Raw genomic sequence first — 114939 nt, 5'->3', positions numbered from 1 at the left:
ATATTGTCCGTTTCATCGACAGGCGGCTGAAGCCGGGCGGCATTGTTTATCTGGGCTACAATGCCTTGCCCGGCTGGGCGCAATATCTGCCGCTGCGCCGGGTGATGCTGGAGCATGCAAGGCGCGGGCAGGGCGATCTGGCTGGCCGTATTGGCGCTGCGCTGGATATGGCGGGGCGGTTGGAAGGGCAGGGGGCGGGCTATTTCCGCATCAATCCCACGGTCGGCCCCCGGCGTGACCTGCTGGCCGGCAAGGATGCGGCCTATCTGGCCCATGAATATTTCAATGAAAGCTGGGAGCCGGTTTATTTCACCGATCTGGCCGCTGCCCTGGCACCCGCCGGGCTGCGGATGGCGGCCCAGGCCCGCCCGGCCGACCGGTGGGAAGAGGCGGGCCAGGCTCCCGCTATCCAGGCCGTGGGTGGGGAGGCGGTGGCCGATCCGGATTTCGCGGAAATGTTGCGCGATTTCCTCACCAACCGGCCCTTCCGCCGCGATCTGTTCCAGCGAGAGGGGGGCAATCCTTACCCCTTGGGGGCGGATGACGGCGGAGATTGGCTCGTCGCCTTCGCCCATCCGCGTGATCTGCCCCGCCGCGCGACCCTGCCGACCGCCGGCACGATCGACCCGCCCTGGGATTTATCCTATGCGGTGCTGACGGCGCTGCAGGCCGGTCCGGCGCAAGTCGTGGCCCTGGCCGCGGCCCTGGAAAAATCGCCGGATGAGATGGCACCGGTTCTGCGCCTGCTGACCGCATTGGGGCTGATCGGTCCCGCTTTGCCGCCATCCGGGCTGGGGGATCGTCAAGCCGCGTGTGACCGCCTGAACCGTGCGATCATGGCCGAAGCCCACAATGCCGACCGGTTGACGGCACTGGCCTGCCCGGTCACCGGTGGTGCGGTTGCCGTGGACCGGATCAGTCTGCTTTTTCTGGACGGGCTGGCCGCAGGGGCGGCCCCTGTTTCCTTCACCTGGAAGGTGCTTCAGGCGGCGGGACAGCGTGTAACCCGAGACGGGAAACCCCTTTTGACGGAAAAGCAAAATCTGGCGGAACTTGAAGAGCGTTGGCTGCGTTTCCAACAACGCCGGTTGCCGGTGTTGAACCTGCTGGGTGCGACGCAGCAGAATCGTCAGGGGTAGCTCCTCTGCCGGGCTTTGTTCTCGCCAAAAACCATAGGCGAACTGAGAGAGAAGTGGTATTTTGGGGTAGGAGTGCAGTGCGGTATCGCGCGCTGGTATTTACCGGCGGTCAGGCGGTTTCCATTTGCCTCCAGATCCACCCTGCTTTCTCCCTTGCCGCCCCCCTGGAGATCTGGATCGATGCCCCGCAAGCCCAAAATTTCTACCGCCTCCACCCCTGTCGAGGCCACGGTGATTGAGGCGAAAGCCGGGAAAGCCCCGGTAGACGCTCCGCCCGATCTTGTGGCCGCCACGCCGAAGAAGCGGGCGAAGGCCCCACCCAAACTGCCGACAAAGCCGGTTGCCAGGAAGGCAAGCTCTTCCACCGTGGTTCCGGCTGAGCCAACGACCGAGCAGGTGGCGCAGGAAGCCTATCTGCTCTGGTTGGGGGAGGGGATGCCTCAGGGCAAGGATATGGAACATTGGCTGATCGCGGAACAGATTGTCCGCAGCCGCCTGTCCTTGCTGGCCGCTGCGGTCCACACCGCCTGACAGCATTTCCAGTCGCATCTATACGTGAAGGCCTGTCTCCTGCCGGGGGCGGGCCTTTTGTCTGTCAGGGTTTGGCTGACCCGGCCAACCTTGCCGTTTCCTCCGGTTTCTTGGCGGCAGAATCTGCCGGGGTGCTGGTGCTGCCGATAGGGGGTGCATCTAACTTATTGATAAGGCTTTATTTATCAGGCGCGTTCCCTGTGGCCCACTGATTGCATATTGGTGGGCGGACCTGCCAATCCGGGCAGATCCGGGCCAACCGGCCATCGCCAGGGAACCGCGAAGATGACCAGCCTTTTTGGCGTTCTGAACAATACGAACAACTCGCTGCGCCTGATCCAGGGGCAGTTGGGTGTGGTCGCGGACAATGTCGCCCAGGCCGATAACCCGGATCGTACCAAGCATTCGCTGCAACAGACGGTCGATGCCAATGGCAATGCCGCTTTCGCCCAGTATAAGCGCCAGGTGGATACGGCGTTGCGGGTGCAGTTGGAACAGACGCTGTCCGAGCAATCCAGCGCCACAACCCTTTCCACCTATATGCGCAAGGCCACGGACCTGTTGGGAACAACCGCCGGTACCCCACCGCTGACGGAAGCGTTGCAGAAATTCCAGGCTGCCTGGCAGCAACTTGACGCCAATCCACAAGATGCCGTGCTGCAAAGCCAGATCGTGTTGTATGGCGATGATCTGTCCCGCGAATTACAGCGCCTGACCAGGGGCGTGGACGATATCGAAAAGCAGCTCAACACCGATATTACCAACTCGGTCAATACGCTGAATGAATCGCTGGCCGCGATCGACAAGCTGAACAACGACATCCTGGCCACGCGGGGTACCGGCAATCCCACGCTGGCGCTGGAAGACCGGCGCGACCAGCTGGTGCGCGAAGTAGCGTCCATGATGAGCATCCGCACCGTTGAACGGGCGGATGGCAAATTATCGGTTTTCACCTCTTCCGGCCTGTCGCTGGTGGATGCCGCCCCTGCCAAGTTCAGCTATCAGGATGGGGTTCTGCGCTCGTCTTCGAGTGATCTGGCCCTTAATGGCCATATCCGGGATGGCCAGTTGGGCGGCTTGCTGGAGCTGGCCGCTGATGGCTCCCAGACAAACCCGCCCCAGGCCGCCAGTACTCAGCCCGCCGCGGAGATCCTGCGCAAGCTGAAATCCCAGATTGAAGCGGTGGGGCAGGCCTTCCTGGCCCCCACCAAGCCCGGCGAGCCCACCAGCTTTTCCGACGCTTATAACAATGCCCAGCCTGTTGGTGATGGCGAATTGCCCAACCGCTTTTTTGTTGGCACTGATGCCGGCAACATCGCCGTCAATCCCGCTTTATTGTCGGGTGAATTGAAGGTGAAGACCAGCGCCGTGGCTCAGGTATCGCTCTCGCTCACGGCGACGGGCCGATCCGTCAATGCGGATGGGCTTCGGCTGACCGGCGTCAGCTACAGCTCCATGGTCACGGGCATGATCGGAAGCTGGAGCGCCAACAGCAAGATCGCCCAGGAACAGGCAACCATCGCCACGGATTTCAAATCCCAGTTGGAACTGCGCTACCGCAACAGCACCGGCGTCAACATGGATGAAGAAATCGCCATGCTGCAGGTGCTGCAGCGCAATTACTCCGCCGCCGCGCGCGTAATGCAGACGGTAAACAATATGTTGGACGCGATCGAGGGCATCGTCAGATGACACGGATCAGCAACTATGGCAGCTACCTCACCACGTTGCAGGCCCTCGGCAGCGGCCAGAGCAACATCGCAACTCTTTCCGAGCAGCTTAACTCCGGCAAGAAATCGACGGATATTGCCTATTATGGCACGCAGACCCAGAAGCTGCTGGATCTGCGGACAGAGCTGGCGCAGCGCACGGGTTATTCCCAGACGATTGACCAGGTGATGACGCGGGTGAAGACCTATGACACGGTCCTGACCCGGATGGAGGATATGGTGACGGAGTTGAGCTCTGTGTCCCGCCTGCCAGCGGGACCCGGTTCACCCAGCATTTCCGCCATTACCAACGCCAGCAGCGGCGCGATGAAAGTGTCGGTGGATACGGTTGGCTCCCGCTTCACAGCGGAAGCCAAATATACCATCACGGCCGTGCCCAGTGAAACGGGGCCGGCCGGCAGTTTCGATGTGACGGTGGTGGATGGGTTGGGCGGCAAATCCACCAATACCATCAACTTGAAGCAGGTGCCCCCGGCGGTTGACGCTGACCGGTTCGTCATTAATGGCGGCCCTGGCAACGGGGCGGTGATCAAGCTGAATATCGAGAAGCTGGAAGGTCCTGGCACCTCCAGCTTCAATGTCTCCTGGCCCGATCTGTCGGCGACCAAGGAACTGGTCAAGGGTATGACAGCCGAGCTGGAGGCACTGCTGAACGAGCGTGTTGGCGACCGCTATCTCTTCAGCGGATCACGCCTCAACACCATGCCGGTGACCGATGTCATTTCCGCCAAGCAGGTGATGCGAACCACCCTTGTCGGCTCGCGCGGTGATGCCGATGAAGTGTACGAGATGGTGCTGAACGGTGAACGCTTCACTTATACCACGACCGGCACGGAAGCCTCCCTTGATGAGGTGCTGACCAATGCGGCGGGCACCGGCATTGTCGATCAGATCAGGGCTTTTACCCCGCCCTTCAACGTCTCCATCAACACCCATAACGGCATTGTCACGGTGACCGGTAATGATCCGGCCGAGAAATTCACCCTGAAGACGGCGGTTTACGACAATGGCATGCATGACAATGGCGTGCTGCCGGCACCTGCCGCCCTTAATCCGGGGCAGGCGCCCTATACGATCCAGGCGGCCAACACCACCGATCCGCAGATCGACAATGTGAAGCTTCATGGTGATGAGGCCGATGTTGGCGACGTCTTCAATATGGAGATCGGCGCCCGTACCATCATCCAGAACGAGAATGCGCCGCCGCAGGTCATCATCGCGGGACCGACGAAATATTCCTATGTCGTCAGTGCTAAGGATGTGGATGACGCGGCGCTTGCCGGTATTGGCATCACGGAACTGGTGACCCAGAAGCTGGTGGCGCAGATCAATGCCGATACGGCATCCACCGTCACCGCCAGCATCGACCCCACCGACACGACCAACATCGTCCTGACGGGCAAGCTGCCCAACACGGAGTTCCAGACCACGGCGTCGGTGAATAATGCCGGCAATAAGAATGCGTTGATCACCAACGAGCTTCCGCCGCTGGCTGAAATGACCGTGTTCAGCGAGGAGGTTGAGCCGCCCAACCTGCCCTTCTACGATGCCCATTACCGCACGATGGGCAGCAATGCCGCTGCCTATGACATCGCGAATATGGCGCCGGATGAGGGGCTGCGGGTCAATTACGGTGTGACCAGCAACGATCCGGCGATCCAGAAACTGGTCACCGGCCTGCGGCAGTTGACAGCGGCCATTTCCCGACCGGGTGAATATAGCACCCTGATGAAGGATGCCCGTAACACGCTGATCAGCGCCGGCAGCGAAATCCGTGGCGTGCATGCCCGCGTCGTTAACGCCTCTGCCACCATGGACAATGCCCAAACCCGGCACCAGGACGCCTTGACCAAGGTGAAGAACGAAATTGCCGGGATCGAAGGGGTGGATAAGGACGAGGTGGCCGTCCGCCTGCAGGCGGCCATGACCACCCAGGAAGGTGCCTATACGGTCGCCGGCCGCATGCAATCCCTGTCCCTGATCAACTTCCTGACCTGACACGCCAACACTCGAGATGAGGAGAAACTGACATGAACGCTTTTGCCGCGCCTACGAATTTTATTGCGACGGCGGCTGCCAGCAGTGCGCCGGAAGCTGCCGATGAAGCCATGCGCATCCGTCTGTTTGACCAGTTCAACGCCTATTGGCTGAACGCCGCGCGTGAAGGCGTGCCTTATGACGTCATCGGCACCATGTCGGTTACGGCTGCCGTCTATGGACTGCTGGCCAAGCATGGTGCGGAAACGACAGCCACTTTTCTGGAGGGGCTGGGGGGGGATATCCGCACCGGCGCCTTTACTGTTCCGCCCCGGAACAACTGAGACGGAATCATTGGTGCCTCCCCGTTGTTGGGGATCAGGAGGGGATCGGGCCGGTCATGTATCATGACCGGCCCGATCCGTTTTGTGCATGTGAGGGCCGATGGCGGCCGGCAAATCGATCCGCCCCGGATCGGCAAAAACGGCCGGGCACCAAGGGTGCGGCACTCTCTGCCGGCTGATGAAAATCAAAAAATCTAAGATAAACAATTGGTTGGTTGGCTGTGTGTGGTTGGCACCGAATTTGCTTTTACCTGAGCGACACGCCATCATTTTTAGCGGGAGTTATCCCATGAGCATCTTCGGCTCCTTAACGACCGGCATCTCGGGGCTGCAGGCACAGTCTGCGGCGCTCGGCCATATCTCGGACAATATCGCCAACTCGCAGACCACGGGTTACAAGCGCGTTGATACTGCTTTCACCAACCTGGTGCTGCAGTCCAACTCCAAGGTTCATAACCCTGGCGGCGTGGTTGCACGGCCGAGCTATGCGAACACCGTGACCGGTACGATTTCGGTTGCCGATCGCAACACCAACCTGGCTATCCGTGGCCAGGGCTTCTTCAGCGTCAGCCGCCTGTCGGCTGGCGAGGTGGTGGGGCAGGAACGGCTCTATACCCGCGATGGCAGCTTCGAACTGAATGAGGATCGCATCCTGGCGAACCGTTCCGGCTTTGCCCTGAATGGCTATGCCTATAATGAGGCGAACAATACATTCTCCACCGCTGCTACACCGATCCAGGTGACGGCGGATATCGACAGCCCGGTTGCAACCCGGAATGTGACCCTGGCGGCGAGCTTGCCGACAGCCCCCACGCCCGGCCAGCCGATCCAGTCGACAGAGATCAAGATTTATGACGCGGTGGGTACGCCCCGCACCCTGACGCTGGGCTGGCGCCCCGGTCAGACCGAAGGCACCTGGCGCATGACCATTGATGCGCCGGGTGCCGTTGGCAGCCTGCCTTTGACCGGGACCCTGCCAGGCTTCCCGGTCAGCGCCCAGTCGACCAGCCTGACGCCGGGCCGTGTGGCTCGTGCCCAGATCGAAGATGTGCAGTTCAGCAGCACGTCGGGTGGCCAATTCAAAATCGGCGACGTCTATACCGTCAATGTAAACGGCGCGCCCTTCTCCACCACCATCACGGCGCAGAATGCCGGCCAGCTTTCCAATCTGGCTGGTGTTGCCCAATCGATTGCTGATCAGATCAATGGTGCGGTACCCCCGACCGGCGCGGTTGCCACCGTGATCAATGGCCGCCTGCAGCTAAAGGCCTCTTCTCCTGGAACAGGCTTCACCGTCAGCACATCGGTCACCAACGCCACGCTGACCAATAACGCCGTCGCCACCCCCGTTGCCAGCCCGGCCACCACCTCTACTGTGCGCCGTGAAGCCATCAGCTTTTCTGGTTCCGCCATTGATATCGGTGACGTTTTTGAGGTGGAAACAACTGTGGGTGGCGTGGCCACGCCTTACACGGTCACGGTCAGCTCTGCCAATATTGGTCAGTTGAAGGATTTGGCTGGTGTGATGACCGCCCTGGCGGCCCAGGTGAACGCGGACTCTCCCACGCGGAATGTTGTCGCCGCGGTTTCCGGTAATACCCTGACCCTGAGCGGCACGCAGAACGGCGTCGATAACTTTACCTCCACTGCCACTGTTACCAACTCCATCGCCGGTAACAACACCACCTATGTGGATACAGTGCAGGGGAACATAACCGGCAGCCGTCAGACCCAGCGTATCTCGCTGAGCGGTGTGCCCGGTGACGTGGGTGCTGTCTATTCGGTGACGGTGCGTAGCCCGGACCCGATCCAGGTGAACCCGGTGATCACGCCTGCGAATACAGCCGCTGTTCCGCCGACCCCGGCTGAGGGGCTCTTCGACTTCACCACCCTGACGCCCCCGCTGGTGCCTACGGACACCCCCCAGTTGGGCCAGCGCGTCGCGATCAGCCTGAACGGCAATACCTACTCCGTCCAGATTACGGAGCAGAACCAGACCAACTTCGCCACCTATGACGACGTGTTTGCCGAAATCGCCCAGCAGGTAAACAATGATTTCGGTGCCCCTTACCGGGCGGACGCCTATGTCGCCGGGTCGGGGCAGTTGAACCTGGTGGCGAACAAGACCACGACGGTTCTGGATGGCACCCAAGCCACCCTTCCATCCTTTAACCGCACGATCAGCTATACCACCACGGGGCAGGAAGTATCGCTGGATGAGATTGCCGGCAATCTTGCCCTGGCGGTCAGCCAGTCCGGCCTGCCCGTCCAGGCGGCGGCTGTAGGCGGGGTTTTGACCCTGACCTCCAATCAGGATGGTGTTGCCTTCCTCGGTACTCCCTTGGCGCAGTCGGGCAATACACCGCCCCACATCGCCCTGGAATTTGGCGGTCAGCTGTCCAGTGGCGGTCTGGCGAGGGCTGGCACCCTGTCGGCCATGAGCGCCGCCAATGTCGGTGAGGGCAATGCCATTGTCAGTGCCGTGACGGAGGAGGGCGCAGCAGCCCAGGTGAGCTTCACCGTCGATTACGGCAATGGTCCGCAGCAGATTTCGCTCAATCTTGGTAATTTCGGCCAAGCCAGTGGTCTGAAGGAATTCAACGGCAGCGCCATCAACGTGACGACCAACATTGCCGACGGCAGCGCCCAGGGCACGTTCCAGGATGTGGAGGTTCGCAGCAATGGTGACGTGGTGGCCAAATATGACAATGGCAACAGCCGCGTCATCGCCCGGGTACCCGTGGTTCTGTTCAACAATGCCAATGCGCTGGAGCGGGAGACCGGGGCAGTCTTCACAGAATCTGCGGAAAGTGGCCGCGCCCGCTTCACCGAAACCGGCCTGAACGGTGCCGGTTATCTGGAGGCGAGCAGCCTGGAAGGGTCCAACGTCGATATCGCGCAGGAATTCACCAAGCTGATTGTGGCGCAGCGCTCCTACACGGCCAATACGCGCGTCATCACGACCACGGATGAAATGTTGACGGAGACGATCAACCTGAAACGGTAATCGCAGCGGGCGGCACCTGCCCCTTACCCATGGTGCAAGGCGTGTCGATCCCGGCTCCCGAAAGAGGGCCGGGATTTCGCATTTTTGGGGGGGCAGAGCCCGGGGCCTGAGAGACAACAAAATCTCCCTTGATTGGTTACGATCAAGGACGGTTGGAATTGTATCGGATCGGCAGGTGTTGGCGTTGAACGGGGCTGGAAACGACCCAGTATCCGCTTTATCTTCTGTCTGTCTGACAACTTTTCGCCGACCATGCAGATACTGCCGGGAGCCGCGACCGCCTATAGTCCCGCCACCTTGCGTCGATCGACACAAGGGCAGGCCGGTGCTGCCCAGGCTGAGGGCGTGGAAGAGGCTGGTGTGCAGGCCGAAGCGGCCCCTCCTGGCACACCCGCGGCGGAGCGCAACCTCTCCCAGGAGGCGCGGGACCAGATCCGGGAACTGCAGAAAACCGACATGCAGGTTCGCCAGCACGAACAGGCGCATAAAACCGTTGGCGGCCCTTATGCCGGGGGCATCCGGCTGGAATATACCACCGGTCCGGACGGACGGCGCTACGCCACGGCCGGTGAGGTGCCGATTGACGTATCGCCCGTGCGGGGCGACCCGGAAGCGACCATCACGAAGATGGAGGTGGTCAAGCGTGCCGCCCTGGCTCCGGCGGAACCATCACCGCAGGATCGTGCCGTTGCCAGTCAGGCGGATGCAACGAAAGCCCAAGCCCAATCAGAATTGCGCAGCAACAGCAGCACCGAAGATGAATCCCGGCAGGCCGACAGCGAAGGGCGACAGGGGGAAGCGGCAAGTTTGAGTGCGCAGGCCAAACAGGCACAGGCCGCCTATGGCGGCAGTGCCACCCCGGCGGCCACGATATTCAGCTTGATTGCCTGAGAGGTCTGACCGGAGCCATGCCCCGGTCGGCGCGTCGGCAGATTAGCCGAGAAGCGCGTTGCTCAGCTTCTGGGTGCCTGACAGACCGAAATCCGTATAGGACTGGGTCTGCAGCATCGTCATCAGCTCAATCTGCGATTGGGATTGTTGCGGTATCCCGTCCCCCGCCTGGGGCTGTTGGGCAACCGTATCATAATCGCGACGATAAACGCCCATGGAAAGCTGCATGGCGTAGTTCTTATCCTCGATCACCTTGCCCTTTTCATCACGGGCCGTGCCTTTAGCGTGGGTGACCTTAAGGAAATACTCCCCCGCGGGCAGCTTGAGGTTGCCTTCGGTGAGAGACTTAAAGTTATCGAAATTTTTCCCGACAGTGGCGGCGCTATCAGCAACCACACCGCCAAAACGGGTCACTACCTGTACCCGCAGGCCAGGGTCAGCAACAGTATTGAGCTGAATTTCTCCCGATCCCTGAGTCTTGAAGCGGAAAACGTCGCCGTTATCACCCTTCTTCAGGTTGCTGTAAACATTCAGCCGGGTGGTATCCTTGACCAGCGTACCGATATCGGTTGCCGTGCTGGTCGTCGCGTAAGGTGACTTGCGCACCTGCTTTTCGAAAGTCTGGACCTGGATATTGGCCTGCGCAGCAGCCTTCTTATCCAGTTTTTCCTTCTGGGCGCTGTAGGAGGTCACTTCATCAGCGATCTTTTCCAGCTCGCGCAGCTTCTGCTGCTGCTTCACGGCCTGCTCAGCCATCAGCACGTCCGCAGCCGAGGAGCGGGACGTGGTTGTGTTGCTGCTGAAAAGGCTGGCGGCGCTGCTGATAGCCATGACCGAACCCCTTTCCTTCTCTCCCCTGCCTTGCGGACAGTCTAGCACATCATCTGATTTTACCATATCGGCGAAATAGATAAAATGCAATCTAAATGGCGCAGCCTGAGCGTAGAGGCAGGAGCGAAATCAGATCGAAATACTAAGCTTTCCGGCAGAGGGCGGTGGTGTGCCCACAGGCTTTTGCGGTGGAACCGGCTGCGGTGCTGGGCCTGCACCGACCGGACGCTGCGACAAGCCCGTGGCAACGGCCCGGTTGATATCAATCAGCCGGTCCAGTTTGCTGACATCCAGGTCGATCAGCCGATCAAATGTCTGGCGGTCCACGATGATGGAGAGTGCCAGAACATTATCGCGAACATCCTTCGGCAGCGGGCATTCCGGATCGACCATGGAGGTCTGGAAAATGGTCCAGAGACGCTGATTGAGGGACAGTGCCTGACGCAGCAAATCCTGGTTTTCCGGCGTTTGCCGGGCGTGGATCAGCCGCCGTGCGGCTTCTGTCAGGCCCCAGGCCTCGACATCGCGCGGATCTTCGGAGGTGGGGCGGTTGGTATAACCCGTCGCAGGCTTCATAAAGGCCATGCCCTTTGAACGGTCGACAATGACAAGAGGCATTATTCCACAATGGGCAGGTGCCCACAAGGATAATGCCGGAAGCGATGATGCCGGCCGTTCGTTCCGGCGCCCGCATTGTCCCCTATCTTGCCTAATAAAGGATGAAGGGCGCTCTTCCCATCCATCCTGGCCCCGAGCCAGTATTTTTTCATTCCTGCTTCGGGGCAGTCGGCGCTTGCGGGTCATCACGGTGGTGCTATTGTATGAAGGCACACCAAAGTGGTATTCATATTCTACTAGGCGGGCCGGGCACCGGAAGTCGGTTCCGGTCATTGTCCCCAGGAGGGTGGACAGAGATGGCTGAACATATGCCGCCCGTCGATCTTTTCGGATCGCATGCCGCCCTGAAGGGCGTAGGGCTGTCTGACCGCCGTTCAGCCACGATTCTGTTCTGCGATATCGTCAACTCCACCCATCTGATCGCGCCGCAGGATCCCGAAGATGCCCGCGAACTGTTGGCGGGCGCCATCGACATGATGATCCGTCATGTGACCCGGTATGGCGGCACCCTGTGCCAGACATTGGGGGACGGTGTTTACGCCATTTTCGGGGCCCCGGCGGCCCAGGAAAACCATGCCGCAAGAGCCTGCTTTGCGGCGGATGCCATGTTGCGTGAGGTGGGGCGCGATCATCAGATCGCCTTGCGCCTGGGCCTTTGTTCTGGTGAGGTTTTATGGGATGGCGCGGCGATGCAGGCCCGCATCGGTGCCCCGGTTATCGGGCGGGCGGTCAATGCGGCTGCCAAGCTGCTGCAATCGGCCGTGCCGAACAGTATCCGTATCGCAGACAGCACGGCGGCCCTGGCGGGCGACTGGGTGGATGTGAAGGCGGTTGAGCCTGTGGATCTGACCCCGACCGACAGGCTTTCCGCTTTCCAGGTGATGGGTATTCGCCGCCGCCGTCTCCAGGCCAGCGATGCCTCCCCGATGGTTGGGCGTGACAGGTTGCGCCGCACGCTCTCGGATGCCTTATCGGTGCTGACCGGGCGGATGCCGGTATCGGGCAGCGGTGTGGTTCCCGCCTTGCATATGGTGACGGGGGAGGCCGGCTTGGGTAAGTCCAAGCTGATGGCCCTTTTGGCTGCCGATGCGCGCTGGCGCGGTGTCCGTGTGGTTGAATGGGCGGTGCCTGCGATCATGCCACTGGACGCCCCCAGCCTTCTGCACGAATTGACGGCAGAATTGCTGGATGGCCCCCTGCCGGCGACCCGGGAAGAGACGCTGGCGTTGATCATGGCCGCCGGTGCCTCGGACCAGGGCGCTCAATCACTTTCCCTGCTGCTGCATAATGATGCCAATGCCGCGCGCCCTAAAGCCGGTGAAAACCGTCTGGTCCTGGCCGCAGGCGCCATTGCAGATATTGCAGCAGCCGGCGCACGCACCCGGCCGCTGCTGCTGCTGGTGGAGGATCTGCATTGGGCGGGGACAGAAGTCCTCACCGTTCTCTCCGCCCTGTTGCCGCGTATGGTGGGGCATCCCGTAATGCTGCTGGCCAGCAGCCGGGAAGAGGTCCTTCCTCCCGCGCTGGATATAGGGCTGGCGGTCAAGCGCCACCGTTTGGCACCGCTCACCTCAGAAGAGGCAGGGGCGCTGCTGGATAGCCGGATGGGCATGGACCCGGCTTTGGCACCGGTGAAGGCCGACCTGCTGCGCCGCGCCCAGGGGAATCCCTTCTTTTTAGTCGAATGCGTGCGGGTGCTGCAGGATCAGGGGGTGGTCACTGGTTCCCCCGGTGCGATGCGACTGGGCGTGCCGGCACGGGGCCATCTGCCCGACACGGTACAGGCATTGCTTGCCGCCCGTACCGATGTGCTGCGAGACCCCTTGCGGGATACATTGCGGGCCGCCGCCGTGATCGGCCCGACCTTTGATGCGGCACTTCTGGCGGGCTTGATCGGCCAATCGGTACAGACATTGCCCCTTGGTGGCCTGGCGGCTGCGGGAATGATTGATGAGACCCGGCTTCTGCCGCGCCTGGAATATTCATTCCATCACGCGCTGCTGCATGAAGCGGTCTATGAGGGGATCACCCGCCGCGACCGGCAGCGTCTTCATACCCGTCTGGTTGACTTGCTGGATATGGCTGACTTCGCCAGCCTGCCCGGCCGTCGTGCCGCCCAGGCGCGTCATGCGGGACAGGCGCAACTCTGGCCTGTCGCCCTGGCAGCCGGCCGGGAAGCCGGCATGGAATCGTTGCGCCGCTCCCTGGCCGCAGAAGCGGTTTCACTCTTTGCTCTGGCAATCAATGCCAATGACCGGATGCCAGCGGGGAGTGAGAAACACCGCGCCGGCGTGGATCTGCGATTGACGCTTGCCCGTGCCGCCATGCCGGCTGGTCTGCATGCGCGCGCCATGGAAGCGCTTGATGATGCCATTCTTCTGGCGCGACAGGCCGGTGATGATGAAAGCGCCCTGGCGGGGCTGGTCCAGCAGATCAGTTATGAATGGGTCTATGGCGACCTGCGTCATGCAGTTGCGTTGTCGCAACAAGCCCTCACGCTCAGTCAGCATGTGGGCGCATCAGCCCCCCATCCGGAGGTCATGATCCTGGCCGCCTGCTGTCTGCTGGAGCATGGGCAGCTTGCCGCGTCGCTGTCCCTGCTGGAAAGGGCGGGGGAAGAGCGGGCTTGGGAAAACCACACGCCCGGTCGGTTCCTGATGGTCGATAGCGCGATGGTGACCGCCATCATGCGTGCCCGCTGCCTGTCTTATATGGACCGGCCTGCGGAAGCCGACACATTTGTCATGCATGCCCTGCACCTGGCCGATACCGGGCACTATCCGTTCAACCGCATCTTCGCCCGTACCTATGCGGCGGAGGTCAAGGTCCGGCTGGGCCACTATAACGAGGCTTTCACCCTGTCACGCCAAGGCTTGGCCCTGTCGGGGGCTGCGGGCTCCCCGTTGTTGGACAACCCTTTACAGGTCCGGCGCGGGCTGGCGATGATCAATCTTGGTCAGGGGGTGGAAGGGTTGGCCGAGATTGAAAGGGCGGAGGTGGGAACCACCCGGCGTAACGCCCGCCTTCATATGGTCTGGGCACGGTATGGACGCATCCTCGCCCTGGCCCGGATTGGCCTGACAACTCAAGCCCTGTCCGAACGGACGGCCCTTGCCGATATTCTGGAAAAGGGGGGCTATGGTCTGCTCGCCCTCATCCTCCCAACGGAGGAACAGGTGAGGGCCGGTTCCCCCCTGCCTGCAGGGGCCTGACATATGGATAATTGTCAGGGTTGAGGCGTCGGCATGAAGAGCCGGGGCGTACAGCGGCTTGCGGGCGCGTCATCCGGCCCGCCGCCACCCGCTGGCGTCCTATCGTGTTCAGCCGCCTGCCACTTCCCGCAGCATCAAGGACCGGTTCCCCTTGGAAAGGGCCCGGAAATAGGCGACCAGGAAGGCACGGATCGTTGCCGTCAGCGAAGCATTCTGGTGCTGCCGGCGGGACACGATGGTGATCACCTGATGGATGGTCAGCATTTCGCGATCAGCAATTTCATGCAAGGCCTGCCACATGACCGCTTCCAGCCGCACGCTGGTCCGGTGCCCGTCCACCCACACATTATGACTGATGAGCTGGCCGTCCACTTCCAGGTCATGGGGCTCATAGACCGGCACATCATTCCGGCACATCATTGTTTACGGCGTTCACAGCGCGCAGGGTGGTCATTGGTAACCTCGTCCTTACAGGATCAGGCCATCGGGCGATGGGACAGGCAAACAAACTAACGCGATATCTACATACATCGCTGTGAACCAGTTCACGTTTTAAATGCCATACGCTGTTTTACCGTCTGCGGCGAAGGATGCCCAGGGCTCTTTCACTGTTCGCCTACAATTGAAATCAGATGGAGAGCAAGATGCTGATGCGTGGTGCCGATGGCCGCCTTTATCGTATTGGTCCGAATGGGGCCGAAATTGTCTCCACCGCTGTGAGTGCTGCCCCGCAGGCCCGTGTTGCCGCGCCGCGTCTGGCCATGGATGTCGGTGCCAGCGCCGAGTTGCACAGCGCCCGGCGCTGACCGGTTCCGGCCTGGTGGGGAGATATCTCCACCGGGCCTGCCGATCTTTTTCCGCCGGACCTGATCCCAATTTTTCCTGGCAGGCCTGGGAACATGGGATGGACGCGACAAGGGACAGATGATGGAACAGGTTCGCCAGACCGAGTGGGACAGCATCGGTTCGCCGCAATGGCGTCGCCTCGTCTCCGCCGAAGAGACGCTGGCCAAGGTCACCCCGCTGCTGGGTGCCTTTGGTATCACCCGTGTTGCCAATGTTACGGGCCTGGATACAGTCGGCATCCCCGTCGTGATGGTGAACAGGCCCAATTCCCGGTCGCTGGCCGTCTCGCAGGGAAAAGGCACCAGCCTGGCCGCTGCCAAGGCATCGGCGGTCATGGAATCAATCGAAGCGTGGCACGCAGAGCGGGTACAGCTTCCCCTGCGTCATGGTTCTTATGAGGATCTGCGCTACGCGCTGCCTTTGATCGATCCGGCCCTGCTGCCCTGTCACGTGGATAGTCTCTACACCCCCCATGCCCAGATGCTGTGGGCGGAGGGCACCAATCTGAAGGATGGCACCGGCTGCTGGGTGCCTTACGAGATGGTGCACACCAACTATACTTTGCCCTTGCCCACGGGCCATGGCTGCTTCCAGGCGACCAGCAACGGGCTGGCTTCCGGCAATCATTGGATTGAGGCCGTCCTTCATGGCCTCTGCGAAGTGATTGAACGCGACGCGCGCACCTTGTGGAACCTGTTGCCCGAAGCGGCGCAGGAAGAAACGCGCGTCGATCTGGAAACGGTTGCCGACCCGACCTGCCGCGCCCTTCTGGCCAAGTTCGCCCGGGCCGGCGTGGCCGTTGGCGTCTGGGACATGACGGCCGATACCGGCGTGCCCACTTTCCTGGCCCGGATCGTTCAGACCAGCAGCGGGGGGCAGAGTTCGGTGCGTCCGGCGTCGGGCTATGGCACGCATCTGGTCCCTGCCATCGCCTTGTCCCGCGCCCTGACGGAAGCGGCGCAAAGCCGGCTCACCTTCATTTCCGGCGCCCGCGACGATATGGGGCGGGAAGAGTATGAGCATTTCCTGTCTGAGCAGGAGCAGGAAAGGTGGCTCGCCCGCATCCAGCTTGGCCCGTTACTGCGGGATTTCAACGCAATCCAGGGGTGGCGTGGCCAGTCCTTGCGGGACGATCTGGCGGAACTGCGGACACGGCTGGCCCGCGTCGGCATTGAGGATGTGATTGTCGTTGACCTGACCCGACCGGAAATCGGCATCCCCGTTGTGCGGGTGATCGTGCCGGGTCTGGAGGGTGTGGACGGCAGTCCCACCTATGCGCTTGGCCCCCGTGCCCGTTGCATCACGGGTCTTTAAAATCGCTCCGCCCCGGCAAAGGAGAGAATGGCAATGAGCAATCAGGTGATCGTTTTCCTGGGCCCTACCCTGCCGGTGAGCGAGGCCCGCCGTGTCCTGGAGGCGGATTACCGCCCGCCCGTGGCCCAGGGTGATGTGCTGCGCGCCGTGACGGAGCAGCCGGCCGCCATTGCGATCATCGATGGCTATTTCGCCAACATGCCCTCTGTCTGGCACAAAGAGATCCTGTTCGCCCTGCATCGGGGCATCCCGGTTCTGGGGGCGGCCAGTATGGGGGCATTGCGCGCGGCCGAACTGCACAGTTTCGGGATGACCGGGATCGGGGATATCTTCGCCGCTTATCTGGATGGGCGGCTGGAGGATGATGACGAGGTCGCCATCATCCATGGCCCGGGGGAAATCGGCTATCCCATGCTGTCGGAAGCCATGGTCAATATCCGGCGTACATTGTCGGATGCATTCGCGGCGGGCATCATCACGGCATACCAGCGCCAGCAGCTTCAACGGATCGCCAAGGACCTGCCCTATCGGGAGCGTAGTTTCGGGCGCGTCTTCCGCGAGGCTGTGGAGGAAGGGGCTGGTGCGGCCGAGTTGGAGCGGTTGCGGGTCTGGATCGCTGAAGGCGGCCACGTTGATCAGAAAAGGCTGGATGCCCTGGCCCTGCTGGCCCATATCCGTGACGGCATGGCGATGGGGTCGCTGAAGGTCACGCCCAGCTTCGCCTTTGAACATACGTTTAATTGGGACCGTGTAGCACAGCCTGTTCTGTCCGTGCCCGTTTGACTTGCATTTTTGCAGGGAAGTCCCAATCCTGAGGTCCTATGCCCCCCAAGCGGGTACTGGCGAGGAACGGGTATTGGCGACATCCATTGATATCGACCTTTTGCGCCGCAATCACCTGTTCGGTGTGTTGAGCGATACGGAAATGGCGGCGGTGTTGGAATTCGCCCGCCTCCGGCGTGTGGCAGCAGAAGAGCGGATTTTCGCCAAGGGTGATCCCGGAGACAGTCTTTATGTTCTGCTGCGTGGTCGGGTCGCGGTGCAGACGGAATCGCCCGACGCTAAACTCATGCTGCTGAATATCCTGGATGCCGGCGCGGTGTTCGGGGAAATCGCCATGCTGGACGGGGGGGAGCGGACCGCTACCGTGATGGCACAGGAAGCCAGTGAGTTGTTGCGTATCGACCGCCGGGATTTCATGCCCTTTCTGGAGACGCGCCCCGATCTCTGCATCCGTTTGATGGGGGTCTTGTGCCAGCGTGTCCGATGGACCAGCGCCATCATTGAAGACACGGTTTTCCTCAATGTGCCGCGCCGTCTGGCCAAACGTATCCTGATGCTGGCGCAGACATATGGCCGGCAGACTGAAGGCGGATTGCGAATCGCCACGTTTGTCAGCCAGGAAGATCTGGCCAATATGCTGGGCGTATCGCGTGAAATGGTGAATAAAACGCTGAAGAGCTTCCAGAAAGCTGAGGCCATCACCTATCGCAATGGCTATCTGGTTGTTAAGGATGAAAGCTTTCTGGATCAGATTTCCCGCTAGGCCTAATCTGTCCGCCAAACATGAAAGGCGGAACGGATGCCGGTGGGAACAGATGCGAAGGCAGTACGGGCCTTATCGCTGACGCTGATGGCGGCAATGATGCTGGCTGGCTGTGCCACCCATGCCCGCCAGGTCCGGGATGAAAAGGTGTGGCTGCCGCCACCCCCGGCCGCCCCCGTTGCTGCTGCACCTCTCCCGCCAGTACCCACCGCTGTTGCCCCTATCCCCTTGCACAAGGGCAGTGTCGGCCCCCGGTTCCTGGCGCCGGCGCCAGTGGAAAATTTGCCATGACAGGTTTGAACGACGTGCTGGACCAGGCGATCAGCCTGCACCGTGCCGGCAACCCCGCTGCGGCAGAGCCGCTTTATCGCCGTGTTCTGGCAGAGGCGCCAGCATTGCCGGATGTGCATTATTTCCTGGGCATGTCCTGTCTGCAGCAGGGCAAGGCGGATGCCGCGCTGCGCAGCTTGCGTACCGCCGTGCGCATGCGGCCGGGGCAGGGGGAATGGCTGTTCAATCTGGGTGTGGCGCAGCGTCAGGCCGGTAATATGGCTGATGCGGCCAGCAGTTTTGCTGCCGCCGCCCAGGCCTATCTGCCCACCCACCCCAACCATGTGGGGGCCTTGGCGGAGCAGGGGGCCATCTATACAGCGCTGGCCGATTTTGCCAGGGCGGAGCCCCTGCTGCGACAAGCCCTGACACTGGCGCCAGGTGACCGGTCGGTTGCCGCTAATCTGGCTGCATGTCTGTATAACCGCTTCGCCCATGCCAACGCTTTGGCGGACCCTGGGGCCGTACCAGCACTGGAACTGGCGGTCAAACTGGCACCTGATCGGCTGGAGATGCTGGAACGGTTGGGGCAGGCCTATCTGCAGACCGAACAGCCGGCCAAGGCACGAGATTGTTTTGCTGATTTGCTGCGCCGCCAGCCCGACCATGAAGGGGCCGGCGTGGGGCTGGCGGATGCACAGGTGGCGCTGGGCCTGTTTGACGAAGCGGTGGTGACGGCGCAGACACTTTTGTCGCGTCGTGCGGATTGGCCGCGTGCGCTTGTGGTCCTGGCCGCCGGCCTGCATGGGCAGGGCGCGCTCAGCGCGGCGCGGGCAGCATTGCAGCAGGCGCTGGCCCTGGAGCCGGGCCTGCTGCCGGCGCTGATCAATCTGGGCACTGTTCTGCGCGATCTGGGGGATGATGAGGGGGCGGAGAACTGTTATCGCCAAGCCTTAGCGGCTGCCCCCGATAACCCAATCATCCATTGGCAACGGGCCCAGGCGCGGCTGATCGCCGGGGATATGGCGGAGGGCTGGCGGGAATATGAATGGCGGTGGCATATGCCGGGCTTTCCCCTGGCGCCGGATGTCGCCGCGCTGCCAGTATGGGCAGGGGATGCTCCCCCGTCTGGCCGGCTGTTGATCCATGCGGAGCAGGGGCATGGCGACAGTTTGCAGTTCATCCGCTATGTCCATCTTCTGCACCATGCGGGGCTTCACCTGTTGGTGCAGGTGCAGCCTGCCCTGGTTCGGCTGTTCCGGGAAAGCCTGCCTGATAGGGTGCCGGTGGTAGCGTTGGGAACGCCGGTGCCGGCTGATATCGCCGTGCGCTGCCCATTGATGGGGCTGCCGCTGCGCCTGGGCACCCGCACGCTGGCCAGCATTCCCGCGGATGTGCCTTATCTCCATGTCCCTGAGGACAGGGCAGCGATCTGGCGGGAGCGGTTGTCGGCATTGCCTGGTTTCAAGGTCGGGCTGGTCTGGGCGGGTGATGCCAGGGCGCATGACCCGCGTGCCACCGCAACGGATCGCCGGCGCAGTGCCAGCCTGGATATGCTGGCACCCTTGGGCACCATTCCCGGCATCACTTTCATCAGTTTGCAAAAGGGCCCCGCCGCTGCCCAGGCGGCGGCGGACGCAACGCCTTTTCCCGTTATCGATTGGACGGATCAATTTGGGGATTTTGCCGACACGGCTGCCCTGGTGGCAGGCCTTGATCTGATTATTGGTGTGGATACTGCGGTTATTCATCTTGCCGGGGCCTTGGGGCGCCCGGTTTGGGTCTTGTCACGCTTCGACGGGTGCTGGCGTTGGTTGCGATCCCGAGACGACAGCCCTTGGTATCCCAGCCTGCGCCTTTTCCGTCAGCAACGTTGGGGTGATTGGCGTCCCACCATTGCCGATCTGACAGATAGTTTGGAATTCATTGTATCTGACCAGCACGGGTGAATGTATTCATGTTGGTTGATTTGGCGCGTCATGTAAGCGGCTCTATTGCAACCTTGTGGCTGATAGAACAGGGGCGGCCATAATCAAGTCGATGATTCCGTTTTGATTCCTTGGCCTGGACCTGCATTTGAAAGTTTTGTTTGGCGGTCGCACTTATCCATGCTAGGGTAAAAGTGCTTAGCAGTGGGTATGCCATCATGCTCGTAGAGGGAATCCGCAGCGCGACATCCTATCAACCGCCAGCAATAAATCCTGCTGCGGCACGGGTGGAGTCTGCTCCTTCTGAAGCGCCCCGATCTGTTCAGCTTCCCTATATCAGCCCCGTCCTTTCTTACGACAGCGATGCTGCCATCGCTGTCCTGCAGTTCCGCAATAGCGAAAGTGGCGATGTTGAGACCCAGTATCCGTCGGAGCGGGTCGTGCGCGAATATCAGTTGCGCGGGCGGGACAAGATGGGTGCTGCCCCCGACATTGCGCAAGACCGCGCCACCGCTTCTTCGCCCGGCGATAGCGATGCCACCGGCAGCGCGCCGGCGCCCGTTCCGGCCTCCACTGTCGGCAATGGCACATCACCATCTTCCGGCTCGACGGGTGGGGCGACATCTGGCGCCGCTGCTGCGCCTGCTCCGGTGAATGTGGTCGCTTGAGCGACCTTCACCACGCCCGTCTGCTTATCTTTGATCCCAACCCCACTTGATCCAGGCTCAACCATCGCCCGCTGGCTATGAGCGTCGGCATTCCGATGCTATAGCAATGAGGGTTTCGTGCGGCGGGGACATATGGGCAAAGGGCAAATATCGCGGGGCCGCCCTGGTGGAGGGCCGCATGCAGCTGCCCAGGCGGCGGCACTGCTGATCCAGGCGGAGCAATGCCTGACGGGGGGCGACGCCGAAGGCGCACTTGTCCTCGCAGATCGGGCTATTGCCCTTGATGCCTGCAACCCCAATGGGCCAGCGCAACGCGGTAATGCCTTGATGCGCCTATCACAACCGGCGGCTGCGGCTGCGGCTTTCGAGACGGCTATCCATCTGCATCCCGGTCTGCCGGCACTCTGGATGCTGGCTGGTACCGCCCACCGGGCGGCTGGGGCGCATGAAGAAGCGGCTGCGGCCTATGCCGGTGCCACGCGTCTTGATCCCGGCTTGGCCGGTGCTTGGCATAATCTGGGATTGAGCTTGCGTATGACAGGCGACCTGCGCGGTGCTGCCCGCGCATTGCGTCGCGCCAGCGCCCTCTCTCCGCAGGATGGGGCGCATTGGAATGCGCTTGGGTCCGTCTTGCATGCGGCCGGTCACTGGCGCCAGGCGGCGGATGCGTGGCGGTTTGCGCTGCGCCAGCCGGATCGGGATGCCGGTCAGACCCGGCGGCGCGCCGGATGGAACCTCTGTCAGTCATTGCTGCTGCAGGGGAAAATGGTTGATGGATGGGCATTGCATCACCACAGGCCCAGTTTTCCGGCGCTGGACCGGCTGCCTTTTGGTGTGCCGCTGCTGGCGGGCCGGCCCCGTCATGGCCACCGGATATTGATTACGGTCGAGCAGGGTTTGGGCGATGTGATCATGGTGCTGCGTTTCATCCCGTTTCTGCTTGAAGCCGGGGTGAATGTCGTGCTGCAGCGACCGCTGGCTTTGCAGCGCCTGATGACGGGGGGATGGTTCGATCAGGTGTCGATGCTGGACGAGGGGGCAGCGCCTCCGCCCGTGGATGCCCAGATCCCCTGTATGGGCTTGGCCGAGCTGTTTGTGACGGAAGCGGACCATGTGCCGGGGCCGATGCCCTATCTCCATCCCGATCCAGCCTTGACGGCGCGCTGGGGACCGATTGTTGGGGCGGCGCAGGGATTAAAGGTCGGCTTCGTCTGGGCTGGCAACCCCGCTTTCCCCGGCGACCATGCAAGATCACCCCGGCTGGGGCCGCTTCTTCCTCTTTTTTCCCTGCCAGGGATTACGCCTGTGATCCTGCAGCATGGTGAGGGGAGGGGGGACCTGCAAGGCATATCTCTACCGTCCCACACCCTGGATTTGGGCGGCCAGGGGGATATTGCAGACAGTGCTGCGATTCTCGCCACTCTCGACCTGCTAGTCACCAGTTGCACCATGCCGGCCCATCTTGCCGGCGCGCTGGGCCTGCCGGTGGCATTGCTGCTGCCCTTCTGCCCCGATTGGCGCTGGCAGATCGGTCGGGCTGATACGCCCTGGTACCCGGCCACGCGGCTTTACCGTCAGGAGCGACCGGGCGACTGGCAGGCGCCGGTGGCCAATCTGGCACGTGACCTGACCCTGCGGATAGGTCGGTAGGCGATCGGTGATTCCGCTTGACGGGGTTTAGGAACGGGTGTTCTCTGACTGTAGTCCGAAAAATTCGGATACTCATATAGCTCCAAAGGAGAGAAACTATGTCTTCTAGCGACGTCAATCTCAGCTCTGGCATGCGTTCCAACCTTCTGCTGCTGCAGAAGACGAACAAGCAGGTCGAGAACATCCAGCAGAAGCTGGCAACGGGTAACAAGGTCAACAGCGCCCTTGACGGCCCGAACCAGTTCTTCGCTGCGAAGAACCTGTCCACTCGCGCCGGCGACCTGTCCAGCCTCAAGGAGGCCATGGGCCAGTCGATCAGCACCATCCAGGCTGGCGACAAGGGTATCTCGGCGATCCAGGATCTGGTGGAACAGGCCAAGGGTATCACTGCTTCCGCTTACTCCAGCCTGGGCACTGACGCTGCTTCCATCGCAACCCGCAAGGGCTTGGCCGAGCAGTTCAACCGCATCAAGGACCAGATCGACAAGATCGTTGGTGATAGCGGTTATGCTGGCAAGAACCTGCTGGCCGGCAATGGCAAGAATTTGGATAGCACGGCTGACAGCCGCAAGGCCGTTAACTCCATCTCCGGTCTGTCCAGCAGCCGCGTGACCAACGTGGTCAGCGCCGATACCTATTCCGTCAAGGTCTCTGGTACGGGTAACGTCAGCGGCAATCTGGACGATATCGCCGCTGCCGAACGTGACCGCGGTCTGGCGTCGTTGAAGGTTTCCGGCAAGCTCTCCGCCACCGCCGGCAATTTCTCCGACATCACGATCGAGATGCGCGGCAATGAAGGTCGTGAGCGTACCGTCGTGGTCTCTGAAGGCGGTGAGAGCCGCACCTTCAAGTTCTTCGACAATACGCAGAGTGCGACGGCTACCCTGCAGACCGCTGGCGCGACCTCTACGGCGCAGGTGTCTCAGGTCAAGATCAGTGGCACGATCGAAGAAGGCGATACGTTCACCGCAACGGTGAATGGTCAGTCCTTCACCTATAAGGCTGCTGCTGAGGATCTGTTCGACGCAGGTACCGGCGCGGATCTGGATGCCAGCACTCGCCAGGCCAACGTTGCCTCCAAGCTTCGCGATCTGGTGAACACTGGTCTCGACACGGCCAAGTTTACAGTTGGTGCGGCTGCCAGTGGTGCCTTTACCATCAGCGCGGCATCTGGTCTGTCCGGTACCGCCAACAGCTTTACTGTCAGCGCCACGACCGGTAACTCGGAGCAGAAGAGCATTTCGGTGACCTTCTCGTCCGGTACCACAGTGTCGTTCGATGTGAATGCGAAGGACCTGTCGGCTCTGGGCGGTTCGGCGAACAAGGTTTCGACAATCGAAAAGAATGTCGACATCGAAATCTCCGCGACCAACCTCAATGGCGTCACTGTCAGCCGTTCGGGTACCAATGATCGCGGCAATGCCAAACTGTCGGATGGTGAGAACTCCTTCACCTTCGCCAGCGGTACGGTGCGTGTGGAAGTGGATGCCAAGGAGATTCTGAACGCGGCAACGGCGCAGAAGACGGCGAACCTGACCACCACGCAGCGGACGGATGCCAGCACCGAGAACGATCTGAATGTCCAGTTCAACAGCGACAATACCAGCTCGATCAATGTGCTGAGCCAGAACGTCACGACCAATGGCCAGGGTCTGCGTATCGACTATGCCCAGAATGGCTTCATGGACCGCGCCGATATCGACAAGGCCGTGGCCAGCCTGGACTATGCGACGCAGGGTCTGCGCTCGGCTTCGCAGTCGCTCAGCACCAACCTGAATGTCATCCAGACGCGTGAAAGCTTCACGGATGAGTTCTCGAACGTGCTGGTCGAAGGCAGCAACAAGCTGATCCAGGCTGACCAGAATGAGGAAGGTGCAAACCTGCTGCTGTTGCAGACGCGTCAGCAGTTGGGCACGATCTCCCTCTCGCTGGCCAACCAGGCCCAGCAGTCGATCCTGCGGTTGTTCTAATCCGCTTCGATCGGTGGGATGTTACGGGGAACGGCGGGCGCAAGCCCGCCGTTCTCTTTTTCAGGGTTCCCTTTTCGTCGTTCGGAGAAAAATCGAGGATGGCGACCGTTTTTCCGTGACCGGCAGGGGCCGGGTGTCATAGGTGATAGGGGGCGTTTTTGCCCTTTGTCGATTCGCGCGCCGGGATATCCATCGTGCCTTTGAAGCTTGTCTTACGTCCGGGAGAGAAACTGATCGTGAATGGTGCCGTCATCGGCATCGGCGATCATCCCGTATCCCTGTTCTTCTACAACAAGGTGAATTTTCTGCGCGGGCGGGAAATTCTCAAGGAAGAACAATGTGATACGATTGAGAAGAAACTCTATTTCATCATCCAGCTCATCTACATCTTCCCCGAAGATGCCCAACCCAACATGGCGAAATTCGACCTCATTCTGAATGAGGCGCGTCTGTCCAATCCGGGCGAACAGGGTCTGTTTGACGATGTGGAGACGCTGGTGCGCGAAGGGAATTACTATCGCGCGCTGAAGATTTGCCGCCGCCTGTTCACGCCCGAGCCAGGGGCCGGGAAGGTGAATGCGGAAGGTGACGGGGCATCACCCCCGCGGGCGCCTGTGATCGTGACAAAGCTGCGCCGCAAGCCAGCCACCTCTACTGACTGATCACTCTACCAGAATCGTGTGGCAGGGGCCGGGCACAGACCCTACCTGCCACAGGGCAGTACCCCAGGACCATCCCACCCCAAATCCGCTCAGCAACAACTGGCGTGGACCGGACCGAAGAGAAGTGGCGAGGCTGTCGGTGATTGCCAGCGGGATGGTGGCGGAACTGGTATTGCCGCGATCCTGCAATGCCAGCACAAGCTGTTCGGCACTGGCACCAATCTTTTGGCCCAGACGCTTCAACATCATCTCATTCGCCTGGTGCAGCACCACATGGTCGATATCGGCCATGGCAAGGCCGGCGGCATCCAGTGTTGCGGCGATGGCTTTAGGCACTTCCCGCAGGGTGAAAGCGAAGACCTGGGTGCCATCCATGAACAGCATCGGCCCCTCCGGGTTGCGCATTCCGCCCCGCTGCTTGATCAGATAGGGCGCGCCGGTCCCATCGCTGCCCAGGTCAACGAGTAGAGGGCCTGCTGTTCGGTCGATTTCCAGCGCTGTCACCGTGACGGCATCACCGAATAGCGGGGCTGTACCCCGGTCGGCAGGGTCGAGTGTCCGGCTGGTAATATCCCCCGCCACCAGCAGGCAGCGTCCCCGCCCCATGCCAGTCAGCAGGCTGGCCGCACTCCACAGCCCGTAAATATAGCCCGAGCAGCCCATTCCCATATCGAAGGCAGCGCAATGCCGGCCCAGGCCCAGCTTTTCCTGCAGCAGGCAGGCCGTGGCGGGCAAGGGATGGTCAGGTGTCTGCGTCACCACGATCAACAGGTCGATACTGTTCGGCGCCCAGCCCAGGCCCGTCAGCAACTCCCTGGCGGCGGGCAGGGCCAGATCGGACAGGCATTGCCCGTCGCGGGCGATATGGCGGCGGTGGATGCCAGTGGCATTGGCGATGCGGGCGGCCTGATCGGCGCCGAACCGGGCAGCCAGATCGGCCACCCCCTCCACCCGTGTCGGCAAGGCGGAGACGATGCCGCGTAACGCGATACCGTTGAGACGGGCCTGCGCCATGCTCAGCTCTCCTCCCCTTTTGCTGCGCTCAGCAGCCGATACCGCCATCAATGGTCAAAGTCTGGCCAGTGATGAAGGCGGCCCCATCGCCCAGCAGGAACAGGATCGCCGGTACCACATCGGCCGCGGTGCCCAGACGCCCCAAGGGCGTGCGCCGCACGATCTGGTCCCGCTGACCGGCGGATAGCGTACCCGACATCTCCGTGTCCAGATAGCCCGGTGCCACACTGTTCACCGTTATCCGGCGGCGCCCCACTTCCCGTGCCAGGGCGCGGGTCAGGCCGTCCAGCCCTGCCTTGGTGGCGGCATAGGCGGCAAGGCCGGTATAGCCGCGCTGCCCGATGATGGAGGAGATATTGATGATGCGCCCGCCGCCACCCCGCGCCAGCATCTGGCGGAGCACGGCACGGGCCGTCTGGATTGAGCCGGTCAGGTTGGTCTGGATCAACCGGTCGACCTCCACCAGCGGCAAAGTCGCCAGGATGCCCTCGCGGGCGATGCCGGCATTGTTGATCAGCCCCCAGGGCACACCCAATTTTGCGATTGCCGCCTGGATGAAGCCTTCAGTGCTGGCCGCATCACCAATATCCGCCTGATGCCAGAACAGATCATCCCCGTGGGCTTCCAGCAGCGGGGGCAGCGCGTCGCCCAGGCTGCGGCTGCAGGTGGAGACCCGATAACCAGCGTCCAGAAGCGACGTCACGATGGCCAGCCCCAGGCCCCGGCTACCGCCGGTCACGATGACATGGCGCTTCATGTTTCCTCCGCGATGCGACGCTTTTTGCCCGAGGGCAGAAGCGCAATATGGTCCACAAGCCTTAACCGGCGGGGCCGGGCCGGTGGGGGCAGGTCGCCCAGCGCCCCGTTGACGGTGGCCCGCCAGTTTTCCGGTGCCCGTTCCGGTGATAATAGCAGATCGGCCGCCAGCAACTGCCCGGTGATGGGGCTGGGGATGGCATAGACAATGGCATCGCGCACCCAAGGCAGCGCCATCAGGCGCGCTTCGGCCAAAAGGGGATCGACCTTGGTGCCGCCGACATTGATGGTCAGGTCCGCCCGGCCCTGGAAAAGCACCCGGTCCCCGGCCAGTGTCACCCTGTCGCCGGTATCTGCACACCCTGCGTGAAGCGTGCCATCCTGGATGGACAGTGCAGGGCAACCGGGGGGCGGAACCGCCAGCCAGGAAGCGGGAAAGCCGGCGCGTCCGTCGGTCACGCTGAACAGCCGGCCCTGTTCCGTGCTGGCATAGATATGGCGGATGCGGGCCTGGGGAAAACGGTCGGCCAGCGCGTCCAGCAAGGGCTGGTCAGCGGCCTCCCCGCCCAGCGTAATGGCCTTCAGCGGCGGGCATTGCCCGGTCAGCAGCAGCCCGCGCCAGAAGCTGGGCGTGGCGGAAATATGGGTCACCGTTTCGACTTGTGCCAGCCGGGCCAGGCTGGGCAGATCGACCCCCGGTGCGGCGATCAGCGTACCGCCGCCGGCCAATACTGTCAGCAGCACCTGCAGGCCGGCAAAGCCGCAGGCATCATAGGTGAGCAACCAGCGCCCGCCCCCGCTCTCCCCTGCCTTGCCGATCCCGGCCAGCAGGGGGGCGAAGGGCTTGGCGATTCGTTTGGGCGTGCCGGTGGTCCCGGAGCTTTCCAGCACCAGGGTGGCGCCGCTTTCAGGACAGGATTCCGGGGCTGGCAAGCCCCCACGAAGTAAGGTCAGGGGTATTTCCCGCTGCCACACGGCGATCAGGTGTGCTGCCAGGAGAGGAAGATCATACCCGTCAACGGCCAGGGGGCGGTTGGCGGGGGGCTGGATGGCGTGGGCCATCTGCTGCAACGCCAAAGCATCGCAACAGCGCCCCTCCTGAATAATGCAGGCATCCGGGTGAAGCCAGGGCGGAGCGGCCAGATCAACCATCACGTTTGCGACCTTACCCCTTCAGTGCGATCCAGCCCCAGATCACCAGACCGATAAAGCCGATGATACCGATGACGATCACCAGCCCCCAGAGATACTGCTTGAACTCCCCCTGTTTCCAGGCACTGCGGGCCAGCAGCAGCAGGTAAAGCAGGACCGCGCCGCCGACCAGTTCGCCGGTGCTGGGCATGCTCTCAAACATCGGCGTAAAGGGCTGCCAGCTCGCCCGCTTTGGTGAATTGGCGGAAGCCACTGCGGAACGGGTCTTTCCCGGTGACCCCTTCCAAGGCCACGATCAACGTGGCCAGATCCAGCGAATCGAAGGGCAAGGGCCCGTCCAGAAAAACTGTATCGGCGCTGATCGCCACTGGCGCCTCCCCCTTGTCCGCCAGGATGCGGTTGACTTCCTGCCCGATCAGGGTCAGCAGCGCGGCATTCTGCTCGCTCATGAATGAAAACTCCGAACCAGTTCATTAACGCGGCTGGCCGCTTCCACATGCGGCATATGGCCGGTCGCGTCCAGCAGATGCAGCGGAATATTGCCGGGGATCAGGCCGGGCGGCGGGGGCGGCACGATCCGATCCTCCGCCCCCCAGACAAGCTGTAAGGCCACACCGGGCGGTGCCCAGTCCCGTCGGATCAGCGGGGCACCCAGATCATGCCGGTTCGCGGTCAGGATGGCCTGAACCGCCCTGCGCGCACCAGCATCGGCCATGCGCAGGGCCAGGGCACGGGCCAGCGGTTCCACCAGATTATCCGGCCTTGCGAACAGCGCGCCGGCCACGGCGCGGGCTTGAGCAATGTCTGCCGCCATTGCCAGCCGGTCCAGAAAGTCATAATCCAGGTCGCTGCCCAGCCCGGCGCAGGCCAGCAGGCTGGCCCGTCGCACCCTGCCAGGCCGATGGGCCAGATCCAGGGCCACACGCGCGCCTAAGGAGTGGCCGACAAGATCGACCCGTCCCAGGCCCAGACGGTCCAGCAGCGCATCCACCCAATCCGCCAGATCGGCCACGCGCGCCTCTCCCACCTGAAGGGTGGAGGCACCATGGCCGGGCAAATCCAGCGCCAACACCTTCCGCTCTCCGGCGGCAAAGGCAGTGACGTTATATTGCCAAGTCAGCGCATCGCCCCCCAGCCCATGCAGCAGGACCAGGGGCACGCCGGCCACCCCCTCGGTTTCCAGCCAGGAGGCGGGGCCGTCATCCAGCATCAGCCTGTGCCGACGCGGGCGTTTCCCGGTGCGGGCGCGCCCGGCATCAGCGGCCGGCAGGGGCGTGTCAGGCGACACCGGCCAGCGCCAGCAGGTCGTTGATGCTCTTGGCCTTGGCCAGATCCTCGCCGGCCACCACTTTGTCGAAATGCTCATCCACCAGGGCGATGAAGCTGATCACGGCCAGACTGTCCCAGCTATCCAGGCTGTCCAGCGCCTCGTCCCCCGTCAGCGTACCGGGGTCCAGTTCCAGCATCTCGTCCAGGGCCTTCAGGAAGTCAGCGCGCGTCATTGTTCTTCTCCTTTATCGGGCAGGGCTTTCTGCACCACATCGCGGTTTATCGCCACCCATTCCGGATGGGTCCGCATCAACATGTCGCCATCGCGCCAGCCGAAGCCAGGGCGGTCGCGCAATTGCTCAAGCAACTGGCATACCAGGGCGAAATCCTGTTCCGTATCCACGCACCAGCGCCAGGGCGTATCGCCTATGCCGATGATCTCCGGATGGGTGAGATAACCCAGGCGGAACCTTTCCGGTCGTTGCCAGAGAAAGGGCATGACATGCTCCCGCTCAAACGGGGCTTTCGCCTCCCGCCACGCGGTTTCCAGGGCTGCCATGGTGACGATCTCGGCATCCAGCCCCCGCGGAAAGCGGGCCACATCAATGGCGGCATAATCGAAATCATGCTGCTGAAAATAGGCCACCAGCGTGTCGATCAGGGCCGGGTCGATCAAGGGGCAATCAGCCGTGAAGCGCAGAATAATCTCGCCCTTCCCGGCAAGGGCTGCCCGGTAGAAACGATCCAGCACATCGGTTTCACTGCCCCGGAACACACCCACGCCCAGCCGGGCGGCATGGTCGGCCAGCGCATCGTCACCGGGCAGGTCGCTGGTGGCGACAATCAGGCTATCTAGCGTACGGCAGCGGGCCAGCCGGTCAAGCTGCCAATCCAGCAAGGGCTTACCCGCTGCCGGCATCAAGACCTTGCCGGGCAGGCGGGTGGAGCCCATGCGGGCCTGGGTGATGCCGATGATGCGCGGCTTTCCCATTCTCCCGCCCCTTTCAGCCTTTCGGCCCCAGCATGGTCCAGTCCAGCGGCTCACCCCGCGTCAAGGCGCGGGTGGCGCGGCGGCCCAGCACATCGGGCAGATATTTAGGCGCCAGGCCCAGGCCGGGCCGAACGGAGCGGACATTGCTGTCACTCAGCACCTCGCCCGCCGCGACATCCGCCGTGATGTAGAGCGAACGACGGAAGGTGCGCCCGCCCGCCTCGCTGGGTTTCAACGCATAGGAAATGCTGCCCAGGGCGGCATGGGCGGCGGCGCAGGCATCGGCCATGGCGCGAAATTCCGCCGGCTCCAGGGAAAAGGCGGCATCTGGCCCGCCATCGGCGCGGGCCAGGGTGAAATGTTTTTCGATCACCACCGCCCCCAGCGCCACGGCGGCCACGGGCACGGCCACCCCCATTGTATGGTCGGACAGACCCACCGGCACGTCGAACGCCTGGGCCAGATGGGGGATGGTGCGCAGGTCGCAGTCTTCCACCGGGGTTGGGTAGCCAGACACGCAATGGAGCAGGCAGAGATTATCGTTTCCTACCCCGCGCACGGTCGCCACGGCTTCGGCGATTTCCCCCAGCGAGGCCATGCCGGTGGACATGATGATAGGCTTGCCGGTACGCGCCGCCTTTTCCACCAGCGGCAGGTCGATCAACTCAAAACTGGCGATCTTGTAGGCAGGTGCCCCCAGGCTTTCCAGAAAGTCGATCGCTGTCGGGTCGAACGGGCTGGAGAAGATGGGCAGATCGATGGATGCAGCATGGGCGAACAGTTCGCCATGCCATTCCCAGGGCGTGTGCGCCTCACGGTAAAGCGCGTGCAGGGTGCGCCCGGCCCACAACCCGCCTTCCAGTTTGAATTCCGGTCGGTCCACATCCAGCGTGATTGTGTCGGCCGTATAGGTCTGTAGCTTGGCCGCATCGGCCCCAGCTTCCTTGGCGGCATCAATCAGTCGCTTGGCCCGGTCAATATCGCCATTATGGTTGCCCGACAGTTCCGCGATGAGAAATGGTTTCTGGCCGGGGGTGAAACAGGTGGGGAAGGCGGGCATGGGCGGGGTCCGGAAAAGGGGGCAGCACCTTCTTGATACCACTGGATCAAGGGGGTGCGGAAGGTGTGCCGCAACTTTCCCCTTGAAGACGTTTTTCCCTTTTGATTTTAAAATTTATGGAATATAGGCCAAAGACTATTTGGGGGCGGGAATGAAAATAGCGGCAAAAAAACACCGTGTGATGATGGGCGCTTTCACGGGCCTGTTGGCAATGTTAGGCATGTCCCAAATTACCTATGCCCAGGACGCAGCCGGAGCAAAGCCGACGTCTCCGCAGGAGGTGACTAAACCTGCTGATACTCGAAAGAGTATGTTGAGGGGGCCGTCCAGAGTTGAATGTGACGATGGCCACTATCCGTTATCTGAGTCTCTCAGGAGTAGAGAGGGTTGGATAAATTTGCGCCTCATGGTCAAAGCTGATGGTTCTGTCGGGGATATAGAAATTGTCAGTTCGTTTGGCAGTGATGTATTCATTGATATAGCCGTAAAGAGGGCTTATACTTGTAAATTTAAACCTGCCCTAAGAAACGGAATTCCTATTGATTATTATGATGTTAATTTTCCAATGATATTTAAAATGAAAGATTTGGAACATGCTGTTTTGCACAAGGTAGGTCGGCAGCTTGAGCAGGTGGGTAAATTAGTTACAGAAGGGCGATATGATGAGGCCTGGACACTTCTCGATGAAATAGAAGACGATTGCACCACTCTTTATGAAATTGCCCATCTTATGCTGCGCCGGGCCGTCGTCATGGCTCACCGCGGTGATCTACATGTGGCTCTGGCCTATTTGCAGCATATGAACCCGATCAAATCATCATTGAATGAAGATGACCGGGCGTTGGTGGATCGCCTGACCCTTCGCATGCTGTTGCAGACAAAGCGCATCATAGAGGCCAGGACATTGGGCCGCTCGATGAAGGATTGGGGCCAGCGCGCCGGGGATGATGAGCTTAGAGCGGATTTTGAAAGGATCAGTAAGGCGGCTTACGACGATCCAGTTTGGATTGTTGAAGGGGAAATACCGCGGGATTGTCCCGTTTCTCTATGTGGGAAAACCCCATCCTGGTCTTATCGTCTTTCCCATTTCAGGGCTTCTCTCGATCAGATCGAAGGAAATCTTGATCATGTCAATTTAAAGTGTCGGGGGCGGAAGGATGTGCAGTTTGAAGCTGTTCCCAACGTGACTTGGACCATTCCTGATTCTTGGGTAGGTTGCTCGCTCGTGGTGACAGGTACTCCCGGCTCCAAATTCACCCTGATCGATGAAATCCCGGAGTCTCAGTAACAGTCCTTCCACAGACAATATCCCCACCTTGAATCATGTGAGGCGACATGAAGCGGCTTACCGGAAAGTTGGCTTTATTCTCGGTCCTGGCGGTTGCCAGCGCGACGAATGTTGCGGCACAGGGGGCACCAAAAGCGCCCGCCGTTGATATGTCCCAGGTACGGTCCGCCACATTCAAATCTTGCGACACCACGAAATACCCTGCGGGCGAAGTACAGCAAACCCGCGAGGGATGGGTGAATGTGCGGGTAACCGTCGGGACGGACGGAAGGGTGAAGGAACCGGAGGTGATCAGCGCCTTTGGTCGCGGCTCTTTTGAAGAGGCAGCCTTGGCCGGGGCGGCAAGCTGCGTCTTTGAACCGGCAACCGTGAATGGCCAGCCGGTGGAGACGAAGAATATCGTCGTGCCGATGTATTTCCGGATATCGAAAATGGAACCTGGCGCCAATGCCAGCATGGCCAAGCGCTTGCGCGATATCAGTAAGATGATTGATGCGGGCCAGCTTGACGCGGCCTGGGCAAGCCTGGATGAAGCGGAAGAGAAATCGACCCTGCTTTATGAAATGGCCCATATCATGTTGCGGCGGGCTATCATCACCGCGGCGCGGGGAAATGTAGATCTCGCCATCGCCTATCTGCGACAAATGGAATATGTCAGGAATTACCTGACATCCGATGAAATGCAGAAGGTGCAGCGCTTCCGGCTCCGCCTGGAATTACAGGCGGGACAATTCAAAGAAGCCTTGATGACCGAACGTAATGTCCGGGATTTGGGCAAGTTCGACGGCGATGATGGGCTGGTGGCCGGTTTGAACCAGATGCGTCAGGCGACGGCGGAAAAGCCGATCTGGGGTTTGAAAGGCTCTATCCCGGCCAATTGTCCCGATCATATTTGCGGGAAAGAGCCGGTCTGGCGCTATCGTCCGCTCCACCGCACGGTTTCCCTGGCCGATGTGACCGGTATGCTGCATCAGGTGGAGGGGCGCTGTCCTGGCCGTACCTTCAAGGCCGACGCCAAGCCGAACGTCACCTGGACCATCCCCAAAAGCTGGGGCGACTGTGTGATCCAGGTTTCCGGCGCGCCGGGTGCCAGCTTCACTTTGATTGATGAAACCCTGCCGGTGACCCAGTAACCGAACGGCAGCAAGGCGGGTATCGACCGGCCCGCCTTGATCTTCCGGCGGTTCAATGCCCGCCTTTATCCTTGTCCTTGCTGCCGAAGGACATCTTGTCCAGCATCCCCATCAGCAGGGCGGAAATGACAAAGGTCATGTGGATGATGACCAGCCACATCAGCTTGTCATTGGTCATCTTGTCCGCATCCATGAAAGCCTTCAGCAGATGGATGGAGGAGATGGCGACGATGGAAGCGGCGACCTTCACCTTCAGCGTGCCGCTGTCCAGCTTGCCCAGCCAGTTCAGCTTCTCGTCCTCTTCCTTCAATTCGATGCGGGAGACAAAATTCTCGTAACCGCTGATCATCACCATCACGACCAGGCTGCCCACCAGCACCAGATCAACCAGGGTCAGGGCAGCCAGGATCAGGTCGGCTTCCTTTTCGGCAAAGACCGCATATTGGAACGTGTGGATGATATCGATGCCGAACCGGATGGTGAAGGCCAGCAGCACCACAGCCAGACCCAGATACATCGGCACCAGCAGCCAGCGGCTGGCATATAAGGTGCGCTCAATCACGCGTTCGATCACGGTGTGGTTACTCCCCTTCTATTCCCCGTTCTGGTGATCGCAACCGATCACCAGCCTTAATCACCGGCGCGCACATATGGATGGTCACCTCCCCTTTCAAGCCGGGGAAGGATCAACCGTGATCCGCGTGAAAAAGCCGGCTGTTGCGGCGCACTTCCTCCGCGATGAACTCCGCCGTCACCCGGATGCGGGAGAGGTGGCGCAGGTCGGAATGGACCAAAAGCCAGAAGGTACGGATCAACCTTACCTCCTGGGGGAGCAGGCGGACCAGATCTGTCTCCCCCGCTACCAGGAAACAGGGTAGCACGGCAATGCCCGCCCCCGCCTGGACGGCGCGGAACTGGGCCACCAGGCTGGCGCTTTTCAGGCTGGGCCGGATATCGCGGCTGATCTGGGGCAGATAATCCAGCTCCGGCGTATAGACCAGATCATCGATATAGGAGATGAAACGGTGCCCCGGCAGGTCACCGATCCCGGTGATGGGCGGCCCCTGGTCCAGATAGGAGCGGGCGGCATAGAGGCCCAGCTCATAATCCGTCAGCTTGCGGGCATGCAGGCGGCCAGCCTCCGGCTGGGCGACGGAGATGGCGATATCCGCTTCCCGCTTGGACAGGCTGAACAGGCGCGGCATGGCGACAAGCTGCAGCTCCAGATCAGGATGTTGCTGCCCCAGCCGGCCAATGCGCGGCGCCAGGAAGAAGCTGCCGAACCCGTCCGGTGCGCCGATGCGCACCGCGCCGGACAGGCTGCCGCCACTGCCGGCCAGATCCTCCATGATGCTCAGGGCCATACCCTCCATGGCCTCTGCATTTGCCAGCAGGCGTTCGCCCTGCTGGGTTAGGCTATAGCCGGTGGCGTGGCGCTCAAACAGGTTGGTTCCCAAGGCGCGTTCCAGCCCGGTCAGGCGCCGGCCCAGGGTCGTATGATCGACCCCCATACGGCGGGCGGCCAGGGTCAGCCGCCCGCTGCGCGCCACGGCCAGGAAACTCTGCAGATCATCCCAGTCGAACCGTTCTGCCATCCGCCGCCCCTCCTGGACACAAGCACAGCCAATGCAGCACCCCACATATGGGGGTAATTGCACAATGATAGCGGCAAACTTCACATGGATGTGCGCCATCACGCAATGCTACTGGTTGGTCTACGGCATCCGGCGCTTTGGCATGATAGAATGGCGATCAACGCCCCAGCCATTGCGACCGATAAGGGAGGAAACAGCCTTGACCGATGAAGCCATCTGCACCGCACGCGGCCCCGTGGGCCATATCCTGCTCAATCGGCCCAAGGCGCTGAATGCACTGACCCTGCCGATGGTGGATGTGATCGTGCCGGCCCTGAAAAGCTGGGCCGCCGATCCCGCCATCAAGCTGGTGGTGATCCGGGGGGCAGGCGACCGGGCCTTTTGTGCCGGGGGCGATGTCAGGGCTGTCTGGGACGCCGGGTTGCAGCGCAAGCGCGGCGAAGGGGCGGGGGCATTGACCGCCGCCTTCTTCGCCGCCGAATACCGGTTAAACCGGATGATCAAGTGCTTCCCCAAACCCTATGTCGCGCTGATGGACGGGATCACCATGGGCGGCGGCGTGGGTCTGTCCGTCCATGGCAGCCACCGGGTGACGACGGAAAAGACCCTGCTGGCCATGCCGGAAACGGGGATCGGCCTGTTCCCCGATGTGGGTGGCACCTGGTTCCTGCCCCGTCTGCCGGGCAAGCTGGGGCTTTATCTGGGACTGACGGGTGCGCGGGTGATGGCGGGCGATCTGGCCTATACCGGCATCGCCACCCATCACAGCCGCAGCGATGCGCTGGATGATCTGGAAAAGGACCTGGAAGCGGCCCTGGACGACGCCCCCGATGCTGATGCTGCCTTGGAAGCCGTGCTGGGACACCATGCCGCGACCCCGGATCAGCCGACATTGGCCGCCCACCGCGCCGTGATTGACCGGTGTTTCACCGCTGACAGCGTGGAAGGCATCCTGGCCAATCTGGCGGCGGAGGGTGGCGAATGGGCCGCGAAGACCACCGCGACCCTGCTGGCCATGTCCCCCACCAGCCTGAAAGTGACGTTTGAGCAGTTGCGCCGGGGCGCCGCGCTGGAATTTGATGATTGCATGCGGCTGGAATTCCGCATGACCCAGGCGGTGATGGATGGCCATGATTTTTATGAAGGAATCCGGTCCGTGCTGGTCGACAAGGACCGGAACCCGAAATGGCAGCCGGCCAGCCTGGATAGTGTCGATCCCGCCTTTGTGGCCCGGCATTTCGATCCGCCGCCCGGCGGGGATCTGACTTTTGAAGGGTGATGCCAGCAGGCCCGCCCTTATCTTGAAAACAACAGAACCAATCGGGAGGAAACCATGGCGACGATTGCTTTCATCGGCTTGGGCAATATGGGCCTGCCGATGGCGAAGAACCTGCTGGCCGGTGGCCATCGGGTGATCGGGGTGGACCTGTCCCCGGCCAACCTGGCCGCGGCCCAGGCAGCGGGGCTGGAACTGGCCCCGACTGCCGGGGCGGCGGCGGCCGAGGCCGATCTGGTGGTCACCATGCTGCCGGCCGGGCCGCATGTCCGCGCTGTTTACGGCGCGGCGGATGGGGTGATCGCCATCGCCCGGCCCGGCACCCTGTTCATCGACAGTTCGACCATTGATGTGGACAGCGCGCGGGCCGTGATCGCGCAGGCGGAAGCTGCGGGCCATATGATGCTGGATGCGCCTGTCTCTGGCGGCACGGGCGGGGCGGCGGCGGGTACGTTGACCTTCATGGTCGGCGGGTCGGAAACAGCTTTTGCCAAGGCCCAGCCCTATCTCGCCCTGATGGGCAAGAACATCGTGCATGCCGGTGGGCCGGGCACGGGACAGGCGGCCAAGATCTGCAATAACATGATCCTGGGCATCTCCATGATCGCCGTGTCAGAGGCGTTCGCCCTGGCCGACAAGCTGGGGCTGGAACGGCAGAAGCTGTTCGACATTTCCTCCACCTCCTCCGGTCAGTGCTGGTCGCTGACCAGCTATTGCCCGGTGCCGGGGCCGGTGCCGACATCACCTGCCAACCGGGACTATCAGCCGGGCTTCGCCGTGGATATGATGCTGAAGGATTTGAAGCTGGCGCAGCAGGCCGCTGCCAGTGCCGGGGCTGCCACGCCCCTGGGTGCACAGGCGGCGGCGCTGTATCAGCTTTTCTCCGCAGCCGGGAATGGCGGGATGGATTTCTCCGCTATCGTGAAAATGATGCAGGGAAAATAAGATGCAGAACGGGAAAAGCGGCAATCTCTACCACCTGATCGAAAGCCGTTTTCCCGCCGATATGCAGGCCCGGTTCATCACCCTGATGGACGGGCCGCGCCAGGGCATCTGGTACAATTACGCCGACCTCGTTTCCATCTCCGCCCGTTTCGCCCATGCGATGGCGGCGCTGGGCGTGAAACGGGGGGACCGCGTGGCCGTGCAGGTGGAGAAGAGCGCTGAGAACCTGTTTCTCTATCTCGCTACCCTGCGCCTGGGTGCCGTCTATCTGCCCTTGAACAGCGCTTATCAGAAGGGCGAGATCGCCTATTTCCTGGAGGATTCAGGCCCGGCCTTGTTCGTTTGCCGCCCGGAAGATGAAGCGGAGATGGTGGCACTGGCGGCCCGCTGCGGCGTGCCGGCGGTGGCGACCCTGGGCATTGCCGCCGATGGCAGCCTGCCCGACATGGCCATCGACCTTTCGCCTGAATTCGACACCGTGCCGATGGATGCGGATGATCTGGCCGCCATCCTCTACACGTCCGGCACCACGGGCCGGTCGAAAGGCGCCATGACCAGCCATGGCAACCTGGCCAGCAACGCGCTGGCGCTGCATCGGCTGTGGGGTTTCCGGGCGGGGGATGTGCTGCTGCATGCGCTGCCCATCTTCCATGTCCACGGGCTGTTTGTTGCCACCAACACGACTTTGCTGAATGGCGGGTCCATGCTGTTCCTGTCCCGGTTTGATCCGGACCGGGTGGTGGCGTTGCTGGGGCAGGCCACGGTGATGATGGGGGTGCCCACCTTCTATACCCGCCTGCTGGGCCATCCCGGTTTCACGCGGGACAAGGTGGCGCATATGCGTCTGTTCATCAGCGGTTCCGCGCCGCTGCTGGCCGATACGCATCGGGAATTCAGTGAGCGCACGGGCCATGCCATCCTGGAACGCTACGGCATGACGGAAGGCGGGATGATCACCTCCAACCCGCTGGAAGGCGACCGGGTGCCCGGCACGGTAGGCTTCCCGCTGCCCGGCGTGGAACTGCGCATCGCGGGGGAAAAGGGGGAGGTGCTGGGCACCGATCACGTCGGCTCGATTGAGTTCAAAGGCCCCAACCTGTTCAAAGGCTATTGGCGCAAGCCGGAGAAGACGGCGGAGGATATGCGCCCCGACGGCTTCTTCATCACCGGCGATGTCGGCAGGATCGACGCGCGCGGCTATCTCCACATTGTCGGCCGCGCCAAGGATCTGATCATTTCCGGCGGGTTGAACGTCTATCCCAAGGAAGTGGAGATGGTACTGGATGGGCTGGACGGGGTGGTGGAAAGCGCCGTGATCGGCCTACCGCACCCCGATTTCGGGGAGGCAGTGGCCGCCATCATCCAGAAGCGACCGGGCCGCGATGATGTGACTGAAGCGGCCTTGATCGCCCAGGTCCGTGACCTGCTTGCCAGCTTCAAGGTGCCCAAGCGCATCTGGTTTGTGGATGAATTGCCGCGCAACCAGATGGGCAAGGTGCAAAAGGCCCTGCTGCGTCCGCAGCACCAGGACACGTTCCGCTGAAAGGGGAAGGTGTAAGTTTTTCCCCCAAACGGTAAGGAAGGCTCATCCCACCCGCTGTTCCAACTCGTCCAGCCGGCGGGCCATGGTGCGGATATTGTCGATCAGCAACTGCACCAGTTGGCGCAGCAGCGGGTCGGCGCCATAAAGGCTCTCGCGCAGCACGCTGGCTGGCATCCGCATCAGCACCGACTCCATCTCCGCACTGGCGTTGGCCATGCGCGGCTTGCGGTCGAAGATGGCCATCTCCCCGAACACGCCTTTTTCATCCACCGTGCCAATGATGGTGGGGTGGATTTCATCGCCGCGCCAGATGCGCACCCGCCCCTTTTCCACCACATAAAGACTGTCGCCGGGATCACCCTCCTTGAACACCAGTTCGCCGGGTGCGAAAGTACGGCGTTCGAATGCGGCGGACATGGGCGGTAACCTCGTCGCGTGGTGGATGCTTCATCCAATACCTTTCCGCCGGCCCTTTGTCATGGGGCTTGACAATAGCACGACCGTTCGTTTTATTATTGTCCTATGAGCAAGGGCGAACGCACACGCGCCGTCATCCTGGACCAAGCGCTGGCCATGACCAGCACCGATGGATTGACCGGCCTTACCATTGGCACGCTGGCCGACCGGCTGGGCATGTCAAAAAGTGGGCTGTTCGCCCATTTCGGCAGCAAGGAAATGCTGCAGGCGGCTGTGCTGGACCGTGCGGCGGAACTGTTTGCCGATACGGTGGTACGCCCCGCCCTGCAACAGCCGCGCGGCCTGCCGCGTGTGCTGGCTTTGTTTGAGAACTGGATTCGCTGGACCCTGCACCCGGTTCTGCCCGGCGGCTGTCCGATCCAGGCCGCTTCTATCGAGTTTGATGATCGTCCAGGCCCTTTGCGTGACCATATCCGCCAGCATCAGGAGGATTTGCGCCGCGTGATCATGGGGGCTGTCCGCCGCGCGGTGGATGAGGGGCATCTGCGTGCCGATCTGGATGTGGAGCAATTCGCGTTTGAGGGCATGTCGCTCTGTTATGGCTTTACCCAGATATACCGCCTGTTTCAGGACCCCAAGGCGGAAAGCTGGGTGCGGCTGGCCATCCAGGGGCTGGTTGAACGTCACAGGACTTGATTATCCGCCATCCTTCCTGGGTGGCGGTGCAGCAGAAGATGGAGATCAGGCGCGGCCAAGCCGCTGCCATGGGCTGGAGGTAGAGATGTTTTTGCCTAATAAAAGCACGAACGTTCGGTCTTTTATGAAAAGAGAGAGCCCCATCGGTTGGCTGGACGGATTGGCCGCCCTGGCCCGGCCCTGGTCGGCGGTGGCGGAAGCCGCGCGCCTTTATTTCACCCCTGAACGTGCCGTCGCCCCACCCGCCTTGCCTGAGCCGGCAGGTGGTGTGGTGCTGGCCGTACCTGGCTTCACCCCCCATCTCAACGCCCGTTTATGGCCGGCAGCGGGGGCGGGCGGGCCGCTGGTGCTGTTGGCGCATGATTGGGAAGGGCAGGTGCAGGATGTGATGCCCCTGGTGGCGGCGCTGCTGTCGCGGGGGGCGGGTGTGCTGGCCTTTGATGCGCCGGCCCATGGGCGCAGCAGCGGGGACAGCACCCATCTGGTCGAGATGGCGGCAGCGGTCCGCGCGGTTGTGCGGGCGGTGGGGGCGCCGGTTCACGCCGCCATTGGCCATGGGGTCGGGGCAACGGCATTGACCCTGGCGTTGGAGGGGGACTGGCCCGGCACCCCGCCGGTGCGGCTTGTGTTGCTGGCCCCGCTGGCAGACCCGATGCTGCCCGTGCGCCAGATCGCCCATATCCACAGGCTGGATATGAATGGGGAGATGGAACTGGTCCAGCGCATCGACCGGGTTATGGGGCAGCCTATTGCCGCCCTGGTGCCGAAGGCCCCGCCCGTGGCCGGACTGCTGGTCCATAGCAGCGATGACCGGATCATGCCGGTGGCTGATGCGTTGCACATCGTGGCTGGCGCTGCGTCCTGGCGCACCCATCTGGTGTCCGGTCTGGGGCATCGCCGCCTTATCGGGGATGTCTCGGTTGTGGCCCTGGCTGCTGATCATGCCGTTGGCCGGGATGGTTGATTGCCACCCATCGACCAGCGTCGCGGGCTGGATTACTCTGTTACCACAATAACAATCATGATCTGACGTGGGGGAATAATGGCTTTCATGGTGACACCGCTTTATGCCGGCCTGCTGGGCCTGATGCTGCTGGTTTTAAGCGCCCTGGTGTCCCGCCAGCGGCTGCGCCACAAGGTTTCCATTGGTGATGGCGATGTGCCGTCGGTGCGGGCGGCGATGCGGGTGCAGGCCAATTTCGTGGAATATGTGCCGCTGGCATTGATCCTGCTGGTGCTGCTGGAACTGTCCCGCCATTCCCTTTATGTGCTGCATGCGCTGGGCATTGCCCTGGTGCTGGGCCGGGCCTTGCATGCGTATGGCCTGACAAAGCGGCCCGGCGGTCGCAGCTTTGGCCGTGGCGTTGGTATCCTTCTGACCTGGATCACCATTCTGGTCGCCTCGGTGCTGCTGATTGTGGCGGCCATCGGCCGTATGGCTGTCGCCTGATCCTTTCCGGAGAGCAAGGAGACATACTCGATGCCTACCGTGATCATCACCGGTGCCAATCGCGGCATCGGCCTGGAGCTGGCGCGCCAGTACAGTGCTGATGGCTGGACGATCATCGCCACCGCCCGCGAACCGGCCACGGCCGCGGACCTGACGGCGCTTCCGGGTGTGGAGGTAAAGGCCCTGGCGGTGGATGACAGCGCCGCCATCACGGCCTTTGCTGCATCCCTGGCCGGCCGCCGCATTGATCTGCTGATCAATAATGCCGGCATCATGGGGCCGGATTTGCCTGCCCAATCCCGTGATGGGATTGATGCGGCGGGCTGGGTACAGACAATGCAGGTGAACGCGCTGGCGCCTATCCTGCTGGCCCTGGCGGTGAAGCCCTTCCTGGCGCCCGGCGCCAAGATCGCCACCATTTCCAGCCAGCTTGGCTCCATTGCAGAGAATGAGTCGGGCGGCATGTATGCCTATCGGGCATCCAAGGCGGCAGTGAATATGGGCAACCGGTCGCTGGCAGCCGATCTGCGCGATGCCGGCATCACCTGTCTGGTCCTGCATCCGGGCTGGGTCCAGACCGATATGGGCGGTGCCAAGGCCCCCGTGACGGTGCCGGACAGTGCTGCCGGCCTGCGCCGCGTGATTGCCGGCGCCACGCTGGCCGATAGCGGCAGCTTCATCGCCTATGACGGGCGGCGCCTGCCCTGGTGAGGGCCTGTTCATCGTTATCGGAGGAAACCATCATGGCAGCGTCCCCGATTGAGTTCTATTTCGACTTCTCCTCCCCTTACGCCTACCTCGCCGCCGCCCGGATCGAGAATGTGGCGGCGGAACTGGGACGTAGCGTGCGCTGGCGGCCGATCCTGCTGGGCGTGGTCTTCAAGACCACCTCAGGCCAGCCGAACCTGATGAAGCCCTTGCAGGGTGATTATCTGCACCATGATGTGCCGCGCTGTGCCCGGCGCTGGCATATCCCGCTGATCAGCCCGTTGCCGCCGATCTTTGGGTCCCTGGCGGCGGCACGCGGCTTTTACTGGCTGGAGGGACAGGAGGGGGATGCCCATCTGCCGGCGGCTTTCGCGCGGGCCATCTTCAATGCCCATTGGGCCGATGGGCGGGACATGGCGCTGCCGGAGAATGTGCTGGATGTGGCCGCCGGTCTGGGCATCAACCGCGCCGCGATGGATGATGGTATCCGTGATCCGGCGGTGAAGGAGAAGGTGCGCGTCGCAACGGAAGAGGCAATGGCGAAAGGCGTTTTCGGCGTTCCTTATTTTGTCGTCGATGGCGAGCCCTTCTGGGGCGCAGACCGCATGCATCAGATGGCACAATGGGTGCGGGAAGGCGGCTGGTAAGGTTGGTAAACGGCCTCGGCTGGGATAGGCTGTCCCGGCAATCCAACCACGCCGCAAAGGCGTAGAGCCGAGGGTATCGGACCTTGACCAGAGCCAAGATTATCGGCGCCGTGGCGCTGACCCTGCTTCTATCCACGACCGGCATCGGTCTGGCGATGGCGCAGACGGCGCCGGCTGCGACCGTGAACCGTGTCCAGTCCGGCAATATCGTGACGGAGAATGTGCCGGCCCTGGATGCCGCGCTGGGCGAAAGGCTGAATGCCTATCTGAACGCCCGCGCCGCCTCTGTGCTGGACTGGACGGCGGATGGCAAAGGGCTGTTGATTTCGACCCGCTTCGGGGAGACGGCACAGCTTCATCTGGTGGAAGGGCCGATGATGGCCCGCCGCCAACTGACCTTCGCCAATGAACCGATCACCCAGGCCCATTTCAACCCGCGTTCCGGCAGCCAGGATCTGGTCTATGTCTGGGATCGTGGCGGGTCAGAGAATTACCAGTTCTTCCATCTGGATATGGCCAGCGGGCAGACCCGGCTGGTCACCGATGGCAAGTCCCGCAATGGCGGCTTGACCTGGGCGCACAAGGGCGACCGGTTCGCCTTTTCCAGCACCCGGCGCGATGGCACCAATACCGATATCTATGTCGGCACTCTGGCCGATGCCGCGACGGTGAAGCCGCTGGTGGCGGAAACCGGCTCCTGGTCGCCGGTGGCCTTTTCCCGCGATGATAAAAGCCTGCTGGTTGGCCGCTATATCTCCATCACCAAATCCTATCTGACGGTGGTGGATGTGGCGACCGGCGCGCAGACCCGCATCAAGCCGGAGATGGAGAATGTGGCGCTGGGCGGCATCGGTTTCACGCCCGATGGCAAGGGCGTGTTCCTCACCTCTGACGAGGCGGGGGAGTTTAAACGCCTGGGCGTGCATGACATTGCCAGCGGCAAGACCCGCTGGCTGACGGAGAACGATCCCTGGGACGTGGATGGGGCGGAATTGTCGGCCGATGGCAAATATCTGGCCTATGTACTGAATGAGGGCGGCTGGTCCCGCCTGCGGGTGATCGACACCACCAGCTTCAAGCCAGTGGCCCTGCCTGACCTGCCGCAGGGTGTGATCGGCGGCGTGAAATTCAGCCCCGATGGCGGCCGTCTGGCCATCAGCCTGTCGCGGCCGACGTCCCCGTCCGACGCCTGGGTGATCGACCTGAAAAAGCGCCAAGTCACCCAATGGACGCGCAGCGAAGTGGGCGGGCTGAACACGGATAATTTCGCCGATGCCAAGCTGGTGGAATTTCCCACCTTCGACCAGCAGGACGGCAAGCCCCGCATGATCCCGGCCTTCCTCTATATGCCGAAGAACGCGGTGGCAGGGGCGAAGCTGCCGGTCATCATCAACCCGCATGGCGGCCCGGAGGCGCAGACCCGGCCCGGCTTCTCCGCCACCGTGCAATTCTGGGCGAATGAGTTGGGGGCGGCGGTGCTGCTGCCCAATATCCGCGGCTCTGACGGGTACGGGAAAACCTATCTGGGCCTGGATAATGGCTTCAAGCGGGAAGACAGCATCCGCGATATCGGTGCGCTGCTGGATTGGGTGGCAACCCAGCCCAACCTGGATAAGGACCGGATGGTGATTGCCGGTGGTTCCTATGGTGGCTATGTCACCCTGGCGGCCATGACCCATTATAATGACCGTCTGGCCGGCGGGGCCAGCACGGTCGGCATCTCCAACTTTATCACCTTCCTGGAGGCCACGGCCGATTATCGCCGTGACCTGCGCCGCCCGGAATATGGTGATGAACGTGATCCGGCGATGCGGGAATTCCTGCAGCGCATCTCCCCCCTGACCAACGCGGCCAAGATCACCAAGCCGATGCTGGTCATCCAGGGGCAGAACGATCCGCGTGTGCCGGTGGGGGAATCTGAGCAGATGGTGGCAGCCATCCGCCGCAATGGTGGTGATGTCTGGTACGTGCTGGCGCTGGATGAGGGTCATGGATTCCGCAAGAAATCCAACCAGTTCGTGGGACTGATGGCCCAAGCCCAGTTCTTCACCAAGGTCTTCGGCACCAGGCCGGCGGCCCCCTGATCCCGGACGAGGGCGGCGGGGAGGGGAGCCCCCCTCCCCGTGAGGACAGGTGCTGTTTCCAGCAAAAGGGATGGGCCATGATCGATAAGCTGGAATTTTTCATCGCGCTCGCCCGTGAACAGCATTTTGGCAAGGCGGCGGAATCCTGCGGGGTGACGCAGCCGACCCTTTCTGCCGGGATCAAGCAGTTGGAGGACACGCTGGGCGTGCTGCTGGTCAATCGCGGCGCGCGCTTCATGGGGCTGACGGCCGAAGGCGACCGGGTGCTGGACTGGGCGCGGCGCATCGTCAGCGATACCCGCGCCATGCGGCAGGAGGTGCATGCCCTGCGCCACGGCCTGATGGGGCATTTACGGCTGGCTGCCATCCCGACGGCATTGGCTATGGTATCGGCCCTGACCACGCCTTACCGGGAGCGCCATCCTGGCGTGCGCTTCTCCATCCTGTCCCGCACCTCGCAGGAGGTGTTGGGCATGCTGGAAAATCTGGAGATTGATGCCGGGCTGACCTACCTGGATAATGAGCCGCTGGGTCGTGTGCGTTCCATCCCGCTTTATCGGGAGCATTACCGGCTGTTGACCTCGCGCGACAGCCCGCTGGGCGACCGTGATCAGGTGAGCTGGGCGGAGGTGGGGCATATCCCGCTTTGCCTGCTGACGCCCGATATGCAGAACCGCCGTATCATCGACCGGCTGCTCATCGGGGCCGGGGCCCGCCCGGCCCCGACCCTGGAAAGCAATTCCATGATCGTGCTGTTCTCCCATGTCCGCACCGGCAAATGGGCCAGCGTGATGCCGGAGGTGCTGGCCAGCACCCTGGGCCTGACCGACCCGATCCGCGCCATTCCCATTGTGGAACCGGATGCCGTGCATACGATCGGGCTGGTCGTGCCCAATCGCGACCCCATGACCCCCTTGACCGCCGCCCTGGTAACCGAAGCCCGCCGCTTCGCCCGCCAGCATGTGGAGGCAGGCGGGGTATTCTAAGTTTGATTCAGAAAGAGTTCTACTGCGGTGGCTGTCGAAGATTGAATTTTATCCGTTTGACCAAAAATTCTATTCGTGATTTCAGATTTCCTGATAAAATATGAAAAACGATTTATTTTTTGTGCGCGACATTACCAATTCAGCAGGAAAATTAGGCGCTAGGAGCATTTATGGCCTATTTAACGAGGATAAAAAATGGAAACTATACCGATTCAGATGTGGGGCAATTCTATATAAAAGAAAGATTTAATCACGGCCCATTCATTCGTGAAATAGGAGATTTCATTGCCCACCCCAAAAGAGATAAAGGGGGAAGCTTTAATACAATTATAAATGCATACTCGCAATTTGCTTTTGCTCAGGTTTATCAGCTTGGATCTGAGTCTAAAAAACAAAAGCCTCTTAATCATAATGGCGCTTGTGAGTGGTGGATGAAGCCATATTTTGAAAGTAAAATCGAAGAATACTCATCAAGCGATCTCTTAAAAGAGATTGGAATGTCAAAAACAACGGTAAAAGCAGAAATTCTTTCTTGGTTCGCAAAAAAAGACAAATTTCCAACAGAAATCAATGCAAAGAATGTGTCTAGATTCTATAGAATTGCTAGTTTGTTTTGTAGGACAATTTCTATCAGGCCTGCCTTTACAATAGAAGATGCATACTCAGAATTGCTTTTTTCATTTAAAAAATTGGGCATAAAAAATGAAATTTGTGAAGAATTTATTGTCGCCACCGCGGTTGTTATTAATAATTTAGAGATAGAATTACATTCTAGTGTTACAGCAAAAATATCAATCGATGCTTCTCGATTGCATTGTTCGAGGATTTCTAACTGTAATAATACTGGAAAGGCTGATTTCTTTGATAGATCTCTAATAATTTCAATTATCACAAACTCGCAAATGAGAGATGAATTACTTGATATTAGGATTGATTTAATTGATACAAAGATAAATATCTTGAAATACTTTAATGAATCTTTATTTATCAAAAATAGCGTATTTTATTTGGATGAAAATTGCAACCTTCAATTTGATTCTAAATTGAAGAACAAAGTTACTGTATGTTGATTTTTCATTTGACCATTAAGATAATAAGCGCTTAAAATGGTTAATCGGAAATTCTATGATTTTATCTATAAGTTGAATTCATATTATGACTGCGGGGTTGCATCCTAAAACGTACATATTGCACGAGTGTTAGCCAACAATGGCGTGCTGATGAAATGAAAATTTGATCCAACTGCTCCGCCAATCCGTTACCGGTGTGTAGGGCCATCCAGAGGGGGAAATGGATGTCGCGTTGGCAGTGGATTTTCAAACAATTAACCCGGCGGCTCTGGCTGCGGGCCAGCCTTATCGGGCTGCTGGGCATCCTGACGGCTATCCTGGCGGCGGTGGTCGAGCCTTATATACCCTGGCATCTGCCGGGGGCGATGGGGGCGGATTCCATTGACAGTATCCTCACCATCATCGCGTCCAGCATGTTGTCGGTGACGACATTCTCCCTGTCGGTCATGACGTCTGCCTATGGGGCAGCCACCAGCAATGTTACGCCGCGCGCTACCCGGCTGTTGATGGAGGATCGGACAACGCAGAATGTCCTGTCCACCTTCATCGGGTCTTTTCTGTTCGGCATTGTCGGCATCATCGTGCTGCAGACCGGTGCCTATGGGGAGCGGGGGCGGGTGATCCTGTTCGCGGTGACGCTGGGCGTGATCGCGCTGATTGTTATTTCCCTGCTGCGCTGGATTGACCATCTGACCCGGCTGGGCCGGGTGGGGGAGACGACCGACCGGGTGGAACGGGCCACCGAAGCCGCCATGCGCCACCGGCTGGCGCTGCCCTATCTCGGCGGGCGAAAATTGGCGGCAGGGTTGCTGGAGCCGCCAGCACAGGCGTTGATCGTGACAGCCGGATGCGTCGGCTATGTCCAGCATATCGACATGCCGGCGCTGACCGCCTGTTCTGAGCGGGGCAAGCGGGATATTCATGTGCTGACCCTGCCCGGCACATTCGTCTATGGCGATACCCCATTGCTCTGGATGGACCGTCCTTCACTGGAGGGGGAGGAGATCGACGCCTTTGGTGAGGGCATGCGCCGCGCCTTTACCATCGGCAATGAACGCAGTTTCGACCAGGACCCGCGCTTCGGTCTGGCCGTGATGAGCGAGATTGCCTCGCGCGCCATGTCGCCGGGGGTGAATGATTCCGGTACCGCCATCGACGTGATTGGCCGCATGACCCGGTTGATGGATTTATGGGGGCAGGGGCCGACCAAACCGGAAAGCGAAGCGGTTGACCACCCCAATATCCATGTCCCGCCACTGTCCACCGCCGACCTTTTTGAGGATGCCTTCATGCTGATCGCCCGTGACGGTGCCGGGCTGGTGGAGGTCCAGATCCGACTGCGCAAAGCCTTGGCAGCGCTTGCCCGCAAGGTCCATTGCGAGCCGGATTTCTGCGCGGCGGCCGTGCATCAGGCTGATCTGGCATGGGCGCGCGCTGACGCCGCCCTAACGCTGAAAGCCGATCGGGAGAGGCTGCGCCAAGTGGAGCTTTGATAGAAATGTTCTATCGCAGCATGGAACAGCTATGTTGAATCCCATCGTTTGGTTTGTTTATCTCATCTGCAACGATTGCTGATGAGGAAGGCAGCCCCCGATGCCAAACCCGTCTCTTCGCCCCACCTGGGATCCGTTCCGGGCGGAAGCGATTATTGCTGACCATGCCCAGATGCCGGGCGCCCTGTTGCCCATCCTGCACGCGCTGCAGGAAGAATTCGGCCATGTGCCCGAGCCGGCGGTGCCGCTGCTGGCCGATGCGCTGAACCTGTCGCGGGCGGAGGTGCATGGCGTCATCACCTTTTATCATGATTTCCGCCATGATCCCGCCGGCCGCCATGTGGTGAAGCTGTGCCGGGCAGAGGCGTGCCAGTCCATGAAGGGGGAGCATACGGCCAGCCATCTGCTGCGCCGGCTGGGCATTGATTGGGGCGGCACCACGCCCGACGGGTCGGTGACGGTGGAACCGGTCTATTGCCTGGGCCTCTGCGCCACGGCCCCCGCCGCGCTGGTGGATGGGGAGCCGCATGGCCGTCTGACCCCGGAAAGCCTGGCTGGCATTGTTGAGGAGGCGCGGCGCGCATGAATACCGCCCCGATATCGCCGATCCGACTGCTCATCCCGCAGGATGTGGCAGCCCTGGCCGTGGGTGCCGAGCGGGTGGTGAAAGCCATCACCAGCCACGCCGCTGCCGATGGCACAGCGATCACCATCACCCGCACCGGGTCGCGCGGGCTGTTTTGGCTGGAAACGCTGGTGGAGGTGGAAACACCCGCCGGTCGCATCGCCTATGGTCCGGTCAACCCGCAGGATGTGCCGGGCCTGTTCAATGCCGGCTTCCTGCTGGGTGGGGCGCATCCGCTGCGCCTGGGCCGGATGGAGGATCATCCCTGGCTGAAGGGCCAGACCCGCCTGACCTTTGCCCGCTGCGGCATTGTCGATCCGCTGTCGCTGGAAGATTATGAAGCGACGGGCGGATACAAGGGGCTGCGCCATGCGCTGTCCATCGGCCCGGCTGCGATTGTGGCGGCTGTAACCAAATCCGGCCTGCGCGGTCGTGGCGGGGCCGGCTTCCCCACCGGCGTGAAATGGAAGACGGTGGCCGACACCAAGGCCCCGCAGAAATATATCGTCTGCAACGCCGATGAAGGGGACAGCGGCACCTTCGCCGACCGGATGATCATGGAGGGCGATCCCTTCTGCCTGATCGAGGGCATGAGCATTGCCGGCATCGCCGTGGGGGCGACCAAGGGGTACATCTATTCCCGCTCCGAATATCCCCATGCCAACCGCACCATGCGCGCCGCCATTGCGGAGGCCTACCGCACCGGGCGGCTGGGGACGGATATTCTGGGCAGTGGTGTTACGTTCGATCTGGAATTGCGCGTCGGTGCCGGGGCCTATGTCTGCGGGGAGGAAACGGCCCTGCTGGAAAGCCTGGAGGGCAAGCGCGGGCAGGTGCGGGCCAAGCCGCCGCTGCCGGCGCATAAGGGCCTGTTCGGCCAGCCGACCGTGATCAACAACCTGATCTCGCTCGCCACCGTGCCGGTGATCCTGGCCGAAGGGGCGGCCTATTATGCTGACTTCGGCATGGGCCGTTCACGCGGCACCATGCCGATCCAGATCGCCGGCAATGTCCGTCATGGCGGGCTGTATGAAACGGCGTTCGGGGTGACGTTGGGCGAAATCGTCGAAGGTATCGGCGATGGCACCGCCACCGGTCGCCCGGTCAAGGCGGTGCAGTGCGGCGGTCCGCTGGGGGCCTATTTCCCGCCCATGCTGTTCGACACACCCTATGATTATGAAGCGTTCGCCCAGCGCGATGGGCTGATCGGCCATGGCGGGGTGGTGGTGTTTGATGACAGCGTGGACATGGCGGCGCAGGCGCGCTTTGCCATGGAATTCTGTGCCATCGAATCCTGTGGCAAATGCACCCCCTGCCGCATCGGCTCCACCCGTGGGGCAGAGGTGGTGGAAAAGATCATGGCGGGCCGGGAGGTGGATGCCAATCTGGCCCTGCTGGAAGATCTCTGCGCCACGATGAAGTTCGGCTCCCTTTGTGCGCTGGGCGGCTTCACCCCCTATCCGGTGTTGAGTGCCGTGCGCCATTACCCGGAGGATTTCCGGCGGCGTCATGCGGCGGCGGCGGAGTAGGGGGCGGTGATGCTTCTTGCAGACTTGCCAAATCCGGCCCACATTATCTGCACTGGTGCGAGAGAGGTCGGATCATGCCGATATTGGACCGGATCACCCAGGAACCGGGCGTCATGGGTGGCAAGCCCTGTATCCGGGGCAAGCGGGTTACGGTGGGCCTGTTGGTCGGGCTGGTCGCGTCCGGCCAGGAGATCGACAGCATCCTGGCCGACTACCCTTATCTGGAGCGCGATGACGTGCTGCAGGCCCTGCGCTATGCCGCATGGCGGTCGGAGGAACGCGAAATCACCCTCGCGTCAGCATGAAGCTGTTGATCGATATGAACTTGGCCCCCCGCTGGGTGCAGGTTCTGCAGGCCGAGGGGATCGAGGCGCAGCACTGGTCCAGCATTGGACCGATGGGAGCGCCGGACCGGGAGATCATGGCCTATGCGGCCGCTCACGGGCTGGTCGTGCTGACCCACGATCTGGATTTCAGCGCCATGCTGGCCGCGACGGGCGGGGCCAAACCCAGCGTCGTGCAAATCCGCGCCGAGGATGTCCGCCCGGAGGCGATTGGGCCGGCTTTGGTGGCGGCCTTGCGCCAGATGGCCGCCGATCTGGAAGCTGGTGCGCTGGTGACGGTGGAGCCCAAGCGCGCCCGGCTGCGCCTGTTGCCGTTGCGGGGCTGAAACCCTCGCTCTCCCCCTCATTTTACCGTCACCCCGGCGAAGGCCGGGGTCCAGTATCACAGGCGCATAGCTCTACGAATCTGGATTCCGGCGTGCGCCGGGATGACGGAATCGCTTTGCCTAAGCATCAGCTTTCCCACCCCCGGAGGAACCCATGACCCTGATCCACGAGATCGACTATGGCACGCCCAGGTCCAAGTCGGAGAGCATGGTCAGCCTGACCGTTGATGGGGTGGAAATCAGTGTGCCGGAAGGCACATCGGTGATGCGTGCGGCGATGGATGCCGGCATCCAGGTGCCGAAGCTGTGCGCCACCGACATGCTGGATGCCTATGGTTCCTGCCGGCTTTGTCTGGTGGAGATTGAGGGGCGCAACGGCACGCCGGCTTCCTGCACCACGCCTGTCGCCCCCGGTATGAAGGTGGCAACCCAGACGCCCAAGCTGGCCAAGCTGCGGCGTGGGGTGATGGAGCTTTATATCTCCGACCATCCGCTGGATTGCCTGACTTGTGCTGCCAATGGCGATTGTGAATTGCAGGATATGGCCGGTGCTGTGGGCCTGCGTGAGGTGCGCTATGGCAATGAGGTTGAAACCCATCTGGGCCAGGAAAAGGATACCAGCAACCCCTATTTCACCTTCGATCCCAGTAAGTGCATTGTCTGCGCCCGTTGCGTGCGGGCGTGTGAGGAGGTGCAGGGCACCTTCGCGCTGTCCATCGCCGACCGGGGCTTTGCGTCGAAGGTGAATGCCGGGGCGGGACAGGATTTCCTGTCATCGGATTGCGTGTCCTGCGGGGCCTGCGTGCAGGCCTGCCCCACGGCGACGCTGATCGAAAAATCGGTGGTGGAGATCGGCCAGCCCGAACATTCCGTCGTCACCACCTGCGCTTATTGCGGGGTCGGCTGTTCCTTCAAGGCGGAAATGCGCGGGACCGAATTGGTACGCATGGTACCCTATAAGGATGGCAAGGCCAATCGCGGCCATTCCTGCGTCAAGGGCCGTTTCGCCTGGGGCTATGCCACGCATAAGGAACGTATCCTGAAGCCGATGGTGCGGGCGAAGATCACCGATCCCTGGCAGGAAGTGACCTGGGATCAGGCGATTGCCCATGTGGCATCCGAATTTAAGCGCCTGCAGGGCCAATATGGCCGTAATGCCATTGGCGGCATCACCTCATCGCGCTGCACCAATGAGGAAACCTATCTGGTGCAGAAGCTGATCCGGGGTGGTTTCGGCAATAATAATGTCGATACCTGCGCCCGCGTCTGCCATTCCCCCACCGGCTATGGGTTGAAGACGGCGTTCGGCACCTCTGCCGGCACGCAGGATTTTGACTCGGTGGAGCACGCCGATGTGGTGGTGGTGATCGGGGCCAACCCCACCGATGGGCACCCGGTCTTCGGCTCCCGCTTGAAGAAGCGGCTGCGCCAGGGGGCCAAGCTGATCGTCATTGATCCGCGTCGGATTGATCTGGTGCGCCAGCCGCATGTGGAAGCCTCCTTCCATCTGCCGCTGCGCCCCGGCACCAATGTGGCGGTGCTGACCGCCATGGCCCATGTCATTGTCACCGAAGGGCTGGCGAACGAGACATTCGTGCGCGAACGCTGCGATTGGGATGAATTCACCGACTGGGCCGATTTCGTCTCTGACCCGCGCCACAGCCCGGAGGCGATGGAAGCCTATACCGGGGTGCCGGCGGAACATCTGCGCGGTGCCGCCCGGCTTTATGCCACGGGCGGCAATGGGGCAATCTATTACGGCCTGGGCGTGACCGAACATAGCCAGGGCTCCACCACCGTGATGGCGATTGCCAATCTGGCTATGGTCACCGGCAATCTGGGCCGGGAAGGGGTGGGCGTGAACCCGCTGCGCGGGCAGAATAATGTCCAGGGCGCCTGCGACATGGGCTCTTTCCCGCATGAAATGTCGGGTTACCGCCATGTGGCGGATGATGCGACGCGGGAGATGTTCGAGGGGCTCTGGGGCGTGAGCCTGGATCATGAACCGGGCCTGCGCATCCCCAACATGCTGGATGCCGCCGTCGATGGCAGCTTCAAGGGCCTGTATGTGCAGGGGGAGGATATCGTTCAGTCCGATCCCAACACCACCCATGTTGCCGCCGGCCTGTCGGCGATGGAATGTGTGGTGGTGCAGGATCTGTTCCTGAACGAGACGGCGAATTACGCCCATGTCTTCCTGCCCGGCAGCACGTTTTTGGAAAAAGACGGCACCTTCACCAATGCCGAACGCCGCATCAACCGCGTGCGCAAGGTGATGCCGCCGCGCAATGGTGCTGGCGGGCCGGGGCTGGCGGATTGGGAAATCACCGTGGCGATTGCCAATGCCATGGGCTTCCCGATGAATTACCGCCACCCGTCGGAAATTATGGACGAGATCGCTGCCGTCACCCCCACCTTCAAGGGCGTGTCTTACGCCAAGCTGGACGAATTGGGGTCGGTGCAATGGCCCTGCAACGATAAGGCCCCGGAAGGCACGCCGGTGATGCATATTGGCGGCTTTGCCCGTGGCAAGGGCAAGTTCGTCATCACCGAATATATCCCAACCGACGAGAAGACGGGGCCGCGCTTCCCGCTGCTGCTGACCACCGGGCGCATTCTGTCGCAATATAATGTCGGCGCGCAGACACGGCGCACCGCCAACACGGTGTGGCATCAGGAAGATCGGCTGGAAATCCACCCGCATGATGCCGAACAGCGCGGCGTGCGCGACGGTGATTGGGTGCGGCTGCAGAGCCGGGCCGGGGAGACGACGCTGCGGGCGCTGATCACTGACCGGGTGGCGCCGGGTGTCGTCTACACCACCTTCCACCACCCGATGACCCAGGCCAATGTCGTCACCACCGACCATTCCGATTGGGCGACCAACTGCCCGGAATATAAGGTGACGGCGGTGCAGGTGACGCCCAGCAATGGTCCGTCCGACTGGCAGGAGCGTTATCAGGCCCATGCCGACCTGTCGCGCCGCATTTCCGGCCATGCGAGTGCGGCGGAATGAGTGAGCAAAACCCCCTCCCCCAAGCGGTAAGGATGACCTCCGGCCAGGCTTGGCGGGATGGGGAGATGCACGCCCATCAGCGGTACTTGCCGGAGGAAACGCCGGTTGCCTTCACCTATGACGGCGCCGCCCATGCGGTGATGATGGCGACCCCGGCGGACCTGGAGGATTTCGCCATCGGCTTCAGCCTGACCGAAGGCATTATCGACCAGCCATCCGCTATCCGGGATTTGGAAGTCGTGCCGGTGCCGGATGGGATCAATCTGCGCCTGTGGCTGGAACCGGATGCCGCCGTCCGGGCTGAGAAGCGACGGCGGCGGCTGGCCGGCCCGGTCGGCTGCGGCCTGTGCGGGATCGAGAGTTTGGCGGAAGCCAATCGCGCCATCCCCAAGGTGACGGCCGATCCCCGCTTCAGCCCCACCCAATTGACACTTGCGATGACGCAACTGGCGGGAAAGCAGCCGCTGAACCAGCAGACCCGCGCCGTCCATGCCGCTGCTTTCTGGACCCCCAAGGGCGGCATCGTCGCCGTGCGGGAGGATGTCGGCCGGCATAATGCGCTGGACAAGCTGGCCGGCGCCCTGGCGCGCGGCGGCGTCTCCCCTGCATCGGGCATCCTGCTGCTGACCAGCCGGGTATCGGTTGAAATGGTGCAGAAGGCGGCCAGCATCGGGGCGCCGGTCATCGCCGCCATCTCGGCCCCCACGGCTTTGGCTGTGCGGCTGGCGGAACAGGCCGGTATCACGCTCGCCGCCATCGTGCGCGGGCAGGAGTTCGAGCTTTTCACCCATCCAAATCGCATTACCGGAAAGGCAAAGGCCGATGTCGCCTGACAAGCTGGTCACCATGGCCAACCAGATCGGCAAGTTCTTCGTTACCCAGCCCGGTGACAGGGCGGCCGAAGGCGTTGCCGATCATATTCGCAGCTTCTGGGACCCAAGAATGCGACAAGCCATCTTCGCCCATCTGGATGCAGGGGGCGAGGGGCTGGACCCGGTTGTGCGCACAGCACTGGAAAAGTTGCGCGCAACCGTCTAGCAGCACGACCGGCATAGGATAAGCGCCGGCAGCAATAATCTGAACAGGCAGGAATACGGACAAGGAGGCGTGCATCTATGAGTGTTGCCAATCCCCCCCTGGACAGTGCCGGTGTCGGTCTGCTGGATAAGCAGCGCATCATCGCGCAACCGGGTTTCAACCGGTGGCTGGTGCCGCCGGCCGCCCTGGCGGTTCATCTGTGCATCGGCATGGCCTATGGTTTCAGTGTGTTCTGGCTGCCGCTCAGCCGCGCGGTCGGGGTTACGGCCCCGGTCGCCTGCACCGATATGAACATGCTGACGGCCCTGTTCACCACCAGTTGCGACTGGCGGGTGTCGGACCTGTCCATCATGTACACGCTGTTCTTCGTCTTCCTGGGCTGTTCAGCCGCGGCCTGGGGCGGCTGGCTGGAAAAGGTCGGCCCGCGCAAGGCGGCGGTGGTATCCGCCTGCTGCTGGTGTGGCGGCATGGTGATCGCCGCCTTCGGCATCATGACCCATCAACTCTGGCTGATGTGGCTGGGGTCGGGCGTCATTGGCGGCATCGGGCTGGGGCTGGGCTATATCTCGCCCGTATCCACCCTGGTGAAATGGTTCCCCGACCGGCGCGGCATGGCGACGGGCATGGCCATCATGGGCTTTGGCGGTGGGGCGATGATCGGCGCGCCGCTGGCCGACATGCTGATGAATATGTTCCGTACCCCCACCAGTGTGGGCGTTTGGGAAACCTTCATGGTCATGGCGGTTGGATATTTCGTCTTCATGATGGGCGGCGCCTTTGGGTACCGCATCCCGCCCGCCGGCTGGCGCCCGGAAGGCTGGATTCCGCCCATCGGCAGCAGCAAGGCCATGATCACCCATGGTCATGTGCATCTGCGCGACGCCCATAAGACCAAGCAATTCTGGCTGATCTGGGCGGTCCTGTGCCTGAATGTGTCGGCCGGCATTGGCGTGATCGGTATGGCATCGCCAATGTTGCAGGAGATTTTCGCCGGCTCGCTGATCGGTGCGCAGGGCGTTGGCTTCAATGATCTGGATGAAGGCCAGCGCAAGGCAGTTGCGGCCATTGCTGCCGGTTTCACGGGTCTGCTGTCGCTGTTCAATATCGGTGGGCGCTTCTTCTGGGCGTCGCTGTCGGACAAGATCGGCCGCAAGGCCACATATTTCACCTTCTTCGCGCTGGGCATCGCGCTTTATGCCCTGGCCCCCTGGGCGGCACATGCCGGCTCCATCGCCCTGTTCGTCGCCTTCTTCTGCATTATCCTGTCCATGTATGGCGGTGGCTTCGCCACCATCCCGGCATATCTGGCGGATATTTTCGGCACCCAGTTCGTCGGCGCCATCCATGGGCGGCTGCTGACGGCCTGGGCCACGGCTGGCATCATCGGTCCCTTCGTCGTCACCTTCATCCGTGAAGCGCAGATGAATGCCGGCGTGCCGCCCGACCGGGTCTATGACTTCACCATGTATATCCTGGCGGGCATGCTGGCGCTGGGCCTGCTGGCCAATCTGGCGGTGCGTCCGCTGGCGGCCAAATGGTTCATGTCCGACAAGGAAGTGGCGGAATTGCAGGCCTCTGCCCGTGCGGCCGCTGCGGTTCACCCTACCGGTTCCTTCGGGATCGGCAAGGGCGGGCTGGACGGCAAGGCCGCTATAGCCTGGACGGTGGTGGGGGTTCCCATCATCTGGGGTGTGTGGATCACGCTGCAAAAGGCAGCCGTCCTGTTCCACTGACCCTATTCTTCCTCGTGTTGCCCTCCCTGGGTGCCTGCCGTGTGCAGGCACCCTTTCTTTTGTCGCGGGCCGCAGATGCCAGCCGGCCTACACCCCCAAAAGGTAAGGATAGGGTCGAAGCCGTGTAAAAGGCTTCCGCTTGTCAGGGCGCTGCGGTTAGAACATCCCCATTACAGCCTTTCGGGTACAGGAGCTGGGGATGATCGGGCGTTTCTTCGTTTCATTGGGCATGGTGGCTTTGCTGGCCGTTGGGCCGGCCCTGGCGCAACAGCCGGCCGCCAAGCCGGGGGCGGCAGCGCCCACTGCGGACAAGGCTTTTAAGGTTGAAGGCTTCCGCAGCGCCCGTTTCGGTATGACGGAAGACCAGATCCGCCAGGCCATTGCCAAGGATTTCAAAATTAGCGGCGATGCTATCCAGAAGATGGAAGAGCCGACGGAGCGCACAACGGCGCTGCTGATCAATGTGCGGGACCTGCTGCCAGAATCCGGCCCGGCTGTCGTGGCCTATATGATGGGCTACAAATCCAAAAAGCTGTTCCGTGTCAATGTGATCTGGGGCAAGGACATCGGTTCTGATGCTACGCCGGAACAGATAGTCAACGCTGCCAATGCGTTACGGAACTTCCTGGCAGGTCAGGGTTACAAGCCGGACAGTGTTGTGATGAACCGGCCTTTGGATAATGACAATGTCCTGGTCTTTATGGGCACGGATAATCAAGGCCGCCTGACCGAACTGGTTTTGGGCCTGGTGACGGAAAAGGGCGAAAAGGAAGGCGCACCGCCAAAGATTCTGGGCGCAAATATGCGTCTCTCTTATGTGGAGAAGCCCACCGAGCCCGATATCTACCGCATTCCGGGCGGTTTCTAATCCTCAGTCACATCCTTACTGTTTGGGGGAAAGGCCGGTCGCTGCATGCCGCAGCGCCGGCCTTTTTCCTTACGCCGTGGGGGCATGCGCCCTTGACATGGTGATCCTGTGATCAAGGTCACTTTTTAATTTGGCCATCCAATGGATAAACCGTCCGGCGGATTGTACCGGAGAGTACAGTTTTTCCGCCCCCTATGGCCAAGGTTGTAGGGGAATAGAGAAAAGATCGTTCTTCTTATCCTGGCAGGTCCATGATACATCCGCTATCGGATGGATCGACCTGCCGATCCTGCAGTTGGTCCGCTTTTGGGGGTTACCACCATCATGTCCAGATTCCGTCTTCTGGGTTCCGCCGCCCTGTGCAGCCTGGTGCTGCTCGTCTCTGCCTGCGGGGGTGAGCAACAGCAGCAAGGGGGGCCCATGGGCCCGATGGAGGTCGGCATTGTCACGGTGGCCGCCAAGCCTTTCACGCTGACCACGGAACTGACCGGGCGCATCACGCCGTTCCGTGTTGCGGAGATCCGCCCCCAGGTGAGCGGGATCATCAAGGAACGCCTGTTTGAAGAAGGCGCCGATGTTGAAGCGGGGCAGTCGCTTTATCAGATTGATCCGGCCCCCTATCGTGCTGCCCTGGCACAGGCGGAAGCCGACCTGAAAAGCGCCCAGGCCCAAGCCGTCGCGGCCAAGGCCCGCGCTGACCGCTATCGCGAACTGGTGCGCATGCGCGGTGTCAGCCAGCAGGAATTCGACGACGCGGTTGCCCAGGCTGGCCAGGCGGATGCGGCAATTGCCGCTGCGCGCGCTGCTGTGGATACCGCCCGCATCAATCTTGATTATACGAATGTGAAGGCGCCGATTTCCGGCCGCATCGGCCGTTCCCGCTATACGGCGGGGGCGCTGGTGACCAATGGTCAGGCGGAAATGCTGACCACCATCACCCAGCTTGATCCCGTTTATGTTGACCTGACCCAGTCGGCGGAATCCGTGTCCGCACTGCGGCGTCAGATCAGCGCCGGCCAGCTTCAGATGCCCGAAGGCGGCAAGCTGCGGGTCAAGCTTCTGATGGCAGATGGCAGCGACTATACGGAAAGCGGCGCGCTGGACTTCTCTGACGTGACGGTTGACGAGACGACCGGCATGGTCGGTCTGCGCGCGACCTTCCCCAATCCGAAGCAGGAATTGCTGCCCGGCATGTTCGTGCGGGCCCAGGTGGAGCAGGGCGTGATGCCCCAGGCCCTGCTGGTGCCGCAGCAGGGTGTGCAGCGGGGCGCCAATGGTGCCGCCGTCGTCATGGTTGTGGGTGCTGAAAACAAGGTCGAAATTCGGCCGGTTGAGGCAACCCGTGCCATTGGTGACCAGTGGCTGGTGACCAAGGGTGTTCAGCCGGGTGACCGCATCATTACGGAAGGCATCCAGAAGGCCGCCCCCGGTGCGCCGGTGAAGCCGGTGCCGGCCGGGCAGAAGCCGCAGGCCGCTGCGCCCGCTGGTGCCGCTCCGGCCCCTGCGAACTGACCGGAGCGCTGAGAAATGGCAAAATTCTTCATCGACCGCCCGGTCTTTGCCTGGGTGATCGCGATTATCATCATGTTCGCCGGCGCGCTATCGATCATGCGCCTGCCGATCGAGCAATATCCGGCCATCGCGCCGCCCCAGATCGCCATCAATACCTCTTATCCGGGTGCTTCTGCTGAAACGCTGGAGCGCACGGTGACCCAGGTCATCGAGCAGAACCTGAAGGGTATCGATAATCTGCGTTACATGACGTCCACCAGCGACGCATCGGGTAACGTGGCGATCACCCTCACGTTCAATGCAGGGACCGACGCCGATATCGCGCAGGTGCAGGTGCAGAACAAGGTGCAGCCGGCTCTGGCTTCGCTGCCCTCGGAAGTGCAGCAGCGTGGCGTTGTGGTGTCCAAATCCTCTGCCAGCTTCCTGATGGTGTTGGCCTTTGTCTCCACCGACGGCACCTTGAATGATGCTGACCTTGGCGACTTTGTGTCATCGCGGGTGCAGGATCCGATCAGCCGCGTCAATGGCGTCGGCAATGTGCAGGTTTTCGGCTCTTCCTATGCGATGCGCATCTGGGTCGACCCGACCAAGCTGGCTTCCTACAATCTGTCGATCGACGATATCACCTCGGCCATCACGGCGCAGAACGCCCAGGTGGCGGCGGGTCAGGTCGGTGGCACGCCTTCCGTAAAGGGGCAGCAGCTCAACGCGACTGTTACCGCGCAGAGCCGCCTGCAGACGCCGGAAGAGTTTGCCAAGGTTATCATCCGCACCAATACGGACGGTTCCAACGTTCGCATCTCTGATGTGGCGAAGGTCGAACTCGGTGCGGAAAGCTATGATTTCGTCTCGCGCTATAACCGTCAGGCTGCATCCGGTCTTGCCATCAACCTCGCCACCGGGGCTAACGCCCTGCAAACGGCTGAAGGCGTGAAGGCAGCGGTGGAGCAGTTGCGCCCCAGCTTCCCGGCGGGCGTGGATGTGGCGTACCCGTTTGAAACCACGCCCTTCGTCAAGCTGTCGATCAAGGAAGTGGTGAAGACCCTGGCGGAAGCCGTGGTGCTGGTCTTCCTGGTGATGTACCTGTTCTTGCAGAGCTTCCGTGCGACCATCATTCCCACCATCGCCGTGCCGGTGGTGTTGCTGGGCACGTTCGGCATCCTGGCTGCCTTCGGTTTCACCATCAATACGCTGACCATGTTCGGCGTCGTGCTGGCGATTGGTCTGCTGGTCGATGATGCCATCGTGGTGGTGGAAAATGTCGAGCGTGTGATGGAGGAGGAGGGGCTGTCGCCACGTGAGGCGACCCGCAAATCCATGGATCAGATCACGGGCGCGTTGATCGGTATCGGTCTGGTGCTGTCCGCCGTGTTTGTGCCCATGGCTTTCTTCCCCGGTTCCACCGGCGTGATCTATCGCCAGTTCTCCATCACCATCGCCTCGGCCATGGGCCTGTCGGTGCTGGTCGCCCTGATCCTGACGCCGGCGCTCTGCGCCACCATCCTGAAGCGTCAGGGCCATGGGGAGCGCAAAGGCTTCTTCGGCTGGTTCAACCGTAATTTTGAGCGTTCCAACCATAAATATGTCAGCGTGGTTGATCGCGTGGTGCGCCGCCCGGTCCGCTACATGTTTGCCTTCGCGCTGATCGTGGTGGCGCTTGGCCTGCTGTTCACCCGCCTGCCCACCGCCTTCCTGCCGGAAGAAGACCAGGGCATCATTTTCGCCCAGATCATGACACCGGCCGGCGCCACGCAGGAACGGACCGTGGAAGTGGTGAAGCAGGTTGAAAACTATCTGATCGACCAGGAAGGCCAGTATATTAACGGTGTCTTCTCCATCGCCGGTTTCAGCTTCTCCGGTCAGGCGCAGAACTCCGCTATGGTGTTCGTGAACCTGAAGGACTGGGCGGAGCGCGGCGCAGGCGAAGGGCGCGCGCAGAATATCGCCATGCGTGCCATGGGTGCCTTCATGGGCATCAAGGATGCGATGGCGTTCGCTTTCACCCCGCCGGCCGTGCTGGAACTGGGTAATGCCACTGGTTTCGATCTCCAGCTTCTGGATGAAGCCGGGTTGGGGCATGAAAAACTGCTGGAAGCCCGTAACATGCTCCTGGGCATGGCGGCGCAGAACCCGGCGGTTGCCAATGTGCGTCCCAATGGCATGGAGGATACGGCCCAGCTCCGCGTCGATATTGATCAGGAGAAGGCGACCGCTCTTGGTCTGACCGTGGCGGAAATCAACCGCACGCTCAGCGCCATGTGGGGGTCGACCTATATCGACGACTTTATCGACCGTGGCCGTGTGAAGCGTGTCTTCGTCCAGGCCGATGCGCCCTATCGCATGCTGCCGAGCGATCTCGAAAAGCTGTATGTCCGTAACAGTGCAGGTGAAATGGTTCCCTTCGCGGCATTCGCCACGTCGGAATGGACCTTTGGCCCGCCGCGTCTGGAGCGTTTCCAGGGTACCTCGGCGATGAATATCCAGGGCGAACCCGCACCGGGCCGCAGCTCTGGTGACGCGATGGCCGCCATGGAGCAGATGATCTCGCAATTGCCGGAAGGTATCGGCTACGCTTGGGTCGGTCTGTCTTATGAGGAGCGTCTGTCCGGTTCCCAGGCCCCGGCACTCTATGCGATCTCGCTGCTGGTCGTGTTCCTCTGCCTGGCTGCCCTGTATGAAAGCTGGTCCATCCCGTTCGCGGTGATGCTGGTGGTGCCGCTGGGCGTGCTGGGGGCGGTGATTGCCGCGACCCTGGCCGGTCTGCCCAACGACATCTATTTCCAGGTGGGCCTGCTGACAACGATCGGCCTCTCGGCGAAGAACGCGATCCTGATCGTGGAATTTGCGAAGGAGTACTACGAGAAGGGCATGGGGCTTGTGGAAGCCACGCTGGAAGCTGCCCGCCAGCGTCTGCGCCCCATTCTGATGACGTCGCTGGCCTTCACGCTGGGCGTGACCCCGCTGGCCGTCGCGTCGGGTGCCGGTTCCGGCAGTCAGAACGCCATCGGTATCGGTGTGATCGGCGGTATGATTGCGGCGACCGTGCTGGCTATCTTCTTCGTTCCCATCTTCTTCGTTGTCGTTGAACGTCTGGTGCTGCGGGTCAGCGGGTCCAAAAACAACAATGCCCCGCATGGCAACCAGGAAGGGTGATATCATGAGCCGTAAAACCAACCTTCTTCTCGGCTTGCCCCTTTGCCTGATCCTGGCCGGTTGTTCCATGGCGCCGGATTATCAGCAGCCGCAAACCGGCACGGCCACCGCTTGGCCGGTATCCGGCCCCGATACGGGGACCGGTGCCGGTGTCGCGGCCGACATTGCCTGGCAGGATTTCTTCCGTGATCCTGTGATGCGTGACCTGATCGGCCGGGCATTGACCAACAATGCCGATCTGGCCGTCGCAACCGCCAATGTGGAACGCGCCCGCGCCCTTTATCGGGTGCAGCGCGCCGACCAGTTGCCCACGGTGGCGGCAGGCGCCGGGGCGACCCGGCAGGGGACGCCTGCCGCCAGTTCACCCACGGGCAATAGCACGGTGGGTAGCCAGTATCAGGTGAATGCCGGGGTCACGGCGTTCGAACTGGACTTTTTCGGCCGGGTCCGGTCCCTGTCGGATGCGGCATTGCAATCCTATTTCGCCACGGCAGAAGCACAGCGGTCAGCCCGCCTGTCGCTGATCGCCGAGGTGGCGAATGCCTATCTGACCCTGCTGACCGACCGGTCCCTGCTGAAACTGACAGAGGATACGCTGAAAGCTCAGCAGGAAAGCTATGACCTGATCAAGCTGGCCTATGACCGGGGTGCCCGGACGCAGCTTGAACTGCGTCAGGCGCAGACGACGCTGGATACGGCCAGGGCCAATATGGCGCTGTATCGCCGTCAGGTGGCACAGGATGTCAACGCCTTGACCCTGCTTGTCGGGGAGCCTGTTGATGGCGGGGCCGCCCTGCTGGCGGCGGCGGATGATGCCTATGTCATCCGAGATCTTCCGGCAGGGCTGCCATCGGACCTGCTGCTTCGCCGTCCGGATATCCTCCAGGCCGAACATCAGCTTCGTGCGGCTAACGCCAATATCGGGGCTGCCCGTGCGGCGTTCTTCCCCTCCATCTCGCTGACCAGCAGCATTGGCACCCTTTCCGGCAGCCTCTCCGGGCTGTTTGAATCGGGTACCAAGGCCTGGAGCGTTGGGAGCTCCGCCTCCCTGCCGATCTTCGATTTTGGGCGGAACAGCGCCAATCTGGAAGTGGCAAAGGCAGAGCGTGATGCGGCGGTGGCCCAGTATCAGGGCGCCGTGCGTACAGCATTCCGTGAGGTTGCGGACGAACTGGTGGCGCGGGAAACCCTGTCTGACCAGCTCTCGGCCCTGACCTCCCTGGTTGAGGCAACGCAGGAGACGTTTGATCTTTCCCAGGCGCGGTATGATCGCGGTGTCGATAATTACCTGACCGTGCTGGACAGTCAGCGCGCCCTTTATACCGCCCAGCAGCAGCAATTGCAGGTCCGCCTGCAGCGGTTGACCAATCTGGTGACCCTTTACAAGGCGCTGGGTGGTGGCACGGCAGGGGAGGGGGCGTAATCCGCCATGGTTGCGGTTGAGCAATCCCCGGCCCGTCGATCGGGCCGGGGGGAAGCGCGGCGGCGGGCTATTCTGGACGCCGCCAGCACCGTCTTCCTTCAAAAAGGTTATGAGAAGGCAAGCCTCAGCGAAATCCTGGCCCTCTCGGGGGGATCGCGTGCCACCATCTATCAGGCCTTCGGCTCCAAGGACGGGTTGCTGGAAGCCATGATGGTCGAATGCTGCCAATCCGTGCTGGCGCCGCTTGACAGTGCGACGCGGGCCGGCCGGCAGCCTGAAGAAGTTTTGCTGGATATGGGCCGGCGGGCAGCGGATACGCTTTTATCGCCGGCCAGTCTTGCCCTTCTGCGTGTCATGATGGCAGAGGGGCGCAAGTTTCCCCATCTCGCCCGTACCTTCCGGGATAGCGGGCAGGAGATGTGGGTTCGTCCGCTCGCGGATTATCTCGCCTGTATCAGTCAGGGAACGCATTACGATATCCCTGACCCCGCCAGGGCGGCCCGTCTTTTCTTCAGCATGGCTTGGGGGGATGCGATGATCCATTTATCGGCTGATATGCCGGAGCCACCGACGCGGGAAACGATTATGGCCGATGTGGAAATGGCTGTTGAGATTTTCATGCAGGGCATCCGCCGCCGCACGTAAATCATTCCGTTTATTGCGCTGCGAAAGGTTCTGCGTACCTCTTCTTGCGGTTGGGCGCTTTATGCATTTCGTTTGTGTCGAGTTGTAAAAGGAGAACTTAAAATTATTCTGACGGTGTCTGGGAACGGCCGTCAGGTCACCCCAAGTAAATGAAATGAGCTCAGCCATCATTTTCGCTGCGGCTATGCTTTGGGTATAAGACCTTCCAGGGGGAAGATGGCGTCAGGCTGATCTGGCAGGGAGGGTCGCAGGCCCTTGTCTGGCCCTTGGCCTGTTTTTAATGCAGGTGAACCCTACGCTAATATCTTCTCGGGTTGAGTTGCCATATGGTAGAACCTTACTGTTTTGGCACTGCGGGACGGACAGGATACCCGCGGATCGACCGTAAAAGATGGTCTTGCGTAGACATATCTCCGCAATCGCGCTGAACGGGCGATTGTGGTCGAGAGGTGATCCTTGGTCCGGCAGCGATATATGGCGATGAAATGGTCTGTTGGTTTCCTGCCCACCTGGTCTGATCCGACCGGTGGCGTGTGGCTTGCCACTACCCATGCTGATGTTGCTGGTCATCACTCTGGGGACCCGCGCGCGATAGGGTGGGAAAATTGATCTTTGCGCTAGCCGTTATCCTGCAGATTGGTCTATCTGCCCTGGTCTGCCTGAACGCGACCCGGATTGGAGAGATGCTGGGCGTTATTGATCACCCGGACAGTTTCCGCAAACTTCATCGCGGGGCCGTGCCCTTGGTTGGTGGTCTGGCCATCCTTGCGCCGGCCACCCTGATCGGCATTTTTCTGTCCCTGATAGAAGGTGGCGTCTCGTCTCACTGGGTGATTGTGCCCTGCGCCACTGTGCTGTTTGTGATGGGAATGATGGATGATCGGGCGCATCTACCCCCGCCCATCCGGCTTTCCGTGTCGCTTGTCATGTTTTCGCTCGCCATCATTCTGGCGCCTGAGCTTGCTCTTGCGAGACTGGATTTCGGGGGCCGTCTCTTCATCGAACTGGCGCCGATGCTGGGGGCGCTTCTGACCATTATCAGTCTGGTCGGCTTCCAATACGCCTTCAATATGAGTGATGGTGCCGATGGCATTGCCTCTGGCATGGCCGTGATCTGGGGCATGTTCTTTTATATCGGCAGTACCGGTGTGCTGTCCTGGATTTCCCTGCTGATGGTGGCCGGCGGGCTTGTCTTCCTTATCTTCAACATGCGCCGCTGGATTTTTCTGGGTGATAGCGGGGCTTATGGCATGTCCGCTGTCATGGGCCTTCTCGGCCTTTGCATTGCAGCTCAGCCAGGGTCAAGCATGACCAATATGCAGCTTGTGGGCCTTTTCCTGTTGCCGGTGGTTGATTGTCTGCGCCTGATCGTGACCCGTATCCGGGCCGGCCGGGCTCCCTTTTCCCCGGACCGGGAGCATCTGCATCATCATTTGCTGCGCTGGCAGGTCTCCCCGATGCGGACAGCCTTCATCTACTGGATGATGGTGCTGATCCCCAATAGCGCTGGTCTGCTCGTGGGGGGGCTGGAAGGCTTCCTGCTGACCCTTGTGCTGACTTTGCTTTCGTATCGCGCCGTCATGATCGCCTCGGTCAAGACAGCGAACTTGAGCGCCGGTTGAGGGCTTCGCCCGTTACGCGGGCCCGCTGGCGACCGCATCGGCACCTTATAGCAGCGGCACGAAATCCTGACCGATGGTCAAGCTTTCGTGCCGCTCAATCGGTGGCAGGCGCTCCGCACCCTTGGCTACACGACATGGGCCGCGCGGCGGCAGCCGCCGCCGTCCCATCGGTCAAGAATTTTGACCGATGGTATATAAGGCCAATGGACTTGTGTCAGATCCGGGTCTCAAGCGCCCCATTCGGACGCGTCTGAACCCGGATCGATCCCATCTCTGATCCATGAAAAAAGCGCCGGCTTCTCTCGGGGCTGGCGCTTTTCTATTTCCTACGGGGGCGTGAAACCACGGACCAGAGGCTTGCCCTGTAGGCCGTTGAATGCCCCAAGCCCGACCAAGCTGCAACAGGTTGCCCTGTGCAGCTTGGCGATGAGCCTTGTCAGGCTTTATTGGGTTCGGCCGGGGTGGCAGGTTCCGCCTCATCCGTCATCGACCGGCGCAGCCGGTGTTCACCCAGATACAGCAGGATCGGGGCGGCGATGAAGATGGAGGAGGACGTTGCCAGTACGATGCCGAACAGCAGCGTCCAGGCGAATTCCCGCAACGCTTCCCCGCCAAACAGGGCCAGCGGGATAATCGACAGGAAGATGGCGATGGAGGTGTTGATCGTCCGGCTCATCGTTTCATTGATGGAACGGTCGATCAGTTCCCGCAGCGGCATCTTGCGATACAGGCGCAGGTTCTCGCGCACGCGGTCATAGACCACGACCTTGTCGTTGATGGAGAAGCCCATGATGGTCAACATGGCCGCGATGGCGGTCAGGTTGAACTGCATCCCCGTCAAGGCATAGAAGCCGATGGTCTTGGTCACGTCCAGCAGCATGGTCACCACGGCGCCGATGCCGAACTGCCATTCAAACCGGATGGTGATGTAGATCAGCATGGCCACGGCGGCCAAAGCCAGAGCCATCATGCCGTCATGGAACAGTTCGGACGATACCGATGCGCCAACAGCCTCGGTCTTGCGGATCTCCGTGCCGGGGAAATTTTTCTCCAGCGCGTCGGAGACGGCGCGGATGGCAGCCTGCTGGTTGGATTCCGGCCCTTCCTGACGCTCCATGCGCAAGATCACGTCACGATCGGACCCGAAGGATTGCAGGGCAACAGGCCCCACATTCACTCCCTCCATCGCCTCGCGCAGCTTGGGAAAGTCGGTTGCTTCGGGTGTGCGGACTTCCATGACGATGCCGCCGGCAAAGTCGATGCCGTAATTCAGGCCCGGCTTGAAGAACATGACCACCGAGAGGGTGGACAGGAGCACCGATGTGGCGAGACCGATGTGGCGGCCCTTCATGAAGGAGATGCTCCAGCCCACCGTCTTCAACGGGAATGGGCCGGTCACCGGCAGTGCCTTCGGCCGGGTCCGCTTGAACCAGATGGCCGTCAGCAGGCGCGCCACCAGGGTAGCGGTGAACATGGAAGTGATGATGCCCAGCGACGTGGTAACGGCGAAGCCCTTCACCGAGCCGGTGCCCACGATATAGAGCAGCACCATCTTGATCAGTGTGGTCAGGTTACTGTCGGTGATGGTGGCAAAGGCCTTGGTATAGCCCGCTTCCAGTGCCGAAAGCGGCGTCTTCCCCTTACGCAGTTCTTCCTTGATGCGCTCATTGATCAGGATGTTGGCATCCACCGACATGCCGAGTGTCAGCACGATACCGGCAATACCGGGTAGGGTCAGCGTCGCCTGCAGCATGGACAGGCAGGCCAGCGTCAGGAACAGGTTGAAGACAAGGGCCAGATTGGCGAATAGGCCGAAGGCGCCATAGGTCAACCACATATAGCCGACGACCAGCACCACGCCAACGATACAGGAAATCAGGCCGGCCTTAATGCTGTCCGCACCCAGTTCAGGTCCGATGGACCGTTCTTCCACCACGGTCAACGGCGCGGGCAGGGCGCCGGCACGCAGCAGAACCGCCAGTTCAGTGGCTGACTGGGCGTTGAAATTGCCGCTGATCTGGCCCCGGCCACCGACGATGGGTTCCCGGATCACCGGCGCGGAAATGACGCGACCATCCAGCACGATGGCGAAGGGACGGCCGACATTGGCGCGGGTGATATCGGCGAAACGACGGGCGCCGATGGGGTCGAAGCTGAACGATACAACCCAGCCGCCATTCTGCGGATCGGCACTGGGTTGCGCATCGGTCAGGGTGGCGCCATCCACCTCCACCCGCTTACGCACCAGGATGCGGCTTTCGCCGCCGGCGCGGTCGCTGTTGGGCAACCAGTCATAACCGGCAGGGGCCGGTGCACCGGGAGCAACCGCCCCATCACCAACCAGATGGAAGGTCATCTTCGCGGTCTGGCCCAGCAGACGCTTGATGCGGCCCGGATCGGTCACGCCGGGCAACTGCACCAGGATGCGGCTGCTGCCCTGGCGGGCGACGATCGGCTCGTTCACGCCCGTCTCGTCAATACGGCGACGTACGATCTCCAGCGACTGTTCGACCGCCTTGCTGACACGGTTGGTCAGGGCCTGGGGCGTGAAGACCAGTCGCAACCGGTCGGATTCCGGGGTGATGGTGAAATCACCGGGCTCGCCGGGCAGATTGCCCTGGGTCAGCGGGCGCAGCAATTCGCTGGCGCGGGCGGTATCGTTGGGGTCCACCAGACGGACGATGACGCTGTCGCCATCGACGCTGATGCCGCCGGGACGCAGATCACCCGCACGCAGAAGGCTGCGCGCTTCGTCAGTCGCCCCTTCCAGCCGCTCACGCTTCACTGCGGCGGCATCGACTTCCAGCAGCAGGTAAGAACCGCCCTGGAGATCAAGGCCGAGATTGAAATGGCGGGCCGGAAGCCAGGACGGAATGTTGGAGGGGCCGATCAGGCTGGGGATGGATAACAGCACACCCAGCACGCAGATCAGCAGGATCACTGCCGTCCGCGTCTTGGAGAAATTCAACATCGAAGGATATATCCCTCATCAAGGGGGACAAGCCGGCAGACACCATCCGTGGGGAATTGGTCTTGGCGCGGCGATGATTGGGGGGCGGGTCAGGCCAGGGCCGGCGGTGCCCGTGGCTGCATCCGGTGCCATGCGATGGCTGGCAGGACGGGGGGGGCTTTTGCGCTTGCCGGCACCGTCGGGCGGGCGGCCAGCAGCATCAAGCCCGGCAGGTGGGGAAGGACCGGACCTGCGCCATGATCGGGCAGGGCCTTGCCCCCATCCAGGCGCAGAGGTGTCTGGAGGATGCTGAGCTGTGGCGGGGTGCTGACCGTCTGGCGGCAGCTTCCGTCTTCCTGACACGCGGACACACCACCGGACAGGCGCGCTGCGGCCGGCAGGCCGATAGCAGCACCCAGCAGCAGCAACGCTGCTGCCAGTATCACCTGCCAGAATGTGAAGGACCGCTGCACCACGCCACCGGCAATGAATTTCCAAGCCGGCAGGATTACGCCCTGGCAACCGCCCTGGCAAGTGCGCCCTTTACCCTATCGCATGGCTGCCCCTGTTTTTCCATGCTGGCTTAATATAAGCCAGCTTATAATATGTATGCATGTCTAATGATAGCCATCAATCCTTTGGCACCCTGCTGGTGGAGACATCCCGCCTGCTGGGGCGCCGTTTCGATCAGCAGGCCCGGCTGAGCGGCTCGACCCGCGCGCAATGGCACGCGATGTTCAAGCTATCCCGGCATGAAGGGCTGAAGCAGGCAGAGCTTGCCGACATGTTGGAGATCGAACCCATCACCCTGACCCGCATGCTGGATCGCATGGAAGAAGGCGGATGGGTGGAACGGCGGGCGGATCCCGGTGATCGCCGCAAACGCCTGCTGTTCCTGACCGACAAGGCCCGTGAGGCCATGGTGGAAATGCGGGCCCTGGCCCAGACGATTTATGACGACGCGTTGGCGGGGCTGACAGCGGTAGAAGCACAGGAACTGATGCGTCTGCTGCTGCGGGTCAGGGAGAACCTGTCCGCCCCGGCACCTGCCGTCCCTGCCGATGAGGGGAAATCCGATGAGTGACGTGACGATGACAACCGCATCCGCTTCGGGTGGCCGCCGGGCGCGGGCCCGCCGCCTGATCCTCATGGTTTCGGTGCCTTTGATCATGGTGGGTGCCGGGCTTTATGCCTGGGCGACCGGTGGTCGCTATGTCGGCACCGACAATGCCTATATCCAGCAGGACATGGTCAGCGTGGCGGCCGAGGTGTCCGGGCGGATCGTTACAGTGAATGTGCGGGAGAATGGCCCGGTCAAGCAGGGGCAGGTGCTGTTCGAAATCGATCCGGAACCGTTCCGGATCGCGCTGGCCCAGGCGGACGCCAATCTGGCCAATGCCCGGCTGGGGGTGGAACAGTTGCGAGCGACCTATTCGCAGGAGCGGGCCGCCCTGGAGGAAACAGAGCAGGCGCTGGATTACCGCCGCCGGGAATATGACCGCCAGTCCAAGCTGGCCGGGAATGGCTATGCCACGCAGGCCCGGCTGGACGAGGTGCGCAACGACCTGCGCGCGGCTGAACAAGGTGTGGCCAAGGCCCGGCAGGGCGTTGCGGCGGCGCTGGCCGGCCTGGGGGGCGATCCCGCCATCCCGACCGACCAGCATCCGTCCGTCATGCAGGCCCAGGCCGCCCGCGACCGCGCCGCGCTCGACCTTAACCGTACCCGTATTGTGGCGCCTGCCGATGGTATCGCCAGCCAGACCGACCGGCTGCGGGTTGGCCAATATATGGCCACCGGCCTGCCGGCCCTGAGCCTGGTGGAGACGGGCCATACCTATATTGAGGCGAATTACAAGGAAACCGACCTTACCCATATGAAGCCCGGCCAGACCGCGACGCTGGTGCTGGATGCCTATCCCGACCGTACATTGACGGCACAGGTGGAAAGTATCGGTGCCGGCACGGGGTCTGAGTTCTCTCTGCTGCCAGCCCAGAATGCCACCGGCAACTGGGTGAAGGTGGTGCAGCGCGTGCCGGTTCGGCTGAAGCTGGATAGTCCCGCCGCTGTGCCGCTGCGGGCCGGCCTGTCGGTCAATGTGGAAGTGGATACCGGCCACGCCCGTGGTTTCCCCGGCTTTGCGACCGCCCAGGCCGCCCCGGCCCGCTAAGGGGAGGTTGTTATGACCGGTGAGGTCAAACATCGTGGTCTGATCACGGTTTCCATCATGTTGGCGACCGTGATGCAGGTGCTGGACACCACCATCGCCAATGTGGCCCTGCCCAGTATGCAGGGCAGCCTGGGGGCGGCGCAGGATACCATCACCTGGGTTCTGACCTCCTACATCGTTGCCGCTGCCATTGTCACGCCGGTGACAGGATGGATGGCGGATCGCATCGGGCTGAAGCCCCTGTTCCTGGTATCGGTGGCGGGCTTCACCCTTGCCTCCATGCTGTGCGGCATCGCCACCAGCCTGGAGGAGATGGTTGCGTTCCGTGTGGCGCAAGGCGTCTTTGGCGCGGCCCTTGTGCCGCTGTCACAAACCGTGCTGCTGAACATCAATCCCAAGGAACGTCATGGGCAGGCCATGGCCATGTGGGGTGCCGGTATCATGGTGGGGCCCATCCTGGGGCCGACCTTGGGCGGCTGGCTGACCGAAACGCTGAACTGGCGTTGGGTTTTCTATATCAATGTGCCGGTGGGTATTCTTGCCTTTGTCGGCATGCTGATCTGGCTGCCAACTTCGCCCAAGCGGCAGCGCAGCTTCGACTTTTTCGGCTTTGCCATGCTCAGCCTAGCTGTCGGCGCCTTACAGATGATGCTGGACCGTGGCGAACAGCTCGACTGGTTCTCCGCCACGGAAATCTGGGTGGAACTGGCCCTGTCCATCGGGGCTTTCTGGGCCTTTGGCGTCCATATTATGACGGCGCGGCGTCCCTTCATTGAGCCGCGCATCCTACGGGACCGAAACCTTGCCACGGGTCTGGCCTTCATCTTCGTTGTCGGCATTATCGTGCTGGCCAGCATGGCTTTGCTGCCGCCGATGCTGCAAAGGCTGATGGGCTATCCGACCATTACCACCGGTATGGTAATCGCCCCCCGCGGGGTGGGGGTGATGGTGTCCATGCTGGTGGTGGGCCGGCTGATGCAGCGGATTGATACAAGGCTGCTGATTTTCCTGGGGCTGGCGCTTACGGCTTGGTCGTTGCACATGATGACGGAATTCACCATCGTCATGGACAAATGGCCGGTGATCCATTCCGGTATCATCCAGGGACTGGGGTTGGGGCTGATCTTCGTGCCGCTCAGCACCGTCGCCTTCGCCACCTTGCCACCGGCCGACCGCACGGACGCGGCCAGCCTTTTCAGTCTGATGCGCAATCTGGGCAGCAGCCTCGGCGTGTCCATTGTGACCACGGCGCTGGCCCATTTCACCCAGGTGAACCACGCAGAACTGGCCGAACATGTGACGCCGTTCCGTCCGCAGGTCGATCCGTTCCTGTCCATGGCCGGCGCCTATACGCCTGAACAATCATTGCAGATGATCAATGGCATTGTCACCCAGCAGGCGTCCATGATCGGTTACTTGAATGATTTCAAGATGATGATGATAGTGACCCTGGTGATGATCCCGTTGCTGCTCCTGTTGCGAAAGCCAGCAAAACCTTCACCCGGTGATGATCACCACGTGGTGGCGGAATAGCCGCTTATCCCAACCGCTGCCGCAGGAGGCTGAACGTCTCTGCGGCGGCGGCCACCGCCCGGTCGGCGGCTGTGCTTTCGGCGGGGACCAGAGCCAGTCTGGCCCGCATCGCCGCCCACATCGCACCATTCCGCGCCCCATAGCCCTGGAAATAGCGATAGCCATTGCCATCGGTCAGGCCTAAATGGCGCTCCAGATGGCGGGCAATGACCTGTCCGCCCAGGGTCGATCCCTCCATGACATAAAGCGATCCGAGTGCGGCATCCGCATCGGCCAATGCTGGCATCGGTCTTGCCGTCGGTGTCAGGTGGGGCAGACCGAAGAACGCCAGATCCTGCGCCAGAAGCGGCGTGCGGTCGCGTCCGGCCAGAAGGTCGCCTTCCGTACGCAGCAGCCCATGCGCCAGGGGCTGCCAATCGCACCAGAAAGCGTGGAACCGCTGGAGAAGCGTCTGATAATGCGCAAGGGTCAGCCCTGCATCCATCAGGGCCAGCGCGTCTTCCAGGGCCTTATGCTGCGGCTCGGTTTCCGTCCGTAAGCGGAACAATAAGGTACCATCATTCATTCTGTCTCTGTAACAACCCTTCGAACGACGGCATTTTGCGGAACATTCATCGCAACCTGTAATCCTTCCGGATCCCAAACGATCTCCACCTTGCCAGCCAGTTGGTGTTCCATATTCTGCCGGATGACCAATGTACCGAAGCCGCGGCGGGTGGGGGCGGCTGTGATGGGCGGGCCACCCTGCTCGTTCCATTCCACCGTCAGGCGCCGACCGTCATCGACAAGCGCCCAGCGGATGCTGACGGTGCCACCGGGCAGGGACAGGGCGCCATGTTTGGCGGCATTTGTCGCCAGCTCATGCAGGACCATGGCGAAGGCCTGGGCTGCCTCCGGCACCAGCAGGATGGAAGGGCCGGCAGCGTTGACGGAATTGGCGTAAGGGGCGATCTCCTCATGCACCAGTTGGCGCAGTTCCGCCCCTTCCCAGCGGCTGCGGGCCAGCAGGGTGTGGGCGCGGGCCAGGGCGGCAATGCGCCCTTCAATCGTCTGCACGAAACTATCGCGTGACACCATGGGGGTCAGTCGCACCATGGCCAGCACGACGGCCAGCATGTTCTTGGCGCGATGATCCACCTCCTGCATCAGCAGGGCCTGACGTTCTTCCGCCTGCCGGCGTTCGGTCATGTCCAGGGTGATCCCGGCCATGCGCATGCCGGCTTCATGATAGGTGCCGCGCCCGCGGATCTGGACCCAGCGCATGCTGCCATCTGGCTGCGGAACGCGACACTCCACCGTCAGGTCGGACTGGCTGTTAAGCGCCGTCTCCACCGCATCCCTCACCCGTTGCAGGTCATCGGGATGGACCGCATCGCGGATTGTCTGCCGGGTCACCGTGCCTGGCTGCAGGCCTAAATGTTCGGCGCACATGTCTGAGATAGCGACAGTGCCTTTTTCGACATCCAGGTCCCAGCTTCCCAGACGGCTGGCATCCAGCACAAAACGCAGCCAGGCTTCGCTGGCTTTCAAGGCTTCTTCGGTTTCGCGATGCTGCTGGCGGCGCTTGGCCTCTGCCAAGGCCCGCAGAACAGCCGCCGGCAGGCGCTGCAGCCGCTGTTTACCAATAAAATCAACAGCGCCCCGCTGCATGGATTCCACCGCAACCTCTTCCCCCAGCACGCCGGAAACGAAGATGAAGGGGATATCCGGCACCTGTTCCTGTGCCAAAGCCAGCGCGCTATGCCCATCGAAAGAGGGCAGGGCATAATCGGACAGAATCAGATGATAATCTTTCTCTGTCAGCGCCTGAACATAACCTTGCCGGGTCATCACCCGGTCCAGAGTAAAAGTCAGGCCGGTTTCTGCCAGCCGTTCGCGCACTAATTCGGCATCGACGGCACTGTCTTCCACATGCAGAATGTTGATCGGGCTGGAACCCGCAACGGATGTTGTCATGGACCACCGGGAATGCGGGGGGGCGGCTCGTTCAGGACGGCCCAGAACATGCCAAGGTCGCGGATCGCAGCGAAAAATTCCTGAAAATCCACAGGCTTGACCACGAAGGCATTGACGCCGAGCTGGTAGGACCGCACCAGATCGCACTCCTCGCGGGAGGAGGTCAGCATCACCACGGGCAGGGCCCGCATCTGCGGGCTTCCTTTCAGCGCTTCCAATACCTGCAGCCCATCCACCTTGGGCAGCTTCAGGTCCAGCAGGACCACGGCAGGGTCTACCGTGTTGCGGCTGGCAAACCGCCCGCGACGGTGCAGATAATCCAGCGCTTCGGCCCCGTCGCGGGCAACCACGACATCATTCGCAAGGCCGCACCGTTCCAGGGCGGCCAGGGTCAGTTCGATATCCTTGGGATTGTCTTCGACCAATAAAATCGGTTTCAGGTCCGACATTCATTCCCCCTTCCAGCGTGGCAAGGTGAAAAAGAAGGATGCGCCTTTGCCTTCTTCGCCCTCAGCCCAAGTGCGGCCGCCATGGCGCTCAATGATACGGCGTACATTAGCCAAGCCAATGCCTGTGCCCTCGAATTCCTCGACATGGTGTAAACGTTGGAAAACGCCAAAAAGCTTATCCACATATGTCATGTCGAAGCCAACGCCATTGTCCCGGACCTCGAAACGGAGCAGATCACCCTCTTCACTCGCGCCTGGGACGGCGGTAACCGTGATCTCGGCCGGATCGCGATCACGGGTGAATTTGAGGGCGTTGGATAAGAGATTCTGCATCACCAGCCGGATCATGGCCGGATCGGCATAGACCTGACCCAGCGGCTCGACATTCCACCGGATTGACCGTCCATCCAGGTCGGTCATCAGCCGGTGGCGCGCTTCCTCCACCACATTATTCATGTCGGTTCGGCGCAGATGCAGGGCGGCCCGGCCCATCTGGGAGAAGCTGAGCAGATTATCCACCAGCGTACCGGCAGAGAAGGCGGCTTCGATTATGCTGTCGATATAATGCCGGCCTCGCGGGCTGACCCGGTCCCCTTCTCGTTCCCGCAACAGTTCGGCAAACCCGACAATGTGGCGGAAGGGCGCGCGAAGATCGTGGGACACGGAGTAGGAGAACGCCTCCAACTCCTTGTTGGACCGGCGCAACTCCGCTGTCAGGGCGGCCAATTCCTCTGCTTTGCGGAGGACGATTCCGACGATGGCGGAGCGCAGCTCCTGGGCGGCGGCCTTTTCTGCCTCGTCCCAGGGCAGGGAGGTCAGGCTGACGGTCTGCTTCCAAATGGCGAAGGATTTACGGGGGTGGATGCGTCCTTCCGCATCAATCGCCTTTTCTGGCTCACCACCCCATTTCACCGTTTGCACCACCTCAGGCCGGAACCACAGTACATAGGCCGGATGGATCTGCGAAATGCTGATGGCCAGGACGCCAGTTGCCTCATCCTTGAAACGTCCGGCTTCTTCCCATTCCTGGGGCAGACGGTCGGTGGTGTAAAGCTCGCGCTCTCCCTTTTCGACCAGCCAGTTGACCAGGGCATCAACCTCTTCACCGCTGGGGGCACGGCCCAGCAGGATGCGGTCGCCGCCGAACAGGATGGCGGCGCCCTGGGAATTGGTCAGACGCAACAGTTCCGATTCACTGCGCACCAGGCCATCAATGAACGTATCAGACTCCGCCATATGGGCCAGCAGTCGAACCTGGATGGACCGCAACTCATTCCGTCGCTCAGACTGGGCTACCCGTTCCCGGGCAGCAAGTTGGAGCGAAAGAACCTGCCCCAGATGATCGCAGGCGGCGCGGACATGGAACGGAATATGGAAAGGCGTGCTGTTGTGGCAGGTAATCAGTCCCCAAAGCCGGCCGTCGCACAGCAGCGATACCGACATGGACGCATAAGTCCCCATATTGCGCATATATTCCAGATGCACGGGTGAAACAGCGCGCAGTACCGATAAGCTCAGATCAAGCGGCTCCTGGCTATCCTCCGGCAAGCCCAGCAGCGGAACGGGGATGTAGGCGGCATCTGCGATCATTCGCAGCCGATTACGGCGATATAAGGCGCGGGCCTGGGCCGGAATGTCGGAGGAGGGGAAGCGCAGGTCCAGATAGGAGGAAAGCTGTTCGTTCCGATCCTCCGCCACAACGGTTCCGTGCCAATGATCGTCGAAACGATAGACCATCACCCGGTCGAAGCCTGTAATACGCCGTACTTCCCGCGCCGCCAGGTTGCAAAGCGCGCCTATATCGTCCTTCTGGTGCAATGTTTCGACGAAGGAGCGGACCAGCGGATAAACATCCTGGAATGAAGAGGGGGCGATCGCCTTTTCCTCTTCCATCTCCAAGATGATGAAATCACCGCTGCGATGCGTAATCGCATGAAATCTGCGGCCAGCGTCGGACAGGTGAAGGGCGACAAGGCGCATATAATGCGCCTGCCCTTCGGTAGTGGCGGCGATGGCCTCTACCAACTCTCCCGGCAGGTCCGGAAGGATATCGGTCAGCAGGCGTCCCAGCACCCGGTCGGGGGGCAGGTCGACATAATCGCCGATATTGGCGCTGACATGACGGATGCGAAGAGAATCCGATGACAATGCCAATAGAAAGCCAAATGGCTGGATACTACCGGGAATATGGATCGGCTCTCGCGCACAGGCGGAAAGGTCTGGAGGGGCAGGAGGGGAAGTCATGCACCTTTCCTGATGGCGACGATAAAGAATCCAGAAACTACCTTACTATTTTAAAGGTAGGGAAGCGATCTGGCCACTCGGCAGGTCCGAGGTTATTTGGACTAGTACAAAGGGTTTGAGGTCCGGGTAAAGTGGTTTCTTTATGATTGCTGAATATATCACAGCCGGACCGGCCCGATCCCGTGAAGCCAAAACGGAGGATCGGGCCGATTGCCTTAATGATAGGTCAGGATAGAGGCTTTGCCCCGGAAGACCCGATAGGCCAGGACGGTGTAACCGCCGATGAAAGGCAACACGATGCAGGCACCGATAAAGGTGATCAGCAGCGACTCCGGGGCCGCTGCCGCCTGCCAGATGGTAAGTTGATCCGGCACGACGAAGGGGAAGAAAGAGTAGGCGAGCCCGTGGAAGCCCAGCAGGAATATGCCCACTGCGCCGGCAAAGGGTGCCCAGGCGAGACGGTCACCCTGCAAGGGCATGCGGGGCAACAGAAAGGCCAGACCGGCAAACAGGATGGCTGTTGCCGCCGGGATCGGCATCAGCAGGAACAGGTTGGGCAGGCTGAACCATTTCTCAAAAATGCGGCTGCTGACCAAGGGCGTTGCCAGTGATACTGCCGCCATGCCTAAGGCGGCCAGCCAGAGGGTCAGTTGCGCCCAGCGGACGGCCCGTTTCTGCAAGGCGCCTTCCGTTTTCATCACCAGCCAGCCGGCCCCGATGAAGACATAGGCCGCCGCCAGGCAGACAGCCGTCAATAAAGAGAAGGCCTGCCCGCCCCACCCCTCTTCAAAGCCAAGGATATACTGGCCCAGCATATAGCCCTGTGCCAGGGAGGCCAGCAGGGAGCCGGCGATGAAAATCCGGGTCCACATTCCCTTATGCTCAGGATCGACCTTGACGCGGAATTCGAATGCCACGCCGCGCAGGATCAGGCCCAGCAGCATCAAGGCCACCGGAATGTACAGGGCGGTCAGCACGATGCCATGTGCGATGGGAAAGGCGACGAGAAGCAGCCCGATGCCCAGCACCAGCCAGGTCTCGTTCGCATCCCAGAAGGGACCGATGGAGGCCACCATCAGGTCGCGCTCCTCATCCCCGGCGGTCGCCATCAGCATGCCGACCCCCAGATCATAACCATCCAGGACAACATATATCAGGATGGCCAGCCCCATCAGGATGGCGAACGCCAGTGGCAGCCAGCCACCATCGGCCAGAAGTGACGCTTCCATGGGGTTTCTCCTATCGATCCTGGGTGACGGCGGCGACCACCGGATTGGCTTGCGGGGGTGCCGGGTCCGGGGGCAATGCCCCTGCGGCTGCCTTGCCGGCCAGCTTGAACAACACCGTGACATAGGCAGCCAGCAGCAGCACATAGAGGGCGAGATACATGACAAGTGTGCCGGCAATGGCGCCGCCAGCCACGTTGGATGCCGCGTCGGCCGTGGTCAGCACCCCGGTCACCAGCCAGGGCTGGCGCCCGATCTCCGTCACATACCAGCCGGCCAGTGTGGCGACCCAGCCGGCAAAGGTCATGCCGACCAGGGCGCGTGCCAGCCAGGGTGTCGGCTGCCCCCGCCGCCGCAACTGCCAGACCGCTGCCCAGGACACGACCAGCATCAACATGCCCACCCCGACCATGACACGGAAGGCGAAGAAAACCGGCTTCACAGGCGGATGCTTGCCTTCAAAATCCTTCAGGCCGGGGATCACCCCATCCGGATCATGGCGCAGGATGATGCTGCCCAGGGTGGGAATGCCGATCTCGAACCGGTTTTCCTGTGCCTGCTCGTCCGGCCAGGCGAACAGCAATAAGGGCATGCGCCCCTGCGTTTCCCAGTTGGCCTCAATGGCAGCGACCTTGGCGGGCTGGTGTTCCAGCGTATTGATACCGTGCATGTCGCCCACCAGGATCTGAACGGGGATCAGCACAGCGCCTAGGGTCACGCCCGTGCGGAGCGCGGCCATTACATCAGCGCCCCGATCGCCCCGCAGCCAGCGATAGGCCGACAAGCCGGCCACCAGGAAGGAGGCGGTCAGGAAGGATGCCAGCAGCATATGGCCCAGCCGATAGGGCATGGACGGATTGAAGAGGATGGCCAGCCAATCCGTTGCATGCACCACGCCGTCCCGGATTTCAAACCCGACCGGGGTCTGCATCCAACTGTTCAGAACCAGAATCCAGAAGGCGGAGAAGGTGGTGCCCAAGGCCACCAGGAAGGTGGCGGTGGTGTGCAGCCAATCCGGCACCCGGCCCGTGCCGAACAGCATGATCGACAGAAAGGTGGCTTCCAGGAAGAAGGCGGTCAGCACCTCGTAAGCCAGCAAGGGCCCGGCGACATTGCCCACCTTTTCCATGTAGCCCGGCCAGTTGGTGCCGAACTGGAAGGACATGGTGATGCCGGAGACGACCCCCAGTGCAAAGGAAAGCGCAAATACCTTCACGAACAGCCGGTAGGCGCCCATCCATTTCTGATCGCCCGTGGCATTGAAGCGCAGCTTGAAGAACAGCAGCACCCAACCCAGGGCGATGGTGATGGTGGGAAATAGGATGTGGAAGGAGATGTTGGCCGCGAACTGCATTCGCGCCAGAACGATCGCATCCATGGCTCAGGCCCTCTCTTTGGTGTCATCGCTCCGGCCGCGAGAGCCGGGCAGGCTGAACAGACGGTCCTTCACTTCCAGGATTTTCTGGACCTTGGCGCCCAGGCTCAGAAGCTGCACAAGACGTTCGGTCTCCAATCGTCGAACGTCATCATACCAGCCGGTTAACAGCTCGATCATCTCATGGGTTTCACGCATGCGTGCCTGTGCGTGCCGCTCCTCCTCGCTGGAGGGGTTTTGCATCAGGAGATCGCGCAGAACTGAAAGCGTCGGGTCCACCTCCCGTTTCTTGCGTTCCTCCGCCAGGGTCCGCACGATGGTCCACAGATCATCAGGCGTGGAGAAATAGTCGCGCCGGTCACCCGGCACATGCTGCAGGCGGACCAGGTTCCAGGCCTGCAACTCCTTCAACCCCATGGAGACGTTGGACCGGGAGAAGCCCAGCTTCTCTACCATGTCGTCGGCATTCAACGGCACGGGGCTGAGATAGAGCAGGGCATAGATCTGACCCACGGTGCGGCTGATGCCCCATCGGCTGCCCATCTCTCCAAAATGCAGCACGAAGGATTGGACAAGAGGTGGCAGGTTCATTTTTCCATCTTTCAGAAATTTCTGAAATTACATGGTGAACCGGATAAATAATCCATAGGGCATGCGGTCGCAGGCGCCGCCTGCCGCAGAGAATGGGGCTTTTCAGAAAAGGAAGGGGCCTGATATCAGCGTCTGGGGCCGATCAATGGCGGGGCAACGGCATGAGAGGCCGCTACGGTGCTTCTGGTCGATGGAATCCATTCGCCCAGCTTGAAGCGCCGTATCATCCCTTCCAGCCAGCGGGTCTGTTTCAGGGCCATGATGGCCCTGTCCACCTCCTCCACGCTGGCATTGCCAACCGGAGAGACGAGACAGGCGCGATTATGGGTCCCCAAAGTGATCCTCTCGGACCTTATAGCGTGGGACAGGGCCGGCTCGCGCGCCAGCGCATAGGACCAGGCCACCTCAGGGATGATGATCGCGTCAATACGGCCGGCAGTCAGCTTCCGGATATTGGCATCGGCATTCCGGGCATCTTCCCGGATCGCGATACCGGCATTGAACATCGTTTCCAGTGCCGGGGTGTAGAGATATCCCAGAACCGCGCCAACCCGTTTTCCCGACAGGCCCTCAAGGGTTGTCGGCCCCTCATGGTCGGCGGCGAAAAGGATGAGGTCCGTATCTGTGAAAAGGGTTTGCGTGAAGCTGGAGGCGTTGAAATTGGGATAAAAGGCAGGTGAGGCAAGGCAATAGAGGTCGATACTGCCGCTTATCAATTCCTGCGAGATCCGGTTGCGGGGCAGGTGTCTGAAAACGGCGCGGCGTCCCAATTGGCTTGCCAGGGCATTCCCCAGTTCAAACTGCACGCCGCCCTGCAATTCACCATTATGCACGATCCCGTAGGGTGCTTCGTTGAAATCGCCGAAGCCCAGGATAAGCAATGGATTCTCGGTACCGCGCGCAGGTGCGGCGGATATAAGAACAAGTAAACCCATACAAAACACTATGGCCATGCACGCAAAAAATGTAGAGACTTGCCTTTGCTCGTCTCCCGAAGCGCCATGGATGGCATTTCTAGTGTTGGCAACAAGCATAAGTTACAGTTTCACACACCTGTGGGATGGTTAACGCCAACGTAAGGAGAAATTTTGGCGCTGCTTCATACAAGTGCGTATCACAGTTTATTTGGGAATGGGTGTATTTTAATTTTTTGAATGGTTCTAGAAACTAACGGTGTGCAGTTGGCCGCTTGCTTCGCTTGTTGTTGCCCGCGACTGTCTCCAGATAGATCACCAGATTGAGGCTGCCGGCGATCACCTCTACGAACTTGTCGCCGCTGCTGGGCAGGCGGACACGCCGTTCGATGCAGTAATTAACCAGGGATGCGGCAAGTTCGGGTGCCGTGCGATGGACGTGGGCGCGCTGGCCGTCATCGGCTTCAACAACCAGTGTGGCGGATACCGGGTCTTCCGCCAGGTCCAGCGCGATGATGCGCCCGACGGGAAGCTTCGCCTTCTGCTTGCGCATCAGGTCGATGATTGCCTGGATCGATTCCCGCTCGGTAAAGCCGAGCGTGCGCATCTCCCGCACCCTGTATCCCCCGTTCCATCCCCTCGCCGGGGAGCAGGCCCTGGCGAAACCAGCCTGTCGTGCCGGGGACCGTTTTTCAAGCAAGACCGGTTGTGCGGAAGGACAGGTCGCGCTCATGTGCCTACCGTTCTGACCGCAGGCTGGCATGAAAATGCGCGATGCGATCCTCATTCGCGCCCAGCAGGGCGGGGCGGTCGGCGGCTGCCGTGCCCACCTGCACTTCCTCACAGATCGTCCGGTCTTCCGATAACAGCGTCTCGTTCAAGGCCTTCAGGTGCGTTTCCACCGCCTGGCGTGCTGCCCCGCCCGGCTTGGCCCCGCGTGCCAGACACAGACGATAGCGCAGGGTGAAGCGGCCGGGGGCCGTCGGCTCGAAGGTCTGGACGCTGATCATGCGTCCGGCGGTGACGCCAATGGCCAGATTGGGGAACAGCAGCAGATGGACATAATCGCTGAAGCCTTCAGCCGCCTGAAGGCCCAGCCGCTTACCCACCCCTTCCCACCAGCGGGTCGCTTCCGGCCGGATGCCGGCATAACCCAGGGAATGCACCCCTTCCGGCACCACCCGCCAGCTTCCATCCACCACGGTGCGGAAGCTGTCCGGATGGACGGCATCGACATGGTAGACCTCCAGCACATTCTCGATGCCGATCTTCCAATCCGCCTGCCAGGGCTGCGCAACTTCCGCGAACGGCGCCTCGAACGCGTCGGAAAGCTGGTGCAGCAGGGTAAGGTGTGGGCCCACGGCTGCTTCCAGCGTCGGGCCATCTGCTGCAATGCGGACAAAGACGAAGCGGCCGATCTGCGCCAGCGGGTAGCGGTGCAGAGCCAGCGCTTCCTTTTCCCCCCGGTCCAGGCCGAAACACTCCTTGTTGCCGGGGATGCCGCGCGGCACACCATCGCGGTCATAGGCCCAGCCGTGATAGGGGCAGCGCAGGGGGCCGGGCGTATCTTCCCCGCTTTCCGCTGACTTCAACCGGGCGAACCGGTGGGAGCAGATATTGCGGAAGGCCCGCAACTCCCCGTCCATATTGCGGATCAGCACGGGCTGGCCGGCGATCTGGCGGGTGATGAAGGCACCTTCCTGCGCCAGTGCATCCTGGAAGCCGACAAACTGCCAGTGCCGGGCGAACAGCCCGTCCCGCTCCCTGGCGAAGATATCGGGGGCAAGATAATCGGCAGGTGACAGGGCGGACTGGCGGGCGATCATGGCGGGAACCCCGGACCGGCGGGAGAGGTGATCTTCATCCGGGATAAACCGGGGTTGGGGCCGGGGCAAGGGGCCTTCTGTCACGCCTCCCGGCAGATCAGGTGCAGGAAGCTGCCGCTGACCAGCCCGCGCACGCCGCCCGCCCCGCCCAGATCCTTCCCCGTCGCATCCCACAGCCGGCATAGCGGCAGATCGGTGCCGGCATCGGTAACGCTGGCATAATGGAATTCATGCCCCCGCAGCATCGACCCTGCTGCGCCCAGCACACCACCATGCAGCAGGCTCGCCCGGCGATAGCCCAGGGCCAGCTTGCGCCGCTTGAAGCTGGTGGCATGGTCCAGCAGCCCAGCCATTGGATGGGACACGCCATCCGCATCCTCCAGCACAGCGCCCAACACCATATAGCCGCCGCACTCCCCATGGACAGGACGGCTGGCGGCAAAATCGCGCAGACCCGACAGGAAGCGGCTGGCGGCGGCGATCGTGCCGGCATGCAGTTCCGGATAACCGCCGGGCAGCCAGCAGGCATCGGCATCCTTGGGTGGTGCCTCGTCCGCCAGGGGGGAGAAAAAACAGATTTCCGCCCCCATCTCCCGCCACCCGGCCAGCATATGCGGATAGAGGAAGCTGAAGGCGGCATCCCGCGCCACGGCGATGCGCTGGCCCGGTGGTGGTGGCAACAGGGCATCGGCGCGCGGCGCGCTGGTGATGACCGGTGCAGCCCGTGTCAGCAGATCGTCCAGCGACACGGCATCCGCCAGACAGCGGCCCAGCCGGTTCAGCAGCGCATCAAGCCCTGCGATCTCTCCCGCCTGCACCAGTCCCAGATGCCGCTCCGGCACTGCCAGTTCCCCATCCCGGCGGATGGCGCCCAGCAGGGGCAGGCCGGCGCGGGCCACCCCTTCGGCCACCTGGGCCAGATGCCGGTCGCTGGCAACCCGGTTGACGATCACGCCGGCAATGTGCACCCGCGGATCGAACCGCGCCATGCCCAGCGCCACGGCGCCGGCGCTGTGCGACTGGCCGGACACATCCAGCACCAGTACCACCGGGATGCCGCAGCGTGCCGCCAGATCGGCCCCGGCCCCGCTGCGCCCTTCCGGTGCCGCGACCCCATCAAACAGGCCCATCGCCGCTTCCATCACCACCAGATCGGCATTGGCGGCCTGCCCGGCCAGCAGATGATCCACCAGGGCCGGCGGCATCGACCAGCCATCAAGGTTTACGCTGGGCTGGCCGGTGGCGACGGCATGGAACGCGGGGTCGATATAATCCGGCCCGATCTTGGCACCGGCCACCCGCAGCCCCTGGGCGCGGGCGGCGGCCATCAGGCCCAAGGTCACCAGGGTCTTGCCCGATCCGGACCGGGGGGCGGCGATGATCAGGGCTTTCATGTCGGGCTCCGCAGCAAGGTGGCGGCAATCTCACCAATCACGATGATGGCGGGCGCGCCGATGCCAGCATCCTCCGCCGTGGCGGCCAGGGCCTGCAGCGGGGCGGTCACCTGCCGCTGCCGGTCCGTGCCCACCCATTCAATCATCGCCGCTGACCGGTCCGGCGGCATGCCGCCGGCGATCAAGGCTGCGACGATCACGGGCAGGTTCTTCATCGCCATGTAAAGGATGATCGGCTGGTCCAGCCGGGCCAGGGCGGCCCAGTCGGGCGCGCCCTGATCTTCCGCCCCATGGCCGGTGGCCAGGACCAGGGACTGGTTGATGCCGCGCATCGTGCCAGGAATACCGGCCAGCGCCAGCGCCGCCAGCCCAGAGGACAGGCCCGGCAGCACGCGGAAGGGGATGCCGGCATCAATCAGTGCCGCCACCTCTTCGCCGCCCCGGCCAAAGATGAAAGGGTCACCCCCTTTCAGCCGCAGCACCCGCCGCCCTTCGCGCGCCAGGGCGATCAACCGGCTGGTAATGTCGGCTTGCTGGGCAGACGGCTTGCCGCCGCGCTTGCCGGCAAATTCCAGTACGGCACCCGGTCGCGCCAGGGTCAGCACCCTGTCATCGACCAACGCGTCATGCACGATCACATCGGCCTGTTGCAGGGCGGTGGCGACGGCCAGTGTCAGATGGGCCGGATCGCCCGGCCCGGCCCCGGCCAGCCAGACGCTACCAGGGTGGAAATCGGGGACGGTGCCGCCTTGCATGGCGGTCAGATGGCTTAAATGATCACTCATATCCGCGGCCCTTCGTGACCGGCTGGGGTTTTCGCGCTATAGCAGCGGCCATGATGGTTGACCCTGATGATCCGGCGGCCGGGCGTCCGCTGCGCCATGGCTGGACCACCGGCGCCTGCGCCACGGCGGCGGCGGCGGCGGCATATCGCGCGCTGCTGACCGGGCAGTTCCCCGATCCCGTGACCATCCGCCTGCCCGGCGGGCAGATGCCGGCCTTTGCCCTGGCCATGGAGAAGCTGGGCGATGGCATGGCCGAGGCCGGCGTGATCAAGGATGCGGGTGATGATCCCGATGTGACCCATGGCGCGCTGGTCTCGGCCCGGATCAGCCATGGCCCGCCCGGCAGCGGCATCTGTTTTGCCGCCGGCCCCGGCGTGGGCATGGTGACCCGCCCCGGCCTGCCCATCCCGCCGGGGGAACCCGCCATCAACCCCGTGCCCCGCCGCATGATGGTGGAGACGTTGACCGGGATTGCCGGCACCGGCACCCCGCCCGACCTGCGGGTGGAAATTGCCGTGGAAGGGGGGGAGGCCCTGGCCGCCCGCACACTGAATGGCCGGCTGGGCATTATCGGCGGCCTGTCCATCCTGGGCACGACCGGCATTGTCGTGCCCTATTCCTGCGCAGCCTGGATCGACAGTATCCATCGCGGCATTGATGTCGCCCGCGCGCTGGGCCTGGACCATATCGCCGCCAGCACGGGATCGGTATCGGAACAGGCTGTGCAGGCCCTTTATGGGCTGCCGGAAACGGCGCTGATCGATATGGGGGACTTTATTGGCGGGGTGTTGAAATATCTGCGCCGCCATCCGGTCCCGCGCCTGACCATTGCCGGCGGCGTCGCCAAAATGGCCAAGCTGGGCCAGGGGCTGATGGATCTGCATTCCAAGCGCGGACAGGTGGATATGCCAAGGCTGGCGCAGATCGCGGCGTCGGTCGGCTGTGATGCTGCCGCCGTGGCCGCCATCGCCAGTGCGGCGGGGGCGGGGGAGGCATTTGTCATTGCTGGCGACCATGCCCCGGCCATGGCCGACCGGCTGGCGCGGGACGCACGCGACGCGGCGGCGGCCAAGCTGGAGGGCAGTATAGTCGCGGTGGAAGTGGTGATGTTCGACCGGGCCGGTCGGATGGTCGCTCATGCCCCGTTCCCCGGCGTGGGGCGGTAGCGGCGGCGATAGTCAGGATCGTACAGCGCGCTTTCCCGGAAGTCGGTTGCCGCCAGGGCGGGGCCGATCAGGATCAGGGCCGACCGTTCCATGGGGGCTGCCTGCACCTTCGCCACAATATCGGCCAGGGTGCCGATGATGCGCCGTTCTTCCGGCCAGGAGGCACGGAAAATGACGGCCACGGCACAATCAGCACCGTAATAGGGCAGAACCTCCCCCACCACCTTTTCCAGCACATGCACGGCCAGATGCACGGCCAGCGTCGCGCCGGTGGCGGCATAGGCGGCCAGCGCCTCCCCGGCTGGCATGGCCGACGCCCGGCCTGACATGCGCGTCAGCACGACGGTCTGGGCCAGCCCCGGCACGGTCAGTTCGCGCCCCAAACTGGCGGCGGCGGCGGCGAAGGACGGCACACCCGGCGTCAGCGTATAGGGGATGCCCCGCCGTTCCAGCCGGCGGATTTGCTCCGCCACCGCGCTATAGATTGACAGGTCGCCGGAATGCAGCCGCGCCACATCCTGGCCGGCGGCATGGGCGCGGACAAATTCCGCCTCGATGGCATCCAGGTCCAGGGGGGCTGTATCGACCAGCCGGGCATCAGGCGGGCACCAGGACAGGATTTCCGGTGCCACGACGGACCCGGCATAAAGGCAGACCGGGCAGCGGCCCAGCAGGTCACGCCCGCGCACCGTGATCAGGTCGGCGGCACCGGGACCGGCACCGATAAAATGGACCTTAGCCATCCGCATTCCCTTTTCCATCCGGGGGCAGGGCGGCCAGCGCCACCACCACCGGCCCATCCACAAAACGGGGCCGCACCAGACAGGCCCCCGGCCCGGCAGCCAGCAGGGCTGCGGCTTCTGCCACCGATGGCAGGCCGATCTTTCCTGCCACGCGGGCGCTGGGCGCAGCCACAGGCTGAAGCGCCAGACTGTCCGCCGGCAGCAGGATCAGCGGCAGGCCCAGCCTGTTGGCCAGGGCGGCCAGCCCCACCTCATCCGCCTTGCCGTCCCAGCTTGCCAGCCGGCACAGATCGCCCCGTTCCCGCCCGGCATCACGCAAGGCACCATCCAGCGCCTGGGCCAGCCGGTCGGCATCGGTGCCGCGTCGGCAGCCGATGCCGGCGGTCAGGGTGGGGGTGCCTACCATGGCTTTTCCCACCGCCATTGCGTGATGGGCATGGCGGGTCGCCAGCCGGTCAGCGGGCCGACCGGGGCGGCCTGGGCCACGTCCAGCCGTATCAGGCTGCCGCCCTGGCTGGCATATTCGGCCAGCAACAGGGCCTCGGTTTCCAGCGTCACGGCATTGACCACCAGCCGCCCGCCCGGCACCAAAGCGGCACGGCACTGCGCCAGGATGCCGGCATCGGCCCCGCCACCGACAAACACGGCATCCGGTGGGGCCAAGCCTTCCAGCCCCGCCGGTGCCGCCGCCTCCACCAGCCGCAGGCCGGGCACGCCGAACCTTTCGGCATTGGCGCGGATATTGGTGGCCCGGTCGGGCCGCCTTTCCAGCGCGATGGCTTGTAGCGAGGGATCGCGCAAACACCATTCGATACTGACAGAGCCTGACCCCGCGCCAATATCCCACAGCAATTCCCCCCGTCGGGGGGCAAGGGCGGCCAGGGTCAGTGCCCGGATGGGCGCCTTGGTGATCTGCTTGTCATGCTGGAACCAGTCATCCGGCAGGCCGGGGGTCAGCCGGGGCAGGCGGGCACCGGGTTCGGCCCTCACCTCCAGCGCCAGCAGGTTCAGCGGATCGGCGCTGACGGACTGGAAGTCGAAGGCCCGCCCGTCCATCCGGCTTTCACGCGGGCCACCCAGCGCGCCGAACAGGGCCAGCCGCGTGGGGCCGAAGCCGTCGGCGCACAGCAGGCGGGCGATGGCAGCCGGGCTGTCGCCATCACTGGTCAGCACCAGCAGCCGCCGGCCTGGATGCAGCGCCGGGCGCAGCCGCGTGATCTCCTGCCCGTGCAGGCTGATGATGGCGGTCTCCCCCAAAGGCCAGCCCAGCCGTGCCGCCGCCAGGGCGGGGGCAGACGGGGCCGGGAAGGCAAGCCATTCCGACGGCGTCAGTGACCGGGCCAGGGTTGATCCCACGCCATGCAGGAACGGATCGCCCGATGCCAGCGCCGCCACCTGCCGACCGCGCGCGGCCAGCAGGGCGGTGATGCCATCGGCAAAGGGGCGCGGCCATTCCCGCTTTTCCCCAACAATCAGGTCACCGGCCAGATCCAGATGGCGTTTGCCGCCAAAGACCAGTGTGGCGGCGGCAAGGGCCCTGCGTGCTGCCTCTCCCAACCCTGGTGCCCCATCTTCCCCAATGCCGATGATGGACAGCCAGGGGGCGGGGGCGGCATCATCGCCGCCGCTTACGCGCTTTTCTTCCTGGAAGGATAAGTTCATTGCCCGTCCCCCCTTCTTCCATCCTGATCCTGGGCGGCACCATGGAGGCGCGGCGTCTGGCAGAGGCGTTGGCGCGGATGTCGGGCCTGCGGGTGGACCTGCGGGTGGAATTGTCGCTGGCCGGGCGCACCCAATCGCCCCGACCGCTGCCGGTGCCTGTGCGCATTGGTGGCTTTGGCGGGGCGTCGGGGTTGGCTGATTATCTGCGCCAGGGCGGTTTCCAGGCGCTGGTGGATGCCACGCACCCCTACGCGGCGCGGATTTCCGCCAATGCCGCAGCCGCCGCGCAAGCCACCGGCATCCCGCTTTATTCCCTGCACCGGCCCGGCTGGGCCCGTCAGGCGGGGGATGAATGGGTGGAGGTGGCGGACATTCCCGCCGGTGTGGCGGCGCTGGGCGATAAGCCTGCCCGTATCTTCGTCACCCTTGGCCGGCAGGAGGTGGCACCCCTGCTGGCGGCCCCCTGGCACCATTATCTGATCCGGTCGGTGGACCCGATTGACCCGCCGCTGCCCCTGCCGCATCTGGAAACGCTGCTGGATCGCGGGCCGTTTGATCTGGCCGCCGAGATCGACCTGCTGACTCGCGCCCGGATCGACATCATCCTGTCCAAGAATAGCGGCGGCGATGGTGCCGCGGCCAAGATCGACGCCGCCCGCCGGCTGGGCCTGCCCGTGATCATGGTGCAGCGACCGCACAAGCCGGCCGGCCTGCTGGCAAGCGATGTGCCGGGTCTGCTGACCCTGCTGGGCTTGGGGACTGACGATCATGACGCGGCGATGCTGCGCGGGGTATAGACCAGGGGTTCCCGCCCTGGCCGTTCCACCAGCTTTGTCTGGTCACTGCCGATCAGCACGCAGGTGGACATATCCACCTGGGTTGCATCGGCGCGGGCCAGATCGGTGAAGACCAGATTTTCATCGGGCCGGCCAACGGCGCGACCGAAAATCACCGGTACCGTACCGGGCAGCAGCGTGCGCAGCAGGGTGAAGGCGGCTTCCATCTGCCAGGGCCGGGCCTTGGAGCGGGGATTGTACAGGGCGATGACAAAGCCGCCTTCCGCCGCCGCGCGCAGGCGCCGTTCCACCACGGGCCAGGGCTTCAGATTGTCTGACAGGGACAGGGCGCAGAAATCATGCCCCAGCGGTGCCCCCACCCGCGCCGCCACGGCCAGCATGGCGGTGATACCGGGGATCACCTGGATATCCAGTGCCCGCCATGCGGGCGGGCCCTGTTCCACCTGCTCCACCACAGCCGCTGCCATGGCGAACACGCCGGGATCGCCGCCGGTCACCATGGCGACAGTCTCGCCCTGTGCCGTCAGGTCCAGCGCCTGGGCGGCGCGGGCCGCTTCCTCCCGGTTGTCGGTGGGCAGGATGGTTTGGCCGGGGCCGGGTGTCAGCCGGTTCAGATAGGGGCCATAGCCCAGCAGCCATTTTGCTTCGGCCAGGGCGGCTTTGGCTTCCGGCGTGATCTGCCGGTCAGGGCCGGGGCCCAGCCCGATGATGGTCAAGCGTCCCGTCATGACAGCCCCCGCCAGCCCGGCACCAGGATGATGGAGAAATAGGGGGCGGGCAGGGCGGGGTCACGTGCGGCCAGGGCCATCACCTTCTGGCCGGGCTGGCTGGCGCGTTCCACATAAAGTGCCTCGCCCAGCCGGCCCGCCTGTTCCAGCGCACGGCGGATCTTGGGCAGGTTGCCCCCCACTTTCATGATCACGGCGGCATCGGCCAGGGCCAGCCGTTCCGCCAGCTTGTCCTGGTCCAGCGTGCCGGGCAGCACGGCCAGCATATCATCGCCCTGGGCGATGGGCACACCGGCGGCAGCCCAGCAGGCGGCCATGCCGGTGACGCCGGGCACCACCTCTGCGCCAAAGCGCGGGGCCAGCCGCCGGTGCAGGTGCATGTAGGAACCGTAGAAAAGCGGGTCGCCTTCCGACAGCACCACCACATCGCGCCCGGCGGCCAGATGCACGGCCAGACGGCTGGCCGCTTCCTCGTAAAAGCCGGTGATGGCATCGCGATATTCCGGGCTGCCGCAGGGCAGTTCCGTTGTCACCGGATATGCCAGCTCTTCCATCACCACATCGGCGCGCAGCAGGTCCGCCACCGTGGTGCCGGCATTGCCCAGCCGCCCGGCCTTGCAGAAGCGTGCCACCACTGGCGCTTCCCGCAGCAGGCGGACGGCCTTGACGGTCATCAATTCCGGGTCACCGGGGCCGGTGCCCACGCCGTAAAGCCGTCCGCTCATGCTGCCAATCCCGCCAGCGCGTTGATACAGGCCGCCGTCATGGCGCTGCCCCCCAGCCGGCCCCGCACGGTCAGCCAGGGCAGGGCCAGGGGATGTTCGGCCAAAGCCTGTTTGGATTCCATGGCACCGACAAAGCCCACGGGCATGCCGATAATGGCGGCGGGCTTCGGGGCCCCCTGTTCCAGCATTTCCAGCAGGTGGAAAAGCGCGGTCGGCGCATTGCCGATGGCGATCACGGCCCCTTCCAGGTCAGGACGCCACAGTTCCAGCGCCGCAGCGGACCGGGTGGTGCCCAGCCGCTGGGCCAGGGCGGGCACCTCGCCATGGTGCAGGTGGCACAGCACCTTGTTGCCGGCGGGCAGCCGGGCGCGGGTGATGCCATGGTCCACCATCATCGCATCGCACAGGATGGGTGCCCCCCGGCGCAGGGCTTGGGCTGCGGCCAGTACGGCACCGGGGGCAAAGGCGATGTCGTGGGCGGCGGCCACCAGACCGCTGGCATGGATCATCCGCACGGCTACTTCGGCCTCAGGCTCGGTGAAGGCGGACAGGTCCGCCTCCGCCCGGATGATGGCGAAGGACTGGCGGTAGATCGCCGCCCCCTCCTTCTCATACGCATAGGCCATCGGCCTTCTCCCCCCGCAAGGCAAGGGCGGCGCGCAGCCGCCCGTCATGATCATTGGTGATGGCCCATCCCGTGGGCGTGGCGGCGGCGTGCGCGGTGCCATCGCGTGGTGCGCCACAGGCTTTCACACAGCCCGACAGGTGCAGCGACCCCAGGGCGGCATCGGTTGCAGCCAGGGTCTGGGCCAGCGTCCGCGTGGCCTGCAAGGCAGCGGCACAGCCCGGCGCGCCAATACAGGCGCTGATACCAAGGCGTGGATCGTTCCCGTCCACGGCCAGGAAATCCGGCCATTGCGATGGCACCGTTGCCGCAAACCACAGCGTCAGCCGCCGCCCTGCCGCCGGGCGCAGGCGCACCAGCCCCGGCAGGGCCAGCACGGCGCGCAGTTCCGCCACCGTCAGCGCGCCAAAGGCAGGGGCCGCCAGCGCGATGCTGCCCGTCACCGGCCCCAGCGGCAAAGCTGTGCCCGACGGCGGGGCCGGTAGGGTGGGGGATGGTGCCAGGGGGACGGCGCGGCTGCCGGCCTTTGCCAGACGGCGCAGCCAGTCCAGCGCTTGGGCTGCAATCTGATCGGCGGTGTCTTCCGCCACCCAGGACGGCCCCACCGCCAGCCGAACCCGGTCTTTTTCCACCCAGCGCAGGCGCAGGTCGGCGGCCAGATCATCCAGCCGCCCGGCAGCGTCCAGCGCCAGGGTTACCTTGGCTGGCAGGCCCGGCGGCAGGCCGGGCAGGTGGGGGGCGACACTTGCCGCTAGCGCGTGGCTATCGCCCCAGGCGTGCGGGTCGTCCAGGCCCAGCGGGTCGGTCGCCAGCACGGGGCTTTGTTCGGCAAAACCGGCGGCGGGCAGGGTTTCCGGCGCCAGGGCGGCCCCTTGGGCGGACAGGCCCCGGACCTGGATGCCGCCGCGCAGCGTCAGGTCCAGCAACCCATTGCCATGCTGTGCGGCAAAATCCGCCAGCACGGTCCAGGCTGATTTATCCAGCGGGGCGATGGGTGTCAGGCGCAGCAGCAGCCCATCGCCCGTTGCCATGGGCTGGGACAGGGTGGGGCACTCCCCACGGGGCTGATAGAGGCTCATGCGCTTTCCCTTTCCAGCCAGCGGGTCAGGGGCGACAGGTCATTGCGGCGGCACTGCCAGAGACCGGTCTGGCGTAAGCCGTCCAGCCGCTGCGCCATCGCTTTCCCGGCATCGGGATTCTCCCGTTCCAGAAAGGCGGCCACGTCCGTGTCGGCCAGATAGGCGTTGAACAGCAGGTCAAACAGATGGCTGTCCACTGCACGGGTGGCGCGGGCGAAATCGGCCAGTCGGTCCACCGCCTCCGCCATTTCAGCGCCCCCGCGCGGGCCGTGGCGCATCAGGGCGGCGACATGGCGGGGATGGGCGGCACGGCCACGCACGATGCGGGCCAGGGCGGCCCCCAGGGGCCGGGGTTGAGGCTTGTCGGGGCGGGTTGTGTCCAGCACCACCAGCCGCGCATCCGGTGCTGCCAGGGCAAAGCCACCAATAAAGGCAGCGTCGGCCCCGCCCTGCAACAGATCCCGGTGCGGATCGTCAGCGCTATGGACCAGCAGGTCGGCGGCGGCCACCTGCCGGGCAAAGGCACCGGGGGCCGGCACCATCGCGCCATCGGCCTTCAGCGCGAAGCCTGCGGCCTCCAGATAGGCTGCCGCCAGCTCGGCATCATCGGTATCTGCATCGGCCAGCATACCGTCGATGCCGCTGCCATAGCGACCGGGCGCGCAACTGAACAGGCGTAACATGCCATCGCCTGCCCGCCGGGCAGCGGCCAGGGGATTGTCACCGTCGGATTCATCCCGTTCCGCCACCGCCTGGATGGCACTGTCCAGCAGGGCAATCTGGGCGGGGAACAGGTCGCGGAACAGGCCGGATACCCGCAGCGTCACATCCACGCGCGGCCAGTCCAGCACGGCTGGCGGCAGGATTTCCACCCCCCGCACCCGTCCGGTGGCCGCCTCCCACAAGGGTTTGCAGCCCAGGAAGGCAAGGGCCTGGGCTACTTCCTCCCCCCCGGTGCGCAGGCCGGCGCTGCCCCACAGGTCCAGCACCAGATGGCGCGGCATGTCGCCCGTTTCCTGGATATGCTGGCGGATCACGGCGTCAGCCGCGCGGCGGCCTAGATCGAACGCGGTCTGTGTGGGCAGGGTGCGCGGGTCGCTGGTGAAAAGGTTGCGCCCGGTGGGCAGCACGTCACGCCGCCCGCGTGCCGGGGCCCCCGCCGGGCCGGGGGCCAGCCGCCGCCCGTCCAGGGCGGTCAGCAGCCCCAAGGCTTCCCCCCTGGCACTGGCCACGATGTCGGGTGCTGCATCCGGCGGGGCCTGCCCGTAGATATGCAGCCCGTCCTGCAGCGCCAGATCCTTGATATCGCACAGCCAGGCATCAATATGGCGCAGGGTTTCATCCGTATCGGCATCGGCGGGGGCACCGCATTCCGTCAGCAGGCCCTGGGCCTGCGCTTCCTCCACAATCAGGGCGGCCAGCCGGTTGCGGCGGCGTGGGTCTACGCCATCGGCCTGGGCAAATTCATCCACCAGCCGTTCCAGGGCGGCCAATGGCCCGGTCAGTGCCCCTTCCGCCAGGGGCGGGGGCAAATGGCCCGGCGTCACTGCCCCCAGCCGCCGCTTGGCCTGTGCCGCTTCCCCCGGATTGGTGATGATGAAAGGGTAGAGGACGGGCAGCGCATCCACCGCCAGTTCCGGGAAACAATCCGGCGTCAGCGCCACGGCCTTGCCCGGCAGCCATTCCAGCGTGCCATGGGCGCCCAGATGCACCAGCGCGTGCAGCCCCTGGCTTTGCAGCCAATGGCAAAAGGCCATCAACCCATGGCGCGGCGGTAGGGTGACATCATGATAATCCGCCCGGCGCTGGTCATGGCGGCCCCGCTCCGGCGGCAGGGCCAGCCAGTGTGGGCCGCAGGCCGTGGCGCGGAAATGGAAATGCCCATCGCGGAAGGTGGGATCATCTTCCGCCGGGCCCCAGGCCGCTTCCATCTTTGCGGCAGCGTCCGGATGGGCGGCCTGCCATTGCCGATATGCTGCCAAGGGCAGGCGGGCATCCGTGTCCCCGGCGATGATGGCATCCAGCAGGGCGCGGTCGGTGGCGGGCAGCGGGCAGGTGTCATAACCCTCATCCCCCAGCAGGGTGATGATGTGGCGCAGGCTGGCCGGCACATCCAGCCCCACGGCATAGGCTTCCCGCCCGCCGGCACCGGGATAATCCGGCAGCAGCAGGGCCAGCCGCCGCCCGTCCCGCGTGGTGCGGCGCAGGCGCAGCCAGCCCCGCAGCCGGGCGATAGCCCGTTCCAGCAATGCCAGTTCCGGGCGGCAGCCGGCCACGGCGGTGGCATCGCTTGCCTGCTTGAAGGCGATGGCCCCGGCCAGCACCCGCCCGTCAATTTCCGGCAGCACGACATGCATGGCCAGATCAGCCGGTCCCAGCCCGCGATCACCTGCCGCCCAGGCATCGCGCATGGTGGTGGCCTGAGCCAGATGCAGCAGGGGCGCATCGCCAAAGGGCAGGTCGGCACCGCCGCCAAAGGCGGTCAGCGTCACCACCAGATCGACCGTTCCGTCGTCGTAAGGGGCCAGATCCCGCGTCAGCCCCCCCGCCTTCAGGCTGGGCACGTAAAGCGCGGTGACGGCAATATCGGCGGCCACCAACCCGTCGATCAGCGCATCCACCGCCGCGACATCGCCGGCCATGACCTGCGACCGGTAGAGCAGAAGGGCGATATGCCCGGCAGCGCCCCGCCCGTCCCGGCGATAAAGCCCGACCATCGGCAAGGTCTGCGCAGGCGGTATCGCCGCCCCGTCACCGGCCAGCAGCCCCCCCAGCCCCACCACCAGCCCGGCGGCATTGGTGGCCCCGCCAGCGCGGAACAGGGCCAGCAACGCCGCCCCCTCCGCCACCGGCAGGGTGGAAAGCGCTGCAAGCCTGGGATCGTCGCGATCTTCCCCCGGCAGCAAAGCCAGCGGAATGCCCTTCTGCCGTGCCAATGCGGCCAGACTTTCCGCGCCATAGCGCCACCAGTCCAGCCCGCCCAGCACCCGCGCCACGATCAGTTTGGCGTGGCGGGCCGTGCGGTCCAGCCACAGATCGACCGACATCGGGTGCGCCAGCGCGCGCAGATTGACCATGCCCAGCCGCCACGCGGCACCAGATGCGGCATGGGCCGCACCCAGCGCGTTCAGATCACTGTCGGAAAAGGACAGGACCAGCACGTCTGCCACCGGCTGGGCAATATCGACTGCCGCCGATTGCTCATCCAGAAGGGCCGTGCCGGTGGCAAGCAGGTGCATGGGGGCAGGCTCAACCGGCCAGGATGGCGGCCACAGCCGCCTGATCAAACCCCTTCAGCCCAATGGCGACCAGCCGCCCGGCCGGTTCCTGCCCGCCCCAGGGCCGGTCGAAATACTGGTTCAGCCGGCTGCCCACGGCCTGCACGGTCAGCCGCATCGGCTTGCCGGCAACGGCCACATGGCCTTTGACGCGCAGGATGCCATGCTCGCGTGCCACCTGGGCCACGCGATCGGCCAGGATGGCGGGGTCGGCCAGCGGCGGCAGGGTCACGACGATGCTGTCAAAATCATCATGGTCATGGTCTTCTTCCGCATCATGCAGGGTGCGGCGGCCTTCAATGGCATCTTCCGCTGCAAGGCCCAGGCCCAGCAGCAGTTCCGGAGCCACCTTGCCGTCAATGGCCGGGATCAGGCCGATGCCGGACGGCATGGCGGCTGTGACGGCGGCGCGGGCACGGGCGCGGCCTGCATCATCCAGCAGGTCATCCTTGGTCAGCACCACCAGATCGGCGCACGCAATCTGGTCGGTGAACACTTCTTCCAGCGGGTTGTCATGGTCCAGGGCCGGGTCTGCTGCGCGCTGCCGATCCAGGGCCGCCAGATCGCCGGCCACCTGCCCATCGGCCAGGGCGGCGCCATCCACCACGGCGATAACGGCATCCACCGTCACCTTGCTGCGGATAGCGGGCCAGTTGAAGGCCTGGACCAGCGGCTTGGGCAGGGCCAGGCCGCTGGTTTCAATCAGGATATGCTCAATGGCGGGCTGGCGGGACAGCAGCGCGTCGATGGTGGGGGCGAAATCATCGGCCACGGTGCAGCACAGGCAGCCATTGGCCAGTTCCACGATATTCTCATCCGGGCAGGCGGCGTCGCCGCAGCCCTGCAAAAGGGCGCCATCCACGCCGACATCGCCAAATTCATTGACGATCACGGCCAGCCGGCGGCCACCGGCCTGTTGCAGCAGGTTGCGGACCAGCGTGGTTTTCCCGGCACCCAGGAAGCCGGTGATGATGGTGCAGGGCACCTTGGCAAGCGAGGTCATGACAAAGGCTCTTTCATCAAACGGCGGGGAAAGGGGGAAGGCGGGCGATCAGGCCCTTTTTCAAGGCCGGTGGCCGGGTGCGCCAGGGCAGCAGCCCATCCTCTGACACGGCCAGCAGGCGGGCGGCGGCCAGCAGGTCCTCAGCCCCGGTGTCGGGGTTGATCTCCCCGAACAGATATTGCCAGCGGCCCTGGCATTGCAGCGTGGCGCTGGGCCCGCGATTGCAGTTGCCCAGGCAATCCACCACCAGCACCCGCACGTCATGGGGTGTCGCTTCTGTCAGCGCAGTGGCAAGGCGGGCACCTGGCCGGCACTCGACAGGCACAGGCTCGCCCTGGGCTTCGGCCGGGGTACCGCGGCAGGACCGGCACACCGCCACCAGGGGCCTTGCCAGTGCCATTTCATCTTGTGTCTGATCTGTCATGCCCGTCCCGTCCGGCCCTTAGGGGCCATGATGCGGGTGCGTGGCAGGGGTGCGGCGGCTGGCGCTGCATCGGCGGGTGCCAGGGACAGGTTGAAGACCTCAACCGGGCACATGCCGACCGGCGATCAGGGCACCCCGCCTGATATCCGTCCCTGGCGCTGGCAGGTCTCCTGGCTCATGGGTCCATGCCCGTCCCGCCTTCCCAGCCGCCCGAAAGGGCCGCCAGTGGCTTTGTGGAACAAGCTCGCCACACACAGTTGCGGGGGCAGCCACGGTCGCCGGCCAGAACCTTTTGCAAGGCCCGGACAGGTCCGTGTTCCCTTTTCACGCCGCCGGGCAGCCCGGCTGGCGACCAGCGCAGGTGCAATAGAACCATCGGCACCCGTCTTGTCAATCGCCGCGCCCGCGGCCATAGTGGCGGCTCCGACGGTTGCCGGCTTCCCGGCCGGCATGAAAAGGGAACGCGGTGCGGTGCCATCCAGGCGCCAATGCCGCGGCTGCCCCCGCAACTGTATGCGGCAAGCCCCCAACCATGATGCCACTGGTCCTTGACGGGACTGGGAAGGCGGATGGGTGGCGCGACCAGCCGCAAGCCAGGAGACCTGCCTTCGGACCATAACCTGTGCTGTCCTCGGTGGGAGGACATGAAGGAGTGATGATGACGCGTTCGCCTATCCGCGCGCTGGTCCGCGGTGCCGCCCTTTCCGGCCTTTCCCTGCTGGCAACCTCGCCCGCCTTTGCCCATCATATGATGGATGGGGAATTGCCCGCCACCTTCACCCAGGGCCTGCTGTCCGGCCTGGGCCACCCCATCATCGGGCCGGACCATCTGGCCTTTATCCTGGCCGCCGGCCTGGCCGTGGCCGCCGCCGGCCTGCCGTTGCTGCTGCCGGTCCTGTTTGTGGCCCTGTCCGCCGTTGGTGTGGGGCTGCATGTGGCCGGCGTCGGCCTGCCGGGTGCGGAATTGCTGGTTGCCGCGTCGGTGCTGGCCGCCGGTGCGGTGATCGCCAGCGGTCGCCGGTTGCCGGTTGGCGGCTGGGCTGCTTTGTTCGCCCTGGCCGGCCTGTTCCATGGCTATGCCTATGGCGAATCGATCTTCGGGGCCGAAGCGACGCCGGTGGTCGCCTATCTGATCGGTCTGGCTGCGATCCAGTCGGCGCTGGCCGTGGGTGTGGCCTGGCTGCTGCGCTCCCGCACCGCGTGGGAATGGGGCCGCCGTCTGCCGCGTCTGGCTGGTGGTACTGTCGCAGCGGTCGGGCTTTTCGTGCTGGCGGCACAGGTCATCCCGGCCTGATAAAAGGGGCGGGGCTGGCTGCTACAGGCAGCGGTTCCGCCCTCTCTCCGACTGGCGGATGGTGGTGGCCCGACATGAGGATGCCGCCACAAACCGTAATTGGAGAAGGTGCTTTACATAATTATTGTAGCTGCCAACCGTTGCGTTAATTCTCCTGATACGCCCATGTGGCGATAATAAGGGGCGGCCCCTGCATGGGAGAGGCCGCGGGTGACGGGGGACTAAGATGGCGGTGAAGAGTGCCGACGATTGGGCCGGTCGGCTGGAATTTCTGGGCATTGATGCGCAGACACGGCGCGTTCTGGCGGCGGTGAAGCCCCGTATCCAGGCGGTGCTGCCAGAGATCATCGATGCCTTCTATAAAGATGTGCGCCGCCAGCCGCATCTGATGCGGATGTTCCCCAATGACAAGATCATGGCCCATGCCCGCGAACGGCAGTTGCAGCATTGGCTGATCCTGTTCAGTGGCACGTTTGACCAGACCTATGTGGACAGCACCAATGCCATCGGGCGCGTCCACAGCATGCTGGGGCTGGAGCCGCGCTGGTATCTGGGTGGCTATGCGCTGACCCTGTCGCGGCTTTATACCGCCCTGCAGGAAAGCTTTGTCGATCGCTGGAACCCGCGTGCCGCGGCGCAGAAGGCGGCGGAGGCCATGCGCGCCGTCAATCTGGCTGTCATGCTGGATATGGATCTGGTGATCTCCACATATCTGGAAGAAAACGACGCCCGCTATAACAGCCATTTGCGCAAACTGGCCGACCAGTTGGACCAGCATGTCCGGTCGATGGTGGAAGGTGTTGCGGCGGCGGCTACGGAGCTGGATGCCAGCGCCCGGGAAATGGCCCGCACCGCCACGGCCACCAATGCCAGCGCCCGTACAGCGGGGGTGGCAGCCGACCAGGCATCCGCCAATGTCGGCACGGTGGCGGCGGCGTCGGAGCAGCTTTCCGTTTCCATCAACGCCATTGCCGGTCAGGTTTCGCAATCAGCCGGGATCGCCCGCACTGCCGTGTCGGAGGCGGGTAATGCCGGTTCCGCCATGCGGGAATTGGCCGATGCCAGCCAGCGCATCACCCGCATTGTCGATCTGATCAGCGAAATCGCGGCCCAGACCAACCTTCTGGCCCTGAACGCGACGATTGAGGCGGCCCGCGCCGGGGAGGCCGGCAAGGGTTTTGCCGTGGTGGCCGGTGAGGTGAAGAACCTGGCCAGCCAGACCGCCCGCGCGACGGAGGATATTTCCCGTCAGGTCGGGGAAATGCAGGACCGGATGGGCCATGCCCTGGCGGCCCTTTCCGCCATTGAAGGTACGATCCGGGAGATTGACGGCATTTCCAGCACTATCGCCACCGCTGTGGGGGAGCAGGGGGAAGCCACGCGGGAGATTGCGCGCAATGTCCAGAACGCCGCCACCGCCACGGCCGAGGTGGCGGACAACCTGTCCGGTGTCACCGATGCGGCCGGTGCCGTTGGCGATATGGCGACCGGGCTGGGTGGAGCTTCTGCCGAACTCAGCCAGCAGGCCGACCAGTTGCGCCGGGGGGTGGAGGAATTCATCGCCACCCTGACCGGCAAATCGGCCGCCTGATATCGGTCAGCGATGGACGGGCACGGGCGGCGGGTTGCGCACCATGCCCACGCGGCGCTGATGCCAATAGGGATAGGCTGGCTGCACGTCGCTGGCCCGGTCCAGCCGCTCCATCTGGTCGGGCGACAGTTTCAGGTCTGCGGCGGCCAGATTATCGCGAAGCTGGTCCACGGTGCGGGCACCGATGATGATGCCGGTCACGCTGGGCCGGGCCAGCAACCAGGCCAGCGCCACCTGGGCCATGGAGCGTTCGACTTCCGTCGCCACCTGCTCCAGCGCGTCGGTGATGGTGTAAAGCCGTTCCTCCGGCACCTGCCAGGAGGCATCGGTGGCGGCCCGGCTATCGGCGGGGGCAGGCTTGTTGCGGCCAATCTTGCCGGACAGTTTGGCACCGGAAAGTGGGCTCCACACCAGGGTGGCGACCTTCTGGTCCAGCGCCAGGGGCATCAGTTCCCATTCAAAATCCCGCGCGGCCAGGGAGTAATAAGCCTGATGCGACACGGGCTTGGGCAGGCCATGCTTTTCCGCCAAAGCCAGCATCTTCATCAGGTGCCAGCCGGAATAATTGGAGACGCCATAATAGCGGATCTTGCCGGCGCGGGTCAGGCTGTCCAGCGCGTGCAGCATCTCCTCCACCGGGGTGACGGCATCGAAGGCGTGAAGCTGGTACAGGTCGATATAATCCGTGCCCAGCCGTTTTAGGCTGGCTTCCACCGACCGGATGATGCGGGCGCGCGAGGTACCGATATCGTTCGGCCCTGGTCCCATGGCGATCCCGGTTTTCGTGGCGATCTGCACCTTGTCGCGCCGACCCTTGATCGCCTGCCCCAGAATTTCCTCTGACAGGCCGGCGGAATAGCTGTCTGCGGTGTCGAACATGGTGCAGCCGGCTTCCAGCGCCACATCCACCAGCGTGGTGGCGCCCTGCACATCCGTTTGCCCCCATTTGCGGAAGAAATCGCCGCTGCCGCCAAAGGTGGCCGTTCCCAGGATCAGGGAGGGCACGAACAGGCCGGAGCCGGACAAGGGACGGTATTCCATGATCTTGATCTCCTGTTTCCAGGTGAGGTGGGGACTGTCACACCATGCCATCATGGGCCTGGGCGGCAAATTGCCGGACAACCCAATCCATGAAGACACAGATGCGCTGCGGCAATTGCCGGTCGCGCGGATAAAGCAGGGATACCGGGGTCGGGCTGGGCGGGAAAGCCGGCAGGATTTCCACCAGCCTGCCAGCGGCCAGATCATCCGCCACCCCATAGCGTGGCACCTGGATCAGCCCTAGCCCCTGACGGGCAGCGGCGACCAGACTATCGGCGCCGTTCAAGGCCACTGGTGCTGGCAGAAGCATCTCCCGCGGTTTTCCCTCCACCATGAATTCCAGCGGCAGCAGCGCGCCGGTGGCGGTGGAATGGAAGCCAATCATCTGATGGCCCTGCGCCAATTCTTCCAGGCTGGTGGGCCGGCCATGCCGGTGGATATAATCCGGGCTGGCGCAGGTTATCTCCCGCAGCAGGCCGACGCGGCGGGCCACCATGTCGCTATCCACCAGTGTGCCGACGCGCAGGGCGCAATCCACCCCCTCACGCAGCAGATCCACCATCCGGTCGCCTTCCCCCATGAATAGGGAGATATCCGGATATTCCGCCAGGAAGGCGGGCAGGCCGGGCAGCAGGAAATGGCGGGCCAGCCGCCCCTGCACATCCACGCGCAAGGCCCCGCGCGGCTTGGCCCCGACAATGCCGGCCTCTGCGTCTTCCACCTCCGCGATGATGGCGATGCAGCGGCGGTAATAGGCCTCCCCCTCCAGGGTGGGGCCGACAAAGCGGGTGGTTCGCTGCAACAGGCGCACGCCCAGCCGCGCCTCCAGCGTCCGCACGGCATCGGTCACGGTGGAGCGCGGCAGGCCCAGATCCTGCGCCGCCTGGGAGAAGCTGCGCTGCTCCACCACGCGGGTGAACACGCGCATCGCATCGAACCGGTCCATGAATTGTTCGCCATTTCCGGTCAGTATTGCCGGATCATGGGGGATTATCCGGAAAACGCAATAGGTTAAGGTAAGGCATGCCCTGGGATGACAGGGAATGAAGGAGAATGTGATGAGTAAGCAGATGATGAAAAGCGCCATCGTTACCGGTGGCTCTCGCGGGATCGGTGCTGCCATCAGCCGCCGGTTGGCGGCAGACGGGTGCGCCGTTACGATCAATTATGCCGGCAATCAGGCGGCAGCAGAAAAACTGGTGGCCGATATCATTGCCGCCGGGGGGCAGGCCCAGGCAGTGCAGGGTGATGTGGCTGATCCCGCCACCATGGCGACCCTGTTCGATACGGCAGAGGCTGCATTTGGCGGTGTCGATCTGCTGGTCAACAATGCCGGTGTGTTCAGCGTCGCCAGCTTGGCTGACCAGACCGATGATGATTTCGACCGGCTGATCGCCATCAACCTGAAAGGGGCCTTCAACGGCATGCGGGAGGCGGCCAAACGTGTGCGCAACGGTGGCCGCATCATCAACCTTTCCACCAGTGTCGTGGGCATGAAGCTGGAAACCTATGGCGTCTATGCGGCGACCAAGGCAGCGGTGGAAACCCTGACGGCCATTCTGTCCAAGGAGTTGCGCGGCCGTTCCATCACCGTCAACGCGGTGGCACCCGGCCCGACTGCGACCGACCTGTTCCTGACCGGCAAATCACCGGAACTGGTCGAGCGGTTGGCCAAAATGGCGCCGCTGGAACGGTTGGGCACGCCTGATGATATTGCTGCCGCCATCGCTTTCCTGGCCGGGCCGGATGGTGCCTGGATCAATGGGCAGGTCTTACGCGCCAATGGCGGCGTTGTCTGATCAAGGCTAGGGTTTGTCAGGTTAAGTGGAACCGGAAATCGTTCTCACTACCGTCGCCCCGGGGCAGGCCCATAGGCGCTAAGTTAAGGGTTCGCACTTCCCTGCCTCCCCCGCGAAGGCGGGGGTCCAGGGGCCACATGAACCACGCTTGAGTGCCCTTGGCCCCTGGATCCCCGCTTTCGCGGGGAAAGCACTTCGGTGCAAGAGGTTAACTTAGCGCCTATGGGCCTGCGCCGGGGCGGTGTCTAGGGTAGTCCAACCTAGCCCGTTATGCCGGTCCCTGTTGCTTCCTTGACCTGCCGCCACTCATGTAACAAGATATGTTTCGTGATGGATAGTAGGTTGAAAGGTCGGGATCATGCAGAACAACACCATCCCCGGCGCCGGTGCGGGATATGCGGATCGGGTGAGCCGCCAGGTCCCCGGCCTGGATGATCTGCACCAGATGGTGGGTCTTCTTCTGGCTGAGCGGGTGCCGGAAGGCGGGCGGGTGCTGGTTGTCGGGGCCGGGGGTGGGATGGAATTGGCGGCTCTCGCCGCCGCCTATCCCTCCTGGTTTTTCGATGGGGTGGACCCTTCCGCCCTGATGCTGGCGCAGGCGCGTGAGCGGCTGGGGCCGGCGATGGCCCGTGTGCGGCTGCACGAAGGCTATATTGATGCGTCACCGGAAGGGCCGTTTGATGGTGCCACCTGTCTGCTCACCCTCCACTTCCTGCCGGAAGCGGAGCGACGGCGGACGCTGCGGGTGATCGGCCAGCGGCTGAAACCCGGTGCCCCCCTGGTCACGATGCATCACAGCTTTCCCACCAGCGATCAGGAGAAGGACAAATGGCTGGCGCGTAATGCCGCCTTTGCCGCGTCCCGCGGGATGCCCTCCATCCAGACTGTTTCCAGTCTGGCCGCCATGAAGCAGAGCCTGCCGGTGCTGACACCAGCCCAGGACGAGGCTTTGCTGCGCGACGCTGGCTTTACGGAAATCGACCTGTTCTACGCGGCCTTCACCTTTAAAGGCTGGGTGTCCATCAAGGCCTGAACCGCTGAGATGCCCGGATAGGGCGCGCCATATCCGGGCATCCGTATTGGTGATCAGCGATACCGGCTCAACCAATGGGCATAGGGGGCGGGCAGGGTGGCCCAGGCGGGCTTCTCCACGCCCAGCTTGCGGGCGGCATCATAGGGCCAGTGCGGGTTTTCCAGCAGCGGGCGGCCGATCATGGCCACGTCGATGGCGCCATCCTTGATCAGCGCGTCGGCCTGTTCGGCCGGGCCGACATTCCAGGTCGTGGCCGTGGGCAGGCCGGTTTCCTGGCGCACGCGCTTGGCGATGTTGCCCAGCATGGCGGGGCCCCAGGGGATTTGCGCCGTCGGGGTGGAGAAGCCCATCGACACATCAATGAAATCCAGTCCCCCCGCCTTGAAACGACGGATAAGGCCGATGGCCTCCGCCAGGGTTTCCTCGTCCCGACCGTCAAATTCAATGACGCCGAACCGGGCGGTCAGCGGCAGGTTTTCCGGCCAGACGGCGCGGACGGCGGCCAGCGTTTCCAGCAGGAAGCGGCCGCGATTGTCGGCATTGCCACCATATTCATCCGTGCGCTGGTTGGCATGGATGGAGAAGAAGCTCTGCGCCAGATAGCCATGGGCGAAATGCAGCATCAGCCACTGGAAGCCGGCATCGCGGGCGCGGATGGCGGCGGCGACGAAATCACCTTTCACCCGCTCGATATCGGCCTTGGTCATCTCCCGCGGCACTTTGGGCAAGCCGCCGCCGAACGCGACCGCAGAGGGGGAGATCGTCTCCCATCCGCGCGGATCGTCCGTGGGGATATGGTCGTCGCCTTCCCAGGGAAGGTTGGCGCTGGCCTTGCGGCCGGCATGGCCGATCTGGATGCCGGGCACGGCACCCCATTGCTTGATCTGCCGGACCATGGGGGCCAGGGCTTCGGCCTGTGCGTCATTCCACAGACCCAGGCAGCCCGGCGTGATACGGCCTTCCGGTGACACGCCGGTGGCTTCCACCACCACCAGACCCGACCCGCCGCGCGCCAGCGCCTCCAGATGCACGGCGTGCCACTGATTGGCCACGCCATCGGTGGCGGAATATTGGCACATGGGCGACACGGCGATGCGGTTGCGCAGCGTGACGTCCTTGAGGCTGTAAGGATCGAAAAGACCCGACATTGCTGAACGCTCCAGAAGCGATAAGGGGAGTTGGCGTCAACCAACTTCGATAATTCGCTTGTACGATATATTTCGAACTATGGCAATGCCAAGCCATCGGTGCTAAATTATTTTCATGAGAAGCTATAAGCATCCCGCCATTGAGGATGTCCGTCCGGAGGACATTTTTCACGCGCTCAGTGATCCGGTCCGTCTCGATATCATCCGCCGCCTGGCGGCAGAGGGGGCGGCGAGCTGTGCCGCGTTGGATGGCGGGCGACCGAAATCCAGCATGTCGCACCATTTCCGCGTGCTGCGCGATGCCGGCCTGGTGCATACACGGCCCGAAGGCGTGACCCATATGAACCAGTTGCGCCGCGATGAACTGGCCACCCGTTTTCCTGGCCTGCTGGACGCGGTGTTGGCAGCGATTGCCTGATCATTCGTCACCAGCGGCGTCCCCATATAAAAAATCCCCCATCCCGATCCGGGATGGGGGGAGGGCTTGTGCTGGTATGGAAGAGGATCAGAACCGGACGCGGAAGCCAGCGGCATAGCGGCGGCCCGTGGTGCGGTATTCCTTGGTCCGGTCTGTTGTGGTGGAGTAGATGAACTCGTTCTCGTCGGTCAGGTTCAGCGCTTCCACGGTCACGGCGAAATTCTCCGTGATGTCGTAGGATGCGCTGGCGTCCAACTGGCCGTAGGCGTCGAAATATTCCGGATCGCCATTCCGGCCTGAGGCCACCTGCAGGAACTTGTCACGCCACGTATAGGCCAGACGAAGCTGGATATCGTCCTTTTCATAAAAGCCGACCAGGCTGTATGAATATTTGGACAGACCCTGAAGCCCGTAATTGGCGCCGCTGACAGCGTTGGTGTAATTGGCGTTGCTCTTCACATAGGTAAAGCTGGCCTGCCCGCCCAACCCATCGAACGGGGTCGGCAGCATGCTGAAGACCTGCCGGTAACCGACCTCGATCCCCTTCACCGTGGCGCCTTCACCGTTGGTCGGCTGGGTCACCTGGAACACGACCTGATCCACCTGCTGCGGCGTGGTCGCGTCGGCAACGAAACTGTCGATATTCTTGTAGAAGGCAGCAGCCGACAGCAGCGACAGATCATCGAAATACCATTCCAGGCCGAATTCGAACTGCGAGGCGCGGAAAGGTTCCAGATCGGGATTGCCGCGGGTGATCTGCTCATTGCCCGGATTGGACAGGATGCTTTGTGCCGGTGACAGGTCGGACAGGGTGGGCCGGGTCATGACGCGGGAGGCGGAGAAACGGCCCACCAGCTCGTCGGTGAAATCCAGCCGGGCATTCAGCGACGGCAGGATATCGGTGTAATGGCCGGAGAAGCTGATCGGCTCCACCCCGGACAGGACGATGATATTCTGTCCCAGCCCGTTCGGCCTGGCGCTGATCACGCTCTGCGCCGCACCGCTGGAGGTGAACTTGGTATCCTCGATCCGCACGCCGGTATTGACCGCCAGCGGCAGGCCACCGATCTCCGTCTTCAGATCGAACATGATGTAACCTAGCGTGACCTTTTCCTTCACGCGGGAAGAGGCGGCGGGGTCGTCGACGGGGGCGGAGTAGATCCCCTCCGGTCGGGACAGCAGATAATCCACCATGGCGCGCGGATCATAGGTGACCCAGTCGCGGATGATATTATCGCTCTTATACTTGGAGAAGAAGTTCATCCCCGTAGCGCGGAACAGGGAAGACGGCAGCAGGACCGAGCCGCCGCAATAAGCGCAGGATACCGCGCCATCCTGGCCGATGGCATCCACCGTCTTGGTCCGTTCCGCACGGGCCACACCGGCGGAGATGGAAATCCCGTCGCCCGGGTCCCACACGCCGTCCAGCTTCACCTCATTGGTTTCGTCCTTGTAATCGGACCCGCCCCACAGATTGTAATGCGCGCCGACATTGTTGAGGTCGGTAGCGACATTGGGGATGGTGGGGGAGGAGAAGCTGTAATCATAGATCGGGTTGCCGCCGCGCCGGTCGAAGGTCATGTCCATCCCGGTGCGCCGGATGGTGGAGAAGATATTATCTTCCTTGCCCTTGCGCGTGGCTTCCGACATGGAGGCATCGAAGGCCAGGGTGAAATCATCCTTCTGCCATTCGGTGTTGAAGCCCAGCAGATAGGTTTCGGTCAGGCGGGGGGCATATGTCACGATCTCGTCCACCGTGCCGCCGGTGATGCGCTGGAAAACGGCGCTGCCATTCTCCACGATCTGTTCCCGCAGCACACCACTGGAGAAATCATAGGCCAGACCCGTGGACCGGTCGATCTGGTCCATCTTGGAGTAAAGCCCATCGAACGTCATGGTGATGGTGTCGGTCGGCTTGTACTGCACCGTACCGTTCAGGCCCAGGCGTTCCCGCGAGGTCTCATAGAAGAAGGGCGACAGGTTGGACGGCATGTCCACGCCGCTGAAACTTCCAACGCCGGGGGCGGTACGGCCATACCAGTAATCAGTGGTATTGACGTTGCCGCGCTTCACATGGCCGGCACCAATATCAAACTCGTCATTGCGCATGTCCCGGTCTTCGTAGGAGACGACCAGCGATGCGCCCAGCGTGGCATCCTCGTTCCGCCAGCTTACGATACCGGACAGGGACGGGTCGGTGCTGTCGGCCAGCCGGCTGTGCAGCGCACGCGCGCTGCCGGCCACCACCAGTTCCTTCTGCTCCAGCGGACGGACGGTGCGGATATTCACCGTCGCGCCGATGGAGGCGCCGTTGATATTCGCACTCGGGCTTTTATAGACGTCAGCGCCGGAGATCAGCTCCGATGGCAGCACATCGAAGCTGAATTCACGCCCGACATTTTCTGTCGCCAGCGTGCGGCCATTCAGGGTCACCGTGTTGAATTGCGGCCCCAGACCACGGACGGAGATGAACTGGCCATCACCCCGGTTCCGGTCGATGGAAACGCCCGTGATGCGCTGAAGCGATTCCGCCACATTCTGATCGGGCAGCTTGCCCAGATCCTCACTGGCGATGGAATCGACCACGCTGACGGAATTGCGCTTGATATCGATGGAAAGCTGGATCGACCGTTTGATGCCGGTCACGACAATCTCATCCAGCGTTTCGGCTCCCCCCGCGGCAGGGACGGCACCGCTGGCATCCTGCGCCCAGGCAGGGCCTGCCATTGCATGCAGCAGGGCGCAGCAAGCGGCCCCATATGCCATTCCCCTCAACGTACCCTTCATGTTCAAGCGTCCTCTCCCTTGGCCCAGGCAATGTTCATCCGAGATGCCACCACCCATTGTCTGAAATATCAGTGACATGTTATGAAATGCCATGCAACTGAAATTTCAGTGCGGGGTTCGGGTTTTGAGGATCATCGTATGCAGTTATGGACAGGCGCAATGGTTGGTTCAGACGGGGCTTTTTGCGCATGGCCCGACCGCCCGCTGCCTTTGTGCTGGCATGGTGGTCCCCGCTTCGTCATGATCCGGCGGCCATCCAGGCGGGTGGCTAAGGACCAGGACAAGGGATGGCCAAGGGTGAAAAAAGGCGGCATCAAGCCCAATTCGCAGCCGGCCGGCATTGCCGCAACGCCGCCAAAGCGAATCCATGGTTCCATCGCCCATGATCTGGGCGTGGCGATTGTCACCGGGCAATATCCCCCCGGCGGTCCCCTGCCGGGGGAGATTGAATTCAGCGAAAAGCTGAATGTTTCCCGCACTGTCTATCGTGAAGCGATACGCATCCTGGCCGCCAAGGGACTGGTGGAGAGCCGGCCCAAGACGGGGACACGGGTGACCGAGCGGGCCCGCTGGAACCTGCTGGATCCTGACGTTCTGGCCTGGATGTTTGCCGGGGAACCAAGCGTGGATTTCATCCGCGACCTGTTTGAGTTGCGGATGATGGTGGAACCGTCAGCGGCCGAACTGGCTGCCATCCGCCGCACGCCCGACGATCTGGCCCGCATGGGCGCGGCGCTGGCAACCATGGCCCGCCACGGGCTTGCCACGCCGGAAGGTCAGGATGCTGACCAGCTTTTCCACCATGCACTGCTGGAGGCGACGCGCAACGCGCCGCTGGTCTGCCTGTCCAGTTCCATCGCCGCCGCTGTCGGCTGGACCACCATCTTCAAACAGCGCAAACGGGAACTGCCACGCGATCCGGTGGAAGATCACCGCGTGCTGTTTGATGCCATCGTGGCCGGCGATGCGGCTGCTGCGCGGGCCACGATGGTCAGCCTGATCGAGAATGCCCTGCGCGACACGGAAATGGGGCTTTGAGCGGGAGGTCAGGCGACCAGCAGCCGGAAGCCCATGACATGGCGATAGGGATGGTCTGGCGTTACCCGCGCGGAAATGAAGGCCGGTTGGTTCGGCGCGTCGGGGAATTTCTGCGGCTCCAGGGCAATCCCATCGCCCATCCGGTAAAGCCGCCCCTGTTTGCCGATCAGCGTGCCATCCAGGAAATTGCCAGTATAGACCTGCAGGCCGGGTTCCGTCGTGGTGACTTCCAGCACCCGGCCCGAAATCGGCTCTTCCAGCCGGGCGGCCAGTTTCGGCGTGTCGGTCAGGCCCGCATCCAGGGCGAAATTATGGTCGTAACCGCGCCCGGCGCGGATCTGCTCGTCCCGGCCATCGCGCAGACCAGCGGCCACCACCTGTCCTTCACGGAAGTCGAACGGGCCGTCCGCGACGGGCCGCACTTCCCCGGTGGGGATCAGGTTGCCATCCACGGGCGTGAAATGGCTGGCCGGCACGGTCAGCCGATGGTTCAGGATGCCGACCGGGCTGTGCCCGCCGGTGAGGTCGAAAACGGCATGGTTGGTCATGTTCAGGATGGTGGGCCTGTCCACCGCCCCTTCATAGGTGATGGACAGCAGGTTATCGCCGTCCAGTGCATAGGTGGCGCTGGCCTGCACCCGGCCCGGGAAGCCCATATCCCCATCCGGACTGTCCAGAACCAGGGTCACCGAAGGGATCGGCCCTTCCGTGATGGTGGTGACGGTCCAAAGCTGACGGTCAAAGCCCATGGGGCCGCCATGCAGGTTGTTGGGCGGGTTGTTGCACGGCACCTGATAGGTCCGCCCGTCCAGGGTGAAGCGCCCGCCGGCGATACGGTTGGCATAGCGCCCGACAGTGACGCCGAAATAGGTCGGCGTCTGCTCATATGGTTCCAGCGTGTCATGGCCCAGCACGATATCTGCCATCTGTCCATGGCGATCCGGCGCCCACAAAGCCTGAAGGGTCGCGCCATAGGTGATGATGGTCGCCATCACACCGTTTTCGTTGCGCAATCTGACCGCCTCCACGGGTCTGCCGTCGGACAGAATACCGAACAGGCGGCGCGTCACCGGCGCATCTATCTGACATTGGGCCGTCATTCTTGTGTTTCCCTCCCGGATTTTGTGCCGGTGACGGGGACCGGGAACCCCCGGTTGACCCGCCCGCATGGCGCCCGCTATATACTCATACAAATTAGAAGCAAAGCCCCATGCGGAGCCGTTTCAACCATGTGCCCATGCCTGTCGTGCCAGCAAAAGGGTCTTGTTTGTGCGCAACCGCCCGCCATCTGGTGTGATGGGAGTTGACGGTCCCGCGCAGCTATGGGACCGCTAACAGAATAACGCAACCGATGGGGTGGTGCCACCGCCCCTTTCCGGCCATCCCGTCCGGCCAGCAGTGTCGGACCCTGGTTCTGGTGGGCACCCGCCCGCATTTGGAGGTTACATGAGCGAGATCAACGGCAACATCCTCATCGGCGCCACGGAAGAGCGCGGGCAGGCCACGTTCCAGGGACGTAACCCGGCCACGGGCGAGAGCCTGCCGGGCGCTTTCGCCGAAGCTGGCGTGGAACATGCCAGCGCTGCCTGTGCCCTGGCGGCGGAAGCCTTTCCCGTCTTCTCCACCCTGTCGCCGGCCGACCGCGCGGCTTTCCTGGAAAGCGTGGCGGAGCATATTCTGGGGATTGGTGACGCCCTGATCATCCGCGCCATGGAAGAAAGCGGCTTGCCGCGCGCGCGCCTGGAGGGGGAGCGTGGCCGCACGGTGGGCCAGCTTCGCCTGTTCGCCAGCGTGCTGCGCCAGGGCGACTGGCTGGAAGCGACCATTGATCCCGCGATGCCGGATCGCGCCCCGCTGCCCCGTCCGGATATCCGCCGCGTCAACCAGCCGGTGGGCCCGGTGGTGGTGTTCGGCGCCTCCAATTTCCCGCTCGCCTTCTCCGTCGCTGGCGGTGACACGGCATCGGCCTTCGCCGCCGGTTGTCCGGTGGTGGTGAAGGGCCATCCGGCCCATCCCGGCACGGGTGAGCTGGTGGCCCGCGCCATCCAGGCTGCTGTGGCCGCCAGTGGCCTGCCGGCGGGCACCTTCTCCTACCTGCCGGGCACGACCCAGGCGTTGGGTGCGGCCCTGGTGGCCGATCCGCGTGTCAAGGCCGTGGGCTTCACCGGTTCCCGCGCCGGCGGTCTGGCATTGGTGGAAATTGCCCGCAACCGGCCGGAGCCGATCCCCGTCTATGCGGAGATGAGCAGCATCAACCCGGTGCTGTTGCTGCCCACCGCCGCCGCCAAGCGCGGGGCCGATCTGGGTGCCGCCTTCATCCAGTCGCTGACCATGGGTGCCGGCCAGTTCTGTACCAATCCAGGCCTTGTCGTGGCCCTGGAGGGGGCGGATACGGAAGCCTTCATCGCCGCCGCCGCACAGAGCCTGACCAGCGCCCCGGCGCAGGTGATGCTGTCTGAAGGCATCTGGCGGAACTATTGCAGCGGCATCGACCTGCTGGCCGGGAATGAGCGCGTGACCCTGGTGGCGCGCGGTCAGGCGGGCGAGGAGGCCAACCGGGGCCAGGCCGCCCTGTTCCGTACCGATGCCGATGCCTTCCTGGCCGACCCGACCTTGAGCCATGAAGTGTTCGGTTCCTCCTCCCTCGTCATTGTCTGCCGCGATGTGGCGGAGGTGAAGCGGGTGCTGGCGGGCCTGGAGGGCCAGTTGACCTCCACCCTGCTGATGGACCCGGAAGATCAGGCCCTGGCCGGGGAATTGCTGCCCCTGCTGACGGAAAAGTCCGGCCGGGTGCTGGCCAATGGCTGGCCGACGGGCGTGGAAGTGTGCCATGCCATGGTCCATGGCGGCCCGTTCCCGGCCACCAGCGACGTGCGCACCACCTCGGTCGGCACGCTGGCCATGGTCCGTTTCCTGCGTCCGGTCTGCTACCAGAACATCCCGGACGCGCTGCTGCCGCCGGCCTTGCAGGCCGCTAATCCCTGGGGCCTGACACGCCGCGTCAATGGCACGTTGACCCCGGCCTGAACGCTGGTTGAGGCGTAAAAGCAGAAAGGGCGGCACCGGTGACGGCGCCGCCCTTTCCTTTTCGTGTTCCCTCAAGTGCCGGGCGCTGCCATCCGGCAGCTTGGCTTCACGGCGCACGAGCGCCGGGTTGGCGGTCGCCAGCCTCCCATCAGTCAAAGGTCAAGCCTTTGGCTGATGGGTACGATTGCCGGTCAGGCCGGATCAGAACAGCACGACGCTGCGGATGCTCTCACCGGCATGCATCAGGTCGAAGCCCTTGTTGATCTCCTCCAGCGTCAGCACATGGGTGATCATCGGGTCGATCTCGATCTTGCCCTGCATGTACCAGTCCACGATCTTCGGCACATCGGTACGGCCACGGGCACCACCGAAGGCAGAGCCCTTCCAGACGCGGCCGGTGACCAACTGGAACGGACGGGTGGAGATTTCCTTGCCGGCCTCGGCCACGCCGATCACCACCGACACGCCCCAGCCGCGATGGCAGGCTTCCAGCGCCTGGCGCATCACATTGGTGTTGCCGGTGCAGTCGAAGGTGTAATCCGCGCCGCCTTCCGTCAGGCCCACCAGATGCTGGACGATATCGCCCTCGATCTTGGTGGGGTTGACGAAATGGGTCATGCCGAAGCGGCGGCCCCATTCTTCCTTCCGGTCATTGATATCGACGCCGATGATCTTGTCGGCGCCCACCATGCGCGCGGCCTGGATCACGTTCAGGCCGATGCCGCCCAGGCCGAAGATCACGACGTTGGAGCCCGGCTCCACCTTGGCGGTGTTGGTCACCGCGCCCACGCCCGTGGTCACGCCGCAACCGATATAGCAGGCGGACTGGAACGGCGCGTCGTCGCGGATCTTCGCCACGGCGATTTCCGGCAGCACGGTGAAGTTGGAGAAGGTGGAGCAGCCCATATAATGGAAAATCGGCTGGCCCTTGTAGCTGAAGCGGCTGGTGCCGTCCGGCATCAACCCCCTACCCTGCGTGGCGCGGATGGAGGTGCAGAGGTTGGTCTTGCGCGACAGGCAGCTTTTGCACTGGCGGCATTCCGGGGTGTAGAGCGGGATCACATGGTCGCCCGGCTTCAGGCTGGTGACGCCCGGCCCCACTTCCCGCACGATACCAGCGCCTTCATGGCCCAGGATGGACGGGAAGATGCCTTCGCTGTCGAAACCATCCAGCGTATAGGCGTCGGTATGGCAGATGCCGGTCGCCATGATTTCGATCAGCACCTCGCCCAGCTTCGGGCCTTCCAGATCGACTTCAACGATTTCCAGCGGCTTCTTGGCTTCAAACGCGACGGCGGCGCGGGTCTTCATGGGGCATTCCCGGTTGGTCAAAACGTCAAGGAGGGGTGGCGCAGGCACACAGAATCGCGGCGGCCGCGCCCACCCGATCCGCCCACTATAGCCGCAACTTTCCTGGCAACAATCCGGCTTTTGTGAAAATGATTGTTGCTGGATAGCAAAGATGGCGGACCATCATGGGCGGTTGGGACGGAATCGAGATTTTCATCGCGGTGTGCGAGACGGAGGGGTTTTCCAGCGCCGCTGCCCGGCTGGGTGTCTCCACCTCCCATGTCAGCCGGG

At 62.9% G+C, this 114939-nt stretch carries 103 protein-coding genes, 1 pseudogene and 2 riboswitches (1 of these 106 only partly in view); of the genes and pseudogenes, 59 read left to right on the top strand and 45 right to left on the bottom strand.

Going from position 1 to position 114939, the window contains the following annotated elements:
- The 7 genes from G473_RS0109540 to G473_RS26070 all read left to right on the top strand — a co-directional run.
- Positions 1–1139, top strand: partial view of a class I SAM-dependent methyltransferase gene (locus G473_RS0109540; RefSeq protein WP_029012916.1) — the 3' portion only. It extends 397 nt beyond the left edge of the window; 1139 of the gene's 1536 nt are visible here — the last part of the coding sequence; the start codon falls outside the window, past its left edge; it ends in the stop codon at positions 1137–1139.
- A gap of 180 nt (positions 1140–1319) precedes the next feature.
- Positions 1320–1670, top strand: coding sequence for a DUF2934 domain-containing protein (locus tag G473_RS0109535; protein ID WP_029012915.1), 351 nt, complete (start codon positions 1320–1322; stop codon positions 1668–1670).
- A gap of 285 nt (positions 1671–1955) precedes the next feature.
- Positions 1956–3362, top strand: coding sequence for a flagellar hook-associated protein FlgK (flgK, locus tag G473_RS0109530; RefSeq protein ID WP_029012914.1), 1407 nt, complete (start codon positions 1956–1958; stop codon positions 3360–3362).
- A complete protein-coding gene (locus tag G473_RS0109525) occupies positions 3359–5398 on the top strand; it encodes a hypothetical protein (protein ID WP_029012913.1) in 2040 nt (679 codons plus the stop codon). Before flgK ends, G473_RS0109525 begins: the two co-directional genes overlap by 4 nt.
- Positions 5399–5430: 32 nt before the next feature.
- Complete coding sequence (locus G473_RS26075) at positions 5431–5721, top strand: hypothetical protein (RefSeq protein WP_035706427.1); 291 nt, start codon at positions 5431–5433, stop codon at positions 5719–5721.
- Between the two features lie 289 nt (positions 5722–6010).
- Complete coding sequence (locus G473_RS0109515) at positions 6011–8728, top strand: flagellar hook-basal body complex protein (protein ID WP_029012912.1); 2718 nt, start codon at positions 6011–6013, stop codon at positions 8726–8728.
- A 297-nt stretch (positions 8729–9025) separates the two neighbouring features.
- Positions 9026–9619, top strand: coding sequence for a putative metalloprotease CJM1_0395 family protein (locus tag G473_RS26070; RefSeq protein ID WP_245580027.1), 594 nt, complete (start codon positions 9026–9028; stop codon positions 9617–9619).
- Between the two features lie 42 nt (positions 9620–9661).
- On the opposite strand, the gene G473_RS26065 is transcribed toward G473_RS26070, so the two are convergent.
- Both G473_RS26065 and G473_RS0109500 read right to left on the bottom strand, forming a co-directional pair.
- The gene (locus G473_RS26065; RefSeq protein ID WP_051330089.1) at positions 9662–10450 is read right to left on the bottom strand and encodes a hypothetical protein; all 789 of its coding nucleotides are present in this window, start codon (positions 10448–10450) and stop codon (positions 9662–9664) included.
- 129 nt (positions 10451–10579) lie between these two features.
- The gene (locus tag G473_RS0109500) at positions 10580–11026 is read right to left on the bottom strand and encodes a flagellar biosynthesis regulator FlaF (protein ID WP_035706551.1); all 447 of its coding nucleotides are present in this window, start codon (positions 11024–11026) and stop codon (positions 10580–10582) included.
- Between the two features lie 338 nt (positions 11027–11364).
- Between G473_RS0109500 and G473_RS0109495 the strand changes: the two genes are divergently transcribed.
- The gene (locus tag G473_RS0109495) at positions 11365–14280 is read left to right on the top strand and encodes an ATP-binding protein (RefSeq protein WP_029012910.1); all 2916 of its coding nucleotides are present in this window, start codon (positions 11365–11367) and stop codon (positions 14278–14280) included.
- Between the two features lie 108 nt (positions 14281–14388).
- Here the strand turns inward: G473_RS0109495 and G473_RS26060 are convergent, their stop codons facing one another.
- Complete coding sequence (locus tag G473_RS26060; RefSeq protein ID WP_051330088.1) at positions 14389–14700, bottom strand: ribbon-helix-helix domain-containing protein; 312 nt, start codon at positions 14698–14700, stop codon at positions 14389–14391.
- Positions 14701–14924: 224 nt separating this feature from the next.
- On the opposite strand from G473_RS26060, the gene G473_RS30275 reads away from it, so the two are divergent.
- From G473_RS30275 to G473_RS0109445, 10 genes are all read left to right on the top strand, one after another.
- Positions 14925–15086 (top strand): hypothetical protein, encoded by a 162-nt coding sequence (locus G473_RS30275; protein WP_154667337.1) that lies wholly within the window; start codon positions 14925–14927, stop codon positions 15084–15086.
- A gap of 118 nt (positions 15087–15204) precedes the next feature.
- Positions 15205–16440, top strand: a complete 1236-nt coding sequence (locus G473_RS0109480; RefSeq protein ID WP_029012909.1) for a YcaO-like family protein — start codon at positions 15205–15207, stop codon at positions 16438–16440.
- A 33-nt stretch (positions 16441–16473) separates the two neighbouring features.
- On the top strand, positions 16474–17223 hold the full coding sequence (locus tag G473_RS0109475) for a TfuA-like protein (RefSeq protein ID WP_245580026.1): 750 nt from the start codon (positions 16474–16476) through the stop codon (positions 17221–17223).
- A 73-nt stretch (positions 17224–17296) separates the two neighbouring features.
- Complete coding sequence (locus G473_RS0109470) at positions 17297–17986, top strand: Crp/Fnr family transcriptional regulator (RefSeq protein WP_029012907.1); 690 nt, start codon at positions 17297–17299, stop codon at positions 17984–17986.
- 36 nt (positions 17987–18022) lie between these two features.
- Positions 18023–18277, top strand: coding sequence for a hypothetical protein (locus tag G473_RS0109465; RefSeq protein WP_029012906.1), 255 nt, complete (start codon positions 18023–18025; stop codon positions 18275–18277).
- On the top strand, positions 18274–20205 hold the full coding sequence (locus G473_RS0109460) for a tetratricopeptide repeat protein (RefSeq protein WP_029012905.1): 1932 nt from the start codon (positions 18274–18276) through the stop codon (positions 20203–20205). The genes G473_RS0109465 and G473_RS0109460 overlap by 4 nt, the downstream gene beginning before the upstream one ends.
- A gap of 197 nt (positions 20206–20402) precedes the next feature.
- The gene (locus G473_RS30270) at positions 20403–20852 is read left to right on the top strand and encodes a hypothetical protein (protein WP_154667336.1); all 450 of its coding nucleotides are present in this window, start codon (positions 20403–20405) and stop codon (positions 20850–20852) included.
- Positions 20853–20984: 132 nt separating this feature from the next.
- On the top strand, positions 20985–22502 hold the full coding sequence (locus G473_RS26055; RefSeq protein WP_051330087.1) for a tetratricopeptide repeat protein: 1518 nt from the start codon (positions 20985–20987) through the stop codon (positions 22500–22502).
- 98 nt (positions 22503–22600) lie between these two features.
- Positions 22601–24472: a flagellin N-terminal helical domain-containing protein gene (locus G473_RS0109450; RefSeq protein WP_029012904.1), complete on the top strand. Its 1872-nt coding sequence runs from the start codon at positions 22601–22603 to the stop codon at positions 24470–24472.
- Between the two features lie 194 nt (positions 24473–24666).
- Entirely contained in the window at positions 24667–25134 is a 468-nt protein-coding gene (locus G473_RS0109445; RefSeq protein WP_029012903.1) for a flagellar biosynthesis repressor FlbT, read from the top strand.
- Here G473_RS0109445 and G473_RS0109440 read toward each other — a convergent pair whose 3' ends face one another.
- Genes G473_RS0109440 through pseI form a run of 9 tightly spaced genes read right to left on the bottom strand, consistent with a single transcriptional unit; the run spans position 25135 to position 31376 of the window.
- Positions 25135–26148, bottom strand: coding sequence for a 3-oxoacyl-ACP synthase III family protein (locus G473_RS0109440; protein WP_029012902.1), 1014 nt, complete (start codon positions 26146–26148; stop codon positions 25135–25137).
- 28 nt (positions 26149–26176) lie between these two features.
- Positions 26177–26905 (bottom strand): SDR family NAD(P)-dependent oxidoreductase, encoded by a 729-nt coding sequence (locus tag G473_RS0109435; RefSeq protein WP_029012901.1) that lies wholly within the window; start codon positions 26903–26905, stop codon positions 26177–26179.
- Positions 26902–28056, bottom strand: a complete 1155-nt coding sequence (locus tag G473_RS0109430) for an AMP-binding protein (RefSeq protein WP_035706423.1) — start codon at positions 28054–28056, stop codon at positions 26902–26904. Before G473_RS0109430 ends, G473_RS0109435 begins: the two co-directional genes overlap by 4 nt.
- A gap of 13 nt (positions 28057–28069) precedes the next feature.
- Entirely contained in the window at positions 28070–28246 is a 177-nt protein-coding gene (locus tag G473_RS30760; RefSeq protein WP_169728474.1) for a hypothetical protein, read from the bottom strand.
- A gap of 4 nt (positions 28247–28250) precedes the next feature.
- Positions 28251–28505 (bottom strand): hypothetical protein, encoded by a 255-nt coding sequence (locus tag G473_RS0109420; RefSeq protein WP_029012899.1) that lies wholly within the window; start codon positions 28503–28505, stop codon positions 28251–28253.
- Positions 28502–29344 (bottom strand): alpha/beta fold hydrolase, encoded by an 843-nt coding sequence (locus G473_RS26050; RefSeq protein ID WP_161630963.1) that lies wholly within the window; start codon positions 29342–29344, stop codon positions 28502–28504. The genes G473_RS0109420 and G473_RS26050 overlap by 4 nt, the downstream gene beginning before the upstream one ends.
- A complete protein-coding gene (locus G473_RS0109410; protein WP_029012898.1) occupies positions 29334–29558 on the bottom strand; it encodes a phosphopantetheine-binding protein in 225 nt (74 codons plus the stop codon). The genes G473_RS26050 and G473_RS0109410 overlap by 11 nt, the downstream gene beginning before the upstream one ends.
- A complete protein-coding gene (locus G473_RS0109405; protein WP_029012897.1) occupies positions 29555–30316 on the bottom strand; it encodes a cytidylyltransferase domain-containing protein in 762 nt (253 codons plus the stop codon). The genes G473_RS0109410 and G473_RS0109405 overlap by 4 nt, the downstream gene beginning before the upstream one ends.
- Before the next feature lie 13 nt (positions 30317–30329).
- Positions 30330–31376, bottom strand: coding sequence for a pseudaminic acid synthase (pseI, locus tag G473_RS0109400; RefSeq protein ID WP_029012896.1), 1047 nt, complete (start codon positions 31374–31376; stop codon positions 30330–30332).
- A 151-nt stretch (positions 31377–31527) separates the two neighbouring features.
- On the opposite strand from pseI, the gene G473_RS29880 reads away from it, so the two are divergent.
- Positions 31528–32664, top strand: coding sequence for an energy transducer TonB (locus tag G473_RS29880; RefSeq protein ID WP_084437844.1), 1137 nt, complete (start codon positions 31528–31530; stop codon positions 32662–32664).
- A 47-nt stretch (positions 32665–32711) separates the two neighbouring features.
- Positions 32712–33797 (top strand): TonB family protein, encoded by a 1086-nt coding sequence (locus tag G473_RS26040; RefSeq protein ID WP_035706418.1) that lies wholly within the window; start codon positions 32712–32714, stop codon positions 33795–33797.
- Positions 33798–33849: 52 nt separating this feature from the next.
- Here G473_RS26040 and G473_RS26035 read toward each other — a convergent pair whose 3' ends face one another.
- Positions 33850–34371: a TIGR00645 family protein gene (locus tag G473_RS26035; protein ID WP_210163272.1), complete on the bottom strand. Its 522-nt coding sequence runs from the start codon at positions 34369–34371 to the stop codon at positions 33850–33852.
- Between the two features lie 112 nt (positions 34372–34483).
- Entirely contained in the window at positions 34484–35392 is a 909-nt protein-coding gene (locus tag G473_RS0109380; protein WP_029012893.1) for a LysR family transcriptional regulator, read from the bottom strand.
- Positions 35393–35591: 199 nt separating this feature from the next.
- Here G473_RS0109380 and G473_RS0109375 point away from each other — a divergent pair, with 199 nt between their 5' ends.
- The 3 genes and pseudogenes from G473_RS0109375 to G473_RS0109365 all read left to right on the top strand — a co-directional run bounded on the left by G473_RS0109375 (position 35592) and on the right by G473_RS0109365 (position 39156).
- Positions 35592–36671 (top strand): enoyl-CoA hydratase/isomerase family protein, encoded by a 1080-nt coding sequence (locus G473_RS0109375; protein ID WP_035706415.1) that lies wholly within the window; start codon positions 35592–35594, stop codon positions 36669–36671.
- A 42-nt stretch (positions 36672–36713) separates the two neighbouring features.
- A pseudogene (mmsB, locus tag G473_RS0109370) lies at positions 36714–37613 on the top strand (3-hydroxyisobutyrate dehydrogenase); the annotation flags it as partial.
- 1 nt (position 37614) lies between these two features.
- Positions 37615–39156 (top strand): malonate--CoA ligase, encoded by a 1542-nt coding sequence (locus tag G473_RS0109365; RefSeq protein WP_029012890.1) that lies wholly within the window; start codon positions 37615–37617, stop codon positions 39154–39156.
- A gap of 42 nt (positions 39157–39198) precedes the next feature.
- On the opposite strand, the gene G473_RS26030 is transcribed toward G473_RS0109365, so the two are convergent.
- Positions 39199–39573 (bottom strand): Crp/Fnr family transcriptional regulator, encoded by a 375-nt coding sequence (locus tag G473_RS26030; protein WP_035706412.1) that lies wholly within the window; start codon positions 39571–39573, stop codon positions 39199–39201.
- 105 nt (positions 39574–39678) lie between these two features.
- Between G473_RS26030 and G473_RS0109355 the strand changes: the two genes are divergently transcribed.
- The 23 genes from G473_RS0109355 (at position 39679) to G473_RS0109250 (ending at position 66541) form a co-directional block, all read left to right on the top strand.
- On the top strand, positions 39679–40269 hold the full coding sequence (locus G473_RS0109355) for a TetR/AcrR family transcriptional regulator (protein WP_029012889.1): 591 nt from the start codon (positions 39679–39681) through the stop codon (positions 40267–40269).
- A gap of 124 nt (positions 40270–40393) precedes the next feature.
- Positions 40394–41233 carry an alpha/beta hydrolase gene (locus tag G473_RS29160; RefSeq protein ID WP_154667334.1) on the top strand — a complete coding sequence of 280 codons (840 nt, stop codon included), beginning with the start codon at positions 40394–40396 and terminating at the stop codon, positions 41231–41233.
- A gap of 78 nt (positions 41234–41311) precedes the next feature.
- Positions 41312–41719 carry an MAPEG family protein gene (locus G473_RS0109345; protein WP_029012887.1) on the top strand — a complete coding sequence of 136 codons (408 nt, stop codon included), beginning with the start codon at positions 41312–41314 and terminating at the stop codon, positions 41717–41719.
- A 30-nt stretch (positions 41720–41749) separates the two neighbouring features.
- A complete protein-coding gene (locus tag G473_RS0109340) occupies positions 41750–42430 on the top strand; it encodes an SDR family oxidoreductase (RefSeq protein ID WP_029012886.1) in 681 nt (226 codons plus the stop codon).
- 32 nt (positions 42431–42462) lie between these two features.
- Positions 42463–43074, top strand: coding sequence for a 2-hydroxychromene-2-carboxylate isomerase (locus tag G473_RS0109335; RefSeq protein ID WP_029012885.1), 612 nt, complete (start codon positions 42463–42465; stop codon positions 43072–43074).
- Between the two features lie 83 nt (positions 43075–43157).
- Complete coding sequence (locus G473_RS26020; protein ID WP_051330085.1) at positions 43158–45158, top strand: S9 family peptidase; 2001 nt, start codon at positions 43158–43160, stop codon at positions 45156–45158.
- 77 nt (positions 45159–45235) lie between these two features.
- Complete coding sequence (locus G473_RS0109325) at positions 45236–46144, top strand: LysR family transcriptional regulator (RefSeq protein WP_029012884.1); 909 nt, start codon at positions 45236–45238, stop codon at positions 46142–46144.
- Positions 46145–46314: 170 nt separating this feature from the next.
- Complete coding sequence (locus G473_RS30265) at positions 46315–47214, top strand: hypothetical protein (RefSeq protein WP_154667333.1); 900 nt, start codon at positions 46315–46317, stop codon at positions 47212–47214.
- 224 nt (positions 47215–47438) lie between these two features.
- The gene (locus G473_RS0109320) at positions 47439–48707 is read left to right on the top strand and encodes a DUF2254 domain-containing protein (RefSeq protein WP_029012883.1); all 1269 of its coding nucleotides are present in this window, start codon (positions 47439–47441) and stop codon (positions 48705–48707) included.
- A gap of 100 nt (positions 48708–48807) precedes the next feature.
- A complete protein-coding gene (locus G473_RS0109315; protein WP_029012882.1) occupies positions 48808–49293 on the top strand; it encodes a formate dehydrogenase subunit gamma in 486 nt (161 codons plus the stop codon).
- A complete protein-coding gene (locus G473_RS0109310; protein ID WP_029012881.1) occupies positions 49290–50861 on the top strand; it encodes a formate dehydrogenase beta subunit in 1572 nt (523 codons plus the stop codon). The genes G473_RS0109315 and G473_RS0109310 overlap by 4 nt, the downstream gene beginning before the upstream one ends.
- Before the next feature lie 74 nt (positions 50862–50935).
- Positions 50936–51166, top strand: coding sequence for a DUF433 domain-containing protein (locus G473_RS0109305; RefSeq protein WP_029012880.1), 231 nt, complete (start codon positions 50936–50938; stop codon positions 51164–51166).
- A gap of 14 nt (positions 51167–51180) precedes the next feature.
- Positions 51181–51531: a DUF5615 family PIN-like protein gene (locus tag G473_RS0109300; protein ID WP_210163271.1), complete on the top strand. Its 351-nt coding sequence runs from the start codon at positions 51181–51183 to the stop codon at positions 51529–51531.
- A gap of 154 nt (positions 51532–51685) precedes the next feature.
- Entirely contained in the window at positions 51686–54547 is a 2862-nt protein-coding gene (fdhF, locus tag G473_RS0109295) for a formate dehydrogenase subunit alpha (protein WP_029012878.1), read from the top strand.
- A gap of 65 nt (positions 54548–54612) precedes the next feature.
- Positions 54613–55380: a formate dehydrogenase accessory sulfurtransferase FdhD gene (fdhD, locus tag G473_RS0109290; protein ID WP_245580024.1), complete on the top strand. Its 768-nt coding sequence runs from the start codon at positions 54613–54615 to the stop codon at positions 55378–55380.
- Positions 55370–55585 (top strand): formate dehydrogenase subunit delta, encoded by a 216-nt coding sequence (locus G473_RS0109285; protein ID WP_029012876.1) that lies wholly within the window; start codon positions 55370–55372, stop codon positions 55583–55585. The genes fdhD and G473_RS0109285 overlap by 11 nt, the downstream gene beginning before the upstream one ends.
- A gap of 77 nt (positions 55586–55662) precedes the next feature.
- Positions 55663–57318: an OFA family MFS transporter gene (locus G473_RS0109280; protein ID WP_029012875.1), complete on the top strand. Its 1656-nt coding sequence runs from the start codon at positions 55663–55665 to the stop codon at positions 57316–57318.
- Between the two features lie 199 nt (positions 57319–57517).
- The gene (locus G473_RS0109275) at positions 57518–58186 is read left to right on the top strand and encodes a hypothetical protein (protein WP_029012874.1); all 669 of its coding nucleotides are present in this window, start codon (positions 57518–57520) and stop codon (positions 58184–58186) included.
- A 324-nt stretch (positions 58187–58510) separates the two neighbouring features.
- Entirely contained in the window at positions 58511–59698 is a 1188-nt protein-coding gene (locus G473_RS0109270; RefSeq protein ID WP_029012873.1) for an efflux RND transporter periplasmic adaptor subunit, read from the top strand.
- 15 nt (positions 59699–59713) lie between these two features.
- Positions 59714–62851, top strand: coding sequence for an efflux RND transporter permease subunit (locus tag G473_RS0109265; protein WP_029012872.1), 3138 nt, complete (start codon positions 59714–59716; stop codon positions 62849–62851).
- A gap of 4 nt (positions 62852–62855) precedes the next feature.
- Positions 62856–64274, top strand: a complete 1419-nt coding sequence (locus G473_RS0109260) for an efflux transporter outer membrane subunit (RefSeq protein WP_035706409.1) — start codon at positions 62856–62858, stop codon at positions 64272–64274.
- Between the two features lie 6 nt (positions 64275–64280).
- Positions 64281–64919: a TetR/AcrR family transcriptional regulator gene (locus tag G473_RS29155; protein WP_051330084.1), complete on the top strand. Its 639-nt coding sequence runs from the start codon at positions 64281–64283 to the stop codon at positions 64917–64919.
- 683 nt (positions 64920–65602) lie between these two features.
- Entirely contained in the window at positions 65603–66541 is a 939-nt protein-coding gene (locus G473_RS0109250) for a glycosyltransferase family 4 protein (protein ID WP_029012870.1), read from the top strand.
- A 436-nt stretch (positions 66542–66977) separates the two neighbouring features.
- Here the strand turns inward: G473_RS0109250 and secD are convergent, their stop codons facing one another.
- Positions 66978–69512 (bottom strand): protein translocase subunit SecD, encoded by a 2535-nt coding sequence (gene secD, locus G473_RS0109245; protein ID WP_029012869.1) that lies wholly within the window; start codon positions 69510–69512, stop codon positions 66978–66980.
- Positions 69513–69601: 89 nt separating this feature from the next.
- On the bottom strand, positions 69602–69964 hold the full coding sequence (locus tag G473_RS0109240) for a hypothetical protein (protein WP_154667332.1): 363 nt from the start codon (positions 69962–69964) through the stop codon (positions 69602–69604).
- A 140-nt stretch (positions 69965–70104) separates the two neighbouring features.
- Here G473_RS0109240 and G473_RS0109235 point away from each other — a divergent pair, with 140 nt between their 5' ends.
- Genes G473_RS0109235 through G473_RS0109225 form a run of 3 tightly spaced genes read left to right on the top strand, consistent with a single transcriptional unit; the run spans position 70105 to position 73192 of the window.
- Positions 70105–70575, top strand: coding sequence for a MarR family winged helix-turn-helix transcriptional regulator (locus G473_RS0109235; protein WP_029012867.1), 471 nt, complete (start codon positions 70105–70107; stop codon positions 70573–70575).
- Positions 70568–71659 (top strand): HlyD family secretion protein, encoded by a 1092-nt coding sequence (locus tag G473_RS0109230; protein ID WP_210163270.1) that lies wholly within the window; start codon positions 70568–70570, stop codon positions 71657–71659. The genes G473_RS0109235 and G473_RS0109230 overlap by 8 nt, the downstream gene beginning before the upstream one ends.
- A 12-nt stretch (positions 71660–71671) precedes the next feature.
- Positions 71672–73192: a DHA2 family efflux MFS transporter permease subunit gene (locus tag G473_RS0109225; RefSeq protein WP_029012865.1), complete on the top strand. Its 1521-nt coding sequence runs from the start codon at positions 71672–71674 to the stop codon at positions 73190–73192.
- 4 nt (positions 73193–73196) lie between these two features.
- Here the strand turns inward: G473_RS0109225 and G473_RS26010 are convergent, their stop codons facing one another.
- From G473_RS26010 to cobA, 12 genes are all read right to left on the bottom strand, one after another.
- On the bottom strand, positions 73197–73757 hold the full coding sequence (locus G473_RS26010; RefSeq protein ID WP_051330083.1) for a biliverdin-producing heme oxygenase: 561 nt from the start codon (positions 73755–73757) through the stop codon (positions 73197–73199).
- Positions 73754–75148 (bottom strand): HWE histidine kinase domain-containing protein, encoded by a 1395-nt coding sequence (locus G473_RS26005; RefSeq protein WP_051330082.1) that lies wholly within the window; start codon positions 75146–75148, stop codon positions 73754–73756. The genes G473_RS26010 and G473_RS26005 overlap by 4 nt, the downstream gene beginning before the upstream one ends.
- Positions 75145–75597: a response regulator gene (locus G473_RS0109210; RefSeq protein ID WP_029012864.1), complete on the bottom strand. Its 453-nt coding sequence runs from the start codon at positions 75595–75597 to the stop codon at positions 75145–75147. Before G473_RS0109210 ends, G473_RS26005 begins: the two co-directional genes overlap by 4 nt.
- The gene (locus G473_RS0109205; protein WP_029012863.1) at positions 75598–77841 is read right to left on the bottom strand and encodes an ATP-binding protein; all 2244 of its coding nucleotides are present in this window, start codon (positions 77839–77841) and stop codon (positions 75598–75600) included.
- 215 nt (positions 77842–78056) lie between these two features.
- Positions 78057–79070 (bottom strand): cytochrome d ubiquinol oxidase subunit II, encoded by a 1014-nt coding sequence (locus tag G473_RS0109200; protein WP_029012862.1) that lies wholly within the window; start codon positions 79068–79070, stop codon positions 78057–78059.
- Between the two features lie 10 nt (positions 79071–79080).
- A complete protein-coding gene (locus G473_RS26000) occupies positions 79081–80445 on the bottom strand; it encodes a cytochrome ubiquinol oxidase subunit I (RefSeq protein WP_051330081.1) in 1365 nt (454 codons plus the stop codon).
- A gap of 3 nt (positions 80446–80448) precedes the next feature.
- The gene (locus tag G473_RS0109190; RefSeq protein WP_029012861.1) at positions 80449–81033 is read right to left on the bottom strand and encodes a GbsR/MarR family transcriptional regulator; all 585 of its coding nucleotides are present in this window, start codon (positions 81031–81033) and stop codon (positions 80449–80451) included.
- Between the two features lie 125 nt (positions 81034–81158).
- Positions 81159–82067, bottom strand: coding sequence for a substrate-binding periplasmic protein (locus G473_RS0109185; protein WP_084437840.1), 909 nt, complete (start codon positions 82065–82067; stop codon positions 81159–81161).
- Positions 82068–82200: 133 nt separating this feature from the next.
- Entirely contained in the window at positions 82201–82554 is a 354-nt protein-coding gene (locus G473_RS0109180) for a hypothetical protein (protein ID WP_029012859.1), read from the bottom strand.
- A gap of 130 nt (positions 82555–82684) precedes the next feature.
- On the bottom strand, positions 82685–83773 hold the full coding sequence (locus tag G473_RS30260) for an aromatic ring-hydroxylating oxygenase subunit alpha (protein ID WP_029012858.1): 1089 nt from the start codon (positions 83771–83773) through the stop codon (positions 82685–82687).
- An 80-nt stretch (positions 83774–83853) separates the two neighbouring features.
- Positions 83854–85167 (bottom strand): cobyrinic acid a,c-diamide synthase CobB, encoded by a 1314-nt coding sequence (locus G473_RS0109170; RefSeq protein WP_029012857.1) that lies wholly within the window; start codon positions 85165–85167, stop codon positions 83854–83856.
- Positions 85164–85952, bottom strand: coding sequence for a uroporphyrinogen-III C-methyltransferase (gene cobA / locus G473_RS0109165; protein ID WP_051330080.1), 789 nt, complete (start codon positions 85950–85952; stop codon positions 85164–85166). Before cobA ends, G473_RS0109170 begins: the two co-directional genes overlap by 4 nt.
- 50 nt (positions 85953–86002) lie before the next feature.
- On the opposite strand from cobA, the gene G473_RS0109160 reads away from it, so the two are divergent.
- On the top strand, positions 86003–87118 hold the full coding sequence (locus G473_RS0109160; protein ID WP_084437836.1) for a cobalt-precorrin-5B (C(1))-methyltransferase: 1116 nt from the start codon (positions 86003–86005) through the stop codon (positions 87116–87118).
- Here the strand turns inward: G473_RS0109160 and cobM are convergent.
- The 3 genes from cobM to cbiE are packed head-to-tail and all read right to left on the bottom strand — an operon-like array spanning position 87088 to position 89523.
- Positions 87088–87861 (bottom strand): precorrin-4 C(11)-methyltransferase, encoded by a 774-nt coding sequence (gene cobM, locus G473_RS0109155; RefSeq protein ID WP_035706512.1) that lies wholly within the window; start codon positions 87859–87861, stop codon positions 87088–87090. The two genes, G473_RS0109160 and cobM, sit on opposite strands and share 31 nt — an antisense overlap.
- Positions 87854–88267: a cobalamin biosynthesis protein gene (locus tag G473_RS0109150; protein ID WP_029012853.1), complete on the bottom strand. Its 414-nt coding sequence runs from the start codon at positions 88265–88267 to the stop codon at positions 87854–87856. Before G473_RS0109150 ends, cobM begins: the two co-directional genes overlap by 8 nt.
- Positions 88261–89523, bottom strand: coding sequence for a precorrin-6y C5,15-methyltransferase (decarboxylating) subunit CbiE (gene cbiE / locus G473_RS25995; RefSeq protein WP_084437832.1), 1263 nt, complete (start codon positions 89521–89523; stop codon positions 88261–88263). The genes G473_RS0109150 and cbiE overlap by 7 nt, the downstream gene beginning before the upstream one ends.
- Between cbiE and G473_RS25990 the strand changes: the two genes are divergently transcribed.
- Positions 89523–90320, top strand: coding sequence for a cobalt-precorrin-6A reductase (locus tag G473_RS25990; protein WP_245580023.1), 798 nt, complete (start codon positions 89523–89525; stop codon positions 90318–90320). The two genes, cbiE and G473_RS25990, sit on opposite strands and share 1 nt — an antisense overlap.
- On the opposite strand, the gene G473_RS0109135 is transcribed toward G473_RS25990, so the two are convergent.
- From G473_RS0109135 to G473_RS0109105, 7 genes are read right to left on the bottom strand one after another with little or no spacing between them, the layout of a single operon-like run.
- Positions 90290–91048 (bottom strand): precorrin-3B C(17)-methyltransferase, encoded by a 759-nt coding sequence (locus G473_RS0109135; RefSeq protein WP_029012852.1) that lies wholly within the window; start codon positions 91046–91048, stop codon positions 90290–90292. The genes G473_RS25990 and G473_RS0109135 overlap by 31 nt on opposite strands.
- Positions 91045–91773: a precorrin-2 C(20)-methyltransferase gene (locus G473_RS0109130; RefSeq protein WP_029012851.1), complete on the bottom strand. Its 729-nt coding sequence runs from the start codon at positions 91771–91773 to the stop codon at positions 91045–91047. The genes G473_RS0109135 and G473_RS0109130 overlap by 4 nt, the downstream gene beginning before the upstream one ends.
- Positions 91770–92399, bottom strand: a complete 630-nt coding sequence (locus G473_RS0109125; protein WP_035706403.1) for a precorrin-8X methylmutase — start codon at positions 92397–92399, stop codon at positions 91770–91772. Before G473_RS0109125 ends, G473_RS0109130 begins: the two co-directional genes overlap by 4 nt.
- Positions 92383–93477, bottom strand: a complete 1095-nt coding sequence (locus G473_RS0109120; protein WP_029012849.1) for a hypothetical protein — start codon at positions 93475–93477, stop codon at positions 92383–92385. Before G473_RS0109120 ends, G473_RS0109125 begins: the two co-directional genes overlap by 17 nt.
- Complete coding sequence (cobN, locus tag G473_RS25985; RefSeq protein WP_051330078.1) at positions 93474–96716, bottom strand: cobaltochelatase subunit CobN; 3243 nt, start codon at positions 96714–96716, stop codon at positions 93474–93476. Before cobN ends, G473_RS0109120 begins: the two co-directional genes overlap by 4 nt.
- A 10-nt stretch (positions 96717–96726) precedes the next feature.
- Positions 96727–97758, bottom strand: a complete 1032-nt coding sequence (cobW, locus tag G473_RS0109110) for a cobalamin biosynthesis protein CobW (RefSeq protein ID WP_029012848.1) — start codon at positions 97756–97758, stop codon at positions 96727–96729.
- 16 nt (positions 97759–97774) lie between these two features.
- Positions 97775–98182 (bottom strand): DUF1636 family protein, encoded by a 408-nt coding sequence (locus G473_RS0109105; RefSeq protein WP_051330077.1) that lies wholly within the window; start codon positions 98180–98182, stop codon positions 97775–97777.
- 143 nt (positions 98183–98325) lie between these two features.
- Positions 98326–98554: riboswitch (cobalamin riboswitch) on the bottom strand.
- Positions 98555–98592: 38 nt separating this feature from the next.
- Positions 98593–98806, top strand: a riboswitch (cobalamin riboswitch).
- A 31-nt stretch (positions 98807–98837) separates the two neighbouring features.
- Between G473_RS0109105 and G473_RS0109100 the strand changes: the two genes are divergently transcribed.
- Both G473_RS0109100 and G473_RS0109095 read left to right on the top strand, forming a co-directional pair.
- Positions 98838–99476, top strand: coding sequence for a HupE/UreJ family protein (locus G473_RS0109100; protein WP_035706400.1), 639 nt, complete (start codon positions 98838–98840; stop codon positions 99474–99476).
- A 226-nt stretch (positions 99477–99702) separates the two neighbouring features.
- A complete protein-coding gene (locus G473_RS0109095) occupies positions 99703–101067 on the top strand; it encodes a globin-coupled sensor protein (RefSeq protein ID WP_029012845.1) in 1365 nt (454 codons plus the stop codon).
- 6 nt (positions 101068–101073) lie between these two features.
- On the opposite strand, the gene G473_RS0109090 is transcribed toward G473_RS0109095, so the two are convergent.
- Both G473_RS0109090 and G473_RS0109085 read right to left on the bottom strand, forming a co-directional pair.
- The gene (locus tag G473_RS0109090) at positions 101074–102108 is read right to left on the bottom strand and encodes an aldo/keto reductase (protein ID WP_029012844.1); all 1035 of its coding nucleotides are present in this window, start codon (positions 102106–102108) and stop codon (positions 101074–101076) included.
- A gap of 37 nt (positions 102109–102145) precedes the next feature.
- Entirely contained in the window at positions 102146–103054 is a 909-nt protein-coding gene (locus tag G473_RS0109085) for a LysR family transcriptional regulator (protein WP_029012843.1), read from the bottom strand.
- Positions 103055–103166: 112 nt separating this feature from the next.
- On the opposite strand from G473_RS0109085, the gene G473_RS0109080 reads away from it, so the two are divergent.
- Both G473_RS0109080 and G473_RS0109075 read left to right on the top strand, forming a co-directional pair.
- The gene (locus G473_RS0109080; protein ID WP_029012842.1) at positions 103167–103907 is read left to right on the top strand and encodes an SDR family oxidoreductase; all 741 of its coding nucleotides are present in this window, start codon (positions 103167–103169) and stop codon (positions 103905–103907) included.
- A gap of 358 nt (positions 103908–104265) precedes the next feature.
- Complete coding sequence (locus tag G473_RS0109075) at positions 104266–104940, top strand: class I SAM-dependent methyltransferase (protein ID WP_029012841.1); 675 nt, start codon at positions 104266–104268, stop codon at positions 104938–104940.
- A gap of 53 nt (positions 104941–104993) precedes the next feature.
- Here the strand turns inward: G473_RS0109075 and G473_RS0109070 are convergent, their stop codons facing one another.
- Positions 104994–106088 carry an NADH:flavin oxidoreductase/NADH oxidase gene (locus tag G473_RS0109070; protein WP_029012840.1) on the bottom strand — a complete coding sequence of 365 codons (1095 nt, stop codon included), beginning with the start codon at positions 106086–106088 and terminating at the stop codon, positions 104994–104996.
- A 115-nt stretch (positions 106089–106203) separates the two neighbouring features.
- Here G473_RS0109070 and G473_RS0109065 point away from each other — a divergent pair, with 115 nt between their 5' ends.
- A complete protein-coding gene (locus G473_RS0109065) occupies positions 106204–106506 on the top strand; it encodes an ArsR/SmtB family transcription factor (RefSeq protein WP_029012839.1) in 303 nt (100 codons plus the stop codon).
- Positions 106507–106593: 87 nt separating this feature from the next.
- Here G473_RS0109065 and G473_RS0109060 read toward each other — a convergent pair whose 3' ends face one another.
- The gene (locus tag G473_RS0109060) at positions 106594–109272 is read right to left on the bottom strand and encodes a TonB-dependent receptor (RefSeq protein ID WP_084437830.1); all 2679 of its coding nucleotides are present in this window, start codon (positions 109270–109272) and stop codon (positions 106594–106596) included.
- 318 nt (positions 109273–109590) lie between these two features.
- Here G473_RS0109060 and G473_RS0109055 point away from each other — a divergent pair, with 318 nt between their 5' ends.
- On the top strand, positions 109591–110331 hold the full coding sequence (locus tag G473_RS0109055) for a FadR/GntR family transcriptional regulator (RefSeq protein ID WP_245580022.1): 741 nt from the start codon (positions 109591–109593) through the stop codon (positions 110329–110331).
- A gap of 8 nt (positions 110332–110339) precedes the next feature.
- Here the strand turns inward: G473_RS0109055 and G473_RS0109050 are convergent, their stop codons facing one another.
- Positions 110340–111431, bottom strand: coding sequence for an aldose epimerase family protein (locus G473_RS0109050; RefSeq protein ID WP_051330076.1), 1092 nt, complete (start codon positions 111429–111431; stop codon positions 110340–110342).
- Positions 111432–111777: 346 nt separating this feature from the next.
- Here G473_RS0109050 and G473_RS0109045 point away from each other — a divergent pair, with 346 nt between their 5' ends.
- Positions 111778–113358: an aldehyde dehydrogenase (NADP(+)) gene (locus tag G473_RS0109045; RefSeq protein WP_029012835.1), complete on the top strand. Its 1581-nt coding sequence runs from the start codon at positions 111778–111780 to the stop codon at positions 113356–113358.
- Between the two features lie 201 nt (positions 113359–113559).
- Here the strand turns inward: G473_RS0109045 and G473_RS0109040 are convergent, their stop codons facing one another.
- Positions 113560–114669, bottom strand: a complete 1110-nt coding sequence (locus G473_RS0109040; protein ID WP_029012834.1) for an S-(hydroxymethyl)glutathione dehydrogenase/class III alcohol dehydrogenase — start codon at positions 114667–114669, stop codon at positions 113560–113562.
- A 164-nt stretch (positions 114670–114833) separates the two neighbouring features.
- On the opposite strand from G473_RS0109040, the gene G473_RS29865 reads away from it, so the two are divergent.
- The coding region (locus G473_RS29865; RefSeq protein WP_154667330.1) for a helix-turn-helix domain-containing protein at positions 114834–114939 on the top strand (106 nt) is incomplete at its 3' end.

It is taken from the genome of Niveispirillum irakense DSM 11586 (assembly GCF_000429645.1).
GTDB classification, from domain to species: domain Bacteria; phylum Pseudomonadota; class Alphaproteobacteria; order Azospirillales; family Azospirillaceae; genus Niveispirillum; species Niveispirillum irakense.
Note: the sequence above shows the minus strand (reverse complement) of the source record. Positions and strands in the feature narration are given on the sequence as shown.

Excerpts from the sequence above, each read along its gene's own strand:
- G473_RS0109535 (WP_029012915.1), top strand. The coding sequence starts at position 1,320 with ATGCCCCGCAAGCCCAAAATTTCTACCGCCTCCACCCCTGTCGAGGCC.
- flgK (WP_029012914.1), top strand. The coding sequence starts at position 1,956 with ATGACCAGCCTTTTTGGCGTTCTGAACAATACGAACAACTCGCTGCGC.
- G473_RS0109525 (WP_029012913.1), top strand. The coding sequence starts at position 3,359 with ATGACACGGATCAGCAACTATGGCAGCTACCTCACCACGTTGCAGGCC.
- G473_RS26075 (WP_035706427.1), top strand. The coding sequence starts at position 5,431 with ATGAACGCTTTTGCCGCGCCTACGAATTTTATTGCGACGGCGGCTGCC.
- G473_RS0109515 (WP_029012912.1), top strand. The coding sequence starts at position 6,011 with ATGAGCATCTTCGGCTCCTTAACGACCGGCATCTCGGGGCTGCAGGCA.
- G473_RS26065 (WP_051330089.1), bottom strand. The coding sequence starts at position 10,450 with ATGGCTATCAGCAGCGCCGCCAGCCTTTTCAGCAGCAACACAACCACG.
- G473_RS0109500 (WP_035706551.1), bottom strand. The coding sequence starts at position 11,026 with ATGAAGCCTGCGACGGGTTATACCAACCGCCCCACCTCCGAAGATCCG.
- G473_RS0109495 (WP_029012910.1), top strand. The coding sequence starts at position 11,365 with ATGGCTGAACATATGCCGCCCGTCGATCTTTTCGGATCGCATGCCGCC.
- G473_RS26060 (WP_051330088.1), bottom strand. The coding sequence starts at position 14,700 with ATGATGTGCCGGAATGATGTGCCGGTCTATGAGCCCCATGACCTGGAA.
- G473_RS30275 (WP_154667337.1), top strand. The coding sequence starts at position 14,925 with ATGCTGATGCGTGGTGCCGATGGCCGCCTTTATCGTATTGGTCCGAAT.
- G473_RS0109480 (WP_029012909.1), top strand. The coding sequence starts at position 15,205 with ATGATGGAACAGGTTCGCCAGACCGAGTGGGACAGCATCGGTTCGCCG.
- G473_RS0109475 (WP_245580026.1), top strand. The coding sequence starts at position 16,474 with ATGAGCAATCAGGTGATCGTTTTCCTGGGCCCTACCCTGCCGGTGAGC.
- G473_RS0109465 (WP_029012906.1), top strand. The coding sequence starts at position 18,023 with ATGCCGGTGGGAACAGATGCGAAGGCAGTACGGGCCTTATCGCTGACG.
- G473_RS0109460 (WP_029012905.1), top strand. The coding sequence starts at position 18,274 with ATGACAGGTTTGAACGACGTGCTGGACCAGGCGATCAGCCTGCACCGT.
- G473_RS30270 (WP_154667336.1), top strand. The coding sequence starts at position 20,403 with ATGCTCGTAGAGGGAATCCGCAGCGCGACATCCTATCAACCGCCAGCA.
- G473_RS26055 (WP_051330087.1), top strand. The coding sequence starts at position 20,985 with ATGGGCAAAGGGCAAATATCGCGGGGCCGCCCTGGTGGAGGGCCGCAT.
- G473_RS0109450 (WP_029012904.1), top strand. The coding sequence starts at position 22,601 with ATGTCTTCTAGCGACGTCAATCTCAGCTCTGGCATGCGTTCCAACCTT.
- G473_RS0109440 (WP_029012902.1), bottom strand. The coding sequence starts at position 26,148 with ATGGCGCAGGCCCGTCTCAACGGTATCGCGTTACGCGGCATCGTCTCC.
- G473_RS0109435 (WP_029012901.1), bottom strand. The coding sequence starts at position 26,905 with ATGAAGCGCCATGTCATCGTGACCGGCGGTAGCCGGGGCCTGGGGCTG.
- G473_RS0109430 (WP_035706423.1), bottom strand. The coding sequence starts at position 28,056 with ATGGTTGATCTGGCCGCTCCGCCCTGGCTTCACCCGGATGCCTGCATT.
- G473_RS30760 (WP_169728474.1), bottom strand. The coding sequence starts at position 28,246 with ATGCCCAGCACCGGCGAACTGGTCGGCGGCGCGGTCCTGCTTTACCTG.
- G473_RS0109420 (WP_029012899.1), bottom strand. The coding sequence starts at position 28,505 with ATGAGCGAGCAGAATGCCGCGCTGCTGACCCTGATCGGGCAGGAAGTC.
- G473_RS0109410 (WP_029012898.1), bottom strand. The coding sequence starts at position 29,558 with ATGACGCGCGCTGACTTCCTGAAGGCCCTGGACGAGATGCTGGAACTG.
- G473_RS0109405 (WP_029012897.1), bottom strand. The coding sequence starts at position 30,316 with ATGGGAAAGCCGCGCATCATCGGCATCACCCAGGCCCGCATGGGCTCC.
- pseI (WP_029012896.1), bottom strand. The coding sequence starts at position 31,376 with ATGCCCGCCTTCCCCACCTGTTTCACCCCCGGCCAGAAACCATTTCTC.
- G473_RS29880 (WP_084437844.1), top strand. The coding sequence starts at position 31,528 with ATGAAAATAGCGGCAAAAAAACACCGTGTGATGATGGGCGCTTTCACG.
- G473_RS26040 (WP_035706418.1), top strand. The coding sequence starts at position 32,712 with ATGAAGCGGCTTACCGGAAAGTTGGCTTTATTCTCGGTCCTGGCGGTT.
- G473_RS0109380 (WP_029012893.1), bottom strand. The coding sequence starts at position 35,392 with ATGGCAGAACGGTTCGACTGGGATGATCTGCAGAGTTTCCTGGCCGTG.
- G473_RS0109365 (WP_029012890.1), top strand. The coding sequence starts at position 37,615 with ATGCAGAACGGGAAAAGCGGCAATCTCTACCACCTGATCGAAAGCCGT.
- G473_RS26030 (WP_035706412.1), bottom strand. The coding sequence starts at position 39,573 with ATGTCCGCCGCATTCGAACGCCGTACTTTCGCACCCGGCGAACTGGTG.
- G473_RS0109355 (WP_029012889.1), top strand. The coding sequence starts at position 39,679 with ATGAGCAAGGGCGAACGCACACGCGCCGTCATCCTGGACCAAGCGCTG.
- G473_RS29160 (WP_154667334.1), top strand. The coding sequence starts at position 40,394 with ATGAAAAGAGAGAGCCCCATCGGTTGGCTGGACGGATTGGCCGCCCTG.
- G473_RS0109345 (WP_029012887.1), top strand. The coding sequence starts at position 41,312 with ATGGCTTTCATGGTGACACCGCTTTATGCCGGCCTGCTGGGCCTGATG.
- G473_RS0109340 (WP_029012886.1), top strand. The coding sequence starts at position 41,750 with ATGCCTACCGTGATCATCACCGGTGCCAATCGCGGCATCGGCCTGGAG.
- G473_RS0109335 (WP_029012885.1), top strand. The coding sequence starts at position 42,463 with ATGGCAGCGTCCCCGATTGAGTTCTATTTCGACTTCTCCTCCCCTTAC.
- G473_RS0109325 (WP_029012884.1), top strand. The coding sequence starts at position 45,236 with ATGATCGATAAGCTGGAATTTTTCATCGCGCTCGCCCGTGAACAGCAT.
- G473_RS30265 (WP_154667333.1), top strand. The coding sequence starts at position 46,315 with ATGGCCTATTTAACGAGGATAAAAAATGGAAACTATACCGATTCAGAT.
- G473_RS0109320 (WP_029012883.1), top strand. The coding sequence starts at position 47,439 with ATGTCGCGTTGGCAGTGGATTTTCAAACAATTAACCCGGCGGCTCTGG.
- G473_RS0109315 (WP_029012882.1), top strand. The coding sequence starts at position 48,808 with ATGCCAAACCCGTCTCTTCGCCCCACCTGGGATCCGTTCCGGGCGGAA.
- G473_RS0109310 (WP_029012881.1), top strand. The coding sequence starts at position 49,290 with ATGAATACCGCCCCGATATCGCCGATCCGACTGCTCATCCCGCAGGAT.
- G473_RS0109305 (WP_029012880.1), top strand. The coding sequence starts at position 50,936 with ATGCCGATATTGGACCGGATCACCCAGGAACCGGGCGTCATGGGTGGC.
- G473_RS0109300 (WP_210163271.1), top strand. The coding sequence starts at position 51,181 with ATGAACTTGGCCCCCCGCTGGGTGCAGGTTCTGCAGGCCGAGGGGATC.
- fdhF (WP_029012878.1), top strand. The coding sequence starts at position 51,686 with ATGACCCTGATCCACGAGATCGACTATGGCACGCCCAGGTCCAAGTCG.
- fdhD (WP_245580024.1), top strand. The coding sequence starts at position 54,613 with ATGCACGCCCATCAGCGGTACTTGCCGGAGGAAACGCCGGTTGCCTTC.
- G473_RS0109285 (WP_029012876.1), top strand. The coding sequence starts at position 55,370 with ATGTCGCCTGACAAGCTGGTCACCATGGCCAACCAGATCGGCAAGTTC.
- G473_RS0109280 (WP_029012875.1), top strand. The coding sequence starts at position 55,663 with ATGAGTGTTGCCAATCCCCCCCTGGACAGTGCCGGTGTCGGTCTGCTG.
- G473_RS0109275 (WP_029012874.1), top strand. The coding sequence starts at position 57,518 with ATGATCGGGCGTTTCTTCGTTTCATTGGGCATGGTGGCTTTGCTGGCC.
- G473_RS0109270 (WP_029012873.1), top strand. The coding sequence starts at position 58,511 with ATGTCCAGATTCCGTCTTCTGGGTTCCGCCGCCCTGTGCAGCCTGGTG.
- G473_RS0109265 (WP_029012872.1), top strand. The coding sequence starts at position 59,714 with ATGGCAAAATTCTTCATCGACCGCCCGGTCTTTGCCTGGGTGATCGCG.
- G473_RS0109260 (WP_035706409.1), top strand. The coding sequence starts at position 62,856 with ATGAGCCGTAAAACCAACCTTCTTCTCGGCTTGCCCCTTTGCCTGATC.
- G473_RS29155 (WP_051330084.1), top strand. The coding sequence starts at position 64,281 with ATGGTTGCGGTTGAGCAATCCCCGGCCCGTCGATCGGGCCGGGGGGAA.
- G473_RS0109250 (WP_029012870.1), top strand. The coding sequence starts at position 65,603 with ATGCTGGGCGTTATTGATCACCCGGACAGTTTCCGCAAACTTCATCGC.
- secD (WP_029012869.1), bottom strand. The coding sequence starts at position 69,512 with ATGTTGAATTTCTCCAAGACGCGGACGGCAGTGATCCTGCTGATCTGC.
- G473_RS0109235 (WP_029012867.1), top strand. The coding sequence starts at position 70,105 with ATGTCTAATGATAGCCATCAATCCTTTGGCACCCTGCTGGTGGAGACA.
- G473_RS0109230 (WP_210163270.1), top strand. The coding sequence starts at position 70,568 with ATGAGTGACGTGACGATGACAACCGCATCCGCTTCGGGTGGCCGCCGG.
- G473_RS0109225 (WP_029012865.1), top strand. The coding sequence starts at position 71,672 with ATGACCGGTGAGGTCAAACATCGTGGTCTGATCACGGTTTCCATCATG.
- G473_RS26010 (WP_051330083.1), bottom strand. The coding sequence starts at position 73,757 with ATGAATGATGGTACCTTATTGTTCCGCTTACGGACGGAAACCGAGCCG.
- G473_RS26005 (WP_051330082.1), bottom strand. The coding sequence starts at position 75,148 with ATGACAACATCCGTTGCGGGTTCCAGCCCGATCAACATTCTGCATGTG.
- G473_RS0109210 (WP_029012864.1), bottom strand. The coding sequence starts at position 75,597 with ATGTCGGACCTGAAACCGATTTTATTGGTCGAAGACAATCCCAAGGAT.
- G473_RS0109205 (WP_029012863.1), bottom strand. The coding sequence starts at position 77,841 with ATGACTTCCCCTCCTGCCCCTCCAGACCTTTCCGCCTGTGCGCGAGAG.
- G473_RS0109200 (WP_029012862.1), bottom strand. The coding sequence starts at position 79,070 with ATGGAAGCGTCACTTCTGGCCGATGGTGGCTGGCTGCCACTGGCGTTC.
- G473_RS26000 (WP_051330081.1), bottom strand. The coding sequence starts at position 80,445 with ATGGATGCGATCGTTCTGGCGCGAATGCAGTTCGCGGCCAACATCTCC.
- G473_RS0109190 (WP_029012861.1), bottom strand. The coding sequence starts at position 81,033 with ATGAACCTGCCACCTCTTGTCCAATCCTTCGTGCTGCATTTTGGAGAG.
- G473_RS0109185 (WP_084437840.1), bottom strand. The coding sequence starts at position 82,067 with ATGCTTGTTGCCAACACTAGAAATGCCATCCATGGCGCTTCGGGAGAC.
- G473_RS0109180 (WP_029012859.1), bottom strand. The coding sequence starts at position 82,554 with ATGCGCACGCTCGGCTTTACCGAGCGGGAATCGATCCAGGCAATCATC.
- G473_RS30260 (WP_029012858.1), bottom strand. The coding sequence starts at position 83,773 with ATGATCGCCCGCCAGTCCGCCCTGTCACCTGCCGATTATCTTGCCCCC.
- G473_RS0109170 (WP_029012857.1), bottom strand. The coding sequence starts at position 85,167 with ATGAAAGCCCTGATCATCGCCGCCCCCCGGTCCGGATCGGGCAAGACC.
- cobA (WP_051330080.1), bottom strand. The coding sequence starts at position 85,952 with ATGAGTGATCATTTAAGCCATCTGACCGCCATGCAAGGCGGCACCGTC.
- G473_RS0109160 (WP_084437836.1), top strand. The coding sequence starts at position 86,003 with ATGATGGTTGACCCTGATGATCCGGCGGCCGGGCGTCCGCTGCGCCAT.
- cobM (WP_035706512.1), bottom strand. The coding sequence starts at position 87,861 with ATGGCTAAGGTCCATTTTATCGGTGCCGGTCCCGGTGCCGCCGACCTG.
- G473_RS0109150 (WP_029012853.1), bottom strand. The coding sequence starts at position 88,267 with ATGGTAGGCACCCCCACCCTGACCGCCGGCATCGGCTGCCGACGCGGC.
- cbiE (WP_084437832.1), bottom strand. The coding sequence starts at position 89,523 with ATGAACTTATCCTTCCAGGAAGAAAAGCGCGTAAGCGGCGGCGATGAT.
- G473_RS0109135 (WP_029012852.1), bottom strand. The coding sequence starts at position 91,048 with ATGACGGGACGCTTGACCATCATCGGGCTGGGCCCCGGCCCTGACCGG.
- G473_RS0109130 (WP_029012851.1), bottom strand. The coding sequence starts at position 91,773 with ATGAGCGGACGGCTTTACGGCGTGGGCACCGGCCCCGGTGACCCGGAA.
- G473_RS0109125 (WP_035706403.1), bottom strand. The coding sequence starts at position 92,399 with ATGGCCTATGCGTATGAGAAGGAGGGGGCGGCGATCTACCGCCAGTCC.
- G473_RS0109120 (WP_029012849.1), bottom strand. The coding sequence starts at position 93,477 with ATGAGCCTCTATCAGCCCCGTGGGGAGTGCCCCACCCTGTCCCAGCCC.
- cobN (WP_051330078.1), bottom strand. The coding sequence starts at position 96,716 with ATGCACCTGCTTGCCACCGGCACGGCCCTTCTGGATGAGCAATCGGCG.
- cobW (WP_029012848.1), bottom strand. The coding sequence starts at position 97,758 with ATGACCTCGCTTGCCAAGGTGCCCTGCACCATCATCACCGGCTTCCTG.
- G473_RS0109105 (WP_051330077.1), bottom strand. The coding sequence starts at position 98,182 with ATGACAGATCAGACACAAGATGAAATGGCACTGGCAAGGCCCCTGGTG.
- G473_RS0109100 (WP_035706400.1), top strand. The coding sequence starts at position 98,838 with ATGATGACGCGTTCGCCTATCCGCGCGCTGGTCCGCGGTGCCGCCCTT.
- G473_RS0109095 (WP_029012845.1), top strand. The coding sequence starts at position 99,703 with ATGGCGGTGAAGAGTGCCGACGATTGGGCCGGTCGGCTGGAATTTCTG.
- G473_RS0109090 (WP_029012844.1), bottom strand. The coding sequence starts at position 102,108 with ATGGAATACCGTCCCTTGTCCGGCTCCGGCCTGTTCGTGCCCTCCCTG.
- G473_RS0109085 (WP_029012843.1), bottom strand. The coding sequence starts at position 103,054 with ATGGACCGGTTCGATGCGATGCGCGTGTTCACCCGCGTGGTGGAGCAG.
- G473_RS0109080 (WP_029012842.1), top strand. The coding sequence starts at position 103,167 with ATGAGTAAGCAGATGATGAAAAGCGCCATCGTTACCGGTGGCTCTCGC.
- G473_RS0109075 (WP_029012841.1), top strand. The coding sequence starts at position 104,266 with ATGCAGAACAACACCATCCCCGGCGCCGGTGCGGGATATGCGGATCGG.
- G473_RS0109070 (WP_029012840.1), bottom strand. The coding sequence starts at position 106,088 with ATGTCGGGTCTTTTCGATCCTTACAGCCTCAAGGACGTCACGCTGCGC.
- G473_RS0109065 (WP_029012839.1), top strand. The coding sequence starts at position 106,204 with ATGAGAAGCTATAAGCATCCCGCCATTGAGGATGTCCGTCCGGAGGAC.
- G473_RS0109060 (WP_084437830.1), bottom strand. The coding sequence starts at position 109,272 with ATGGCATATGGGGCCGCTTGCTGCGCCCTGCTGCATGCAATGGCAGGC.
- G473_RS0109050 (WP_051330076.1), bottom strand. The coding sequence starts at position 111,431 with ATGACGGCCCAATGTCAGATAGATGCGCCGGTGACGCGCCGCCTGTTC.
- G473_RS0109045 (WP_029012835.1), top strand. The coding sequence starts at position 111,778 with ATGAGCGAGATCAACGGCAACATCCTCATCGGCGCCACGGAAGAGCGC.
- G473_RS0109040 (WP_029012834.1), bottom strand. The coding sequence starts at position 114,669 with ATGAAGACCCGCGCCGCCGTCGCGTTTGAAGCCAAGAAGCCGCTGGAA.